Raw genomic sequence first — 97,530 nt, 5'->3', positions numbered from 1 at the left:
AAACTCAGGGACAGGGCTTGGATTGGCGTTGTCTTTTTCCTGCCTACATGGTCCTTTTTACTCATTCCCATTTGAAATTTTCTTGCATCACCTACTTGACTTCATACCATTGGACTAAATTTGTCGCAGAAATCAGAAAAGCCCCTGGGACATTTTGTCCCAAGGGCTTACTTCTCCAGTTCCGCCTTCTTCTCCGGCGGCTGCTTTTCCTTCCACTCGTCCAGCAGGGCCATGATCTGGTCCTTCATCTGACGGGGAGTGACCTCCTTACCAAAATACTTGCTCAATTCATCCGCGCTGATAATCACTTGACCAACCTCCTTTTTTTCCTCGCTCAAAATTGCGTCGATCACATCGCCGGTGAGTTTGTTCTGCTGGTCCAGCTCCCGGAGCTTTTTGGCCTGGGCAACAGAGGGGGATGCCTGCTCGCCTTCGATGGACACCGCGATAAGCTGCTGGTTCTTGGGGCGAATATAGGAAAGTTCCACGGCGGGCATAAAGCCCAGTCCTTTAACCCGTTTCCCGTTTTCGTCCTCGTGGCCGTCCACCATAGCCTGCAATTCCGGCACAAGGGAATTGAGCCGGATATAGCGCATGACCTTTTTGTAGTTCATGCCGTGGGCCTCACCCACGATCTCCGCAGACCGTTTTCCGATGTCCCCCTCAGCCACATTTTTGAGCGGAACGCCCTGGTGCTTGATGTCCTCCATCTCCAGATCCAGCAGACGGGCAAGCTCGGTGGGGAGCATACCGTCACGCTGCTTGTTGCTGTCCCGCATTTCCCGAATGGCCTCGTGATCCGTCATTTCACGGACGATACAGGGAAGTACCTCCAGACCGGCCAATTCACTGGCCCGGCAGCGCCGATGTCCGGCGATGATTTCATAGCCGTTGCCATCTTTCTCCGGGCGCACCGTGGCAGGAGTGATGACGCCCATCTGCTTGACCGAGGCAACGGTTTCTTTCATCTTCGCATCGTCCCTCACCTGGAATGGGTGGGGGCGGAAGGTGTGGAACGGGTGCAGCTCGGACAATTTCAAATAAACGACCTTCTGATCTTCCACCGGACGGGGCGGGGCAGCCGGTTCAGCCACTATGGGAGTCGGTGCATCATTTTGGATGGAAGGAGCGCCGCCAACACCGCCACCACCAGGGGCAGGCTTGTCCGGGGTATTCTTGCCCCGCTTGCCTTGGGACACTTTGTCCCTGGGCTTTTTCTCCTGGGGCGGTTTATCCTTTGGCTCTTTTGCAGCTTTGGGGGGGCGGCCACCGCGTTTTGGCGTGGGTGCTGTTTCAAACAACCTCGTCTGCGTGTCCTCCGGGGCTTTGTTCGTGGTGTCAGTCTGTTCGACCTGTTCCCGTGCTGCCCGATTGCGCTGGGCAATCAATTCACTGATTTTTTCAATAGGGACAACGACCTCAGCCCCATCCTTGTCCGGTCCATCCGTTTTGGATTTATTCTCCGGGGCTTTTTCCTCTGGTGGCTGGGGCGTATCTGCGACAGGGCTGCCCTCCGGTTTCTCCGGGGTATTGGGTTTTCCCTGTGCAGGCGCATTTGGAGTGGCTTTTCCCGCATCAGGGGATTTTCCGGTACCCGGTTCCTCCGGCGCAGGTGTCTTTTTTTCGTCTGCCATCGCTACCTCCTTCTTAAAAATAAATTTTGGAGTGTTGCACAAAATTAAAGTCAAAAATTTTGTGCCTATTTTTTCTACTTCTCACCTCCTTCAAACCTACCTCCATGCAAAAACGCCGCCCGGTGGTCTCCACGGACGGCGTTTTGCGTAATGTGATAGATTTTATTTTTTAATATTCCCTTGATTTTCAAGGGTTATAGCCACTTTCCTAATAACATCGCCCCGACCGGACCCACCGGACCTACCGGACCTGCCACCCCCGGACCCACCGGACCCACCGGCGCGGCAGGTGTGACCGGACCCACTGGCCCTCAGGGTATTCCCGGACCTGACGGCGCTACCGGTCCTACCGGACCTCAGGGTATCCCCGGCCCCGATGGCGCTACCGGTCCTACTGGCCCCACCGGTCCTACCGGTACCGCGGGTACTGCCGGTGCAACCGGACCTACCGGACCCACCGGCCCTGCCGGTACTGCGGGCACTGCTGGTGCTACCGGACCTACCGGACCCACCGGCCCTGCCGGTACTGCGGGTACTGCTGGTGCAACCGGACCTACCGGACCCACCGGCCCTGCCGGTACCGCGGGCACTGCTGGCGCTACTGGTCCTACTGGCCCTACCGGGCCTACCGGCCCTGCCGGTGAGACCAACGCCGCCGCCACGGTCACCACCCTGCAAACCAGTGCCAGCCTGACCGACGCTATCAACGCCATCAACCAGATTATCCAGAATCTGAAGGCCGCCGGTCTGATGGAAACCTGATCCTGCGGGAGGGGGGCAGTCTGCCCCCCTCTCCTTCTGTGAAAGGAGAAGGCACTTATGAAAATTGTAGTCTACGCCATCTGCAAGAATGAGGCCCAGTTTGTGGACCGTTGGATGGACTCCATGTCAGAGGCCGATCAGGTGGTGGTGCTGGACACCGGCTCCACCGACGACACCGTGGCCCGCTTGGAGGCCCGAGGAGCCGTTGTCACCGTGGAGACCATTTCTCCCTGGCGGTTCGACACTGCCCGCAACCGCTCTCTGGAACTGGTGGATGAGGACGCCGATATCTGCGTATGTACCGACCTGGACGAGGTGTTCCATCCCGGCTGGCGGGCTGCTCTGGAGTCGGCTTGGACGCCCGGCACAGGTCAGGCCCGGTACCGCTACACCTGGTCCTTCCGGCCCGACGGAGCCGAAGGGGTGGTATTTTGGTACGAGAAGATCCACCGCCGCCACGGTTACCGCTGGGTTCATCCGGTTCATGAGATCCTGCGCTGGGAGGAGCCTGGTCAGCCCGGCCTCATGGTAACTGCGCTGGGGGTGCAGCTGGATCACCACCCTGATCCCTCCAAATCCCGGGGCCAGTATCTCCCTCTGCTGGAACTGTCGGTACAGGAGGAACCGGAAGACGACCGCAACGCCCACTATCTGGGCCGGGAGTATTTTTTCCATAGCCGGTGGGACGACTGCATTGCCACCCTCAAGCGGCACCTGTCCATGCCCACAGCTACCTGGAAGGATGAGCGGGCAGCCTCCATGCGGTACATTGCCAAGTCCTACATACAGAAAGGGGACCCCGCCCAGGCCAGAAGTTGGTTTTTCCGCGCCGCCGCCGAGGCCCCCCATCTGCGGGAGCCCTGGATGGATCTGGCCACCCTTTGCTACCAGCAGGAGAACTGGGACGGGGTGCTGTATTTTACCGGTGTCGCTTTGGCCATCACCGTCCGGCCTGATACCTACATCTGTGAGGCGGAGGCCTGGGGGCCACTTCCCCACGACCTGCGGTGCCAGGCCTATTTCCGCACCGGGCGCATCGGCCCCGCTCGGGAGGAAGCGCAAAAGGCCCTTGCCCTCTCCCCTACCGATCCCCGGCTGGCGGGCAACGTGGAGGTACTGAGAAGGATGTAAAAAAGGCCTGCCGTTTTACTACGGCAGGCCTTTTGGTTGTTTCAGCAGATAAACATGGCGTCTCCGAAGGAGAAGAAGCGGTATTTCTGCTCCACCGCCTCCTTGTAGGCAGCCAGGATGTGCTCCCGGCCCGCCAGGGCGGACACCAGCATGATGAGGGTGGATTCCGGCAGATGGAAGTTGGTGATGAGGCAGTCCAGCGCCTTGAATTTGTAGCCCGGATAGATAAAGATATTGGTCCACCCGGCGCTCTCCTTCAGAGTTCCGTCCTCTGCCGCCCAGCTCTCAATGGTGCGGCAGGAGGTGGTGCCCACGCAGATTACCCGGCCTCCCTCGGCTCTGGTCCGGTTGATGGTCTCGGCAGTCTCGGCAGAGATCATGCAGTACTCGGAGTGCATCTCGTGGTCCAGGATATCCTCCTCCTTCACCGGGCGGAAGGTGCCCAGGCCCACATGGAGGGTCACATAGGCCAGACGCACCCCCATGTCCTCCACCTGCTTGAGCAGTTCCTTGGTGAAGTGGAGACCGGCGGTGGGGGCGGCGGCGGAGCCCACTTCCCGTGAGTAGACGGTCTGATACCGCTCCGGGTCCTGAAGTTCGGCTTTAATATAGGGAGGCAGAGGCATCTTACCCAGCTGCTCCAGCTTTTCCAGGAAAATGCCCTCGTAGTCGAAGCGAACCAGCCGGTTGCCGCCCTCCAGTACCTCGGTGACCTCGGCGGTGAGCTGGCCCTCGCCGAAGGACACCTTCGTACCCGGACGCATCTTACGGCCGGGCCGCACCAGGCACTCCCAGGTCTTATTGCCCCGGTCGATGAGCAGCAGCACCTCCACCGCTCCCCCACCGGGATCCCGGTGGCCGATGAGCCGGGCTGGCAGCACCCGGGAGTCGTTGAGTACCAGGCAGTCTCCCGGTCTCAGCAGAGTGGGCAGATCGAAAAAGTGCATATGTTTGGTTTCGCCGGTGTGCTTGTCCAGCACCAGCAGTCGGGAGGAGTCCCGCTTCTCCAGAGGAGTCTGAGCGATCAGCTCCTCCGGCAGGTAAAAGTCAAAATCAGACGTCTTTATGGCTTGCGCACCTCTATTCCAGTATAGTAGAAGGTCAGGATATCCTGATAAGTATAGCCCTGCTGGGCCATGGCATAAGCGCCCCACTGGCTCATGCCCACGTTGTGGCCCCAGCCGGAGCCGGTGATGGTGAACACGGTGGAGCTGTCTCCGCCGCTGCCGCCGGATGCCGTGGCCTGGGTCACCTGGCCGCTGCCGTCAATGATGTACACGTCGCCGCTCAGCTTGGAGGTGGAACCGCTGCCGTCGATGGCATAGGCCCCGTCCAGGCTGCCGAGGGTACCATTTCCGTTCACCGTGTAGCTCCCTCCCCCGCCGGACGAGCCGCTGCCGGCGGAGCTGGACACGGTGTAATGGATGGACCGCAGCCCCAGGAAGGTGCGGCAGTCGTCCCGGATCTTGCTCCAGCTCTTGCCGGAGGAGTCGGTGAAGGTGATCTCAATGGCATTGCCGGTGGGGCTGGTCTTGGTAACCCGGAAATCCACGATGCCCGAGTTGGTATAGCCCTTGGAATTGAGCAAGTCGGTGAGCTCCTGGGCGGTGTAGGTCACCGTCCAGTTGTAGTTGGGAACCTTGCTGGCCACCGACGCCTCGTAGGGGTCGTACTTGCCGATGAGGTAGGCCACGTTGCTCCCCCACACATTGACGGCGCTCTCGGTGGCGCCGCCGTCGTGGGAGGAGTATACCGCCTCAATGAGGGAGCCGTTGTACCAGGCGTATTCACCATAAGTCTCCTCCACCGCCTTGCTGCTGTTGGCCGTCACCGCGTCCATACCCAAGTATACCTGGCAGCAGGTGGAGTTGCAGATGTCGAAGCCCTGACTCTTGTGCTTGCTGGCGGTGTAATTGCGGTAAGCGTAGGTGCGGGCGCTCACCGCCTGGGCCTTCAGGGCCTCCAGGGGCCAGGAGGAGCTCATCTCCCGCACGATGACCCCCTGTACATAATCCTCCAGGCCAATGACATTGCTCACCGTCAGGTTACCTCCGCTCACCCGCTGATACTGGAAGCCGCCGTAATAGGTACAGCCCCGGAAAATGGTCTCGGTCTTGACGCTGTCGTCCAGGCCGGGCTTGATGCCCAGGCACTTGGAGGCGCTGTCAAACTGGAAGAGGATCTGACTGGCGCCCGTCTTGACCACCGACACCCCGGCGCTGGAGGTACCAACCACCTCGGCGTCCCCAAGGCCAAGGCTGGTCTGGGCGGCCTGGGCGGATTCCTTGTCCAGGTAGGCCCCTACTCTTGCCTGCCACGTCCCGTCGATCCAGGCCACGAAGCCGCCGGAATAGGCGGAGGCCGCAGCGGCAGCCTCGTCGTAGGAGCTGTAGCTGCCGGGCAGCTTCAAATGCCAGCAGCCCACGGCGATATTGGAGGTAATGGTGTCGTAATAGCCGCTCCATGTCCCCACCTTGCCGTAGTAGACATTCTGGGTTTTGACCACCGAGATGGCGGTCTCACTGGTGGCGGCCAGCTGCTGAAACACCCGGTTGTCGTCATAATAGCCCAGCCGGTACCCGCTGCCCACATCGTTGAGCAGGTTGGCGCCGGGCAGGGCGTTGGAGCCGTAAAAGATACCCACTTTAATGGTGGGGTCCACCGCCACCGAGGCGGCGGAGGCCGGCGCCTGGCTCAGTGGAAGGGCAATGGCCAGGGCCAGGGCTGCAATCTGCACAATTTTTTTCATCTTTCCTGTTTTCATTTGGCGGAAATCCCATCTCGCTTTCGTTGACACTTTGCCAGAACTTGTGGTACAATTTTGCAAACTAAATAGCGAAATTACATTTGCAGGATAGAGGCGCGGCTCTTCAAGAGTAGCGTGGTGAGGGTGCCGGGCCCGGTGAACCGCGTGAAAGGGGAGGCCGCCGAAGGGACGCTCCCGGTGGTGCGTTTGCCTGGTCGCCCGGATAAGATCCGTTCGACTGTCGCCGCACACGCGGCGGAGTGCTGTCTGCTTTTGTCTGGTATGGTCGGGGACGCACTGTCCCTGTCATTATAGTACAAAATCAGCAGTTCTGTAAACTGCTGATTTTCTTTTTCTTTTCGCTATGAGTTTCCGGTCTGAGACAGGCCGGTGTTGGAATAAACTTTGAGCAACGGAGGTATGGTCATGGAAAAATACAAAGTAGGCGTCATCGGCGGCACCGGTATGGTGGGCCAGCGTTTTGTTTCCCTGCTGGAGAATCACCCCTGGTTCCAGCTCACTGTCATTGCGGCCAGCAGCCGCTCCGCCGGCAAGACCTATGAGGAAGCCATCGGCTCCCGCTGGGCTCTGGAGAATCCCATGCCCGAAGAGGCCAAAAAGATGGTGGTCATGAACGCGGAGGCCGATATCGAGGCCATTGCCTCCCAGGTGGATTTTGTCTTTTCCGCCGTGGATATGAAGAAGGAAGAGATTCAGGCTCTGGAGGAGGCCTACGCCAAGCACGAGTGCCCCGTGGTCTCCAACAACTCCGCTCACCGCTGGACGCCCGACGTGCCCATGGTGGTGCCGGAGATCAATCCCGAGCATATCAAAGTCATCGAGGACCAGCGAAAGCGACTGGGGGTGGAGCGCGGGTTCATTGCCGTTAAGTCCAACTGCTCCCTCCAGAGCTATGTTCCCGCCCTGCACCCCCTGCGCGGCTTCGGCCTGAACCAGGTGCTGGTCTGCACCTATCAGGCTATTTCCGGCGCGGGCAAAACCTTCGACACCTGGCCTGAGATGGTGGACAATGTGATCCCCTACATCGGCGGCGAGGAGGAGAAGAGCGAGCAGGAGCCCCTGAAGCTGTGGGGCAAGGTGGAGAACGGGGTCATCGTCAACGCCCAGTCCCCCGCCATCACCGCCCAGTGTCTGCGGGTGCCCGCGTCCAACGGCCATATGGCCGCTGTGTTCGCACGCTTTGAGAACAAACCCTCTATGGAGGAGATCAAAGAGATCTGGGCAAATTACAAGGGCCGTGCCCAGGAGCTGGCCCTGCCCTCCGCTCCCAAGCAGTTCCTGCACTACTTTGAGGAGCCCGACCGTCCTCAGACCCGGCTGGACCGGATGACCGAGGGCGGTATGGCGGTCTGCATTGGCCGTCTGCGTCCCGACACGCAGTACGACTATAAGTTCGTCTGCCTGTCCCACAATACCCTTCGCGGCGCCGCGGGCGGCGCAGTCCTTCTTGCCGAACTTCTGTGCGCGGAGGGTTACATTTCAAGGAGGTAACCCTAATTATGAGAGAGCCTGTTTTTACCGGAGCCTGTTCCGCCATCATCACCCCGTTTGACCACAGCGGCGCCATCAACTACGATCAGTTCGGGAAAATCATCGACGAGCAGATCGAGCGGGGCCTGGACGCCATCTGCGTCTGCGGCACCACCGGAGAGTGTTCCACCCTGACCATCCGGGAGCACATTGCCGCCGTGGAATACTGTGTCAAGCGGGTGAACGGCCGGGTCAAGGTCATTGCCGGCGCGGGCAGCAACGATACTTCCGCCGCCGTCTACCTGTCCCAGCACGCCCAGGACTCCGGTGCCGACGCCCTGCTGCACGTCACCCCCTACTACAACAAGGCGTCCCAGACCGGCCTCATCAAGCACTACGAATACATTGCCGACCGGGTGGATCTGCCCATTATCCTCTATAATGTGCCCTCCCGCACCGGCGTTTCCTTTACCGCCGAGACCTACAAGGTGCTCTCCCAGCACCCCAACATCAACGGCGTCAAGGAGGCCAGCGGCAACTTCTCTCTGCTGGCTCACACCCTGGCCATCTGCGGCGACGACTTCTATGTCTGGTCTGGCAACGACGACCAGGTGGTCCCCATGATGAGCCTGGGCGCCAAGGGCGTGATCTCGGTGGTGGCCAACATCGCCCCCGAGGTCATGATCCAGATGACCCACCTGTGCCTGGAGGGCAAGTTTGACCAGGCCGCCGCCCTTCAGCTGGGCTACATGGACTTTATCGACGCCCTCTTCCTGGAGGTCAACCCCATTCCCATCAAGGCTGCCATGAATCTGGCGGGCTACGACATCGGCTCCCTCCGCCTGCCTCTGTGCGATATGAGCGACGGACCGCTGGAGACCCTCCGTCAGTCTATGGTCAAGGTGGGACTGCTCTCCGCCTGAGCACCGGGAAAGGATGTTGGAAATGCTTCGTTTGATCCTCTCCGGCTGCAACGGCCGGATGGGCCGGGCAGTGGAGCACCTGTGCGCCGCCCAGCCCGACCTGGAAATCGCCGCCGGATTTGACCTGCTGGGGACTGGCGACCGGGACTTCCCCGTGTTCTCCTCCCCCGCTGAGTTCCAGGGGCAGGCTGATGCCCTCATCGACTTCTCCTCCCCTGCCGCCCTGCCCGCTCTGCTGGACTTCTGTTTGCAGCGGAACATCCCGGCAGTGCTGGCCACCACCGGCTACTCGGAGGAGCAGCTGGCCGCCATCGACCAGGCGGCGCGGGTCATCCCCGTGTTCCGCTCCGCCAATATGTCCCTGGGAGTCAATGTGCTGCTGGCCCTGGTACGCCAGGCCACCGCGGCTCTGGGGACGGACTACGATATCGAAATCGTGGAAAAACACCATAATAAAAAGGTGGACGCCCCCAGCGGCACCGCCCTCATGCTGGCCGACGCGGCGGCATCCGCTCTTCCCTACCAGCCCGACTATGTGTGCGACCGCCACAGCGTCCGCAAGGCCAGAGACAAGGAGGAGATCGGCATCTGCTCTGTTCGCGGCGGCGGCATCGTGGGAGATCACGACGTGATCTTTGCCGGTGAGAATGAGGTCATCACCCTGAGCCACTCCGCTATGAGCCGGGAGGTCTTTGCCTCCGGCGCCATCCGGGCGGCCCGATTTCTTGCCGGTGTGGAGACCCCTGGTCTCTACTCCATGACTGATCTGGTCCAGGCCACCCTTTCCTAACAGCAAAAAAGACCGCCCATTGGGCGGTCTTTTTTCATTCTTTGTCCGGCGGCGTTTGGGGCTGCTCCTCCAGGGGCTTACCGTTGCCGTCGATTTTTTTTGCCTTGAGACGCTTGTTGACCCACTCCCGGACCAAAGCATAGAGCACAGCGAAGGTGGGCACGCCCAGGATCATGCCGGGGAACCCGAACAGGCCGCCGCAGGTGACAATGGAGATGAGCACCCAGATGGCGGACAGGCCGGTGCTGTCACCCAGGATCTTGGGCCCCAGGATGTTGCCGTCAAACTGCTGCAATCCGATGACCAGGGCAAAGAACCGCAGGGCGGCCCAGGGGTCCACGATCACCAGAATAAACAGACAGGGAATAGCGCCGATGATGGGTCCAAAGAAGGGGATCACATTGGTGACGCCCACGGTGACGCTGACCAGCATGGGGTAGGGAATCTGGAAAATGGCGCACAGGATGAAGCAGAGCACGCCGATGATGGCGGAATCGATGATCTTGCCGTTGATAAAGCCCACGAACACCCGGTTGGCCTGACCGCATACCCCCAGCAGCCAGTCGGACCGGCGCTTGGACACGGTGGCGTAGAGGAGCTTTTTCAGCTGGGGTACCAGCCGGTCCTTCCCCGCCAGCATATAGATGGAGGAGATCAGGGCGGTGATGCCCGCAATCACGCCGCTGCCGATGGCAAAGCCCACATCCAGCAGCTGGGGCAGGGCCTCCGCCGCTTTTGCGGTCATGTTGCTGATCATGTTCTGGAAGTTACCGAACATATCGTTGATGGCGTCGGCATCCAGATCAAATTGCTCGGTCAGATCCTGCACCAGCTGATCCAGGCTGGTCAGGTAGGTCTGCATATTGCCCGCCAGGTCCTTGACGCTCTGTACCACCTGAGGCACGATGAGCCCCAGCAGGATGGCAACCACGGCAAAGGCCAGCACATAGACCAGCAAAATGGACAACGCACGCTTAAACCGGTGGTTGGGAAAGAGTTTTCGCTCAAAAAAGCACATGGGGGTATTGAGCAGGTAGGCGATGGCAAAGCCCACGATAAACGGGGACAGCACCCCCATAAACTGGTTGATCCGGACAGTTACTACGCTGAAATGGTTCAATCCCACATAGAACAGGATGGCAACGATGAGCACAATGAGCAGCTGCACATGGCTGCCATCCAGGATGTACCATTTCTTCTTGTTCTTCGGGTCCTCTTTTTCCGGCACAGTGCCTTCCTCCTTTGCAGCCGCCACACACATTGCCGGGGCGGTAAGCCTTCCAACAGGTCTATTGTATCATGCCTGTTTGTCGCCTGCAACCAAAGTCAGGTAAAATTAAGAAAGGGGCTGCCCCACTGACGGCAGCCCCTGAACACTCAGCCCTGCAGAGAGGCCCGGTGGAAGACCTTCTTGCCCTTCTTGATCATGACGCCGTCGCCGGAGAGCTGCTCGGCAGTCACGGCAGTGTATACGTCCGTTACCTTCTGGCCGTCCAGTTCCACGCCGCCCTGCTCGATGAGGCGGCGGGCCTCCTTCTTGGAGGGTGCCAGCTTACAGGCCAGCATTAGGTCCAGGATACCGATGGTGCCGTCTGTGAGCGCACCAGCCTCCAGGGCGGTGGAGGGCACGTTGCTCATATCGCCGCCGCCCACAAACAGGGCCTTGGCAGCATCCTGGGCCTTCTTGGCCTCCTCCTCGCCGTGGACCAGCTTGGTCAGCTCAAAGGCCAGGATCTCCTTGGCGGTGTTGAGCTGGCTGCCCTCCCACTTGTCCATCTCGTCGATCTGCTCCAGAGGCAGGAAGGTGAGCATCCGCAGGCACTTGAGCACATCGCCGTCGCCCACGTTGCGCCAGTACTGGTAGAACTCGTAGGGGCTGGTCTTGTTGGGGTCCAGCCACACGGCGCCCTTGGCGGTCTTGCCCATCTTCTTGCCCTCGGAGTTGAGCAGCAGGGTGATGGTCATGGCGTGGGCGTCCTTGCCCAGCTTGCGGCGGATCAGCTCGGTGCCGCCCAGCATATTGGACCACTGGTCGTCGCCGCCGAACTGCATATTGCAGCCGTAGTGCTGGAACAGGTGGTAGAAGTCGTAGGACTGCATGATCATGTAGTTGAACTCCAGGAAGGAGAGGCCCTTCTCCATGCGCTGCTTGTAGCACTCAGCCCGCAGCATATTGTTGACGGAGAAGCAGGCGCCCACCTCACGGAGCAGCTCAATGTAGTTGAGCTTGAGGAGCCACTCGGCGTTGTTCACCATCTGGGCCTTGCCCTCGCCGAACTCGATGAAACGCTCCATCTGCTTCTTAAAGCAGTCACAGTTGTGCTGGATGGTCTCCGGGGTCATCATGTTGCGCATATCGGTACGGCCGGAGGGGTCACCGATGTAGCCGGTGCCGCCGCCGATGAGGGCGATAGGACGGTTGCCCGCCATCTGGAGCCGCTTCATCAGGCACAGAGCCATGAAGTGACCCACATGGAGGGAGTCGGCGGTAGGGTCAAAGCCGATGTAAAAGACGGCCTTGCCCTCGTTGATCATCTTGGAGATCTCCTCCTCGTTGGTGACCTGGGCAATGAGGCCACGGGCCTTCAGTTCTTCGTAACAAGTCATGTTCATTCTCCTTTATCTCAATGGTGTAGTCATCAGTATAACCGCTTTCCGCAGTGGGGACACTTGGCGTCGTCCATGTCGTGGCGCTCCCCACAGTGGGGGCAGGGGACCTGCGCGATGGTGGCCTCCTCTTCCGGTGGCTCCACCGCGTAGAACTCCAATTTTTTGCAATCCCGGCAGCAATAGATATCTACGGTAAGAGCGCCAGACAAAAGGTGCCCCCAGGAGCCGGTAAGCCAACCGAACTTCCCCAGCTGGATCTTTTCCTGGCCGATATGGACCATCTCCCCGCCGCAGCGGGTACAGACATTCCGATCCACAAAATCCCCCTTTCATGCAAAAAGCCCTCTGTCCGTTCGGACAGAGGGCGTAAAAACGCGGTACCACCTCTGGTTCGCCGTTTTCTCGCAAAAACGGCCTTATGCCGTGCCAACACACGGCGGCGCGATAACGGGCGCACCCGACACGGCCCTACTGGGGGTCTCCCCTGTTCAGGCGGCTGCTCCAGAGTGTATTTCCCAGCCTGTCCCCTCCCCCTCTCACCAAACCGGGGGCTCTCTGGGCGGGACGGGGGTTGGTACTTCTCCCTGTCATCGCAGTGTCATATTGATGAGGATTATAATCGCTCTTGCTCCGTTTGTCAAGCAGAAAAGCGGTACTCAACAAAATCTAGCTTTTGTGTAGTTTCTTGTAGGTCTCCGCACTGTCCAGCAGCTCCCCGGCGGCGCCAAGGGTAGCGTCGGTGATGTGCTCGCCGGAGGTAAGCCGGGCCAGCTCCTCGCACCGGCGCTGGCGGGTCAGACGCTCCACCTGGGTATAGGTCCGGCCGCCCCTCTCCCCCTTCTCTACCGAGAAATGGACGTCGGCCATGGCAGCCAGCTGAGGCAGATGGGTGACGCACAGTACCTGCTTGGCGTGGGCCACATCGGCCAGCTTTTCCGCCACCTTCTGGGCCGCCCGGCCGGACACGCCGGTATCCACCTCGTCAAAGACCATAGTGCCCACCTGATCGTTTTCCGCCAGCACGTTTTTCAGGGCCAGCATGATGCGGGCCAGCTCACCGCCGGAGGCGATCTTCTGGATGGGCTTCAGGTCCTCGCCTACATTGGCGGACATGAGGAACTGCACCTCGTCCATGCCGGTATCGTCCATGGCGAACTCCCCCGGCTTTGGCCCAAACTCCACCTGGAACCGGACCTTGGGCATATCCAGCTGGGCCAATTCGCTCTGAATCCGCTGTTCCAGCGCCTTGGCCGCCTTCTTTCGGGTCTGACTGAGGGTCTCCGCCGCCTTTCGGGCGTCGGCCAGGGCCTTGGACTGCTCCTTCTCCAGCCGGGCAATGGTATCAGTGGAGAACTGGATCTCGTCCAGTTCCTTTTTGCAGCGGTCCAGATAGTCCAGCATCTCGTCCACCGAATCGCCGTACTTCTTCTTCAGCCGATGGAGTACGTCCAACCGGCTCTCGATCTGATCCAGCTCCCCCGGCTCAAAGTCAAAGGCGTCCCGCAGATCCCGGATCTGCTCGGCAATGTCGTCGGCGGCGCAGCGGAGTTCCACCAGCTTTTCCAGCAGCTCGGCGGCCTGGGTGCTGATGCGGCCGGCGGCATGAAGAGACTGCTCCGCCTCCCCCAGCAGGGCAGCGGCTCCTTCCCGTTCATCATCGCCGGACAGGGCCAGATGCGCGCCTTCCACGCTCTCCATCAGCTTACCGGCATTGCGCAGCAGATCCCGCCGCTCCGTCAGTTCTTCCTCTTCCCCGCTCCGCAGTTCAGCCCGCTCCAGTTCGCCGATCTGAAATTCCAGGCTGTCAATGCGCCGGGCCTTCTCCGCCTCGTCCATCCGGAGGGATGAGATCTCCCGGCGGATGGCGGCCAGTTTGTCATAACAGATCCGGTAGGCCGCCAGTTCTTCCCCGGTGGCGCCAAAGCCATCCAGATAATCCAGGTGACACCGCTCGTCCAGCAGCTGCTGGCCATCGTGCTGGCCGTGGATATTGAGCAGTAAGCGGCCCAGCTGCCGCAGCTGGGAGACGGTGATGAGCCGGCCATTGATGCGGCAGATGTTCTTCCCGTCGGGCTGGATCTCCCGCTGGATGAGCAGATTGCCCTCCTCATCAGGGCCTGCGCCGTTCTCCCGGAACCAGTCCAGCTCCGGCAGGCCGGTAAACACCGCGTTGACCAGGGAGGACTTTGCCCCGGTACGGATCAGATCCCGGCTGGTGCGCTCCCCGATGATGGCCCCGATGGCATCCACCACAATGGACTTGCCCGCGCCGGTCTCGCCGGTGAGGACGTTAAAGCCTTTGTCAAACTGGATGTCCGCCGTCTGGATCACCGCAATATTTTCAATGTGCAGCAAAGAAAGCATATAGGCCACCACCCTAGAAAGGCACGTTGATTAAAAAAGCCTCGCAGAGTTGCGCCGCCCGCAGGCGGCGCAATAAAATCGAAAACCGTTTTTGGCTGCGACATGCGCGTAGCCAAAAACACTTTTCAAACCGCAAGTGTGGAATTTATCCATCAAAGATGGACAAATTCTGCGCGTAGCGGGCTGCATCCTGCTCAAAAAAGTGACTTTGTCACTTTTTTGAAGTCTCATTTCAGCATGGCATGGATCTCGTTGCAGAAGGAGGCAGCGTCCTCATTGGTGCGCATGATGAGGATGGCGGTATCGTCTCCCGCCAAGCTGCCCACCAGGCTGGAAATATCCATGCCGTCAATGGCGGCGCAGGCCGCAGAGGCCAGACCGGGCATGGTTTTCAAAACCACGATATTCTGAGCCACATCAAAGGAGGTAACGCCCTCCTTGAAGATGGTACGCAGCCGTCCCGCGATATTCAGGGAGGCCTTCCGCTCCGAAACAGCGTAACGATAGGTCCCGTATCCGGTCAGTTCCTTAATGAGGTGGAGTTCCTTGATGTCCCGGGAAATGGTGGCCTGGGTGGACTGCACCCCTCTGGCCCGCAGCTCTGTCAGAAGCTGATCCTGGGTATCAATATCCTGCTCCGCAATGATCCGCAAAATCTCCTGCTGCCGTTTCGCTTTCATGGCTTACGCACCTCCCAATTTATGATTCAAAATCTCATAGAATGTCCGGCCGGTCACCCGAACCAGTCTGGTTTTGGATTTGGACATCTTGGTCTCCACCACGTCGCCGCCATTGAGCTTGAAGGCTTTCCCTCCATCCACCGACAAAAAGGCGGTCTTGCGGGCCATCCGGCCCAGCTTGATGGACACCGCCCGCTCATGGCCCAGCACAAAGGACCGGGCAGACAGGGCGTGAGGACAGATGGGCGTAACGATGATGTTTTCCGCCGTGGGCTCCACGATAGGGCCCCCCGCCGACATGGAATAAGCAGTAGATCCGGTGGGGGTACTAATGACCACACCGTCGGCAGACATCCTGGTAATGGTGGTCTTATCCCCCAGCACCTCCAGATCCACCACCCGGGCCACCGCCCCCTTGGTGAGGGCAGCGTCGTTGAGGGCGATGTCAGAATAGATCACCTTGCCGTCCCGCCGCACCGTCACGTCCAGCATCATGCGGTCCTCCACAGCATACTTTCCGGCGGGCAGCTTGGAGAGCATAGACAGTTCCCCCAGTTCCAGCTCCGCCATGAAGCCCACGCTGCCCAGGTTAACGCCCAGAATGGGCACATGGTGCTGGTTGGCGTCCTTGGCGGCATGGAGGATGGTGCCGTCTCCGCCAAAGCACACCAGAATATCCGCGTCCTTCAGCTCCTCCTCGGTCCGCTTGAACTGGATGTGCTTGGGGAATTCGATGTTTCCCCCCTCCACCGCAAAGGGCAGGCAGATGGCGGTCTCCACCCCGGCGGCTTTCAGAATCTTCTCCGCCGCCTGGGCGGCCTTCAATCCCCGGTCCCGATAGGGGTTGGGGCTCAACACTACTTTCATTGTCCGGCTCCTTCCAGGGCCGCGTGGGATGCCTCTACCAGGGCTGCCGGATCGCCGGTCCAGGAAGCTCCGCCTCCCCCGGCCAGCAGGTGTCCCAGGTACTCAATGTTGCCCTCGGGTCCTCTGATTGGTGAAAAGGTCATATCCTTTACAGTAAAATCCGCATCAGCGGCATTCTTGAGAAATTGCCGGATCACTTCCAGGTGGACGGCGGGGTCCCGCACCACGCCCTTCTTACCCACCTTTTCCCGGCCGGCCTCAAACTGAGGCTTCACCAGGCACACCGCCTGGCCGTCCGGCTTGAGCAGGCCACGGAGGGCAGGCAGGATCAGCTTCAGGGAGATGAAGGACACGTCCACGCTGGCAAAGTCCAGCTCGTCGGGGATCTGCTCATGGGTCAGATAGCGGGCATTGGTCCGCTCCAGACACACCACCCGCTCATCGCTGCGGAGGGACCAGGCCAGCTGACCGTAGCCCACATCCACGGCGTACACTTTGACCGCTCCGTTTTGGAGCATACAGTCGGTAAAGCCGCCGGTGGAGGCGCCGATATCGCCGCACACCGCCCCGTCCAGGTGGATGCCCTCAAAGGTTTTCATTGCCTTTTCCAGCTTCAGACCGCCCCGGCTCACATAGGCCAGGGTCTGGCCCCGCACCTCTACAGGCGCATCCTCGGGGATCTGGGCTCCGGCCTTGTCCACCTTCTGCTCTTTTACATAGACCTGGCCGCTCATAATGATGGCCTGGGCCCGCTGACGGCTCTCCGCCAGCCCCCGCTCCACCAACAGCACGTCCAGTCTTTTTTTAACAATTGCCATGTCCGCAGACCTCCAACGCTGTTTTATACAGGGACGCCCCATCCAGGCCGCACAGGGTTCTCAGTTGGGACACAGGCCCGTGGGTGACAAAGCCGGGCCCGGTGTTGACCATGGCCACCTTTGCAGCAACACCCCGCTCCAGCAGCTTTGCAGCCAGCCGCTGCCCCACACAGTTGCCTGGGGCAGCTTCCTCTGCCACCAGCAGCCGCCCGGTTTCCGCCGCCGAGGCTGCCACCGGCGCCCCGTCCAGGGGCGTGATGGTATTGAGCTTGAGTACCTGGGCCTGGATACCGTCGGCCTCCAGCCGCCGGGCACAGTCCAGCAGCGCATTGACTGTGATACCGTAGCCTGTCAAGGTAATATCCTTGCCGGCACGCAGCACTGCGGTGCTGACCAATCCGGAATCCTCCTGATAGTCCCCCTGGCCACCCCGGGGATAGCGGACCGCCACCGGCCCCTTTACCTCATAGATGGCATATCGAAGCATCGACTCCAGCTCAGCATAGCTGGAGGGGCACAGCACTGTCATGCCGGGCACCGTATCCAGAAAGGCAGGGTCAAAGACACCGTGGTGGGTCTCACCGTCCTCTCCCACCAGCCCGGCCCGATCAATGGCAAAGACCACATGAAGGCCCTGAAGGGCCACATCATGGATCAGCATATCGTAGGCCCGCTGAAGGAAGGAGGAATACACCGCAAAGACCGGGATCATGCCCTGCTTGGCCATACCGGCGGACATTGCCACCGCATGGCCTTCGGCAATGCCCACATCAAAGAACCGGTCCGGGAATCGGGCGGCAAAGGTGTTGAGTCCCGTTCCTCCCTGCATGGCGGCGGTAATAGCACACAGCCTGGGGTCCTCCTCCGCCATCTTGCAAAGGGCCTGTCCAAAGACAGCGGAGAAATTGGTACCGCTGCCCTTCAGCACCTCGCCGGTCTCCACACAGAAGCGGCCCACACCATGAAATTGATCGGGGTTGCGCTCCGCTGGTGTGTAGCCCTTTCCCTTTACAGTTCTGACATGGAGCAGCACAGGGCCTTTCAGGTCCCGGGCATACTTGAGCAGCCGGGTCAGCCGCTTGACGTCATGGCCGTCCACCGGCCCCAGGTAGGTAAAGCCCATATCCTCAAAGAGACTGCAAGGCAGCAGGGTCTCCTTGATGGCGGTCTTGACCTTGTGGGTCACTTTGTAGATCCCACGCCCCAGAGCGGTAGCTCCCATCACCTTCCGGTAGCCCCTCTTAAAGCGGAGATACTGGGGCTTAAGCCGCTGACGGGCCAGATGGTCGGCCACGCCGCCCACGCTCTTGGTGATGGACATCCCGTTGTCGTTGAGAATGACGATAAGGGGCTCCTTGCTGTCTCCCGCGTCAGACAGACCCTCATAGGCCAGGCCGCCGGTGAGGGCCCCGTCACCAATCAGGGCCAATACACTGTAATCTTCATGCTGTAAAGTTCTTGCCCTTGCTATTCCGAGGGCCACCGACACTGAGTTGGAGGCGTGGCCGGCGATGAATGCGTCGGTGTCGCTCTCGGTGGGTTTTGGATAACCGGCCAGGCCGCCAAAGGAGCGCAGGGTCTCCATGGCGGCATTGCGGCCGGTGAGGATCTTGTGGGCATAACACTGGTGGCCCACGTCAAACACCAGCCTGTCCCGGCCGGTATCAAATACGCGATGAATGGCAACGATCAGCTCTACCGCCCCCAGACTGGAGGCCAGATGGCCGCCGGTGCGGGAGACCACATCCAGGATGCGGGCCCGCAGCAGACCGCAGAGAGCAGCCGCCTCACTGTCGGTCAGGGCGCTGAGATCGTTGGAACATTGCTCCAGACTAAGAATGGTAACACCTCCCGGTGAAGGATCAAATCAACAAATCAGTGGGGCTGTCAACTCCACTGCCAGGCGCCGAACAAGCCCACTGCAACGCCCAGCACGCCGCCCATCAGGACCTGGAAGGGCGTGTGGCCCAGCAGCTCCTTCAGTTCCTTGCCGAAGAGGGCCGGCTTCATTTCGGTCCAGTGGTCCATGATATAGTTGAGGATCTTGGCCTGTTCCCCCGCCGCCTTGCGGACGTTGGCGGCGTCATACATGACCACGATGGCCAGCACCGCCGCAATGCCGAACATGGGCGACCCCCAGCCATACATATAGCCTACCGATGCGGCGCAAGCGCATACGAAGGCGGAGTGGGAGCTGGGCATCCCGCCGCTGGCCACCAGATAGTGCCAGTCCAGCTTCTTTTTGGTGCAGAAGGTAATGATGATCTTCAACACCTGCGCAATGAACCAGGCCAGGATCGCCAGGTTGAGGATCAGATTGCCGGTGAAAAAGTTTACTACGTTTCCCATGATGCGCCTCACTTCTCACGGCTTGCCAGGGAGCGGGCCAGCCAGCACAGGCTGTCGCCCTCATCCCCAAAGATGGACAGGGCTTCCACGGCCTCCTCGGTCAGTTTCTCCACCAGATGGCGGCACTCCTCCACCCCTTTCAGGGTCACGAAGGTGTTTTTCTCGCTCTTGGCGTCGGAGCCCACCGGCTTGCCCAAGGTGGCCTCGTCACCTACCACATCCAGGATGTCGTCCTGGATCTGGAAGGCAAGTCCGATCCGCTCCGCATAGCGGCATACGGCCTTCCGCTGCTCCTCGCTGCCGCCGGCCAGCACACAGCCCATCTCGGCGGCGGCACGGATGAGCGCTCCGGTCTTGAGGCGCTGCAGCTCTTCCACCTCAGTAAGGCCCATGGCATGGCCTTCCCCCGCCATGTCCAGTACCTGGCCGCCCACCATGCCCTGAGCGCCGGCCGCCCGGGCCAACACCCTGGCCGCCTCCAGCGTCCGCTCCGGCGGCAGGGTCACAGACGGGTCCAGCATCCACTCAAAGGCCGCCGTCAGCAGGGCGTCTCCCGCCAGTACAGCGGTAGCCTCGCCATATACCTTGTGGTTGGTGGGCCGGCCCCGGCGCAGGTCATCGTCGTCCATGCAGGGCAGATCGTCGTGGATCAGCGAGTAAGTATGGATCATCTCAATGGCCCCGGCAAAAGGCAGCGCTTTCTCCGGATCGCCGCCGCACAGCCGGCAGCTCTCCAGCAGCAGCACCGGCCGGATGCGCTTGCCTCCGGCCAGCAGGCTGTAGTACATGGCGTCGTACAGATCCCCACGGGGCGCCCGGCCCTGGAAGCAGTGCCGCAGCCACTCCTCCGCCTGAGCCCTGTGGCCGTCCAGTCTCTCCTGTTCCGTCATACCTGTCCCTCCTCAAACGGCTCCTCTGCCGGCTGACCATCCGGCCCTGCCAGCAGCTTACGCACCTTCTGTTCGGCACTGTCCAGTTGGGCGGAACAGCCGCCCAGCAGCCGGGTCCCCTCCTCAAAGAGGGACAGAGCCTCCTCCAACGGGGCGTCTCCCCGCTCCAGCCGCTTCACGATCTCCTCCAGCCGGCCCATAGCCTGCTCAAAGGTCAGTTTTTCTTCCGCCATGTCCTTAAGTCCTTTCCAAAAGCAGTCAAGTTAAACCACTTGACAGGATATCTCGCCATCAGCCACCCGCAGCTTCAAAGGGTCGCCGGGGGCCACGTCGGTCACAGACCGGACCACACCGCCGTCCGCCTTTCGGGGGATGGCGTAGCCCCGGCCCAGTACCTTCAGGGGGCTGAGGGCATCCAGCTTGGAAGCCAGCTGTCCAAAACGCTGCCGCTCCCGGTTGAGAGCGGCGTTCAGTCCTGCCGCCAGCTTCTCCCGCTGGTAGTCCAGTACCATCCGCTTGTCGTCCACATAGTTCATAGGGTCCTGAAGGGCCCGGCACCGGGCCGCCCGGTCCAGATCCTTTCGGGCGGACTCCAGCTTGCGGCCCATGGCCTGGGCCAACCGCCCCTCCATCTGATGCAGCCACACCGCTACCTCGTTCTGGTCGGGTACTGCCAGCTCGGCGGCGTTGGAGGGGGTGGCCGCCCGCAGGTCGGCTACAAAATCGGCGATGGTCACGTCAGGTTCATGCCCCACCGCAGAGATCACCGGAATGGCCGAGTGATAGATGGTGCGGGCTACGTTTTCGTCATTAAAGGCCCACAGATCCTCCATGGACCCGCCGCCCCGGCCGGTAATGATGAGGTCGGCCACCTGATGCTGGTTAGCCCAGGCAATAGCGGCGCAGATCTCACCGGGTGCCTCCGCTCCCTGGACCCGAACCGGCAGAAGAAAGACCTCTGCCATAGGCCACCGGGCCCTCAGAATACGCAGCATATCCCGCACCGCCGCACCGGCGGCGGAGGTGATGAGGGCGATCCGCTTGGGGAATCTGGGGATGGGCTTTTTGTGGGCGGGATCAAAAAGTCCCTCGGCATACAGCTTCTGTTTCAGCTGTTCAAAGGCCAGATGCAGATCCCCCACCCCCTCCGGAGTCAGGGAGGTACAGTACAGCTGGTACTGTCCGTCCCGGGGAAAGACCGCCACCCGGCCGAAAGCGATGACCTTCATGCCGTTTTCCGGCCGGAACCGGAGGGACATGGCCTCCCGCTTGAACATGACGCAGCGAATGGCCCCTTCCCCGTCCTTCAGGGAAAAATAGTGGTGGCCCGAGGGGTAGGCCTTGTAGTTGGAGATCTCCCCCCGGACATACAGGGCGGTCAGCTCCCGGTCCCGGTCCAGCAGGGATTTGATATACTGGTTGACCTGAGAAACCGTGTAGATATGGCTCATGTCAACTCACCCGCCTTTACAGCCCGCCAGGTGAGGATGGCGGTACCCATGGCGTTGTCGGTGGAGAACCGGGGCTGGGCAAACACCGCTCCTAGAGGCTCCATCACCTGCCGCAGCAGGGAGTTGGAAGCTACACCGCCGGAGCACAGCACCGGCAGGCCGGGATACTGCTTCAGGGCGGCCAGGGTGGTGCGACGCACCACATCGGCCACCGTCAGCAGGGCAAAGCGGGCGATGTCCGCCTGCTCCTCCCCCTGCTCCGCCATGGCTTTCACCTTGTTCTCCATGCCGGAGAGGGAAAATGTAAAGCCATTCAACTTCACAGAAAATTTCTGATCCTTTCCGCTCCGGGCCAGCTGGTCCACCGCCTTGCCCGCCGGGAAATCCAAACCCAGCAGCACGCCGGTGCGGTCAATGAGCTGTCCGGCGGAGATGTCGCTGGTGCCACCCAGCAGAGTGGCTTTCACATTGACTCCCTCCGGCTCCACATGGAGCAGCTCGGTGGTGCCGCCGGACAGGTGCCAGGCCAGCATAGGCCTGTCCAGCAGATCCATCCGGCCCGCCGACCAGGCGGCGGCGGCAATATGGTCCTGCTGATGAGAGCAGGCAAAGAAGGGCACATTCAACGCGGCAGCCAGGGTACGGCCCTGGCTCTCCCCCGCCAAGAAGCAGGGCATATAGGACCCTTCCACCGCCCGGGGCCGGGTGGAAGCACCCACAGCAACGATGCCGTCCAGCCAGCCGCCCTCTCTCAGCTGGGCAAAGCGGTCGGGCAGGGCCTTGACGTGCTGGAACAGGGCGTCGCTCTGCCGCAGGCCCAGCTCGCCGGGGCGCACTTCCAGCAGGCGTCCGGCGTTCTCGCCCCCCTCGCCGTCAAAGACGGCGGCGGAGGTGGTGTAGTTGCTGGTGTCGATGCCCAGAGTACGCATCAGCCCTCCGCCTCCGGCTGCTCCTTCAGGCCTACCGGGTCAGGGATGTGCTCCCCCCGGACGAAGGAGCCAAGAATGCCGTTGACAAAGGAGACCACCTCGGGCTCCTCATAGTGCTTCACCAGCTCCAGGGCCTCGTTGATGGCGGCGGCATTGGGGATGTCCTGCATATACAGAATCTCATACATAGCCACACGCATAATGGCCACGGCCACCCGGTTCATACGGGAGAACTTCCAGCCGATGGCGTACTTGGAGATATACTCGTCCAGCTCGGGGGCGTGGTCATAGACCCCCTCTACCAGACGGGTGATGTAGGTCCGCTGGGCCTCGTTGGGGAATTCGGCATACAGGGGCTCCTCCTCCCCGATGAGGGCGAAGGTCTTGCGGTTGAGGGCCTCGTCCAGCAGCTCCCGGGCGGTCTGCCCGGTGAAGCCCAGTTCAAAGGTCAGGTGGACGGCGATCTCTCGGGCGGCGGTTCTGGTCATGATGGGTTCCTCCATTCCGGCATGATGAGCCGGTGATATTCACAGTTATTATGATTATACATCAACTGTATGCAAAAAGGAAAGAGATATTTCAAAATTAGACTCCAGATTCCAGCCCCTTTTCCTGGGTCAGACCGGCCAAAACACACAAAAGGGCCTGTTGCTTGCTCTGCAACAGGCCCTTGGTCCGGCTTGATTTACTTGTGTTCCTTTTCAAATACGATGCCGGCCACATGGACATTGACGTGTTCCACGGTCAGGCCGCTGGTATTTTCAATGGCGTTAAAGACGGCGCTCTGCACCTCTTTGGCCACGTCAACGATGGTATAGCCGTATTTGACCAGCAGGGACACGTCTACCCGGACGCTCTCCCCCACCATAGTAATGCGGATGCCCTTGGACAGATTCTTCTTTGCGCCCAGCAGCTCCGCGATATCGCTGCTCAGATTGGTGGACAGACTGCCCACACCCTCCACTTCCGTGGCGGCGGCCGCCGCGATCACAGCCAGCACATCCTCGGAGATATGGATGTTACCCAGTTCGTCAGGCCGGGAGATATATTCCTTTCCATCGCCCATACCGGTCACGCTCCTTTTGTGTACTATGGGACCATTTTACCACAAATCAGAAAAAATACAACTGATTTTTGGCGGGGACCCTGGGGCTCAGGGCTGGGCTTCGATGATGGTGATGGCGCTGGCCTCCAGGCCGGTCTCTTCGGTGACGATCTCGGTGATGCGGGCCACATCGGCGTCGGTGAGCCCCTCCTCGGTGGCGGACACCACCACGCTGACGCTGCCGTCGCTGATGAAGGCCACGCAGTCGGCGTACCCCTTGGCGGTGACCAGATTTTCGATCTGGGCCTCGGACACGGTGTAGTCGGCCAGGGTCTGGATAGCCTCACCGGTCTCCGCCTTCATGGTCTCGGTGGCGTTGGTGTCGGCGGCGGCCTCCTGGAGGATGGACAGGGCGCTGTCTCTGGCCTGCTGGCGGTTGAGCCGGGCGGCGTCAAAGTAGCCGCTGCTCTTGTCCGTGGCGGTGGGCGCTGGCGAGGCCGAGGGGTCCGCCGAGGGTGCGGGACTTGTTTTAAGCAGCGGGTCGGCGCTCTGCATGGACACCAGCTCCGCCTCGCCCAGAGTCTTGCCCGCTTCCTCGCTCTGCCCCTTCTGATAGGACCAGTTGAGGTACACCGCGCCGCACACAAAGAGCACCACTGCGGCCACCACCGCGTTTCGTTTCCATACGTTCATACTGTTACTGCCTCACTTTCCTTTTGATACTGAGATCTTATCCGCCCCCAGCCCGGTGAGGGCGGATACCGCCTCCACCACCTGCAGGCGTACTGCGGGGTCGTCCCCGCCGGAGCATACCACAAGAGCCCCCTGATATTGGGGCGAAAGCTGTTGGAGGATCACCGGTTCCTCATAGCCGGAGCCCTTGGAGAGCACCACCGTGGACTGGGAGGACTCGCTTCCCTCCTCCCGCACCGAGTTCTGGGTATCCTGGGCCAGTACCTGGCCCGGTCCGGACCGCAGAGTGAGCACCACCTCTGCCTGCCCCACCCCGTCCATCTGAGACAGGGCCGCCTCCAGCCGCCCCTCCAGCTCCTCCGTTCCAAATTCCACCTCCTGGACACTCTGCTGCCGGGTCTGGGTGGTCTCCCCCCCGCCGCTCAGGGCGGGCAGGGCCATCATGACCACCCCCGCCGCCACCACCAGCAGCGCGTATTTATACCGCTGGAACAGCTCCATGAGCCGTCCCTTGTACAGGGCCAGCCCGTTGCCCTTTTCCGGTTGATGCCGGTTCATTCCGCTCCCCCGCTTTCGTAATACTGCCGGTCTGCCGGGATGGCAAAGTCGGCCTCAATCTGCTCGGTGAGGGCCTCCCGCTCCTCCCGGGACAGCTCCCCGGTGATGGTGACCACCTTTGGGATGGGGTATTCCGCCGCCTCGTCGGCCTCCACCCGCACCGTGCAGGTAATGCCCAACGCCGCCGCCTTGTCCTGAATATATGCGGCGGACTGGGCTTCTATGATGTCCATCATCAGGGTTTTATTCTCCTCCTCCAGCGCCTGAGCAGAGTATTCCGCGTCCAGGCGGTATTCCGTCATGGCCCGGGTGAGGGCCGAACCGTCCAGGCTTATCAAGGGCTTTACCACTGCCAGCAGCAGGAGCAACCCGCCAGCCAGCCTGGCCGCCCGTTTTGGCCCCCCTGCCGGGGACAGGCCCTCCGCCAGGGCCAGGATCATGGCGGCGCAGGTCACCCCCATCAGCCATTTTCCCAAAAATTCTACCATGGTCTCACCCCCCTGCCAGCGACACGGCGGAGATCATGGAGATGAGCAGCAGCAGGGCGCAGGCCCCGGTCATCCCCAGGATCAGTCCAAAGGCCCCGCCGATCTGGTCGATGAGGGCGGCCACCCGGCTGCCCGACAGGGCGGCGCTGAGGGCGGAGGACACCTTATAGGTCAGATAGTGGAAGCCCAGCTGGAGGAAAGGCACCAGGCAGATGCCGATGACCACCAACATTCCGAACACACCCACCGTATTTTTCAGCACCCCCGCCCCTGCCAGCACGGTCTCCGCCGCGTCGGACAGGATGCCGCCTACCACCGGCACCATGCTGGACATGGTGAACTTGGCAGCCTTCACTGTCAGGGCGTCGGTGGTGCCCGCGATGACCCCGCTGATGGTGAGGTAGGTGACAAAGAGGATAAGGGTACCGGTGAGCACCGTGGTCACCGCCCATTTGAGGGTGGCCGCCACCCGCTTGAGGCCCTCGTTGCCCACCGCCGCCCAGGCCACACAGGCCGCGATGTAGGTATACACCAGGGGCAGCAGTACACGGTTGATCAGGGTGATGAGCAGGTCGGAAAAGAGCATGGTGGCCAGCTGCCGGGCCACCGCCCCGCTCGGGGACCCGGCGGCGGAGGCCGCCGCCGTCACCGCCGGCAGCAGCAGCTTGGAGAAGCTGTCCATGTGCTCGATGGCCTCCCGGCCCATGCCGATAAGGGAGTTGGCGTCGGCCGTCGCAATGGCGGTCACCGCCAGGGCTCCTACCAGAGCCACCCCGTTTACCGGGCCCTGGCCCGCCCCCATGCCCTCGGCCAGAGAGCAGAAGAGCACCACCGCCAGCAGTAAGGCCCCGCTGCGCAGGGCTTTGCGGATCACGCCCCCCAGCTCTTCGCTGCCGGTGTCCAGAATCTGATCGATGCTGCCGTCCAGGTCCAGCCCGGCGGACAGATCGGCATCGGGCATCCACTCCGCCCCGGCATTCTCCAGCCCCTCCAGGTCCAGGGCGGCAGACTGGGTATCCAGCACGCCCTGACTGGCCCAGGCCGTCCCCGTCAGTACCGTCAGCAGCACCACCAGCACCGCCAAACGCCGTATCATGGTCCTTCCCTCCTCTTTTGTACCAGCTTCTCACAGCAGCTGTGCCACCGTGTCCAGCACCGCCCGCAGCAGGGGCAGGGCGGTACACAGAGCCAGGGCGGAGCCGGCCGTCTCGGTAACGGCGGCAATGCCTCCCTCCCCTGCGTCCTTGCACACCTGGGCGGCAATGTGGGTGAGGATGGCAATGCCCACCGTTTTGATGACGGGGGCCACCACCGCAGGGGACAGCCCCGCCATATCCTGCAGCTCCTCCGCCATGGCCACTACGTCCTCCACCGCCCCCAGGGCCAGACCCAGCACCACAGCGGCGGCGGCAATGGAGAGCACCAGAGCCAGCTGCCGGGCGGTGCCCTTCACCATCACGGCACACAGAGCACCCAGGACGGCCACCGCCCCCACCTTCAGCATGGTCTCCATGGCTACAGACCGAACAGGTCCTTGACCAGATCAAACAGCCCGCTGATCTGCTGGACCACCATCATAAGTACCACCACCAGCCCCGCCAGGGTAGTCATGGTGGCCTGCTCGTCCCGGCCAGACCGGGAGAGCACCTGATTGAGCACCGACACCAGAATTCCGATGGCGGCGATTTTAAAGATCAGATCCACATCCATGTTTTTAACTCCTTTAAAGCAGCAGAATGACCAGCAGCCCGCCGCAGGTCAAGCCCAGCACCTGATACATCCTGCCCCGCTTTTCCCCATCCTCCCGGGCAAGTTCCGCCTCCCGGGTCAGTTCCGCCACCGCCCGGGCCAGAGCGGTACGGAGGCCGGACTCCTCAAACCGGCCCAGTACCTCCCCCAGCTCGTCCATCACGGCGGCAGACCGGCCTTCCAGATCCAGCGGGGTATCCTCCAGAGCCTGCCGCCAGATCTCCGCCAGGGAGCGCTCCCCCAGCTCCTCCATGCCCTTCCGGCAGTTGGCGAACAGTGTCCCCACCGGCGGCGGATAGTCGGCGGCCAGCTCCTCCATCAGCTGGGGCATGGGCGTAAGGCGGAAGGAGATCTCCCGGTCCATCTGCTCCAGCGCCCCGGCCAGCTGCCGCAGCACCCTGGCCCGCCGCTTCAGCCGCCGGTGAGCGTCAAAGCCCAGAAAAGCCCCGCCGCCCACCGTCAGCAGGGCGCCCATCAGCCGGATCACAGGTCATATACCTGACAAAACCGCCCCTCCGGCCGCCGGGAAAGCACCACCAGCTTCTGAAAGCAGTGGTTTTCCAACAGAGGCCGGTACAGAGGCCGGGTCTTCAGGTCCTCCAGGTCGGCGGCGTGGGCGGTACAGAGAAGATGCACCCCGCAGTTGGCCGCCAGCAGCAGAGCGGCGCAGTCCTGTGGCGCGGTGATCTCGTCGGCGGCCAGCACCTGGGGATTCATCCCCCGCAGCAGCATCATCAGGCCATCCGCCTTGGGGCATCCATCCATTACATCGGTCTGCCGCCCCACGTCAAACTGGGGCAGACCGTTGTACATGGCCGCCAGTTCCCCCCGCTCGTCGGCCACCCCTACCCGCAGGGGTGGGCGGCCTTCTCCGTCGGACAGCTGGCGGATCAGTTCCCGAAGCAGGGTGGTTTTGCCGCCCCCCGGCGGAGATAAGATAAGGGTGCTCTGAAAGCGATTCCCCTCCCATAGCCTGTCCGCCACAGAGGCGGCGGCTCCCGGCACCTGCCGGGCAATACGGATGGCCAACGAGGACAGCTGCCGCAGGTTGAACACCGCCCCTTCCTTTACCACCGCGCTGCCGCAGATACCGATGCGGTGGCCGCCCGGTACGGTAAAAAAGCCGCTTCTCATCCGCTCCATGGCAGTGTGAGCGGATGCGCGGGTGGCGATCTCCACCACCAGGCTCAGATCCGCCGGGCTCACCGGCTCACCACCGGACAGGGGCCGCTCCCCCGTGGGGCACACCACAGTCATGGGCCTGCCCGCCCGCAGCCGCAGCTCTTCCGCCACGGCCTGAGTGGCCTTGTCCAGCCCCTCCGCCTGCCGCCGCAGGTGGAGCGGCAGCAGGGCCGCCGCCTGTAAATACCGCGTTACATCCCCTTGTTCCCGCATAGCGTCACATCCTTCTTTGGTGTCTGCAACATACCTATGAGGGCCCGTCCCCATTTATGACCATGAAACTTCATGCGCATATGGGCCGTCCCGGCCCATGCGCTTTGATTTCATGGCCGTGCCGCTGAAAGCGGCACATGGCCAATTTTGCTATGCTTTTGCATAGCAAAAAGGGCCTGTTGCAAAATAGCTGTTTTGCACAAACCTGTCATTGCGAGCCAGTGCGCACACTGGCGTGGCAATCCGTTTCCCCGGCAAAAGGGGCGGATTCCCGAGAAAAACGGCCGCCCGGTGGGCGGCCGTTTTTCTCGGAATGACGGGTCTTTGTACGAGCTGCACATTTTGCAACAGACCCTCAAGCAAAATGGACTTATTTTTTCTTTTCTTCCTTGACCAGTACCTCTTTCAGGTCGGAACGCTCCTTCAGAGCGGCAATCATCTCCGCCTTGTCCTCGGCAGGCACATCCGCGGGGAGGGCATACTCCTCGATCTTGGCAAAATCCTGCTCCAGGCGCTTTTTCTGTTTGGCCAGCCACTTTCCGCCCTGTCCCTCAGGGTAGACCAGAGCCACCAGCCTGGGATGGGCCTTCATCTGATTGACCCACAGCTTGGCCGGGTCATGCTTGCGGAAGGCCAGCAGGTAAATCAGCGCCACGATGGCCACGGCGGCGGTGGCAAAGCCGAACACCTGGGACACCCGGATGGAGGTGTTGAAGAAGTACAGGCTGTCGGTACGCAGGCCCTCAATAAAGCCCCGGCCCACCCCGTACCAGGCGAAATAGCACAGGAAGTTCTGGCCGTCGAATTTCCGCCACTTCTTGGCAATGATGATGAGCAGCACCAGCCCCACCAGGTTCCACAGAGACTCGTACAGGAATGTGGGATGGACCTCCACATATTGCAGCGATCCGTTCACATACTCGTAGATGCCCATGCGCCAGGGCAGATCGGTAGGACCGCCGTAGGCCTCGATGTTGACAAAGTTGCCCCACCGGCCTACCAGCTGGCCGATGAGCATTCCGTAGGCGCCCAGGTCGGCAAAGGCCAGGAATTTGATCTTCCGCACCTTGCAGAACACCAGCAGGGTAATGACCGCGGCAATGACGCCGCCGTAGATGGCCAGGCCGCCGTCCCAGATGCTTACCATGGCCCCAAAGTCCAGGGAGCCGTCCGGTCTGCGGTACAGATCCAGGTAGAAAATGATGTAGTACAGCCGGGCCCCGATGATGGACAGGGGCACGGCAAAAAAGAGCATATCGATGATATCGTCCTGGCGGATACCGAACTGAGGCGCCTTCCGGGAGCAATACACCACCGCCAGCAGGAAGCCGGCGGCGATGATCATGCCGTACCAGTGGACGGGCCATCCAAAGACCCGGAAGGCAATGGGGTTCATGGTCAGCTCTAGCCCCAGGCCGGGAAAGGATACGGTACCCATTACGCCTCACCCTCCCCCGGGCGCACCACGGCCAGACCGCACCGCTCAGCGGTCACCCAGCTGCGGATGCAGTCCTCCACGCAGGCCTGGTCGATGGAGTCAAAAATCTCCGGGAACTTGAAGTAGTCCACCCCGGTAAAGTGGGACTGGGCCATGGAGATGCAGGTAAACTCAAAGGAGTTGAGGCCCCGGACCTTGGCGCCGTAGACCCCCTTCTTCAGCCGCTGGAACAGGCCGGGGTCAATGCCCTCCCGGGCCAGACGCTCCCCTTCGGCCAGCACCGCGTCCCGCACCTTCTTGGGGTCCCGGCTCTCGCCGCCGGCCACCATCATGGCACAGCCGGGATAGAGCTCAAAGCCGTAGCTGAAATTCTTGTTGATGAGCCCCTGGCTGTACAGCTTGGCGTACAGGGGTGTGGAGTTGCCCAGCAGAGCTTCGCAGGCCAGCTCGCCTGCCAGCTCCCGGCGCATCCACTCTTCGCCCTTCTGGGCGGGATCGCACTTGAAACCCAGCATGAAGATGGGGGTGGACACCTCCATGGTCAGTTCCTTCTCGAAGCAGGCGGCCTGGGGGTCCTCCTCCCCGCCGTAGTCCCGCTCCATCTGGCCCAGAGAATCCTTGGGCAGGATCTCCTTGGCAATGGCGCATATCTGCTCCGGGTCCACGTCGCCCGCCACGGTGAGCACCATGTTAGCCGGGTTATAGAAGGCCTTGTGGCAGGAATAGAGGGTGCCGGCAGTGATGTGGGAGATGGACTCCTGGGTACCGGCGATGGGCACCCGGATGGGATGGTGGTCATACAGGCACTCCATCAGGGCGTAGAACACCTGGTTCTCCGGGTCGTCCTCCACCATGCGGATCTCCTGACCGATGATGCCCTGCTCCTTGTCCACGCTCTCCTGGGTAAAGTAAGGGATGGACACAAAGGAGAGCAGGATCTTCAGGTTGTCGAAGAACTTCTCGGTGCTCTCAAAGTAATAGCCGGTGATGGCAGAGCTTGTGAATGCGTTGGGAGAGGCTCCGTTGGCCGCCAGATCCTGGAGGGCGTTGCCGTCCTCGGTATCAAACATCTTGTGCTCCAGGAAGTGGGCCACCCCCGCCGGGGTATCCTTCCACCGGCCATCCTGGAAAAAGCGCATATCCATGCCGCCGTAGTTGGTGGCAAAGAAGGCGTAGCTCTTCTGGAAATCCCGGCGGCGGTCCACATAGATGTGGAGCCCGTTCTCCAGAATCTCATGAAATACGGTCTCCCCCAAACGGGGGTACTGCTTGCTTACCATAGAATCACTCCCTGCCTTTCAGGAAATATACGGTGTCCAGGGTCAGATCCTGGGCAGCCTCCACCACCTGGGCCCGTGTAACGGCCTCCACCCGGGCGGCCATATCGTCGGGGCCGTCGGTGAGACCGGCGGCGGACTGGCCCAGCCAGTAGTCCTCCAGCCGGGCCTGGGTGTCCAGAGTGGTGCGCAGGGTGCTCACCACCGACCGGCGGGCCCATTCCAGCTCATCGTCGGAGAAGTCCCCGGTCTGGCACTTGTAGAGCTGGGAGAGGATCTCGGCCTCTGCCTGCCCAACCTTGTCAAACTCCACACCGGAGGAGACCAGCATCACGTCCTTGTATTTCATCAGACCGGAGCTGGCGTAGTAGCACAGGCTCAGCTTCTCCCGCACGTTCATAAACAGCTTGGAGGTGGTAGTACCGCCATAGATGGCGTTGACCAGGGTGAGGGCCGGGTAGTTCTGGTCCCAGGCGTCGCAGTTGGTGCGGAAGCCCATGGCCAGCTTGCCCTGGGTCACGTCCAGAGCCTCCTCCACCCGTCTGGCCTGCTTGGGAGCCGCCTTCTTGGCGGGACGGACCAGCCCGGCCCGCTCCCCCTCCGGCAGCACCGCCAGCAGAGGCCCGAAGGCCGCCTGTACCCGCTGGGCGTCCGCCGAGCCGCAGTAGTAGAGCTCCACCCGGGCCTCCTTCAGCAGGGCCTGATAGCCTGCCCACAGGCTCTGGGGAGTGATGGCCTCCACCGCCTCCAGGCTGCCCAGCTTGTCCACGCCGAAGCTCTCCCCGGCGCACATCTCGGCCACCACCCGGATCTGGGCGTACTGCCGCTTATCATTGACCTGGGCCTTGATGCGGTCGGCCAGATTGGCCTTCTCCTGCCCGGTATAGTCGGGGCAGAAGGCCCCGTCCTGAGTATAGGGGGCGCCGATCAGCTCCGCCAGCAGGGCGGCGGCCGGCTCCAGCACCTGCTCCTTGTTCAGGGTATAGGCGTCATCCAGAAAGCTGCCCACAAAGCCCACGCACTGGGTCTCGCCCTTCTTCCGCACCATGGGCTCCAGAGAGCCGCCGTACAGCTCGTCCAGGGCAGCGGACAGGGATTCCATATCAGGATGAGCCGCCGTTCCCCGGCGGAGCACCATGGGAGCCAGGGCATTGAGAGAGGCCTTTTCCGCCGTCAGCGGGGTGAGAAACTGGGCCCCCAATACGCTGGATTTGAATTTTTTGGTCTGTACCGCCGTCAGCCAGACGCCGGGCTGCAATTCGATCCTTGTGACCTTCATGTGCTGCGAACCGTCCTTTCTTGTTTACCTCCATAGCCTGCCCCATTGGACAGGCTCTATCCATCTACAGCCTGCTGCGGTCCCGCAGCCAGCTGGGCAAAGAGCGCATTTTGATGCTGGAAACCACGCCCATGGCGGCATACATGGTGATGATGGAGGAGCCGCCATAGCTGATAAAGGGCAGAGTGAGACCTACCACCGGGAATACATAGAGGCACATCCCCACATTGACGCCCACCTGAGCCAGCAGCATACCGGCGTAGCCCATGGCAATAAAGGCGCTCTGGGGGGAACAGGCCCGGCGGGCCACCCACACACACCGCAGGATGATGGCCGCCAATAAAATCAGCAGCAGCAGGCAGCCAATCAACCCGAACTCCTCACCGCACACGGCAAAGATCTCGTCGGTCTCCCGGGCGGGCAGAGACTGCTTGTACTGACTCTGGGTCTGGATACCCTGGAGGTAACCCATGCCGGTGAGGCCGCCGCTGCCGATGGCCAGAATGCTGCGGCTCTGCTGCCACCCTTTTCCCTGAGTCTGCTCGTAAATGGTGTCCGGATTGCCAAAAATATGGTCAATCACCACGGTGAACCGCTTCATATAATACATATCTTTGATGTGGGGCCAGATCAGCACCACACCCACCACGCATACCACCACGGCCAGCAGGAACCAGCGTTTTTTGACCCCGGCGCACCAGGCCATAATGACAAAAATGATCAGATAAGTCAGACCCATGCCGAAGTCGCCGGAGGTCACCGCCACCACACCGAACATGAACAGGGTGTGCCCCGCGATCTGGAACACCGAGGAGGGCTTGCTGATGCCCTTGTCCCGCAGCCGGCTCATCTGCCAGGCCAGCAGCAGTACAAAGGTCAGCTTGGCCAGCTCGGCGGGCTGAAGGTTCACAGGAAATCCGGGAATGTGAAGCCAGCTGCGGTTGCCGTTGACCTCCACACCCAGAGGAGTGCGGACCAGCGCGTTGATGACCACGTTAAAGAGCAGCAGCCACTTCCAGGATTTATCCACGAACAGCTCGATGTCCACCGAGGACATGAGCATATAGATCACAACACCCATAACAATCGCCACGGCCTGCACGATCATGCAGCGCATGGCGTCCGCCTCGCCCAGGTAGCGGGTGGCGCTGAAAATGAGCACCAGACCATACCCGCTGGCCAGCAGGCACAGGGTCAGCAGCAGCCGGTCACCCTGCTGCCAGAAGGAACGAAAGGAATCTCTCAGCCAGGACACCGGCTCGCCTCCTTACCTATTTCGTCCGCGGGTTCGGACGTACGTCAAATTAGTTTACCATCTTTTTTGCGTTTGGTAAACAGGTGTGTTATAATCTTGTCAGAATCTTCACATTTAAAGTCCTTCCCAAAGCAGCGGTACTGCTTTGGGAAGGCGTTTGCAGCCCGTTGCGCGCAGGATTTGCCCGCTGAGTGCGGACAAATCCCACACTTACGGGCTGAGAAGTGTTTTTTCTGATGCTCATGTCATCAGGAAAAACAGATTCCATTTGATTTGCGCCCAGAGGCGCAAACTCTGCGAGGCATTTCATCTGTAATAAACGAGGTGTTATATGGAGATCACAACCAACTCCCCTGCTGAGACCGAGGCCGCAGGCGCTGCTCTGGCCGCCCGGCTGAATCCGGGGAGCGTCATCGCCTTTACCGGTGATCTGGGGGCGGGCAAGACCGCCTTTACCCGAGGCCTTGCCCGCGGCCTTGGGGTGGAGGAGCGGGTCACCAGCCCCACCTTTACCATTGTCAATGAGTACGAGGGCGGGCGTCTGCCCCTGTTCCACTTTGATATGTACCGGCTGGGCTCTTCAGACGAGCTCTTCGACATTGGCTGGGAGGACTACCTGGCCCGGGGCGGCGTGTGCGCTGTGGAGTGGAGCGAAAACATCGCCGACGCGCTGGAGGAGGATACCATCCGGGTGGACATCCGCCGGGGCGAGCACGACGACCAACGCATCATCACCATTACGGGAGGTCCCCAACCATGAAGATATTAGCTCTGGAATCCTCCGCCACCGCCTGCTCGGTGGCTCTGTGTGAGGATGAAAAGCTCATTGCCCAATCCTATCAGAACAACGGCCTGACCCACTCGGTCACCCTGATGCCCATGACCACTTCCCTGCTCTCCGGGTGCGGCCTTACTCTGGAGGATGTGGACGTCATCGCCGTGGCGGCGGGCCCCGGCTCCTTTACCGGCCTGCGCATCGGCGTGGCCGCCGCCAAGGGCCTGGCCTGGCCGGGCAACAAGCCCTGCGCCGCCTGTTCCACCCTGGAGTCCATGGCCTGGAACCTGGCCCACACCGGGCTGGAGATCTGCGCCGTCATGGACGCCCGGCGGCATCAGGTGTACAACGCCCGCTTTGCCAGTAACGGCGAAACGCTGGAGCGCCTGACTCCCGACCGGGCCATTTCCCTGGAGGAGCTGGGCGAAGAATTAAAAATCAGCGGAAAAACGCAATTACTGGTTGGAGACGGCGCGGTTTTATGCTATACTACCCTCAAAGGGCTGGGGCTGGACGTCCGCCTGGCGCCCCCCCATCTGCAATTCCAGAGCGCGTGGGGCGTGGCCCGGTGCGGTCTGGAGCTTGCCCGGCAGGGCCTGCTCACCGACGCGGCGGGTCTGGCGCCCGACTATCACCGGCTCTCCCAGGCTGAACGGGAGCGGCTGGCAAAAGAACAAAACAAAGGGGAATAGCGCCATGGATATGGAAAAAGTACACATTCTCGATCATCCTCTCCTGCAGCACAAGCTGTCTATCCTCCGGGATGAGACCACCGGCGTCAGGGACTTCCGTCAAGTCGTCTCTGAGATCGCCACCCTCATGTGCTATGAGGCCACCCGCGACCTGCCCATGGAGGAGGTAGAGATCAAGACCCCCATCACCACCGGCAAGTTCAAGACCATCGCCGGCAAGAAGCTGGCCATCGTTCCTGTTCTGCGGGCCGGCCTGGGTATGGTGGACGGCATCCTGACCCTGATCCCCTCCGCCAAGGTGGGCCACATCGGTCTGTACCGCGACCCCGATACTCTGGAGCCTGTGGAGTATTACTGCAAGATGCCCAACGACATCGCCGAGCGCGAGGTTATCATTCTGGATCCCATGCTGGCCACCGGCGGCTCCGCCTCCGCTGCCATCCAGTTCATCAAGAACTATGAGGTCAAGCATATCAAGCTGATGAACATCATCGCCGCCCCCGAGGGCATCGAGCGGGTCCATCACGATCATCCCGATGTGGACATCTACTGCGCCGCTCTGGATGAGAAGCTGAACGAGCACGGCTACATCGTTCCCGGTCTGGGCGATGCCGGCGACCGCATCTTTGGCACCAAGTAAATTATATTGCAAAAAGGTCCTCTTCCTCACTGGGAAGAGGACCTTTTTTATTATTCTTTCATCTGCACCAGCCGCCACCGCAGGCCGGAATACCGCCTCTGCTGGCGGTCGTTGGCGGTCATGGTGGCCACCACTTCCTCATCCCCCACCAGGATGAGCAGTTCCCGGGCACGGGTGATGGCAGTGTACAGCACCCCCCGGGTGAGCAGCATGGGGGCCCCCTCACTCACCGCCAGGATCACCGCCCGGTACTCGCTGCCCTGGGCCTTGTGGACGGTGATGGCGTAGGCGGGCTCCAGCTCCACCAGCATATCCTGGGTGTACTCCACCACCCTGCCCTCAAAGTCCACGGTAAGGGTACCCTCCCGGTTGTCCACCCGGGTCACGGTGCCGATATCTCCATTAAAAATGCCCATGCCGCTGTCGGAACCGTCATGCCAGATCACATCGTAGTTGTTGCGTACCTGCATGACCCGGTCACCCTGTCGGAACACATACTCGCCAAACCGCTTCTCCGGCTTGTCAGGCTGGGCGGGATTGACCGCCTCCTGAATGGCCCTATTGAGGGAGGCGGTGCCGGTCACCCGCTTGCGGGTGGGTGACAGCACCTGGATCTGGTCGGCGGGAATGCCCATATTGTTGGGCAGCCGGGTCTGGATCAGCTCCACAATGGTCTCGGCGGCCCGGGCCGGGTCCTTCCGGCGCAGGAAGAAGAAGTCGTGCTCCCGGTCCTTCAGGTCGGGCAGCTGGCCCCGGTTGACCCCGTGGGCGTTGCGGACGATGGCGCTCTCGGCGGCCTGCCGGAAAATCTCGGTGAGCCGCACCATGGGGATAGCGCCGCTGCGGATGAGATCGGAAAACAGGTTGCCGGGGCCCACGCTGGGCAGCTGGTCCGGGTCCCCCACCAGGATCAGGCGGCAGTCGTCCCGCAGGGCAGCCAGCAGCCCCTGCATCAGCACAATGTCCACCATGGAAGTCTCGTCCACGATGACGGCGTCCGCCTTCAGGGGATCGCTCTCGTCGTGGGCAAAGATCAGCTTGCCGGAGCGGGGATCGTACTGGGTCTCCAGCAGCCGGTGGATGGTATATCCCTCCGCCCCGCACAGCTCTCCCAGCCGCTTGGCGGCCCGGCCGGTGGGGGCAGCCAGGGCAGTCTCCAGCCCCAGTTGGTCAAAGAGGGCCAGGACCCCCCGCAGAGAGGTGGTCTTGCCGGTACCGGGACCGCCGGTGAGGAGCATCACCTGGCTTGTAGCCGCCAGGGCCACCGCCTCCCGCTGCTGGGGGGCGTACACGATGCCCTGGCCGTCCTGGATACGGTCGATGAGTTCATCCAGGCCGTGGGGGGCGGTGAGCTCACCCCGGGACATCTCTGTGAGCCGCCAGGCCACATACTGCTCGGCCTCGCACAGGGCCTGGAGGTAAACGGCCTCCTCCCCTGCCACCGGCTCCTGGATTACCTCGCCCCGCTCCAGCAGGGTCTCCAAGGCATCCTCCTGGCTCTCCCCCTCCACGCCGATGAGCTGGCCGGTGGCCAGGAGCAGCTTCCGCCGGGGCAAAAAGGCATGGCCGTTATCCAGATTATAGGTTAGTTCAAAAAGAAGGGCGGCCTCAATGCGTTGAGGATCGTCCCCCTCCATACCCATGGACAGCGCCAGGGCGTCGGCTGTGGAGAAGTCCACGCCCAGCTCCTCGTCCACCATCAGATAGGGGTTGCCCCGGATGACCTCCAGGGCCCGGTCCCCGTACCGGCGGTACAGGGGCATGGCCAGCTGGAGGGGCACCTCATGCTCTCCCAGAAAGGCCAGCAGCCGCCGCATCCCCATCTGAAGCCGGAACTGTTCCCCGATTGTCAGAGCCTTCTTGCGGGTGATACCCTTGATGCGGGTAAGCTGCTCCGGATGTTCCTCCAGCACGGTGAGGGCGTCCTCCCCAAACTCCTCGATCATCCGCCGGGCGGTGGCGGCGCCAATGCCCCGCACCGCACCTGAGGACAGATAGTCGAAGATGGCCTTGGCCCCGGCGGGCAGACGCCGCTCCACTGTCTCAGCCTTGAACTGCTCGCCGTAGGAGGCGTGGCGGGTCCAACTGCCCTGGACCGAGATACTCTCTCCGGGGGCCACCCCCGGCATACAGCCCACCACCGTGACCAGAGCCCCGTCCCCAACGTCAAGACGAAGCACCGTGTAGCCGTTCTCCTCGTTCTGGTAGATCACGGCCGACACGGTGCCCTGCATATAATCCTGTGACTCCTCCTGCATGGCTGCCCCTCCTTGTGTCGCTTGGAGAATATGATACCATCCGCAGGCGGATTTGTCGAATGCTATTTCTCTGTGATGTACTCGCTCAGCCGCCCGGCGGGACAGACCACCACGCCAGTGGCGCCGGTGAGCAGGGCGGCAGCCACCGCCTTTCCCGCCGGGTCCAGTCCGCCGTCGGCGATCACGATGGTAAACCCCTTTTTCTGCCGTCCCCGCAGCCACAGCAGCCGCTTTACGTCCTGCTCCAGATGGGCGCCCTCCCCTGCCGCCGGGACCACGGCATAGACCGGGCCGGCCCCTTCCGCCGGAGCAAGCAGCCATCCAAACAGCACCCAGCCCAGGGCCAGAAGGCCGATGGCCGCCAGCAGGGCCAATACGGCCTGTAAGATTCCGTCCAAACCCTTCACCTCCGCCCCATCCTATGCACGGGGCGGAAGAAGGGACTCAGCTCCCTACGGTGGAGACCACAATGCCGGTGGCAAAGGTCATGATCAGCCCGGCGGTGACCACACCCAGGAAAATGGAGGGCAGCGCTTTCCGCAAAGGCATATCCAGGAAGGCGGCCGCCAGGGCGCCGGTCCAGGCGCCGGTGCCCGGCAGGGGGATAGCCACAAATATCCACAGACCGATATATTTATATTTGGTCACCTTCTGCCCCTTCAGGTGGGCCTTTTTTTCCAGCTTGTCCACCAGGGAATTGAGCTTGGGGGATTTCCGGCGCATCCATAGAAAAATCCGCCGGATATAAACGATAATAAAGGGGATGGGGATCATATTGCCAATAATCGAGGCCACCAGCGCCTGTCCCGGAGGCAGGCCCAGAGCGGTACCGAAGGGCACGCCGCCCCGCAGCTCAATGATAGGCACCATGGACACCAGCATGGTAAAAAACATTTCGCCCAGATTGGTGGACGTCAGCCATTGCAGCAATTCCAAAAGAGAACACCTCGCTTGCGTTAGTTTCTGTATTGTATCATATTGGCGGGAAAAAGAACAATTAAAATTTCCTAAAACCATCTTTTCTTTGGACGGCGCAAGCCCTTGTCCAGTTCCTTCATCAGTGGTATAATATTTTGACTATTTTGAGAAGAGAGGTTTTTCACATGACCTACAAAGAAGAATTCATCACCTTCATGGTGCGCTCCGGCGTGCTCACCTTCGGCGACTTCACCACCAAGTCCGGCCGCAAGACCCCCTATTTCATCAACACCGGCAACTACAAGACCGGCGCTCAGGCTGCCAAGCTGGGCGACTATTACGCCGCCTGCATCCAGGAGAACCTGCCCGAGGGCGTAACCTGCCTGTTTGGCCCCGCCTACAAGGGCATCCCTCTGGCTGTCACCGCCGCCGCCTCCCTGTACCGCAACTATGAGCGGGACCTGCCCTACTGCTTTAACCGTAAGGAAGCCAAGGACCACGGCGAGGGCGGCTCCATGGTGGGCTACAAGCCCCAGGACGGAGACGACGTGGTTATCGTGGAGGACGTGGTTACCGCCGGTACCGCCGTCCGGGAGACCATTGAGCTCTTCAAGCACGTGGCCAACGTGAACATGAAGGCCCTCATCGTGTCCGTGGACCGCATGGAGCGGGGCACCAAGGACTGCTCTACCCTGGACGAGCTGCGGGAAGACTACGGCATCGCCGTCTACCCCATCGTCACCGTCAAGGAGATCATTTCCTTCCTCCACAATAAGGAGATCGACGGCAAGGTCTACATTGACGACGAGATGAAGAGCAAAATGGAAGCCTATCTGGCTCAGTACGGCGCCAAGGCCTAAACATATAAAGGAGGAGTCCGGTCATGGGCACCCACGACGGCCACCGTCAGCGGTTAAAAACTGAATTTCTGGCCCGGCCGGACTCCTTTCCCGACCACAAGCTGCTGGAATTGCTCCTGTTCTACGCCAATCCCCGCAGCGATACCAATCCCCTGGCCCATGAGCTTCTGAATCATTTCGGCTCTCTGGCTGGGGTACTGGACGCAACACCGGAGGAGCTGCAAAAGGTCAAAGGCGTGGGCGAACACGCCGCCGTTCTGTTCAAAGCCGCCAAGGAATTGTCCGGCCGCTATCTCACCGCCCGCACCCAGATGGACGACATTGCCCGGAACACCAGAGACTATTTTGCCCTGCTCCAGCCCTACTTCTTCGGCGCCCGCAACGAACAGCTCTGCCTGCTGTGCATGGACGGTAAGGGCAAGGTGCTGGGTATCCGTAAACTGGGCGAGGGCAATGTAAACGCCGTCAACATTACCACCCGGCTCATCGCCGAGGCCGCCCTCTCCCTCAATGCCGCGGCGGTGGTGCTGGCTCACAATCACGTCTCCGGGATTGCCTTCCCCTCCGGCGACGATATCGCCACCACCGAAAGTCTGGCCCCCTTCCTGGCCCGGATGGGTGTGGAGTTGGTGGACCACCTGATTTTTGTGGACGACGATATGGTGTCCCTCCGGGACAGCGGCTTCTACCGGCCATAAGAACATTCTTTCGATTCATCGTTGCAATGGAACTGATGTTCTGATACAATGTGTCTGAGAGGTGATGGTATGCCTAAATTTGAAGTGGTCAGCGAATATCAGCCGGCAGGCGATCAGCCCGAGGCCATTGCCGCCCTGGCGGCAGGCATCGAAAACGGGCTGGATGAGCAGACCCTGCTGGGCGTCACCGGTTCGGGCAAGACCTTCACCATGGCCAAGGTCATTGAGGCGGTCCAGCGCCCCACCCTGGTGCTGGCCCACAACAAGACCCTGGCCGCCCAGCTGTGCGCCGAGTTCAAGGAGTTCTTCCCCAACAACGCGGTGGAGTACTTCGTGTCCTACTACGACTACTACCAGCCCGAGGCCTATATCCCCCACACCGACACCTTTATCGAAAAGGACTCGGCGGTAAACGAGGAAATCGACCGGCTGCGGCTGGCGGCCACCGCCTCCCTGATGGAGCGGCGGGACGTGATCGTGGTATCCTCTGTATCCTGCATCTACGGCCTGGGCGAGCCGGAGGACTTTGCCAAAATGATGGTCTCCCTCCGGGTGGGCGCTCAGATGGAGCGGGACGAGCTGCTGAAAAAGCTGGTGGCCATCCGCTATGAGCGCAACGACATCGCTTTTGAGCGCAATATGTTCCGGGTCCGGGGAGACACAGTAGAGATCTTCCCGGCCTACTGGAAGGATTCCGCCATCCGGGTGGAGTTTTTTGGAGATGAGATCGACCGCATCTCCGAGATCAACGTGGTCACCGGCACACCTATCCGGCGGCTCAACACCATCCCCATCTGGCCTGCCACCCACTACGTCACCCCCAAGGAGAAAATGGACGCCGCCATCCAGGAGATCTATAAGGAATTGGAGGAGCGTGTGGCCTTCTTCGAGCGGGAGGGCAAGCTTATCGAGGCCCAGCGCATCAAGCAGCGCACCATGTACGATGTGGAAATGATGCAGGAGCTGGGCTACTGCACCGGTATCGAGAACTACAGCCGGGTCATTGAGGGCCGCCCCGCCGGGTCGCCCCCCCACACCCTGCTGGACTACTTCCCCAAGGATTTTGTCCTCTTCATCGACGAGAGCCACGTGACCCTCCCCCAGGTGCGGGCCATGTACAACGGTGACCGTGCCCGAAAGACCTCCCTGGTGGACTACGGCTTCCGTCTCCCCTGCGCCTTTGACAACCGGCCCCTGAAGTTTGAGGAGTTCCAGAAACGCCTCAATCAGGTGGTCTATGTGTCCGCCACCCCCGGCGAATACGAGCGGGAACGCTCCGGCCAGATTGTGGAGCAGGTCATCCGCCCCACCGGCCTGCTGGACCCCAAGATCGAGGTGCGCCCGGTGGAGGGCCAGATCGACGACCTCATTGGGGAGATCAACGACCGCACCGCCCGCAAGGAACGGGTGCTGGTCACCACTCTCACCAAGAAGATGGCGGAGGACCTCACCGCCTATCTCACCAACGCCGGCATTAAGGTGCGGTATATGCACCACGACATTGACACCATTGAGCGGATGGAGATCATCCGGGACCTGCGGCTGGGCACCTTCGACGTGCTGGTGGGCATTAACCTGCTCCGCGAGGGCCTGGACCTGCCGGAGGTCTCCTTGGTGGCCATTCTGGATGCCGACAAGGAAGGCTTCCTCCGCTCCGAGACCTCCCTGATCCAGACCATCGGCCGTGCCGCCCGAAACGCCCAGGGTCTGGTGGTCATGTACGCCGACTCCATCACCCCCTCCATGCGCCGGGCCATTGACGAGACCGAGCGCCGCCGGGCCAAGCAGGACGCCTTCAACCAGGCCCACGGCATCGTGCCCAAGACTGTCATCAAGTCGGTGCGGGACGTCATCGACCTGTCCGAGGACAAAGGCGAGCTGCCCCACTCCAAGAAGGCTCTGTCCAAGAAGGAGAAGGAGGCCGCCATCGCTAAGCTGGAGAAGGAGATGCGGGAGGCATCGAAACGGTTGGAATTCGAGTACGCCGCCGTCCTCCGGGACCGCATCATTGAGCTGCGGGGCCAGGGGTGACCTCTTACAAGGAGGGCTGTTATCATGTACGACCGGCTGAAAAAGATCCTGCCCATTGTTTTGATCGTCATTGTCGCTGTCTTTTCGGTCCTCTACTTCTTCATTGGCCGCCAGTACGGCGTGGAGTACCAGGACGCCCTCTACTTCCCTGCCATGGAGGGTGACACCATGGTGTACTCCGCCAATGTGGACGGTCAGAGCGCCTCCTTCACGGTAGAAGGAAACACCGTCACTTATCACTGGGGGGACACGGTCTGCGGCCCCTATACCGTCCATGAAGACCCCACTGCCGCCCCAGGCGGAGAGTGGGAGTCCCTGGACCTGATCGGTGTAGAGATCCGGGAGGAGGACAGCTTTCTTTTTCGGGGCGGATACACCGAAGATCTGTTTCTGTTTATACGGGAGGACGGCGAGCCTGATTCCGACCTCTTTCATGTCACCTACTCGGTGAACAGTGTCGAACACGACGCAGACGGCAATGTGGTGGACCCACACCGGCCCAGCCTGTCCACCCTCATCCGATTCTCCCAGCTGCCCCAAGCGGATGCCCACCGGGGTAATTCCCTGATGTGGTTTCTGGGTCTCTTCCTTGCCGGGATTGCCGCCCTGCTCATTAAATTCGACGACACCCTGTTCCGCCTTCACCTGTCCTTCCGGGTCAAGTATCCGGAGGACGCCGAGCCCTCTGAGTGGGAGATCTTTTCCCGTATCTTTAGCTGGATCGCATTTACACTTCTGTCCCTCGGCCTATTCATCGCGGGACTCGTTATCATTAGCTGACCAAACATCATAAAAAGTGAGGTTTTTGTCATGAATTACGTCACACTTGGTAAAACTGGTCTTAAAGCTGCCCAGGTTTCCTTCGGCGGCATCCCGATCCAGCGTTCCGACGCCGCCAATACCAAGGCTGTGGTGGATAAGCTGGAGCAGTATGGCATGAACTACATCGATACCGCCCGAGGCTACACCGTGTCCGAAGAGTATCTGGGCGCCGCCCTGGAGGGCCTCCGGGATAAGTTCATCCTGGCTACCAAGTCCATGGCCCGGGACAAGGAGTCCATGGCCAAGGATATCGACATCAGCCTGAAAAACCTGCGCACCGACTACATCGACGTCTACCAGATCCACAACCTGCCCGAGGCTGAGATTGACAAGGTGTTTGGCGAAGGCGGTGCCTGGGAGGCACTGAAGGAGGCCAAGGCCGCCGGTAAGATCGGTCATCTGGGCGTCACCGCCCACAACGTGGATGCGCTGAAGAAGATGATCGAGCTCCACGGCGACAAGATCGAGACTGTCATGTTCCCCTACAACATCGTGGAGACCCAAGGCCACGAGGTATTGAAGAAGGCCAAGGAGATGGGGATCGGCACCATTGCCATGAAGCCCATGGCCGGCGGCAATCTGGACGACTGGAACCTGGCCCTGCGGTTCATTGCCGCCTCCGGCGTCATTGATATTTCCATCCCCGGCATGGGTTCCCCTGAGGAGGCCGACCGCAACGCTGAGGCCGCTGAGCACTTCTCCCCTCTCACCCAGGAGGAGCTGGCGGAATGCGACCGCATCCGCAAAGAGCTGGGCAACGAGTTCTGCCGCCGCTGCAACTACTGTGCCCCCTGCCCCAACGGCATCAGCATCCCCAACTGCTTCCTGATGGCCAACTACGCCCGCAAGTACGGCCTGGCCGACTGGGCCAAGGCCCGGTATGACGCCATGCAGTACCACGCCGGTTCCTGCGTCCAGTGCGGCGCCTGCGAGAAGCGCTGCCCCTACAACCTGCCCATCCGTGATATGCTGACCAAGGTGGCCGATCTGTTCGGCTATTGATCTTTTCCCCCCAAAGGAGTACCTGAACCATGCTCGACCATATTTCCGTCAAAGGCGCTCGCGCCAACAATCTGAAAAACATCGATGTGGACATCCCCCGTGACAAGCTGGTGGTGCTCACCGGCCTGTCCGGCTCGGGCAAGTCCTCTCTGGCCTTTGACACCATCTATGCCGAGGGACAGCGCCGCTATGTGGAGTCCCTGTCCTCCTACGCCCGGATGTTTTTGGGGCAGATGGAGAAGCCCGACGTGGACTACATCGACGGCCTCTCCCCCGCCATCTCCATCGACCAGAAGACCACCTCCAAAAACCCCCGGTCCACCGTGGGCACCGTCACCGAAATTTATGACTACCTCCGTCTGCTGTGGGCCCGGGTAGGCACCCCCCACTGCCCCAAGTGCGGCAAGGAGATTAAGCAGCAGACCATCGACCAGATCATTGACCAGGTGCTGGAGCTGCCCGAGGCCACCCGCATTCAGGTCATGGCCCCGGTGGTCCGCGGCAAGAAGGGCACCCACCAGAAACTGCTGGAGGACGCCCGCAAGTCGGGCTACGTCCGCTGCCGGGTGGACGGCTCCCTGTACGACCTGACGGAAGAGATCGAGCTGGACAAGAATAAGAAGCACAACATCGAGATCGTGGTGGACCGGCTGGTCATCAAAGAGGATATCGCCCGCCGGCTCACCGACTCGGTGGAGGTGGCCTCCAACCTGGCCGGCGGCCTGGTTGTCATCAACATCGTAGGCGAGGACCGGGACATCATGTTCTCCCAGAATTACGCCTGTGAGGACTGCGGCATCTCCATCGAGGAGCTGTCCCCCCGTATGTTCTCCTTCAACAACCCCTTCGGTGCCTGCCCCACCTGTACCGGCCTGGGCTCTCAGCTGAAGGTGGACCCGGACCTCATCATCCCCAACAAAGAACTGTCCATCCTGGAGGGGGCCATCACCGCCTCCGGCTGGAACAACATCAAGGGGGATTCCATCTCCCGGATGTATTTTGAGGCTCTGTCCAAGAAGTACAACTTCAAGCTGACCACCCCTATCAAAGACCTGCCGCCGGAGATCATGGATATCATCCTCTACGGCACCAAGGGAGAAAAGCTGAAGCTGACCTATGAGCGGGAAAACGGCCACGGCACCCTGATGCAGCCCTTTGAGGGCATCATCAACAACCTGGAACGCCGTTATAAGGAGACCCAGTCTGACGCCATGCGCCGGGATCTGGAGGACTGCATGGGCGAACGCCCCTGTCCCGACTGCGGCGGCAAACGCCTGCGGAAGGAGGCTCTGGCTGTCACCGTGGGGGGCATCAACATCGACACCTTCTGCCGCAAGTCCGTGACCGAAGCACTAGACTTTGTGGACCACCTGGAGCTCTCCGATCAGAAAATGCTCATCGCCGACCGCATCCTGAAGGAGATCAAGAACCGGTTGGGCTTCCTCCAGAGCGTGGGCCTGCAATATCTGACCCTGAGCCGGGCCGCCGCCACTCTGTCCGGCGGTGAGAGCCAGCGTATCCGCCTGGCCACTCAGATCGGCTCCTCCCTGATGGGGGTGCTCTACATCCTGGACGAGCCCTCCATCGGCCTGCACCAGCGGGACAACGACAAGCTGCTGGCCACGCTCAAGCACCTGCGTGACCTGGGCAACACCCTGCTGGTGGTGGAACACGACGAGGATACCATGCGTCAGGCCGACTATATCGTGGATATTGGCCCCGGCGCAGGCGTCCATGGCGGCCAGGTGGTGGCCTGCGGCACCGCCGAAGAGGTGATGAATATCCCCGGCTCCATCACCGGTGACTACCTGTCCGGCCGGAAGAAAATCCCCGTTCCGGCGGAGCGGCGGACCGGTAACGGCCACTTCCTCACGGTCAAGGGCGCGGCGGAGAACAACCTGCAAAATGTGGATGTGTCCATTCCTCTGGGTACCTTCACCTGTGTCACCGGCGTGTCCGGCTCCGGCAAATCCTCCCTGGTCAACGAGATTCTCTATAAGCGGCTGGCCGCCGACCTGAACCGGGCCAAAACCCGCCCCGGCAAGCACCGGTCCATCGAAGGCGAGGAATATCTGGACAAGATCATTGCCATCGACCAGTCCCCCATCGGCCGCACCCCCCGGTCCAATCCGGCCACCTACACCGGCCTCTTCAACGACATCCGGGACCTGTTCGCCTCCACCCCCGACGCCAAGGCCAGAGGCTACGGCCCCGGCCGGTTCTCCTTCAACGTGCGGGGCGGACGGTGCGAGGCCTGCCAGGGCGACGGTCTTATCAAGATCGAGATGCACTTCCTTCCTGATATCTACGTCCCCTGCGAGGTATGTAAGGGAAAGCGGTACAACCGGGAAACCCTGGAGGTACGCTACAAAGGCAAGAACATCTATGAGGTGCTGGATATGACGGTGGAGGAGGCCCTCCCCTTCTTCGAGCATCTGCCCCGGCTGTACAACAAGCTCCAGACCCTCTACGAGGTTGGTCTCAGCTATGTAAAGCTGGGCCAGCCCTCCACCGAGCTGTCCGGCGGCGAGGCTCAGCGGGTGAAGCTGGCCACCGAGCTGGCCAAGCGCTCCACCGGCAAGACCATCTATATTCTGGATGAGCCCACCACCGGCCTTCACACCGCCGACGTGCATAAGCTGATCGAGGTACTTCAGAAGCTGGTGGACGCGGGCAACACCGTGGTGGTCATCGAGCACAATCTGGACGTGATCAAGACTGCCGACCACGTCATTGATCTGGGCCCCGAGGGCGGCTCCGGCGGCGGCACTATTGTGGCCACCGGTACCCCAGAGGAAGTGGCTGTCTGCCCCGATTCCTACACCGGACAATACCTGAAGCGGATACTGAAATAAACAAGAATAACGGGACTGCTGCAATTGTCGCAGCAGTCCCGTTTGTCATCCTTGGTACAGACGCTTCCGCCCACTGACCTGCTCCAAATCAATCCGCCACACCGCGGTGCGGGGCAGGTGCTTCTCAATGACCTCCTCCACCCGTTCCGGGCAGTCGGGGGCATATTTTTTGCAGATGGCCCGCAGAGCTGCCTTCTGCTCCTCCGGGTCGGTCACCTCATGGGCGGTCCCACGGGCTACGGCGCTGGTGAACTCCGTCTCGTAGGCCGCCTGCACCACCCGCTGATGGCCTACAGCCGTCAGGCAGACCTGGGGGTGGAGTCTCAGGCAGTCCAGCTTTTCTCCCCCCAGCCTGGAGTGAAAATAGACCGCCTCCCCCACCCGAACGCCGTTAAGCGGCATACAATAGGGCAGCCCCTCAACGTCGTTTACCGCCAACACCATATATTCGCACCGGTCCAGGGCCTCCATGCCCACATCCCGTCCATCATCTCGCTTCATATCTATCCGTCCCTTCCGGCCCCAAGGGCCTGTTCTCTCCCCCATCATACCCCCGCCCGAGCCCCATCGCAAGAAAAACTTCCATTCCCTCTTGACATCCTGCCGAGCAAGTATATAATAATATATGAACAATAGCTCATATGTTATTAGAAAGGATGGTCGTCATGACAGACAGCAACGGCGTGGAACGGTGCGATTACAGCCACATCCACCAGGAGATCGTGGATAAAGTGGAGCGCACCATGCCGGAAGATGAAATTCTCTACGATCTGGCAGAGCTGTTTAAGATCTTTGGGGATTCCACCCGCATCAAGATCCTGTATGTGCTTTTTGAGTCAGAGATGTGCGTGTGCGACATCGCCAAGCTGCTGGGCATGACCCAGTCCGCCATCTCCCACCAACTGCGTGCTTTGAAGCAGAGCAAGCTGGTCAAATACCGCCGGGAGGGCAAAACCGTGTTCTACTCCCTGGCGGACGGCCATGTCCGCACCATTCTGGGCCAGGGCATGGAACACATTGCGGAATGAGAGGAGTTTCACCATGAAAAAGTCATTCAAACTGAGAGATCTGGACTGCGCCAACTGCGCCGCCAAGATGGAGGACGCCATTCGCAAGCTGGACGGGGTGAACAGCGCCACCGTCAGCTTTATGACCCAGAAACTGACCCTGGACGCCGACGACGCTCGGTTCGGCGAGATCCTCCAGCAGGCCGCCAAGGTCTGCAAAAAGGTGGAGCCCGACTGCACCATCGTGTTCTGATCCTGTCATCTGTGTGCAAAGGAGAGATGGATCATGACCAAAAAGCAAAAGCGGATGCTCATCCGCATTCTGGCCAGCGGGGTACTGTTTGTTGGGGCTGTACTGCTTCCCCTGTCCGGCTGGGCGGAGCTGGCGGTCTTTCTGGTCCCCTATGCCGTCATCGGCTGGGATGTGCTGTGGCGGGCGGTGCGCAACATCGCCCACGGGCAGGTATTTGACGAGAACTTCCTCATGGCCCTGGCCACCATCGGCGCACTTGCCATCGGCGAATACCCGGAGGCCGTCTTTGTTATGCTGTTCTATCAGGTAGGCGAGTGGTTCCAGAGCTATGCGGTCAACCGGTCCCGCACCTCTATCGCGGCTCTGATGGACATCCGCCCCGACTACGCCAACATCGAGGTGGACGGCCAGCTGCAGCAGGTGGACCCGGAGGAAGTATCTGTGGGAGACGCCATTGTGATCAAGGCTGGGGAGCGGATTCCCCTGGACGGCGTGGTGTTGGAGGGAACCTCCACCCTGGACACCGCCGCCCTCACCGGCGAGTCCCTCCCCCGCCAGGTCCAGCCCGGCGACGATGTGGTCTCCGGCTGTGTCAACCTGTCCGGCCTGCTGAAAGTCCAGGTCACCAAGGCTTTTGAGGAGTCCACCGTATCCAAGATCCTGGACCTGGTGGAGAACGCCAGCAGCAAAAAGGCCAAGGCGGAGCACTTCATCACCCGATTTGCCCGGTACTATACCCCCATTGTGGTACTGGCTGCCGTGGCTCTGGCCCTCCTGCCTCCCCTCTTCACCCAGGTGAGCTGGCTGGATTCCATTCAGCGGGCGCTCAATTTCCTGGTAGTATCCTGCCCCTGCGCCCTGGTGATCTCGGTGCCGCTCTCCTTCTTCGGCGGCATCGGCGGGGCCTCCCGGGCCGGTATTCTGGTCAAAGGAGGCAACTACCTGGAGGTGCTGGCCAAAACGGAAATCGTGGTCTTTGACAAGACCGGCACCCTGACCCAGGGCGTCTTTAACGTCACCGCCATTCATCCCGATCACTGTGACCAGAGCCAGCTGCTGGAGCTGGCCGCCCTGGCGGAGGCCTCCTCTGATCATCCCATCTCCCGCTCTCTGCTGGAGGCCTGGGGCCAGCTGCCCGACCGCAGCCGGGTCACTCAGGCGGAAGAGCTGTCCGGCCGGGGCGTCCGCGCCATGGTGGACGGCAAGGTGATCTGCGCCGGCAACGACAAGCTGATGGATGAGATCGGCGTCACCTGGCACCCCTGCCACCATGTGGGCACCACGGTCCATGTGGCCGCCGACGGGGTCTATCTGGGGCACATCGTCATCTCCGACCAGGTAAAGCCGGACGCCCAACAGGCCATTACCGCACTGAAGGCGGCAGGAGTACGCAAGACTGTGATGCTCACCGGCGACGCCAAGCCTGTGGGCGAGGCGGTAGCCGCCCAGCTGGGGCTGGATGAGGTCCACACCCAGCTCCTCCCCACTGACAAGGTAGACCGGGTAGAGGGACTGCTGAAAGAGGTATCCCCCAAGGGGGCCCTGGCCTTCGTGGGAGACGGCATCAACGACGCCCCTGTCCTTTCCCGGGCGGATGTGGGCATTGCCATGGGCGCCCTGGGTTCCGACGCTGCCATCGAGGCGGCAGACATCGTCCTCATGGACGACAAGCCCTCCAAGCTGGCTCAGGCCATTGCCATCGCCCGCCGCACTCTGGCCATTGTCCGTCAGAACATCGTGTTTGCTCTGGGGGTAAAACTGCTGGTGCTGGTGCTCAGTGCTCTGGGCCTGGCCAATCTGTGGGAGGCCGTCTTTGCAGATGTAGGCGTCTCGGTCATCGCCATCCTCAATGCTATGCGGGCCATGCGCACCGCCAAGATGTAATAAAAAACGCGAGCCTTACGGCTCGCGTTTTTTGTGTTGTGCATTTAACTCAGACGCAGGGCGGAAACCTCGTTCAGCACGGTCTGCATGGTGGCCTTGTCATACCCGCCGTTGGAGGCAGTGCGGTCCAGCAGGATTCCGCCGTCCTTGGTGGGAGCAGAGAGGGCACACACCGACAGATAGACTACCTGGGCCCGCAGGAAGGTGCCGCTCTCCAGCATGGTGCGTTCACTCTGACGGATGGCACCCAGCGTTACCCCCGCCTCCATGGCAGTCTGCCAGGTAAAGTCAGGATTGGTGCCAGTCTCGGAATAACCCAGCGCCCGGAGCACAAAGGTCATATACTCCCCTGCCGTAATGGTGTTGTTGGGGGCAAAGACCAGCTGACCGGCGGCGTTGGTACCAATGCCGGTAGTGTAGCCCTTTTCATAGGCATAGGACAGATAGCGGTCGGCCCAACTGGGGCTGTCCACAAAGGGATTGGTTGCCGTACTGGACAGGGCGGCCTGTTCCTCCCCCAACAGGCGAATGAACATGACCAGGCCCTCCACCCGGACCGGCTGGCGCTCCAGCTCATAGCCGGAGCCGTAGGTGGCGCCGGTGCCCTTCAGAAGGCCCATCTTAGTCAGGCCGTCAGCCATAGCGTTATAATCTACGTTTCCGCTGGCGGAGAGGGTATAGCTCCCCTCCAGACAGAGGACTGCGGTATCAGAGGTCACAGTCACCGCCACAGCGGCGCTCTCCCCTGCCAGACAGCGGTGGCGTGCGGTAAGGCCGCCGCCTGAGGCCACCGTATTGCCTGCTGTGGCGTCCACCAGTATCCCGCCGGAGGCCGTAGCACTTCCTGCCAGCAGCATCACGCCGGAGCCGGAGGTAAGGGTCAGCACATCGCCCTTTTTAAAGCGCAGGTCATTGAGTCCGGACGTTCCGCCTGCTTGGGCCAAATATGCGGAATGCTCGCTGTTGAGCTGGTTCAGCGCCTGATTATAGACAGGTGCCGTCAATTCCTCCACCCGCTGCTCCGCCTGCTTCAGGGCCTCATCGGTAAACGTACCATTTACATAACTTTTGCTCACCAAAGACTGGTCGGCGGCTACCACCGCCCCGCAGCTCACCAGGATCACCCCGGCAAGCAAGATTGCCGCTGCTTTTTTCATGCGTCCTCCGAGATCATATAGCTGAGGGCCAACAGGCTGTCCGCAAAGTGAACATCTTCAATGACCACGCCCGGCGCCTCCACCGTCAGCTCGCTGTTAGTAAAATTCCAGATACCCCGTACACCGGCTCGCACCAGCCGACTGGCGGTGGTATTGGCAACGCTCCGGGGCACGGTCAATACACCGATGCTGGCCGGATGCTCCACCAGATACTCCTCCAGCCGATCCACATGATAAATGGGCACGCCAGAGCGAGTCTGGCCCACGATCTCCGGGGCCACGTCAAAGGCCGCGGCCAGCGCCACACCCGAGCGCTCAAAGTGGAAGTTCTCCATCAGGGCCCGGCCCAGATTGCCCGCGCCCAGAATAACCGCCGTATGTCCCCGGTTCATACCCAGGATATCAGAGATCTCATCCCGCAGTTTCTCCACGTTATAACCATATCCCTGCTGGCCAAATTCCCCAAAGCAGGACAGATCCTGCCGGATCTGGGAGGCTGTCAATCCCATGGAGCGGCCCAGAGCACTGGATGAAATACGCTCCACACCGGCCGTATGCAGGTCCGTCAAATGGCGGTAATACCGGGGCAGCCGCCGAATCACCGCACTGGACACCTTTTGCTTTCTCATGCGCCATCACACTCGTTCCAGAGGATATCTTTCCTATTCAGTTTACTCAAAACCGTCCCCGATGTCAACGCCTCACGGGCAATTCCTCCACCGACGGCATAGAGTGGAAAGAAAAGGAGGAATGCAACTTGGCCGCAACAGGAACCATTCTGACCCGGGTATTCACGTCCCGGGCCCAGATCCCGGTGGCAGGCGCCACCGTAGCTTTTACCCAGCGGGGCACCGAAGGCCGCCACACCCTGCTGGCCCTGCGGGTCACCGACGCCAATGGCCGCACCACACCGGTTCAGGTAGAAACACCTGACGCCTCAGCCAGCGAGTCTCCCGGCACTGTCACTCCCTTTGCCGTATGTGATATCTGGGCTGAGTCCCCGGGCTATGAACTGCTGGTGGTGGAGAACGTCCAGATCTTTGCCGGCACCCAGACCTTGCAGGAGTTGGAGCTCATCCCTCTGCCGGAGCAGTCTGCCACTCTGCTGCCGGAGGACCCGGTCAACGTACCGCCTCAGAATCTGTAAAGGAGGGATACCATGCCAGAATCGCTGCCCATTACCCCCTATGTGCCGCAATACATCACCGTTCATCTGGGCCCGCCGGGCTCCAGCGCGGAGAATGTGACGGTATCCTTTCCGGAGTATGTGAAAAACGTGGCCTCCAGCGAGATCTACCCCACCTGGGAGCCCGCCGCCCTCCAGGCCAACATCCTGGCCATCATCTCTTTCGCCCTCAACCGGGTATACACCGAGTTCTACCCAAGCCGGGGCTACCCCTTCAATATCACCTCCTCCACCGCCTACGACCAGAAATTTATCAAGGACCGTAACATCTTTGAAAATATCAGCCAGCTGGTGGATGAGATGTTCAACTCCTACATACGGCGCATCGGCTTTGTAGAGCCTCTGGCCGCCAAATTCTGCAATGGCACCACCGTCACCTGTGACGGGCTGTCCCAGTGGGGCAGCCAGGCCATGGCGGAACAGGGGGCGGACTATATGACCATCCTGCGCTCCTACTACGGCGATAACATTGAGCTGGTGACCAACGCCCCGGTCCAGGGCATCCGCTACTCCTACCCCGGCTATCCCATCCGCCGGGGAGACAGGGGCGAGGCGGTACAGCGCATCCAGGTCATGCTCAACCGTATCTCCCGGGACTACCCCGCCATTCCCAAGGTCTACCCGGTGGACGGGGTCTTTGGTCCCGCCACCGAGGCGGCGGTCAGGAAATTCCAGTCCATCTTTGATCTGACTCCCGACGGCATTGTGGGCAATTCCACCTGGTACAAGATGGTGTTCCTCTATGTGGGGGTGCTGGATCTGGCAGAGCTCATCAGTCAGGGGCAGACCTATTACCCCGGCAGCGGAAGCCAGCCCTTCCCCAACGTGCTGGCCGAGGGCGCCAGAGGTGATTCTGTACGGACCGTACAATATGTGCTGTCGGTGGTGTCGGAGTTCTACAGCAATATCCCCCGGGTGGCCATCGACGGCATTTACGGTCCCGCCACAAAAAATGCTGTCATCGCGGTGCAGCGTATGGCCGGCCTGCCCCAGGACGGCATCATGGGTCCCCAGACCTGGGCCGCCCTCTACCGGCTGTACGCTGGTATCGTGGACACGGTGGAGACCTACACCAATGTAATCCCGGAGCAATTCCGCCCCGACCTGCCCGAAAGCCAGGCCACCGGCTTGACTCAGTATCCCGGCCAGCCCATGACGCTGGGCTCCGCCGATGAGAGAGGAGTATCCGCATGATTGTGCCTCAAGAGATCCGCCTGATCGGCCAACCGGTCCGCAGCCTGCAAACCATGCTGCGGGAGCTGTCCTTCCTCTATGATTTTCTGCCGCGGCTCACTCCAGATGGGGTCTTTGGGGAGCGCACCCTGGAGGCCGTTATGCTCTTTCAGCGGGAATTTTTCCCGCCGGTCACCGGTCGGGTGGACCAGGCCACCTGGGACGCCATTGCCGCCCTCTACCTCCAAGCCAAGGCCCGGCTGAACGGTCCGCTCCCCTTCCGGGGCTACCCCCAGGGAGATTTCACTGTAAAGCCTGACCAGGACAGCGTTCATCTCTATCTGGTTCAGTCCATGTTCCGAGCCCTGGCCCGCCTCCTCAATGGCATCCAGTCCACCCCGGTCACCGGCCAGAACGATACCGCCACTCAGCATAATATCCGCTGGGTCCAGCAACTGGACGGCCGGCCCCAGACCGGCGTACTGGATCAGGACAGCTGGAATACCATCAGCCGGCTGTATACACTATTCGTCACCTACGGACAAAAATAAAAACTGGGCCGCACCAACATCGGCAGCCCCTATGCGTTCGCACAGCCTTCAAAAAGCAGCCGCTTTTCAGCGGCTGCTTTTTTACGGAAAAACGGAAAGTACACTTGACATTTCAAAGCATCGATGCTACACTTCAAATGTAAAGGACGCTTTCCATCCGAAGGAGGATGAACTTGAAAAATCGATTGGAAGAGCTGCGGAAAAGCAAGGGGATTAGTCAAGAGGAACTGGCCACGGCACTGGAGGTCTCCCGTCAGACCATAAGCTCGTTAGAAAAGGGCCGCTATAATCCATCCATTCTTCTAGCCTTCAAAATTGCGCGCTATTTTGGAATGATCATTGAAGATATCTTTCTTTATGAGGAGGAATTATTATGAAATATAAGATTGCTGTACTGGTTGGCATCCTCCTGGCGGGAGGGGGTCTGTTTTTGCTCAGAAGTTCCCTGGAACTTCAGGGTATTCTGCGCATCCTTCCCTATCTCTGCATCGGGGTGGGCTGCGGCTGCTTCGGACACAGTGCTGGGGAGCTGCTGAGCCGCCGGGCTTTGAAAAACGATCCATCGCTGCAAAAGCAGCTGGAGATTCAAAAAAACGACGAGCGCAATATAGCCCTTGATCACCGTGCCAAAGCCAAAGCCTATGATATGGGCATCTACCTCTATGGCGCACTGCTTGTGGCATTTGCTCTTATGGATGTTTCCCTGCCCTTGCTTCTGTTGCTGGTTGCCTGTTATCTATTTCTGGAGGGGTACTGCCTCTATTACCGCTTACGCTTCGAAAAGGAAATGTGACACATTAAAAAGGACCTGCCATTACGGCAGGTCCTTTTCTCAGGTCTCGTGGTCCACTGTCTTCATCTGTTTCAGATTGCCGATCTTATGGCTCCGACGCTCCAATTCGGCCAGCACCGCATCCAGGGGGATGTTCTGGTCGGCCATCATCACCATCAGGTGGTAGATGAGGTCGGAGATCTCCCCCACCGTCTCCTCCTGCTTGCCGTTCTTGGCAGCGATGATGGTCTCGGAGCACTCCTCCCCCACCTTCTTCAGGATTTTGTCCAGGCCCTTATCAAACAGGTAGCAGGTGTAGGACCCCTCCTGGGGATCGCTCTTGCGGCCCAGCACCACCTGGTACAGGTCCTGTAAAATGGTATCGCTCATGGTGTTTCCTCCCAAATCGTGTTAAAAAAGCAGCTGCGTGCTCCGGTATGACAGGTGGGGCCCTCCGGGGTGCAGAGATAGAGCAGGGTGTCGGTGTCACAGTCGGTGACCACCTTCTTCACATGGAGGAAGTGGCCCGAACTCTCGCCCTTGTTCCACAGTTTCTGGCGGCTGCGGGACCAGAACCACGCGGTTTTGGTCTTTAAGGTCAACTCTACCGCCTCTTTGTTGGTAAAGCCCAGCATCAAAATATCTTTGGTATCCGCGTCCTGGATGATGACGGGGATCAAATCGGATTTCTGAAACAAAAGGTCCAGATCCAGCATACTATCACCTCAAAACTCCCAGGGCGGCTTCTCCTCTTTCCAGTCCCAGGGATCTTCTCCTCCCCGCCGGTCCCGGCGGGCGGTCAGCTTGGTCTGCCCCGCCGATGTGCGAGACGCCGGTCGGCTGGTGGCCGGTCTTTGTTTGACCGGTTTCCGCATCTGGTTCCCGCCCGGCAATCGCTTTCCAGTCAACTGATTGACATTGTTTTCTCCGATCAGATCGGACACCAGATCAAAAATATTATCCAGCATACCATCTTCCCCCTTGTGTGAGTTATCGCACCGGGATCTGTCTGGTTTCAAGATACTCCTTTACCTGGGGCACTGTCAACTCCCCAAAATGGAATAAAGAGGCTGCCAGGGCCGCGTCGCACCCGGTCTCTTCAAATACCTCCGCAAAATGGGCCAGGCTACCGCAGCCACCGGAGGCAATCACGGGGATGGATACCGCATTGGTGACCGCTTTTGTCATGGCCAGATCAAAACCAGCCTTGGTTCCATCTGCGTCCATGGAGGTGAGCAAAATCTCTCCCGCTCCCAGGGCCTCGCCCTTCTTCACCCATTCGATGAGGTCCATGCCGGTGGGCTTGCGGCCTCCGGCCACCACCACCTCCCAGGTGCCGTCTCCCCGGGACCGGGCGTCCACCGCCAGCACCACGCACTGGGAACCGAACCGCTCCGCCGCTTCGGAAATCAGTTCAGGCCGGGCCACGGCGGCGGAGTTGACAGAGATCTTGTCCGCCCCTGCCCGCAGCAGCCGCTGGAAGTCCTCCAGAGTACGGATGCCACCCCCCACGGTTAGTGGGACAAAGACCTGAGCGGCGGTGCGTTCTACCACGTCGGCCACGGTATCCCGGGCATCACTGGTGGCGGTGATGTCAAGAAAGACGATCTCATCAGCTCCCTGATCGGAATAGTATTTGGCCAGCTCCACCGGGTCGCCGGCGTCTCGGATATTGACGAAGTTGACCCCCTTCACCACACGGCCGTCCCGCACATCCAGGCAGGGAATGATTCGTTTGGCTAACACTGCTCCCCCGCCTCCTTTACCGCTTGTGCCAGGTCCACCGTTCCGGCGTAGTAGGCCTTGCCGATGATGGCTCCGTACAACTCCATGCCGTTCAGCTTGGACAGGTCTCCGTTGGAGGCTACCCCGCCGGAGGCCACGATCTGACAGCTTACCGCTTCTTGCAGCGCAGCCAGCCGGTCAAAAGAAGGGCCGGACAACATCCCATCGGTGGCGATATCTGTAAAGATAATCGTCCTTACACCTATCGCCTCCATGGACTTGGCGAAGTCCAGGTAGTTGAGGCCGGAGGACTGCTCCCATCCGGCGGTCTTGACGATGCCGTCCATGGCATCAATGCCCACGGCAATGCGCTCGCCATACTTGGCAACCGCCTTTTTTACAAACTCCGGATGGCTGACGGCGGCGGAGCCGATCACGCACCGCCAAACTCCCAGGGCAAAGACCTCCTCCAGGTCGGCCATAGAGCGGATACCGCCCCCCAGCTCCACCTTCAGGCCAGAGTTCTGGGCCACCGCCTGCACGATGGCGCCGTTCTGCCGGGCTCCACTGCGGGCTCCGTCCAGGTCCACCATATGGATATGGCGGGCCCCGGCGTCATAAAAGGCCTTTGCAGTCGCCAGCGGATCATCCGCCACCTGGTGAGCCGTTGCGAAATCTCCTTTGTAAAGGCGGACAGCCTTACCATCTTTCAAATCAATGGCGGGAAATAAGATCATCTGTTCAGCCCTCCGAAGTTTTTCAGAATCTGCAAGCCCACCTCACCACTCTTCTCCGGGTGGAACTGGCAGCCGTACACGTTGCCCTTCTGCACCGCCGCCACCACCGGGATACCGTAGTCGGTCTGGGCGATAACGGTGGCCGGGTCAGCGGCCACGCCACAGAAGGAGTGGACAAAGTAGACGTAGCTACCCTCCTCCACCCCAGCAAACAGCGGAGACGGGTTGGGGTAGCTCAGGCTGTTCCAGCCGATGTGGGGCAGCTTAAGATTGGTCTCAATCTTACGGACACAGCCAGGTACAAGTCTAAGTCCTTTACACTCCCGCACCTCTTCACCCCGGTCGAAGAGCAGCTGCATTCCCAGGCAAATGCCCAGGATGGGTTTGCGTTCTGCCTGGGCCACCAGCACCTGGTCCAGACCGGTCCCCCGCAGCTTATCCGCCGCGTCGGGGAAGGCTCCCACACCAGGCAGGATGATGGCGTCGGCCAGCTCCAGCTCTTTTGGATCGCTGGTGATACAGGTTTTCAGGCCCAGGTAGTCCATGGCGTTGGTCACGCTCTTCAAATTGCCCACGCCGTAGTCCACGATAGCGGTATAACCCATCACAGCACCCCCTTGGTGGAGGTGACCCCGGTACCGGCAATCTGCACGGCCTCCTTGACCGCCACACCCAGGGACTTGAACAGGGCCTCAGTAATGTGGTGGGCGTTCTTTCCGTAGTGGCACTTCATATGTAAAGTTAATCCACTATTCACCGCGAAGGCCCTCATAAACTCCTCGGTAAGGCAGGAATCATAGGCCCCGATCATGGGTTGAGGCATCTCGGCGTCAAACACCAGAAAGGGCCGGTTGGAGAAATCCAGGGCGGTAAAGCACAGGGCCTCATCCATGGGGATGAAGGCAGAGGCAAACCGCCGGATGCCCTTCCGGTCCCCCAGTGCTTCCTTCATGGCCTGGCCCAGCACGATGCCTATATCCTCCACGGTGTGGTGCCCGTCCACCTCCAGATCGCCCTGGACATAGAGTTCCAGGCCCAGCCCACTATAGAAGGCGAAAGCCGTCAGCATATGGTCGAAAAAGCCGATGCCGGTGTGGACGTCCACCCCTCCTCCCTCCAGAGAGAGGGTCAGACGGATATCGGTCTCCTTGGTGGTGCGGGTCAGTTGGGCTGTTCTCATGGTCATTCTCCTTTACTCAAACCGCACCCTGATGGAATTGGCGTGGGCGGTGAGATGCTCCGCATTGGCCAGGGTGATGATCTGCTCCTTAATGGGACCCAAGCTGGCCTCGTCATATTGGATCACACTCATAGTCTTGAGAAAGCTGTCCACGCTGAGGGGCGAGAAGAACCGGGCGGTACCGCTGGTGGGCAGCACATGGTCGGGTCCGGCCAGATAGTCCCCCAGAGGTTCCGGGGACCAGGCGCCCAGGAACACCGCACCGGCGTTCTTGATAGAGGGCAGCAGGGCCCGGGGGTCCTCGGTGACGATCTCCAAGTGCTCCGGGGCTACCTCGTTGGCCAAGGCGGCGCAGTCAGCCAGACTATCGCACACGATGGCGCAGCCAAAGTCCCGCAGGGAGCACTCCATGATCTCAGAACGGTCCAGATAGCCAGTCTGGCGGATAATTTCAGCGTCCACCGCCTGGGCCAGTTCCATGGAATCGGTGAGCAGCACGGCGGAGGCCAGCTTGTCGTGCTCCGCCTGGCTCAGCAGGTCGGCGGCTACAAATTTGGGGTTGGCCTTGCCATCTGCGATAATCAATATCTCGGAAGGCCCTGCCACCATGTCGATGTCCAGCTTGCCATAGGCCTGCCGCTTGGCGGAGGCCACAAAGGCGTTGCCGGGGCCTACCAGTTTATCCACCCGGGGGATGAACCCGGCCCCGTAGGTCAGGGCCGCCACCGCCTGGGCGCCGCCTACAGCAATGACCCGGTCCACCCCGGCGATCTTGGCAGCGGCCAGCACAGCATCGTTCAGGTTCTCGGTGGGGGGCGTCACCATGACGATCTCCTCCACCCCGGCCACCTTGGCAGGCACCGCATTCATCATCACACTGCTGGGATAGGCTGCCGTGCCGCCGGGCACATAGATTCCCACCCGGGTCAGGCCACGGACCACCCTGCCCACCACGCCCCCGTCAGGGGAAGTCCACTCCATGGTATGGGTAAGCAGCTTCTCATTGTAATCCTTGATGTTGGCCGCCGCCCGCTCCAGGGCGGAAATCAGGTCCGCCGGGCAGCGGTCATAGGCCGCCTGGAGCTCCGCCTGGGAGATCTCACGGGGTTCAGCCTTATCAAAGCGGAGAGAATAGTCCCGCACCGCTTCAAAACCCTTCTCCCGGACCGTCTCCATAATCTCGGCTGCCGCCGCGTCAATGGCCTGGTTTGCCTGGGCCGCTCGGGCCTTCATGGCGCTGATAACCGCTTTTTCGGCCGCGCCGTCTGCTTTTACGATCTGAATCATGTCCGCTTCTCCAATTCTCCCTCACAACGGGCGATAAAGTCTTCAATCTGATTCTTGTACAGCTTCATGCTGGCGGTATTCACGATAAGCCGGGCAGACACCGGCGCTACATCCTCGATGGGAACCAGGCCGTTGGCCTTCAGAGTGGCTCCCGTCTCCACGATATCCACGATGGCGTCGGCCAGGCCCAGAATGGGGGCCAGCTCCACGCTTCCCTCGATTTTGATGATATCTACGTCCATACCCTTGCCGGCAAAGAAGGCACGGGTCACCTCCGGGTACTTAGAGGCGATGCGCCGGGTCTTGTAGGTACCATAGAAGTCGCTCCCCGCCTTGACAGCCAGGGCGAACCGGCATTTGCCGAAGCCCAAGTCCAGCACTTCATAGAAGGAGCCTCCCTTCTCCAGGATGGTGTCCTTCCCTACGATGCCCAGGTCGCAAACGCCGTGCTCCACATAGGTGATAACATCGGGGGCCTTGGCCAGCACCGCGTCCAGGGGGTAGTTGGGCACACAGTGGACCAGACGGCGTCCCGGGTCCTTGATGGGGGAGCAATCCAGCCCGGCCCCCTCAAAGAGCTCCATGCTCTTGTCCAGCAGCCGCCCCTTGGTAATGGCGATCTTCAGCCGCTCACTCATACCCGCACCGTCCTTTCTCCGTCCTTATCCAAAACCAGCACCATCTCCGCGCCCTTGTCCCGGGCCAGATTCAGGCTGGACTCCAACGTCCGGCAGGGGGACAGCTCACAGGTACCGGCAGGGCGGCCATCCACCGCCTCCAGAGCCTGGGCCAGATAGCCCGGCTCATAGTGGACCACGGTGCGCAGCACCGGCAGCACCATCTCAGGCAGGGTGCGGGCCACCGCGTCCACGTCCACGGCAAAGCCGGTGGCCTGGGCCTCCCGGCCAAAGATACCCACCAGGTTATCGTACCGACCGCCGGAGAGCACAGCGTCCCCCGCTCCCTCTACATAGCCCCGGAAGACTACGCCGGTGTAATAGTCGATCTGGTGGACCATACCCAGATCGAAGCGGATATAGGGGCCGTAGCCCGCGGCGGACAGCTCGTCATACAGCTCGGACAGGTAGTCCACCGCCGGGGTCTTCCCCGCCAGCTTCTCTGCTTGACCCAGCACCTCCACCCCGCCAAAGAGGCGGCTGAGCTGTTCCAGGGCGGCGCAGGCCGGGTTGCCCCGGTAAGGCTCCAGGAAATCCTTCAGGGCCGCGAAGTTCTTGCCCTCGATGAGGGCCCGGATCTCCTCCACGGCGGAATTCTCCAATTCCAGCCGACCTGCCAGCTCCCGGAAGTACCCGGCGTGACCCAGCTCAACATGGAACTTGGGGGCTCCGCAGCACCGCAGGGCATCAATGGCGGTAACAATGATCTCCACGTCCGCCTTCTTCCCTTTTGCACCGATGAGCTCCACCCCGCACTGGGGAATCTCCCGGCTGCCGCCGTTGTGGGCGGGGTTGGCGCGGTACACTGTCTGATCGTAGTACAGCCGCTGAGGCATGGCCACCGCCTTCAGTTTGGTGGCCGCTACCCGGGCAATGGGGGTGGTGGAGTCGGGCCGCATGACGCAGAACTTACCGCTGGGGTCCCCTACTTTGATCATGCGCTCCTGGGGAATAGCGCTGCCCGACCGGGCAAAGAGATCATAGAACTCGGTCTCCGGGGTGGAGACCTCCAGAAACCCCCGCTGACGGAACAGGCGGGTTAGCTTAGCCTGGACCTGCCGCCGCTCCTGACACTCGGCAAACAGCCGGTCCCGGGTTCCTTCGGGGGTGTTGATGTTAAATTTCATGGGATCACGCCCTTTGCTTTATCACTTTACCACGCTAATATACTATAGCATCCCAATTTTGTCAAGTGCGAACCGAATAAAATACGGGCAGCCCCCTGGGGGCTGCCCGCTGCAATCGCTTAAAGAACCAGACTGGGGGCGTTGTAGACCCGGGCAGCCATTTCACTGTTAAGCATATACAGGCCCTTGGCGTCATCTCCAAAGAGCTTCATCTTTTTGATCATGTCCTCCGCGTTCTTTTCCTCCTCGCCCTGCTCCTTGACAAACCAGTCCAGGAACTGCGTGGTGCGGAAATCCTTGGCGGCCTGAGCAGCCTCATAAATATTGTGGATCAGGCTGGTAACATAGCGCTCATGCTCCAGGCCGAACTCCAACACCTCCAGCTTGTCCTTGAGCTCCTTGTCCGGCTTCTGGATGGTGTCCAGAGTGACCTTGCAGCCGTTGTTCTGAAGATATTGGAGGAAGAGCGTGGCGTGATCCCGCTCCTCCTGGGCCTGTACCTTGTACCAGTTGGAGAAACCGTCCAGTCCGATCTCGTCATAGTAGATGGAAAAGTCCAGATAGAGGTAGGCGGAATAGAATTCCTTATTTACCTGTACATTCAGCAGCTCAGCAACCTTTTGATCCAACATGGTCACACACCTCATTTATGTAATAGGATGGGTTTATGGTATCATTTTCCCAGACAAAATACAAGCCCACAAAGGGGGACGGTATGCCTTTCCTTAAAATCCGTCAAACAGTGTAATCTGACTGGTATCGGGCATACCGTCCAGGGCACCCACTGCTTTCAGCTGCTCAATGTGGGTTTTGGACACCTTGGGGCAGGCGGCGGAGAATTCCTCGATGGAGATGAACCGCTTACCCTGCCGCTGCTCCATAATGGACAGGGCCGCCGTCTCACCCAGGCCAGGGATGGAGGTAAAGGGCGGCAGCAGGGTCCCCTTCTCCATATCGGGCAGGAAGTTGATGGCGTGGGAGCGGTACAGATCCATATGCTCAAAGGTGAAGCCCCGGAGATAGAACTCGTACACCACTTCCAGGGTGACCAGGGTATCCTCCTCCACAGGAGTGGGCTTCTCCTTGCTCTCGATCTCCTTCATCTTTGCCTTGCACACATCCATGCCCATACACATACAGGTGGCGTCGAAGGCCTTGGCCCGGATGGAGAAGAAGGCGGCATAGAAGGCCAGGGGGTGGTGCACCTTGAACCAGGCAATGCGGAAGGCCATCATAACGTAAGCCACGGCGTGGGCCTTGGGGAACAGGTACTTGATCTTCTTACAGGAGCCGATATACCAGTCGGGCACACCGGCGGCCTTCATCTCCTCCTCTGCTCCCTCGGGCAGGCCTCTTCCCTTTCGCACCGCCTCCATGATCTTGAAGGAGCGCTTCTCCGGCATACCGCAGGAGATCAGGAAGATCATGATATCGTCACGACAGCCGATGGCCTGGCCAACGGGGATACCCTGATCCACGATCAGGTCCCGGGCGTTGCCCAGCCACACGTCGGTGCCATGGGAGAAACCGGACAGGCGCAGCAGGATATCAAACTGGTGGGGCTGGGTGTCCATCAGCATGCCACGGGTGAACTTGGTGTTGAACTCCGGGATGGCCACGGCCCCGGTTGGGCCCAGGACGGGGTCGTCCTCAAAGCCCAGCACCTTGGAGGAGGTGAAGATGCTCATGGTGTCCTTGTCGTCCAGAGGGATCTTCTGAGGGTCCACCCCCGTCAGGTCCTGAAGCATTCGGATCATGGTGGGATCATCGTGGCCCAGCATATCCAGCTTCAGCAGGTTGGACTCCATGGAGTGATATTCAAAGTGGGTGGTGATGATGTCGCTGTCCGGGTCGTCGGCGGGGTGCTGCACCGGGCAGAAGTCGTAGATCTCACGGTTCTGGGGAATGACCACCATGCCGCCGGGGTGCTGGCCGGTGGTGCGCTTAACACCGCTGCAACCCAGCGACAAACGGTTCTCCTCCGCACGGGTGCCGTGGAGCCCGTGGTCGTCCAGATAGTGCTTCACATAGCCGAAGGCAATTTTGTCCTTCACCGTACCAATGGTGCCCGCCCGGAACACATGGGTCTGTCCAAACAGCTCAAAGGTATAGCGGTGGGCGCTGGACTGATATTCGCCGGAGAAGTTCAGGTCGATATCAGGCACCTTGTCGCCGCCGAAGCCCAGGAAGGTCTCAAAGGGGATGTTGAAGCCGTCCTTGTCATAGGGAGTGCCGCACACCGGGCAGTTGGCATCCGGCATATCAGCGCCGCAGCCGATGCCCAGCTCCTTGGCCGCCTCAAAGTCAGAGTGCTTGCACTTGGGGCAGCGGTAGTGAGGCGGCAGCGAGTTCACCTCGGTGATACCCGACATGAAGGCCACCAGAGAGGAGCCCACCGAACCACGGGAGCCCACCAGATAGCCGTGATCCAGGGAGTCCTGCACCAGCTTCTGGGCCGACATATAAATCACGTCGTACTTACACTTGATGATGTCACCCAGCTCGGCGTTGATCCGGTCCACCACGATCTGGGGGGGCTCCTCACCGTAAAGGGCTTTCGCCTTATCCCACACCAGCCGGGTCAGTTCCTCGGCGGAGTTTTCGATCTTAGGAGCAAACAGGCCCTTGGGCAGGGGCACCACGTCCTCGCACCAGTCGGCCACCAGGTTGGTGTTGCGCACCACCACCTCGTAGGCCTTCTCCTTGCCCAGGTAGGCAAACTCATCCAGCATCTCCTGGGTGGTCTTGAAGTACAGGGGCAGAGGGGAATCGGCGTCGTCAAAGCCCTTGGAGGCCAGCAGGATATGGCGGTAAATCTCGTCCTCCGGGTCCAGAAAATGGACGTCGCCGGTGGCGCACACCGGCTTGTCCAGCGCCTCGCCCAGAGCCACCACCGTGCGGTTAAAGTCCCGCAGCTCCTCCTGGCTCTTCACCATCCCCTTGCGGAGCATAAAGGCGTTGTTGCACAGGGGCTGGATCTCCAGGAAGTCGTACCAGGAGGCGATGCGCTTGAGCTCGTTCCACTCCTTCCGTTTGACGATGGCCTGGAACAGCTCGCCGGCCTCGCAGGCCGAGCCGATGATGAGACCCTCCCGGTGCTGGTTGATGAGGCTTTTGGGCATGATGGGATACCGCTTGAAGTGGTCCAGATAGGAGGCAGAGATCAGCTTATAGAGGTTCCGCAGGCCCAGCTGATTCTTGGCCAGCACGATCAGGTGCTTGGGCTGCCGCTTGGCCTTGCCGCCGGAGCGGAGCTTGGACATGGCCGGGTTGATCTGCTGGAGGGTATGCACCCCCAGGTCGGCCAGCATCCGGAAGAAGGGTACCAGCATATAGCCCACCGTGGCCGCGTCGTCATAGGCCCGGTGATGGTTGAAAGCAGGCAGATTCAGGTGGTTGGCCACGATATCCAGCTTATACTTGCCCAGGTCGGGCAGCAGGTTCTGAGCCAGGATCAGGCTGTCCAGAGAGGTATTCTCGAAAGGCCGGCCCATGCGGCGGCAGGCCTCCCCAATAAAGCCCATATCAAACTCCGCGTTGTGGGCGGCCAGAGGCCGGTCCCCCACGAAGTCCAGGAACGCATTGACCGCCTCCTCCTGGGAGGGGGCCCCCTTCAGCATCTCATCCGTGATGCCGGTGAGCTGGGTAATCTCCCGGGTCAGAGGCCTGCCGGGGTCGGCGAAGGTGGAGAACTGCTCCACCACTTCCCCGTTCCGCAGCACCACGGCGCCGATCTCAGTGATGGCCTCGGTGCGCTTGTCCAGGCCGGTGGTCTCAATATCAAAGCAGACGATATCTTGTGTAAAGTCCTGATCCTTGTCACCGTGGATGACCACCCGGTCATCCACGTCGTTGATGAAATAGGCCTCCACACCGTAGAGGATCTTGATGTTCTTGGCCGAGTGCCAGGCGTTGGGGAAGGAATGGGCCACGCCGTGGTCGGTGATGGCAATAGCCCGGTGGCCCCACCGCTCCGCCCGCTTCACCACGTTCTTGTCCACGCCGATGGGAGAGTCCATCTTGGAGCCCACAGCGGTAAGGGCATCCATGGCCGACATATTGGTATGGAGGTGGAGCTCCACCCGTTTCTCGGGGGCGTTGTCCATCTTGGGCTCTTTTTTGCCCTCCATCACCGCGAAGGGCTCCAGCACCATGTCACCGGTAAAGCGGTCGATATTCAGCTTACCCTGGATAAAGAGATGCTGACCTTTCTTCACACCCTCTACCAAGGGCTTGCCCTCATCGCCGGGAAAAAACTTGTTGACCCGCACGGAGCCGGTATAGTCGGTCACGTCGAAGGACACCACCCAGGCCTCCCGCCGCTTCAACTCCCGGTGGTCTACCGCGAACACGTCGCCCTCCACAATGACGGTACCCATATCCAGATCCAGGGTACCCATTGGGATAGGTTCCTTCTTGATCTCATGGCGGCCGTAAAGTAATTTCCCTTTCCCCTCTTTAGGGGCCTTTTTCTCTGTGGGACGGGCCACCTTCAGGCTCTCCAGAGCCTTGCGGCGGATCTCCTCGGTACGGCGGAAGGCCGCGGCGGCATCATCCTCCACCGGCGGCTTTTGGGGCTGCTGGACGGGAGCAGGCTGCTCCGGAACCGGGGCGGCTGCCGCAGGCTTCCGGGGCGCTTCGGGCGTAGGGGCAGCCCCATCCCCAGCCGGGACAGTCATCTCCAGCGACACCTGCTCCACCCGGTAGGCCAAGGCAATGCTGCGCTCGATTTGGTGACGCAGCTCCTCCGCCGGGAGCGCGGTACACTCCACCTGTGCCTTGATGGACCGGGTATGTTTATCGATGACCGCCCGGGTCACTAGGTAGCCCTGGACCATCGCCGTCAGCTCCGGGCCGGGCCGCCAGGCGGAAAACAGTTTTAAAAATGGGATCTTTTGTGCTTGAGGCATAGGACACGCTCCTGCTTTACAGTTGGTCAATCAGGGTAAACAGCTCGTCCACCAGCTGCTCCTGGGGGACCTTCTTCACAATCTCGCCCTTGCGGAACAGAAGGCCCTCCCCCTGTCCGCCGGCAATACCTACATCGGCGGCGGCGGCTTCGCCGGGGCCGTTGACCACGCAGCCCATCACTGCCACGGTAATGGGCTTGTGGACTTCCTTCAGCCGATCCTCCACCTGGTGGGCCAAACCGATGAGATCGATGCGGGTACGGCCGCAGGTGGGACAGGACACCAGATTGGGCTCGTTGGCCGCCATACCCAGGGCCTTTAGGATATCCTTGGCGGCGTACACCTCCTCCACCGGGTCGGCGGATAGGGACACCCGCAGGGTGTCGCCGATACCCAGGGCCAGCAGGCCCCCGATGCCGATGGCGGATTTGATGGTGCCCATACGGGTGGTGCCCGTCTCGGTAACGCCAAGGTGTAAAGGATAATCACTTTTCCCGCTCATCAGCTTGTAGGCCGCCATCGTGGTAACTACCGATGAAGACTTAAGCGACACACAGATGTCGTGGAAATCATACTGCTCCAACAGAGCGATATGGCCAAAGGCGGACTCCACCAGGGCCTCCGGGGTGACTCCGCCGTACTTGGCTAGCAGGGGCTTCTCCAGAGAACCGCCGTTGACGCCAATGCGGATGGGAAGGTGTCTTGCTTTACAGGCTTCCGCTACCGCTTTCACCCGGTCCTCCCCGCCAATGTTGCCGGGATTGATGCGCACCGCGTCGCACCCCTCCTCCACACAGGCCAGAGCCAGCTTGTAGTCAAAGTGAATATCCACCACCAGCGGGATATGAATACGGGCTTTGATAGCCCCCACAGCCTTGGCCGCCGCCATATCGGGTACCGCTACCCGGATGATCTGGCAGCCTGCCTCCTCCAGACGGAGGATCTGATTCACCGTGGCTGTCACATCCTCGGTGCGGGTATTGGTCATGGATTGAATGGTGACCGGAGCGCCGCCGCCCACCGGGACGCCGCCCACAAGAATCTGTCTGGTCATTGGTATACCTCCCGCTAAAACAGCTTGATCACATCGTTGACCGCCACCACCACCATTAAGGCGATGAGGCAGAAAAAGCCCACGGCATTCACATAGCCCAGATACTTTTCATTCATTTTCTTTTTGGTAATGAGCCGGTAGATCCCGCCCACAAACACAAACAGGATCTGTCCGCCGTCCAGGGCGGGAATGGGCAGCAGATTCATCACCGCCAGGTTAATGGCAATCAGAGCGGTGAAGTCCAGAATGTTGATCAGCAAACCAAACAGGCCTGCCGCTGCGGCGCCTGCCTGGCCCACGTCGCCTGCCACCGCCACAATGCCGATGACGCCCGACATATCGTTCAGGCCCACCGCACCGGTAATCAGGTCGCCAAGGCCCATCCATACCATACGGACGTAGTCCACCGCCTGATACCAGGTGTTCCGCAGCAAGGTCAGGGGGGTATCCTCCTGGAACTCGCCCAGATAAATTCCCCGCTTCATGACCTGATTGCCGTTTTCATCGGTGAGCTGTCGATAGGGCAGGTCAATGGTGCCCAGATCCACCTTCTCACCGTCCCGCAGCACCACCACATCAACCTGCTCCCCCGCCCGCTCCAGGAAGATAAAGGCGTCGTTGTTGAAGTAAATGCGGTGGCCGTCAATGGAATAAAACTGATCCCCCGGCTGTAGCCCGGTCTGGGCGATATCCTCTGCCCCGGGCATAAAGCCGGTGACCACCGGCATGGACGGACTGCCCGCCAGAGCCATGATGATGAGGATAAGCACCACACCGGTAATGAAATTCATGAACGCACCGGCCACCAGAATGATAAGCCGCTTCCAGCCCGCCTTGTTGCCAAAGGCACGGGGATCGTCAGAGGACTCCCCCTCTCCCTCCATGGCACAGAAGCCGCCGATGGGAAAGGCGCGCAAGCTGTAAAGCGTCTCCCCTTTCTCCCTGGAAAACAGCTTGGGACCCATGCCGATAGCAAACTCGTTCACCTTCACACCCATCAGCTTGGCGGCAATAAAGTGGCCGAATTCATGGATGGCAATGAGCAGCCCGAAAAACAAGATGATAAGCACAATGGAAAGTACGTTCATAGACACCTCAAACTCAGATTACTTGCCTGCGATCAGGCGTGCGGCTTTGTCAGCCTCCAGCACATCCTCCAGGGCAGGCGTTTGGACCACAGGCACCTGGGCCAGCGCCCGCTCCACCCGCTTGGCAATCTCGCCGAAGGAGATCTGCCCCGCCAGGAAGAGGCCCACCGCCGCCTCGTTTGCACCATTGAGGATAGCGGTAGCGGTGCCGCCGGTTTTGGCGGCCTCCAGCGCCAGAGAGAGGCAGGGAAACGCCTCATAGTCCGGAGCATGAAAGGTCAGGGGCGGACAGGTCAGCAGGTCCAGCGGCTTTGCCACCGCCTCAGTGCGGGCGGGCCAGGTCAGGGCATACTGGATGGGCAGGCGCATATCAGGCACCCCCAGCTGGGCCAGCACCGCATTATCACAGTATTCCACCAGGGAGTGGATGATGCTCTCCCTGTGGACCACAATGGAGATTTTTTCCGGCGGCATCCGATAGAGCCGCATAGCCTCGATAAACTCCAGGCCTTTGTTCATCAGCGTAGCGGAGTCCACCGTGATCTTGGCGCCCATAGACCAGTTGGGGTGCTTCAGGGCCTGCTCCACCGTAGCAGAGGCAATCGCCTCTTTATCCCAGCCCCAGAAGGGCCCGCCGGAGGCGGTGAGGATAAGGCGTTTCACCTCTCCCCTGTCCCGGCTGCCCTGGAGGCACTGGAAGATGGCGGAATGCTCCGAGTCCACCGGTACGATCTCCGCGCCGTACTGATCGGCCCCATTCATCACCAGCTCCCCGGCACACACCAGGGTCTCCTTATTGGCCAGGGCAATGCGCTTGCCCTGACGGACCGCCGCCAGGGTAGGAACCAGGCCCACCATACCCACCACAGCGGTGAGCACAGTGTCCGCCTCCTCCAGAGTGGCGGCCTCCACCAGTCCCTCAGGACCGGAGGCCACCCGGATGGACGTATCGGCCAGCCGGGTCCGCAGGTCGGCGGCAGCGGCAGGGTCCATCATGACCGCCAGTCGGGGCCGAAACTGGCGGCATTGGGCCTCCATCCGCGCTACGTCCCGGTTGGCGGTCAAGGAAGCCACAGTCATGCCACAGGCGGCAATCACTTCCAGTGACTGCCGCCCGATGGAGCCGGTAGAACCCAGCAAAGAAATGCAGTTGCTCATGTGTTTAGCCTCCCACAGCGGGCAGGAATTGGATCAGCAGCTCGATCAGGGGCGCGCAGAAGATCACGCTGTCGAAACGGTCCAGCACGCCGCCGTGGCCGGGGAAAATGTTGCCGAAATCCTTGATGCCATACTCCCGCTTGATATAGGAAAAAGACAGGTCGCCCAGCTGGGATACAATGCTGCCCAGAGCGCCGTAAATCACAAGATACAGGTAATTGACCTGCATGGAGAAGCCAAACTGGAGGACAGCGCCATAGATCACCGTACAGATAATGGCACCTGCAAAGCCGCCCACAGCGCCCTCCACCGTCTTTTTGGGGGAGAGCTCAGGCGCCAGCTTATGCTTGCCGAAGGCCATGCCTGCAAAGAGGGCAAAGGCATCGCTGAGGAAAGCCACCTCAAAGGGCAGCACGATGAGGGCCATCCAGTGCTCCATGAGCCGGATCCGCAGCAGCGAGGACAGGAAAAAGGGAATGACTACACTGAGGAAGAAGGCGCCTCCCATTTTCTCCAGGGTAATGCGCTTATGGCTGGCAATGGCCTCGGCAAAGAGAAGCACCACATAGAGGAACATTCCGGCCAGGGCGGGCATCAGCTTGCCGTTATAGTAGACCCAGAACGGAATGAGACCTGCCAAAACAATGGAATAGCCGGAAATACGGGTATGCTTGAGAAATCCGGTGGACCACAGTACCTCATGCACCGCGATCATAGACAATCCGGCCACCAAAATGGGCAGGATAACCGGATAGACCGGCGAGACACCGTATACCGCTGCCGCCAGCAGCGGGATACAGACCACCGCCACCATGATTCGCTTGACCACTCAGACACCTCCATAGCGGCGGGAACGGCCCTGATAAGCCGCCAGCGCCTTGTTCAGCTCTTCCTTGCTGAAGTCAGGCCACAGCACGTCGGTATAGTAGAATTCCGCGTAGGCCGACTGCCACAGCAAGAAGTTGGAGATCCGCAGCTCACCGCTGGGCCGGATCACCAGGTCCGGGTCGGGTACCCCGGCAGAATAGAGGTAACCGGAAAAATCCGCCTCTGTCAGCTGAGCGGGGTCCTTCTTCCCCGCCGCACACTCCGCCGCAAAAGCCCGGGCCGCACGGACAATCTCATCCCGTCCGCCATAGTTGAAGCATACGTTGACCTGCATACCATCATAGTGTGTGGAGATATCGTCGGTACGCACCGTCAATTCTCTCAACTCCGGAGGAAGTGCCTCCAGATCTCCGAAAAAGTGGAGTCTGATCTTGTCCCGCTCCATCTTCTCAATGGACTCCAGAAGATACTTCTTCAGCAGTCCGATGATGGCGGAGACCTCCTCCAGAGGCCGCTTCCAATTCTCCGTGGAGAAGGCGTATACCGTCAGATACTCAATTCCGATCTTCTGACAGTATGTGGCGATGGTACGGAAGGTCTCCGCGCCAGCGGCGTGTCCTGCCGTACGGGGCAGCCCCCGGCGCTTGGCCCAGCGGCCGTTGCCGTCCATGATGATCGCCACATGACGGGGCAGGTGGTCGAAATCCACCTGGGCCTGCGCCGCCTTCGGTTTGAATAATGCCATGTTCAACCCGCCTATACGACACCAGTGCGGGACACTCTTCGCATCCCGCACCATGTGTCTCTTGTTTGATGTTATACCGCCATCAGTTCCGCTTCTTTTTTGACGGTCAGCTCATCGATCTCCTTGCACCGCTTGTCGGTGAGATCCTGGAGCTCCTTCTCATAGTCCTTGCGGTCGTCCTCGGTCATCTCGCCCTTTTTCTCCAGAGCCTTGAACTTCTCCATAGCGTCCCGCCGGATGTTGCGGATGGCCACCTTACCGTTCTCACCGTACTTCTTCACCTGCTTGGTCAGTTCCTTACGGCGCTCCTCGGTGAGCTGAGGGAAGGACAGACGGATCACACGGCCGTCGTTCTGGGGGTTGATACCCAGATCAGAGCACTGGATGGCCTTCTCGATGGCCTTCAGCAGAGTACCGTCCCAGGGCTGGATCATCAGGGAACGGGGATCAGGAGAGGAAATGGCGGCCACCTGATTCAGAGGGGTGGGGGCGCCGTAGTAGTCCACCGTAATCTTATCCAGCACGGCGGCGTTGGCCCGTCCGGCACGGACACTGGCGAAATCACTCATCACTACGTCGATGGTCTTTTTCATCTTGGCGTCGAATTCTTTATTGAGCTCTTTCATTTCACGGTTCCTCCTTGACGATGGTTCCGATTTTTTCACCCATGACCACACGCAGAATGTTCTCAGGGTCCTTGAGTGCGAACAGGATCACCGGGATCTTGTTGTCCATGGACAGGGACGTGGCGGTGGAATCCATCACCTCCAGGTGCTGAGCCAGCACATCGTCATAGGTGATGGTATCATACTTCACCGCGTTGGGGTCCTTGCGAGGATCGGCGGAATACACGCCGTCAATGTTCTTGGCCAGCAGAATGGCGTCGGCGTCGATCTCCGCCGCCCGCAGCACAGCCGCCGTATCGGTGGAGAAGAAGGGATTGCCGGTGCCGCAGCCAAAGATGACCACTCTGCCCTTCTCCATATGCCGGATGGCCTTGGAACGGATGTAGGGCTCGGCGATGGACCGCATCTCAATGGCGGTCTGCACCCGCACGTCCACACCCTTCTGCTCCAGCACGTCGGCCACTGCCAGTGCATTGATGGTGGTAGCCAGCATTCCCATATGGTCGGCACGGGTACGCTCCATCCGGTCGCCGCCATCCTTCAGGCCGCGCCAGAAATTGCCGCCGCCAACCACGATGCCCACCTGGACACCGGCTGCCACGCACTTCTTGATTACGTCGCAAACGCTGCCGATGACATCGAAATCCAGACCCCGGCTGGCCTCGCCGGCGAGGGCCTCGCCGCTGAGCTTCAGAAGAATCCGCTTGAACTGCGGTTCACTCATATGTTCAACCCCTTTTCGGAAAATCATGCTATCTTATTTTAATATAGTTTTCCATTTTTGCATAGAGGTTAGGCTAAAGTTTTTCAAATTATTCGTATTCTCTCCTTCCCTTCCTGTAAAAATTGTCAAGGGCTCTGTTCCCGCCTTCAAAAAAGCGGGAACAGAGCCCGGTTTCCCCTTTTACGCCCTTTTGTGCCAGCGCAGCAGCAGGGCAGAATTGACAATGACCACCACCGAGCCCGCGTTGTGGACCAGCGCCCCCACCACAGGATTCAGAATGCCGGTAATGGCCAAGGCAATGGCCGCAAAGTTCAGCGCCATGGAGAAGGTCAGATTGCATTTGATGGTGACCATCATCCGCCGGGCCAGCCGCAGCAGATGGGGCAGTTGCCGTAGATCGTCCCCCACCAGGGCCATATCGGCGGCATCCACAGCGATATCGCTGCCCACACCGCCCATGGCAATACCCACCATGGCCCGTTTCAGTGCAGGAGCATCGTTGATGCCGTCGCCGATCATGCATACCGGTCTGCCCTCTTCCTGAGCCCGGGCAATCCAGTTCAGCTTGTTCTCCGGCAGGCATCCCGCTTTCACCTCCCGGATATCCAGCAGTGCCGCGATATGCCCGGCGGCGCTTGGGTGATCCCCCGTCAGCAGCACCGGCTGCACTCCGGCACCCTTCACTGCCAAAATGGTTTCTGCCGCGTCGGGCCGCAGGGTATCGGCCAGAGCCATCACCCCGATCAATGTTCCCTCCTCTGCCAGATAGATAAGGGTACACCCCTCGTCCAGCCGGGCCTGAACAAAGCCCTCCGCCTCCTGGGGCATGGGCACACCCAGCTGCTCCATCAGCGCCAGATTGCCTGCCCATAGGTCTCTGCCCTCCACAATGCCCTTCAATCCCAAGCCGGGCAGCACCTCCACGCTCTCCCCCTTCAGCACCAGATCAGGAAAGCGCTCCCGTCCACCCGCGGTAACAGCCTTACCCAGAGGGTGCTCCGACCAGGACTCCAGGCCCACAGCCCCTGTCCACACCTGTTCCTCCGTCCGGCCATTCAGGGGAAGCACCGCAGTTACCTGCAGCTTTCCTAATGTAAGAGTGCCCGTCTTGTCAAAAGCCACACACTGGACCCCGGCCAGCCGCTCCAGCGCGTCTCCCTCCCGTACCAAGAACCCGTGGCGGGTGGCGTTGCCAATGGCCGCCATAATGGCGGTAGGGGTAGCCAGCACCAGGGCACAGGGGCAGAACACCACCAAAATAGTCACCGCCCGGATCAGCTCCTCAGTAACAAAGCCGGTGATGGCAGCAGCAGACAGGGCAATCACCACGATCCAGGTGGCCCACCGGTCGGCCAGTCCCACGATTTTCGCTTTTCCTGCGTCCGCCGACTGGACCAGCCGTACCATCCGCTGGATGGAGCTGTCCTCCCCCACCCGGGTGGCCTCCATGGTGAAGGCCCCATATTGGTTGACCGTTCCGCTGGACACCTGGTCTCCTGGGGCCTTGTCCACCGGCAAGGACTCTCCTGTCATGACCGATTGGTCCACAGAGGTGCGCCCGTCCCTTATGATCCCATCCACAGGAATGGTCTCACCAGGCAGCACCCGCAGCAGTTCCCCCACCTGTACCATCTCCGCGGGCACCATCTCTTCCCCGTCGCCAGTCAGCCGGCGAGCGGTGCGGGGCGTCAGTTTCACCAGCTTTTCAATGCCCGCTCGGGCTCGGGCCACCGTCAGATCCTCCAGCAGGGCGCCCAGCTGCATGATAAAGGCCACCTCACCGGCGGCAAAGTCCTCGCCGATGATCACCGAAGCCACCAGAGCAATGGATACCAACACATCTGCCTTGATGTCAAAGGCAGTGATCAGCCCAATGAATGCCTCCAAAATAATAGGCAGACCGCACAGCACAATGGCCACCCAGGCCGGGTCTACCGGCAGATGAGCCCCCCACAGAATGCTGACCACCAGAGCCAGTCCGGAAAGAACGAGCAGTGTGATATCCTTGCGGACACCGCCCCACTCCAGTATGGCCTCCAATTTTTTCATATCATCCGCCTCCTATACCCCCACGGGTATCTCGCCATCATTATACCCATAGGAGTATAGGTTGTCAAGGAGAAGTGCTATTCCCTTTCTATAAAAAAATCGGGCAGCCATATGGCTGCCCGATTTTTGGAAACAATCTGTTCAGTCGTCCCGCTCGGCACTTAGAATCCTGCCATCGGCAACGCTGATTTCATACTCATATTCATATTGGCCTGACTTAAACTCCACCTTGTAGCAGCCATCATCCGATTCCAATTCCACTTCCAACTCCCGTGTATCCGAAAGGGCCACTCCGGCGTTGGACAAAGCAATATCTCTGGCCTCCTGGCTGCTGATGGTGCCGCTGGAACCACCCTGAGGCTGTTGGGTCTGGCCCGGAGCCGGTGTCTGGATGGTCTGTCCCTCCTGCTCCGCCTTGATAATAGCACCGGTGGCCGCATCGATGTCGTATTCATACTCCACACCGCTGACGCCAAATTCAACCTCGTAAACCATCCGGCCATCTTCATAGTCATAGTCAGCTTCCAGGTAGTCCAGCTGGGACTGTTGAACACCGGCATGGGTCAACGCCGTCTGGGTGGCGGCATCCACACCCACATAGCCACTCTGGCTTGCAGTACCGGTAGAACGGATGCTTTCCTGCTCACCGTTCTGGCCTGTCAGGTCGGCTGCAGCCTCCGAATTGGCCAACAGATTCAGTTCGTTGATGGACAAGCCTACCAGCGACTCAAAGGTCAGGTGGGAGCTGCTGTCCACCAATGTCTGGATCAATGCGGCCTTACCCTGGGAGATCCCGTATTCTTCCGCCTTCTGCTGCAAGGCATCATCTGTGGCAAAGCTCTGGGAAAGGATGGCTCCATTGATAGAAGCCGACTCCAGCACCTGGGAGATCTCCCCTGTCAGCTTCTCTTCCAACGCAGCGCCCCGGGTCAAATCGTCATCCTCCACCGAAATCAGCACAGAATTGGCCAGTTCATCCACATATCCATGCTTCAGCAGAGAACCAATAATGGCATTGACTGCCACCTCCAGATCCGTACCGGTCAGATCCATGCCGTCCAAAATCTGATTGGCATCATCGTTGACCGGGGTGGCGGAAAGAACCTTTTCTTCCCGGTTTACCTCCAGCCGGACACAGGGATTCACGTCGAGGGAGACCACAGAGGCTACCGCGTTGGCCTGCTGATACCGCACTCCGGCCACACCGCCGCCAATGGCAAGCGCCAGGCAGGCAGCCGCGATCCAGGGCAGGATGCGCTTGCGCCGTTTGGGCGCGGAAATCGGAATGATCTTCCCATTCTGGGGCCCCAGGCGAGCAAGCACCGCCTCCACATCGTCAGGCGCGGCGTGCTCCAGTGCCGTATGGAGTTTACGCTCCAATTCCTGATCATTCACGGTTTCTCACCCCCTTCCAGTATGGTCCGCAGCTTCTGCAGCGCCCGGCGGTACTTGGACAGCACCGTAGACAGCGGCAGATCCAGCAGGTGCGCGATCTCCTTATGCTTCCAGCCAGTGACTGCGTGGAGGGTGACCACCTGGCGCTCTTCATCGGTCAGACCTTCCAGCGCAGTCCGCAGTACCTGACGGTCCTCCACCGTTACCAGAGGACTGTCCGCCGCCAGCCGTTCCCAGGATTCCGGTTCCAATTCCTCCGTCTTGCCCCGCTCCCGCAGCTTCATCAGGGCCAGATTGCGGGCAACGGTGAGTACCCACGCCAGCGGTGTACCACGGGACTGGTATTGATGGACATTTTCCCAAACACGCACAAAAGTATCTTGCGTCACATCCTCCGCATCATGGGTATTCTTGAGATAGGAGAGAGCAAGGCCGTATACAGCAGTCCGGGCATGATGATAGAGTTCCGCCAGTGCCTCCTGTTCTCCAGCCTGCATCCTGACCAGCAGCGGCTCCAGAATATCTGGAGCGGTCACCCGGCGGCTCTCCTCCGCCATGGTCTCCAGCAGGATCAGCATAGTTTTCTCTCCTCTCATTGGTGGAATGCAAAACACAGGCATTTTATTGCACTCAAATCAAAATAATTTTGCCGTCCGCACGAAGGCAAGACAGTTATTGTTATTATAACCCAACAATCACCGCCGCGTAAAGTCCTACCGCTGGGTCCCCATGGCTGTCTCCAGTTTTTTCAGCGCCTTTTTTTCAATGCGGGATACATAGGACCGCGAAATGCCGCATTGGGCAGCCACCTCCCGCTGAGTCAGGGGCTTACGGTCGTTGAGCCCGTAACGGAGAGTAATGATAGCGGCCTCCCGGGCATCCAGGCACTTCTTTACACATTCCCGCACCTGGATACACGCGTCTCTGGCATCCAACTCCTCCAGCATATCGTCATCCACACTGATGGTATCCATTAGAGAAAGCGAATTCCCGTCCCCGTCTCCATCAATAGCGTCTGACAAAGATACCTCCCCCTGGGTCTTACGCTGGGCACGAAAGTGCATCAGGATCTCATTTTCAATGCAGCGGGACGCATAGGTAGCCAGCCGTACTTTTTTATCCGGTTTAAAGGTACCAATTCCTTTGATCAGCCCAATGGTACCAATAGAAATCAAGTCGTCCTGATCCCCATTGGGGGTATAGTACTTCTTAACAATGTGGGCCACCAAGCGCAGATTGTGCTCGATCAATTTGTTGCGGGCCTCCAGATCGCCCTGAGCAGCCTGTTCCAGATACCGGCGTTCCTCTTCCGCTTTCAGCGGTCGGGGAAAGGAGCCGTTTCCCCCGCCGGACAGGCGAAGGGTAAAGAAAACCTGATTGAGCAGCAGCAGGATCCATGCAGGAATCATTTGTCACACCTCCATGGTCCCACTGTATTCCGACAATGTTTGTCCCTATACAGCAAAGCCTTGTCCCAATCTTATGATTGGGTCAGCCCCTGTATCAGCTCCTTCTGGCCGATTCCCCAGAAATGATCCTGGGAGATTTCCTCTTCCGTTCGTCCAAAATACCTCCACTGGCTCTCATCCGGGCGTCCCGCGTCCCAGGTCGTATCAAAGTAGCGGTATTCACCATCCAGCAGAGCGCAATTCCACATATGCTCCTCCCCTGCTCCGGTACCGGTGACGTTCCAGCAGGGGATGCCGGCCTCTTCACAGAGCACACGAAATGCCCAGGAAAACCCGCCGCAGATGTCCGTTCCGTTCTGCAATGGTCCGAAAGCTGTCCTGGATTCATAGGGCAGCGTGTCCGGGCTCTGATAATATCGGTAGTCATATGTGGTATTTCCCACAATAAAGCGATAAATAGCCTTAAGCTTTTCCTCATCATCCATGGTATCGGTCAGAATTGTCGCCGCAGTCTCTTTTGCGATGCTCTGGATCTCCTGTATCTTCTCAACACTCTGCTCAATCGTTTCAGAATCGCTTGGAAAAGCTTGGATTGCCGTGGCGTCGCTGTTGAGCGTATACAATATATAGCCATACCCCGCCAACTGCAGAGCCCGCTGCATATCATCCACCACCAGCTCCGGGTCCCGGATCACAATAGAAATCTCTTCCTCACTAAGAGCGGCGTCCGCCGCCTTCACCAATTCCGCAAGGGTATTGATTTCCACGGCTCCCTCCGGTTTGCCGTCCGGATACCCCAGTTTATACGGCATATACGAAATCTTACAGACTGTCCCATCCACTCCTTCCGTACATTCCGGGGCGTAGGCATATTTCAGCTCCGGCCGGGCGCTCAACACCTCATTGGACGCGTTCTGGAGCAGAATGGAACGCTCCTGAAAGGGCAGGTCTTCCTGCGTAAAGCGGAAGGGCACTTCCTGCACAAATCCTTCATATGCCCACTCCAGGATCTGAGTTGCCTTCTCCTGGGTACTCACGGGATAGATCTCATCCATTGGCTCCGGCGAGGCTGGCGCTTCACTTTGCAACGGAGTGGGGGATGGTGTCTCAATGCTGGGACTGTTGGTATCCATGGCATTGGACTGAGCCTGTGAGCAGCCGCTCAGCACATTGCAGATAAAATCGTTAGGACAACAGCAGTCGTACCAATTCTTTTCATGTGTATCTCCTCCTGCCAAATGCTGCATCTGACGGGAGTCCCGTCATGTCATAGACGTGCTGCTGCTGTAAAAAGTTTCTTGTCCTGCCTTGAGGCACCATATCAAATCCAGGGTCACAGGGCACAGACCCTCACCTGAAGTTCGGTGACGTACTCCTCCGGACGGTTGGTGTCGTGGGCGTCGATGCGGTAGAGCTCCAGCGGCGCCCCCTCTGGTATCCGCCCAGCCTCCTGGATTCCCGTCAGCAGCGTTCCCAGATGCTCCTCCATCCGATCATATTCGCCCCGATAGTACAGCCGGGCATATTCACCTCCGGGCAGTATATCATCGTAGGGCAGTCCAGAGCTGGTGAGGAAAAAGACCCGAGAAAAATGATTGAAGATCCCTTTTTTCAGACTTTCCTCGTCCACCTGGGCCCCCATACATTGGCTGCCAATGACCTGGATGTAATCCTGATGCCGCTGCTCCAGCCGCTTGAGCTGGAAGTCCACTTCCTTCTCCAGAATAAAATCCTTTTCCAGAAAGACGTAGGGCCGCTCCGGCTCCCGGACAAGCTCTACATATCCGGCCTCCACCATGCGGTAGCGCTCCAGCCGTGCTCGACGCTCTGCCGCCTCCTTCCGGGCGGCCTCCAATTCCTCCATCCGACGCTTAAGCAGCGCCTCCTCCCGGTCCAGCAGTTCCAGGGTCTCCCCCACACTCCGCCGCTCCAGATAAGCTCCGATCTCCCGGGTGGGCAGATCCAGCTCCCGCAGTGAGCGAATGATATTCAGAGTACACACATCCTGGATACCGTACATCCGGTAGCGGTTCTCTCCCCGCACCGGGTGGAGCAGCCCCTTCTCCTCATAATAGCGCAGAGTATCAGGACACAAGTCGAATAATTTGGCCAACTCATGGATCTGATAAAATTCTTTCAACTTTTTTGCCTCCCTCTCTTGACTTTCGGATGGTACGAGGGTTTATCATATCCCCAGTAAGAGGAGGTTTTACCCGTGAATCTGGTCGCCAAGTTTTTCAAGTTTACCATTCCATCCATCGTCTCTATGTGGATCTTCTCCCTGTACACCATGGTGGACGGCATTTTCGTTGCTCACGGCGTGGGCAGCCACGCTCTGGGGGCAGTGAATCTGTCCATGCCATTCGTGTCGCTCATCTTCACCATCGGCATCCTGCTGGCCACCGGCACCTCCACCGTCCTGTCCCTGGCGCTGGGACAGGGAGATGAGGAGAAAGCCCGCAACTACTTCAATCAGAACCTGGCAGTGGTCATTGTTCTGTCTCTGGTCCTGACGGCAGTCGTGCTGCTGAACCTGGAGCGCGTAGCTCTGTTCCTGGGCGCCACTGGGGACCTGCTGCCGCTGGTAAAGGAATATGTAGGTATTATCGCCTGCTTCTCCGTCTTTTTTACCGTGTCTTACAACCTTGAGGTTCAGGTGAAGGCAGACGGCGCCCCCCACGTCAGCACCATCGGCGTACTGTCCTGTGCCATTATGAATGTGGTGCTGGACTATGTGTTTGTGATGCACTTCCACTGGGGCGTGTGGGGTGCGGCTCTGGCCACCGGCTTGTCTCAGGTCACCTCCACTGTGATCTTTGTCATCTACTTCGTGCGCCACCCCAACCCTCTGCGCTTTGGCCGTTTCAAGCCCGACTTCGGGGCCTACCGCCGGATCATTCCTCTGGGCACCTCCGACGGACTCAGCGAGTTCTCCAACGGCCTGGTCATTTTTCTGTTCAATCAGACTATCCTGCAGGTGTCCGGCGAGGCCGCCCTCACCTCGTACACCATCATCAGCTATGTCAACACTCTGGTGCTCATGACCATGATCGGCACTGCCCACGGGGTCCAGCCTCTGTCCAGCTTCTATCTTGGCGCGGGACAGCGGCCCCTGTGCCACAAATTCCTGTCTTACGGCATCAAGCTGGTGGCAGTGGCAGGAGTAGGCTTCTTCATCATCTGCCAGCTGCTGGCCGGTCCCATTGTAGGCCTCTTTCTGGAGCCGGCCGATCCGCTCTTCGGATACACCGTCAATGCGCTCCGGCTCTATGCTCCCGCCTTCCTGCTTATGGGCTTTAACGTCTTGATCTCCGGCTTCTTTACCGCCATAGAGCACCCCTTCCCTGCTCTCACTATTTCCTTTGGCCGAGGCCTGGTGCTCATCTCCGGCTGCCTGGTGGTCCTGTCCAAAGTGCTGGGCGATACGGGCATCTGGCTCTCTCCCCTGTTCTCCGAGGGAATCTGCCTGGTTATCACCCTGTTCTTCCTGCTGCGATACCTTCATAAAATCCGTCAGACCGAACCGGAACAGCAGCCCGACTTCTCTTCCGTCGCCCGCTAAAATCAACTATGAGGAAAAACGGCGCATGACAATGGTCATGCGCCGTTTGATTATGCATTCAGCAGATACTGTTCCACAGCCATACCGACGCCGCCCTCCCGGTTGGTGCCGGTGAGGTAGCGGGCGGTGGCCCTGGCCTCAGCACTGGCATTGGCCATGGCAAAGGACCAGCCCGCCCAGGCCAACAGCTCCAGGTCGTTGCCCGCGTCGCCGAAGGCCATCACCTGGTCCGGCTCCAGCCCCAGCTTTTCGCACAGGGCCTGAACCGCCGAGCCCTTGTTGACACCGGGGGCGGTAAGCTCCATATTCTCCCCGAAGGAGGTAGTCACCGCCAGGGGGCCGCAATCCTCCACCACATCCAGCAGCTCCTGCCGGCGCTCCGGGGGTACGCGGAAGATATGGATCTTCTCCACCGCCTTGCCCTCCAGGGCGGCGTTCAGATCCTCCGGGAAGTGAGAGACCGAACGCAGTACCTGAGCAAACTCCGGGGACAGGGCGCTGCCCACCACCTGCTCGGTACGGTCGGCCTGAATATAGTTTTCTCCTTCGCAGTAGACCTCAAAGGGCAGGCCCCAGTCCAGCAGCAGGGTGAGGATGGTACGGCGGGCGTTTGGCTCCATGGGCCGGCGGTAAATCCACTCCCCCGTGGCCACATCCAGCACCGCCGCGCCGTTGGACAGCACGGCGTACCGGGTAACGCCGATCTGGGCGTCCACCGCCCGCAGCAGGGACCAGGCCCGGCCGCTGGCGATGGTCACCGCCGCCCCCCGCTCCGCCGCTGCCCGGAGAGCGGCCACATTTCTGGGGGGCACGGTGGCGTGGTCGTCGTCCAACAGGGTGCCGTCCATATCCAGGCAGATCAGTCGGATGTCACTCATTTCTTCAGCTTCAGGGCCTGACGTACCTTCTCGATGATGCCCTCGGTGGTGAGGCCGTAGGCCTCCAGCACCGCCTTGGCAGCGCCGGAGCGGCCGAACTCATCGTTGACGCCATGGCGCACCACAGGCACCGGGCAGTGCTCGGCCAGGAATTCCGCCACAGCGGAGCCCAGGCCGTTGAGAACGGTGTGCTCCTCGGAGGTGACAATGCAACGGGTCTCCAGGGCAGCCTTCAGCACGATCTCGCCGTCCAGAGGCTTGATGGTGTGCATATCGATGACCCGGACGGAGATGCCCTCCTCCGCCAGCTTTTCAGCGGCAGCATAGGCCATCTGGACCATCATGCCGGTGGCAATGACGGTGACGTCGGTGCCATCCCGCAGCAGAGAGCCCTTGCCCAGCTGGAAGGAGTAGCCGGGCACCTCATCAGTGATGCTGTCTACCGCCAGGCGGCCCAGCCGCAGATAGGCCGGTCCGTCATAGTCCAGCAGAGCCTTTACCGCCAGACGCATCTCGGGGCCGTCGCAGGGAGAGACCACCATCATGTTGGGGATGGTACGCATGAGGGCATAGTCCTCGATGCACTGATGGGTGGCGCCGTCCTCACCCACGGACAGGCCGCCGTGGGAACCCACGATCTTCACGTTGAGACGGGGATAGGCCACGGAGTTACGGACCTGCTCATAGGCTCGACCGGTGGCGAACATGGCAAAAGTATGGGTATAGGGCATTTTGCCGCAGGTAGCCAAACCGGCGGCCACGCCGGTCATGTTGGCCTCAGCAATACCCATGTTGTAAAAACGCTCAGGGTGGGCCTTGGCAAAAAAGGCGCTCTGAGTAGAGCCGGACAGGTCGGCGTCCAGCACCACCAGGTCGGGATACTGGTCGGCCAGCTCGGCCAGGGCCTTACCATATGCCACGCGGGTGGCGATCTTCTCACTCATGGCTTACTTTCCCTCCAGTTCCGCCAGCGTCGCAGCCAGCTCCGCATGGGCCTTTTCATACTGCTCATCATTGGGCGCCTTGCCATGCCAGCCGTAGTCTCCCTCCATAAAGGAGACGCCCTTGCCCTTGATGGTCTTGGCCAGCAGCACGGTGGGCTTGCCCTTGCAGGCAGCAGCGGCGTTAAACGCCTCTTCCAGGGCGTTGAAGTCGTGGCCGTCCACATGGATCACATTCCAGTTGAAGGCCTCAAACTTCTTGTCCAAAGGCTCGGAGGGCATGACCTCAGCCGTGGGTCCGTCGATCTGCAGGCCGTTGACGTCCACAATGGCGCACAGGTTGTCCAGGTGGTACTTGGCCGCAGACATGGCGGCCTCCCACACCTGGCCTTCCTCGATCTCGCCGTCGCCCAGCAGAGCATACACACGATAGTCCTTCTGATCGGCCTTACCCGCCAGAGCCATCCCCACAGCGGCGGAGATGCCCTGACCCAAAGAGCCGGTGGACATATCCACGCCCTTAATGTGATGCATTTCGGCATGACCGGACATCTCGCCCTTGATGGAGCGGAAAAGCTTCAGATCCTCCACGGGGAAAAAGCCCTTCAGAGCCAGATTGGGATAGAGTGCGGGGGTACAGTGTCCCTTGGACAGCACGAAACGGTCCCGGTCAGGGTCCCGGGGATTGGCGGGATCTACCCGCATCACATGACCGTACAGGGTGGTAATGATGTCCATGGAGGACAGGGAGCCGCCGATGTGGCCGGAGGCCGCGTCATGCACCATGTCCATCGCCAGCAGGCGGGCACGGGCGGCTGTGACAGCCAGTGCGTGGACCTTTGACTGTTCCATTCGATTCACCTTTCCATTCTGTGGGCCCGAAGGGCCATATTCTCTGACCTTTAGTATACATTAGAAAACCGTACGTTTCAACCATCGGTTCACACAAAAAGACAGATTGGACCCCTCCCGTCCTTGAGCGTTTGGTACTTTTATCCGCAAAAAAGCGGCAGGCACGGGACCGTGGCTCCGGTCCCGTGCCTGCCTGATGAGGGAAAGGATTTAGTAAGGGGGAAAATAAGGAACAATCATTAGTGACTGGAAGTTCCTTCAAAGAAGGTTCTGGGATTGGCCGTCAGCAGGCCGTCCACCACGGCGGGCTCCAGGCCCCGCTCCCGCAGAGCGGGCAGTACCCGACGGTGGATGAAGGTGAAGTCCTCCTCCAGATGGAGGTAATCGCTGTTTTTGGTGGTCTCCCAGCTGTCCCAGAAGGCCAGATAGGCGGCCAGATCGTGGCTGAGGAGCAGTTTGTTCCCCCAGCCCATTTCGCACAGCCGGGCAATGGTGTCCACCCGGGGCTCCAGCCCCAGGTCCCGGTCGCAGAAGCCGAAGCGGTCCATGCCCAGCCAGCAGCCCCGCTCCAGCATGGCGGTGAGGTATTCCAGCTCGGTGGTGTCGCCGCTGTGACCCAGGATCACCCGGTTTGCGGGCACGCCGCAGCTCTCGAACAGGTCCAGAATCTCCCCGCCGCTGTGGACAGAGGGATCATGGTGGCAGAAGATGGGCAGCCCGGTCTCGGCGGCCACACGGCCGGTGGCGTGGAGTACCTTGTGGAGCAGAGGCGTCACCCCGGCCCGGGCCACGCCCGCCTTCAGGATGCCCGGCTTGCTGTCGGTACCCTGAATACCGTCGGTGCAGTCGCCCATCAGCAGGTCGTAGATCTGCTCCTCATCCCGGAAGCCCAGCCAGGGCTCCTCCTGATAGTAGAAGCCGGTGGAGGCGATGATGTTCAGTCCCGTGCGGCGGGCCACATCCCGCATCAAGTGAATGTCACGGCCCAGGTTTACAGGCGTGCCGTCCACCACGGTGGCCACACCCTGCTGTGCTGCCTTGCCCAGCATTCCGCAGGACATCTCGGTCACCTTGTCCGCTTCATAGAAGCGGGAACCGAAGTTCATCCGCATGGACCAGTCGGCACAGGTCAGATGCTCGTGCATCAGCACCTGGCCCAGTTCCGACGTGTCCACCGGGCCCAGTACGCTCTGGATCTTCATATCAGTCGATCCCCAGAGCGGCGCGGACCTTCTCGCCGTCAAAGGCGGGGATGCCTAGGATCTGGCGGGCCTCGGCGGGGGTAGCGGGGGTATTGCCGAAAGCCTTGACAGCGGCCACGGCACGCTCCACCAGCATATGGTTGGTGGCCATGATCTTCTTGCCGTTCTCGTCCACGCCAAAGACCACATTGTCCTCCATGCCCACACGGATGTGGCCGCCCAGGGCCAGGGCCGCGAACATGATGGGCAAATGACCCTTGCCCACACCGAAGGCGGACCAGGTGGAACCGGCGGGGATGTGATTTACCAGATAGAGCAGGTTCTCCACGGTGGCGGGCATACCGCCCAGCACGCCCAGGCAGAACTGATAGTGGCAGGGAGTGGGCAGGTGGCCCTTCTTCACAAAGTAGTCGGTGACACCCAGCATACCGGCGTCAAAGATCTCGATCTCCGGCTTGGTGCCCTTCTCCATGTACAGGTCGCCCAGCTGCTGGAGGAACTGGGGGGAGTTGATGAACACACCGCCGGGCATCCAGTTGAAGGAACCAGCGTCGTAGGAGCCCATCTCAATGCCGGGCAGCTCCTTGTGGTGCGCCATACGCTCCTCATCGGTGGCGGGATGCTGGGGAGAGGCGCCGGAGGAGGTGCAGTTGATGATGACGTCACAGTCCTTGTGGCTGCGGATCAGGCAGATGGTCTCACGGAACTTCTCCTTGTCCATAGCGCCCAGGCCGTCGTCGGCACGCATATGCAGGTGGACCACAGCGGCGCCCAGCTTCCAGGCGTCATAGGCCTCGTCGGCGATCTGCTGGGGGGTCTCGGGGATCTTGTAACCTGCGGGGGTGACCGCGCCGGTCAGCGCGGCGGTAATGATGGTCTTTGCCATTTCAGTTCCACTCCTTCTTCATGGTTCCGCGCCGGCTACCGGCACGGTTTGGGAAACAGGTATGGGAAAAAGAGGCCGGATACGGCCCCTTCTTCCCTGTTGGATTAAAATTCGTAGCCTTCCGGCTCGTTGCTGTGCTCAAAGACGAAGGGATTCTCGATCTCTCCGGCCTTGACCTTCTGCCACCACTGGTTGGCCTTCTGGGGCATGGTGCGCCAGCTCTCGGCGGTCTGAGGCTGCTCCATGTCGTGGGTGGCGTAACGCCAGTCGTTCACGCGGCTGATGTACTTCTCATCCTGCTGGGCGGAATTCTCGTCGCCCAGCTCCCCGGCGGCCACCCGCAGCAGAGAGCCATACTGCTCAGACACGGTGTGCAGCTTCAGGTCCTCCACCAGCAGCTTCTTCAGAGGACGCTTGGCCAGGTTGGACATGATGGTGCGATTCTCGTAGGGCATGGTCTTCCACATCCGGGCGATCTCCCAGGCCCGCTCCAGCACCTTACCCTTGGGCAGCACCTCGTTGACCATGCCCCAGTCCAGCATCTGCTGGGCGGTGAACTGGCGGGAGGTCATCATATAGTAGTTGCCCCGCTTGGTGCCGAAGAAGTGCTGGCACATCAGGCCCATGCCGTCGCCGGGCACCAGGCCGCCCTGAGCGTGAGGCACCTCCATCTTGGTGTCCTCGGAGCACAGGGTGATGTCGCACAGCATGGCGGAATCCCAGTGGAAGCCGGGGCCGGGGATGGCGCCGATGGTGGGCACATCCAGATCAAAGATCATGTTCTTGATCAGGTTGGTGTCGTCAAAATACTGGTGCTGGAACCGCTCGGTGGGCAGCTTGGAGTAGGTCTCCCAGCCGTTGGCGTCCGACTCGATCATCCAGTTGTCGCCGATGTGGGTATAGATAATGATCTCGTTCTTGTAGTCCAGGCTCAGCCAGCGGGTCAGCTGGCTCATGGCCCGGTGGGACATACCGCTGTGGTGCATGGGGCCGTCGTTGGTCTTCCAGGTGACCTGGACGATGCCGTCCTCCCGCTTCAGGTCCGCAAAATCCTTGAACCACTCTTTATACTCGTCAAACTCGGGCAGCTTGACGTAATCAGCCATAGGCTTTCCCATTACAGTAACCTCCAATATGTAAATTGTTCCGGTCTTTGGCTTACTTCTCGTCGGGACGATAGGGCTTCACCGGGCGGTTGGGATCGAAGGGGTTGACCTCCCGACCGGCCTCCACTTCCTTGAACCACTCGATGGGCTTGGTACGGAAGCCGGCCCAGCTCTCCCGGGTGGGGGGCTGCTGCATCCAGTCGTGGCAGTAACGCCAGTCGTTGGTCTGGCTGATGTACTTCTCGTCCTGCTGGGCGGCGTTGCGGTCGCCCATGTCGCCGGCGGCGATGCGCAGCAGAGAGCCGTACTGCTCGGACGCAGTGTGCAGCTTCAGATCCTCCACCAGCAGCTTCTTCAGAGGACGCTTGGCCAGGTTGGACATGATGGTGCGGTTCTCGTAAGGCATGGTCTTGAGCATCCGGGCGATCTCCCAGGCGCGGGCCATAACCTGATCCTTGGGCACCACTTCGCTGACCATGCCCCAGTCCAGCATCTGCTGGGCAGTCCACTGACGGGCGGTCATCATGTAGTAGTTGCCCCGCTTGGTGCCGAAGTAGTGCTGAGCCATCAGGCCCATGCCGTCGCCGGGCACCAGGCCGCCGTGGGCGTGGGGCACCTCGATCCAGGTATCATCGGAGCAGATGGTGATGTCGCTGAGCATGGCGGAGTCCCAGTGGAAGCCGGGGCCGGGCAGCACACCGATGGTGGGCACATCCAGATCGAAGATCATGTTCTTGATCAGGTTGGTGTCGTCAAAATACTGGTGCTGGAACCGCTCGGTGGGCAGCTTGGAATAGGTCTCCCAGCCGTTGGGATCGGACTCGGTCATCCAGCTGTCGCCGATGTGGGTGAAGATGATGATCTCATTCTGGTTGTCCAGGGACAAGATGCGCACCAGCTGGCTGATGGCCCGGTGGGACATACCGCTGTGGTGCATGGGGCCGTCGTTGGTCTTCCAGGTCACCTGCAGGATGCCGTCCTCACGGTACAGGTCCGCGAAATCCTTGAACCACTCCTTGTACTCGTCCAGCTGGGGGAGCTTCACATAATCGGCCAAAGGCTTACCCATAATCAATACCTCCATAAAATGGTCAATATAATAATTGTTGTGTCAATTTATTCCGCTTTGAAGATACCGGCCGCGCCCATGCCGCCGGCAATGCACATGGTCACCAGGGCGTACTTGCCGCCGGTGCGGTGCAGCTCAGAGATGGCCTTGCAGGACAGTACCGCGCCGGTAGCGCCCAGAGGATGACCCAGAGCCATGGCGCCGCCGTTGGGGTTGACCTTGGCGGGATCCATGCCCAGCTCCTTGATGCAGGGGCTGACCTGAGCGGCAAAGGCCTCGTTGAGCTCGATCACGTCCATATCGTTCACGGTGAGGCCAGTATACTCCATCACCTTGGGCACGGCGTAGATGGGACCCAGACCCATATAGGCGGGGTCCAGACCGCCCACGCAGAAGCCCAGGAAGGAGGCCAGAGGCTTGATGCCCAGCTCAGCGGCCTTGTCCCGGCTCATGAGCACCAGGAAGGCGGCGCCGTCGCTGGTCTGGGAAGAAGTGGCGGCGGTGACCCGGCCATTCTCCCGGAAGCAGGGCTTCATGGAAGCCATCTTCTCCATGCTGGTGTCACGGCGGATGCCCTGGTCCTTGTCAAAGACGATGGGATTGCCCTCGGCATCCACGCCGGGCAGAGGAATGATCTGCTCGTCAAAGTAGCCGGCGTCCTGGGCATGGGCCGCCTTCTGATGGCTGGCCAGGGCCAGAGCGTCCATCTCCTCCCGGGTAACGTTGTACTTCTCAGCCACATTCTCAGCGGTCTCGCCGTTGGAGATGTACTGATTGGGGTCGTGCTCCAGCAGCCAGGGGTTCATGTCGCCGCTGCGGTCCAGAGTCATGGGCAGAGCGGTCATGGACTCAATGCCGCCGGCCACGATGCAGTCGGCCTGTCCGGCCTCAATCTGCCAGGCAGCCAGGGCCACAGCCTGGAGAGAGGAGGAGCAGAAGCGGTCCACGGTGAGTCCGCAGGCGGTGTAGGGCAGTCCGGCCCGGGCGGCCACCAGGCGGGCGGGGTTGAGGCCCTGCTTGGCCTCGGGGATAGCGCAGCCCAGGATCACATCCTCCACCAGAGCGGGGTCCAGCTGGGGGATCTTCTCCATAACACCCTTCAGCACCAGGCCGCCCATGTCGATGGGATGAAGCTGACGCAGAGCGCCCTTCTTACCGGATTTAGCTACAGCGGAGCGGCCGTAGGCCACGACCACTGTTTTGCTCAGCGGTTTTGCCATATCAATCTTCCTCCATTACAATCAGATCAGGGGCCACCAGAAGCTTAGGCTCCACAGCGGCCTGAATTTCTTCCACGGTATGGCCCTTGCGGATCTCGGCCAGCACCAGACCCTCCGGGGTCACGTTGATGACACAGCGGTCGGTAACGATGTGGTCCACGCAGTGGATGGCAGTGAGGGGCATGGTGCACTGGTTCACCACCTTGGGCGCACCGTTTTTAGCCACCAGATCCATGGCCACAATCACCTTCCGGGCTCCGTTGCACAGGTCCATGGCGCCTCCCATGCCAAAGGCACGACCGGGAGAAGCCCAGTTGGACAGATCACCGTTGGCGGATACCTGAAGGCCGCCCAGCACGGTGGCAGCCAGCCGACCGGACCGGATGACACCGAAGGACATGGCCACATCGAAGGCGCTGGCGCCAGGGACAGGGATAAAGTTCACGCCGCCGGCGTTGACGAACCGCTCGTTCATCATCAGGCCCTCATTCACTGTGGCGCCGATGCCGATAAAGCCATTCTCGCTCTGGAAGAGTACCCCTTCGGCGGCATAGCTGCCGCAGAGGCTGGGGATACCGATGCCCAGGTTGACCACGTCGCCGGGCTGGAAGTAGGCTGCAGCCCGCTTGGCGATAAAGTTTCTGTTGTCCATCTGCTCCCCCTCCTTACACCAGAATCATGTCCACGAACATACCGGGCACCTTCACTTCGTCCGGGCCGATCTCACCCAGGTCGCAGAAGTGATCGCACTCCACGATGGACAGGTCGGCACAGGTGGCAATGACCGGATGGGAAGCATGGCCGCTGCTGCCACGATAGGCCAGATTGCCCAGAGGATCGGCCTTCCGGCAGCGGGTCAGCGCCACGTCGGCGTGGAGCGCGGTCTCCAGCAGGTACTTCTGGCCATTGACCTCAATAACCTGCTTGCCCTCCTCCACCACGGTACCCAGGCCGGTCTTGGTGAGCACGCCTCCCAGGCCCATGCCGCCGCAGCGGATGCGCTCGATGAAGGTACCCATGGGGATAAGCTCGGCCTTCAGAGAACCGTCCTGAATACGGGCGTTGGTGCGGGGATTGGTCCCCACATGGGTGGTGATCATTTTGTCCACCCGCCCGGCCTCAATGATGCGGCTGATGCCCATGCCGGGGTCGCTGGAATCGATGGAGTACACCGTCAGATGCTTGGCCCCGCTCTCCAGCACACAATCAATCAGCCGCTCCGGCATATAGTTGTTGGTCTGGCCGCCGATGGCGATGGTCTGGCCGTCCTTGAAGCTGGCGATGATCTGCTCCATGGTACGTACTTTACTTAGTTCCATATCATTCTCCTTTGCGGGACACAGGTTTCAGGAATCGGGAGAGGACCAGGCCCACCGCTGCCAGCACCGCGGCAGTGACATAGGCTCCGGTATAGCTTCCCCCTCCCATGGTTTTAAAGGTAGTGGCCAAACTGGGCCCGATCAGGCTGGCCAGACCGAACACCACATACATCACACCGTAGTTTTCCGTGATGTACCGGGGGCCGAACATCCGGGCGGTGAGGGGTGTGAGGATGGAGGCCAGGCCGCCATAGCAGGAGGCCGCCACGCCCATCAGCACCAGCACCAACACCTCCTGCCCCACCACGGCCAGCAGGCCCATGGACAGGATGCACAGCACAAAGACCGCACCAGCGGTATTGACCAGTCCCAGCTTGTCCGACAGGCTGCCCCACAGGAAGCGCCCGGCCATGTTGCAGGCGGCAAACACGCTGACGAAAAGGGCCGCTCTGGAGGAGGAATAGCCCAGGGACTGCTGGAGGATGGGAGAGGCCTGGCTGATGACGATGACGCCGGCCACCAGGCTACAGGTAAACACCACAACCATCTTCCAGAAGGTTCCGGTACGCACCATCTGGCCCCGTCTCAGGTCGGCGGCCCCTCCCTGCTCCCCCCTGCTCTTGGGCGCCATAGCGGCCTGAAAACCCTCGGGCGGATCAATCAGAAGCAGGGAGCCGACCAAAATAATTACGGCAAAGAGGATGCCCAGCACCTGAAAGGCCCGGTCCATGCCCACACCCTCCATCAGCGCCGCGGCGGTAGGGGCCCACAAAATGGCGCCTGAGCCGTAGGCGGCGGTGCCCAGTCCGGAGGCCAGTCCGGATCGGTCCGGGAAGAGGCGCACCACATAGGCCATCATGCTGGGGTAGATGAAACCTACGCCCAGTCCGGAGATCACACCGTAAAACAGATAGAGCTGCCAAATCTGGTTCATCCATCCCGTCAGCAGCAGTCCGCCGCCGAAGAGAATCGCACCTACGATCACACCGGCCCGGGTGGACATACGGCGGATCAGTCCGCCGAAGATCAGAGGCGCCATGGTGGAACACAGTACCGTAATGGTATAGGCCAGGGCCACGCCGGAGTCAGCCCAGCCGAAACGAGTCACAATGGGGTTTTGCAGCACGCTCCAGGCGTAGCCGAAGCCGGCGCAGACACAGATCACCATGGCGGAAATGAAACAGACCCAGCGCCGCCGGGTAAACGCGGTAAAATCCTTCGGGAAAGTCATGAAACCTCCTCTTACAGCTTGCGGTGGAGTTTCAGCAGCTCAATGAGCATCTGATCCCGATACTTGGCGCAGTCCTCATTGGTGTGGCCGATGTGATCGGGGAAATTGGCCATCTCCTTGTCCACACCGGGCTGAGCCACCTCGGCCCAGTTGTCGGGCTGATGGGTCCAGGAAGCCATGTCAGCCAGCCAGCGGTCGCCGGAGTTGCCCAGCATCTGCACCATACCGGTGAGACCGCCGGGGTTGCCCAGCTGCATGATCATGTTGTGGCCGAAGATGGCCCAGCGCAGGCCGGGGCCGTATACCAGGGCCTTATCTGCGTCCTCTACGGAGCACACGCCCCGCATGACCAGATCCTGCACCTCACGGTAAAGGGCCAGCTGGAGCCGGTTGGCAATAAAGCCGGGGCACTCCTTGCGCAGCAGCACCGCCTCCTTGCCGATGGACTGATAGAAGTCGTAGGCCAGCTGGAGCAGCTCCGGATCGGTCTTGTCGCCGGAGGTCAGCTCCACCAGGGGAATCAGGTGAGGGGGATTGTAGGGGTGGGCACCCACGCACCGCTCCGGGTGAGCCGCCTGGGCTGCGATATCACTGACCAACAGGCCGGAGGTGGAGCTGGCATAGATGGCGTCGGCGGAAGCATACTCCTCCACCTGGGCCAGGATAGACCGCTTGATCTCCAGCCGCTCAGGGCCGCTCTCCTGGATGAACTGGGCGTTCTTCACCGCCTCTTCCATGGAGGTGGTCAGCTTCACCCGGTCGGCGATCTCCTGCCGCCGCTGGGGTGTCACTGCCTTGAACTGCTCCAGGGCATCCAGGCTCTTGTGCATCTGAGCCTGACTCTTGGCCAGCTGCTCGTCATTGATATCGTACAGAACCACATCCAGGCCCTTCATGGCAAACTGAATTGCCCAGCTGGAACCGATCACACCGCCGCCCACACAGGCCACTCGCTTGATCTCTTCCGGTTTCATATGTAAATCTAGCTCCTTTCACTGTGTAACCCGGCGGCGTGCTGGCGCCGGCGGTCCGTTGGGACCCAGGTTCGAGAATAGAGTCAGAGCCCTGGAAAGACACTCTTTCAGGGCAAGCTGACTCTGTTCCCGCGCAGGGCGTCCCGTTCTTGGATTTCAAAGCCCTGCGCCCTGCCGGGGCGTGATCCCATCCCGCCCCGGCAGAACATCTGTGGAATTATAGCGGAGGCCTGTATCCGAACGGGTTCAGGCCTCCCCTTCCCCGCTCTCAGCTGCAGTGATAGCGCAGGCTGGTGGCGGCGCGCACCATCTCGTCCCAGTTGGAAAACTGGGTGCTCTCCTTGACAAAGCTGTCCAGCAGAAGGGGCGCATAGACGATGGTATCCGCCTTCCAGTTGACCATCACCGCACTGGAGAATTTGAACCCGTCAAAGTTCTCAAAGCGGGTGTTCCGCTGCATGAATTCGTCGGTAAAGATATCCTCCAGCAGCTTCATCAGTTCCGGTGCGTTCCCCAGGAACACATAGCCCTGATTATTATTTGTTGCTTCCATAGAACTTCTCGGCCTCTTTCTCAACATAGCCACGCCAGGCGGGAGCGTCGTCTTCCATGCGCTGGCGGATCCAGGGCATCAGCTCGGGCTGGCCGGTGACAGGCTCCTTGCGGACAACGGTCATGTACAGGGAACCCTCTCCGGGGGGGCAGCCGGGCAGGAAGTAGGCATCGGGATGCTCCTTCAGATGCCGGCGGGTACAGTTGCCGTGGAGGATGATCTGCTTGTCGGGGGTGTTGGGATCCAGCTTGTTGTCGCAGCCGGCCACAACGGTCATGCCCTTGTTCTCATCGTAGATGCCGATGGCCTTCAGGGTCTCCATGTTCAGGGTGAGCAGAGCCTGGCAGCTGGAGCAGGCGCCGTCGCAGTGGACGTCATACTCGGGCCAGCGGTTGCGGATGTCCTCCAGGTAGGGGACCCACATCTTCTTCTTGCAGTCGTCCAGCTTGTCGCCCACTACCTCGATGTTCTCCTGGTTGGTGGTGCCCAGACCCACCTCGTCAGCCACCTTGAAGTAGCTCACGCCGTCGGGATCGATGCCAACCAGCTCGCAGGCAATGCGGTCCAGAGCCACAGGGTCCTTGGAGCCCATGACGCAATCCAGCTCGATGGGGGTGGGAGTGTGGGGGGAGTAGCCGCTGGCGGCGCTCATCACGTCCATGATGTTCAGGTCGGGCCGGCAGACGCTCCACACATCCATCATGGCCATGGTCAGGTTCTGGCGGTGCATGGTGGTGTGGACCTGATCCTGCACCACACCCTTGATGTTCTTCAGAGCGCCGGAGAACACCATGCTGGCGTGGGCCTTCAGGATGGGCAGGTTGATGATGTGCTCGGCCTCCAGCAGCAGCCGGGGCAGTTTCACATGGCTGATATTGGAGCGGTAGTCCCGGACGGCAACATTGATCAGGTCCTTCTCCCGCTTGATGTCGTAGAGCTCAACGCCCTCCTCGGCAGCCATCTTGGCGATGCCGCAGGCCTCGTAGCACTCCATGGTATCGCAGCCCACAGCGGCGGACTCGGCAATGACGATGCGCTTGGGATTGGCCTTGCGCACCTCGTGGATCACGGCGCGGACGGTCTCGGGGTGGGTACACACGGCAAACTCGGGGGGAGCCGCGTGGCCGGCGTTGGGCTTGAGAATTACGGTGGTGTTGGGCTTGATGAGGTTGGTGACGCCGCCCAGCATATCAAAGACGCGGGTTACATTTTCCTGAACGTCCATGCCGTGGGCAAGGGCTACAGTAGAGTTCTTGCTCATAGGGTTACCTCCTTTTGTATTTGGACCGCTCACTTTTTATGGGCGGCCATGTAGTCCTGGTCATACTTGTGATCCTGCAGAGCCAGAATCAGCAGGATGGAAATAAAGGCCAGTACCGCGAAAACGATGTAAGCCACGCTCAGGCTGTTGAACAGCTGCTTGATCAGGCCGTTGACAGCAAAGTTGAGCATGAAGATGATGCTGGTCAGGGGGAACACCACGCTGTTGACCTTGGCGTAGCCCACCCGGCCGAACACGGAGCCGGGAACGGAGTTCATCAGGTTGGGAGCGGCAGCACCCAGGAAGCCGATGATCACCAGGGACACCCACACCAGAGGCATGACGCCGCTGACGTTACACAGCATGGCGATGATGTACAGAACGCCGGTGAGCACGCCCGCCTTCTTGATGCCAAGTTTAAACACGATGCGGCCGAAGATCACCGAACCGATGATGCCGATCACAGCGATGGCGCTCATAACGCCGGTGGCCATACCCAGATCCATGCCCACCTCCATGTTGCGGGAAACCAGCTGGGTCATAATACCCATCTGAACCAGCATCAGCAGGCCGGTGGCAAACACACACAGCCACACTTCCTTGGTCCGCAGCAGCTTGCCGGTGGTCCAGCCCGCATCGGAAACCTCGGGGGGCTTGGTGGAGTAGTTGGCCTTGAACTCGGCCTCAGTGACGTTATCGGGATACAGGCCTCGCTCAGTGGGGGTATTGCGCAGCAGGATGGCGCCGATCACGCCCACCACCACAGCCACAATGCCGCAGATCATGGAGCTGGTGCCGATGCCCATGGCGCCCACCATCACGGTGAGCAGGGGGACGAAGAGCATGGTGCCCAGATTGGAACCCATGGCCACAACGCTCATGGCCTGGCCCTGCTTCTTGGGGAACCACATGGCCACCAGGGTACCGATGCCCACAAAGGAGCCGGCGCTCAGGCCGCCGCCCACGCAGCACATGGCGATGAGATACATGGGCACGTTCACGGCGTTACCGGCAGCGATGTGACCCAGGCCCGCCAGAATCAGGCAGCCGGCAGCCACCTTACTGGGGCCGATGCGCTGATTCACCTGACCGGCCACGATGGCCACCAGAACGCCGATTACGCCGGCAATGGAGTTCATGGTAAGGATCAAACTTTGATCCACGTTCAACTTTTCCGCTACCGCGGGAGAGATCACGTTGGTGCCGTCGGCAAAGAAGCCGCCGTTGCTGAAGAAGATCAGCAATCCGAAGATCAGCAGAAACCAACCCCAGGCACCAAAGCCTCGCTTCGTTTGTTCCATACTTTCACATTCCTTTTATACACATTCCATCTGGGCAGACCGGACAGCTCCGCCTGCCCTTCCCTCTTGCGTAGCATTGCCTGACGTTCCGGATCGTCTTGGAGCGATTATCAGTATAAGCTTTACAAGCATTTTTGAAAAATATATAATGTTTACAGCAGTATAAACAATTCATATACTTACCAGGAGGAAACTTGGCATGGAACTTTCACAGCTTCGGTACTTTTCTGCCGTAGCCCAGTTGGGTAATATGTCAAAAGCAGCCGAGACCATGTTTGTGTCCCAGCCCAATCTGAGCACTTCCCTGTCCCGGCTGGAGGAGGAGATAGGAGTCCCGTTGTTTGAACGCAGAAGGGGTAAGATCACTCTGAATCAGAGCGGTGAGTGCTTCCTGCACTATGTGGACCATGCTCTGTCCGCCCTGGAAAAAGGCGTGCAGGAGGTACGCAATCTCAATGCCGACCGCCCGGAAGCGCTGTCCATTGCCTGTATGGTGGACGATACCATCATGCTGCAGCAGTTCCTGCTGAAAAATCCGGATATCAGCCTCAACCACCAGCGTGCCGATCTGCCCTCCGTCACCGCAATGCTGGAGCGCCAGGAGGTAGACCTGGCCCTCACCGTATTGGAGCCCCCGGGAGACGATCTGGCCTTTGAGCGACTGTACGAATGTGAGTTTGTGCTGTTGCTCAATCGTGCCCATCCCCTGGCCGGCTGCCAGAGTATCAGCCGCCAGCAGTTGGCGGGCGAGCACCTGGCCATTGACGGTTCCCGGGTCAACCGGACCACCTTCTGCGCCGCTGAAGAAAAAATGGGAAACAACCCCATCATCGACTACGATGTGCGGCACCTGGAACTGCTGCTCTCCCTGGTGGAGGCAAACCGCTGCATCTCCATTGTACCGTCAGTGAAATACCGGGAGCTGCGGCTGCTGGGCAAGCACAGCGACGTGGTCTGCCGGCCCTACTCCGACGGCGCACCGGTGGCCTATTTCGGCATCGCCTACCACAAGCGCCGCCCGCTGAACGCTCAGGGCAAGCGCTTTCGGGACTTTGTGCGCGACTATATGCAGGGTATTGACCGGGCCTATGAGGCACTGATAGAGCAGGTCCGCTCCGAGATTGCGGACGGTGTATCCCAGAGCACCATCTGATCTGAGCGCATATAAAAAGCCCCCGCTGAGGACCATTTGTGAAGTGACCCCGAAAAGTTAGACAATATTTTCTTGAAGAAATTGTTCAAGCAGCCGAAAGGGCTTGTTGTCTGTGAATAGCAGGCGGCAAGCCCTTTAGCTTTGCCTTAATGCGTCG

The 97,530-nt window shown here is 60.3% G+C and carries 100 protein-coding genes, 1 riboswitch and 1 other annotated feature; of the genes, 24 read left to right on the top strand and 76 right to left on the bottom strand.

Annotated elements, in window-relative coordinates; genetic code table 11:
* Positions 1 to 167: 167 nt before the first annotated feature.
* Entirely contained in the window at positions 168 to 1,634 is a 1,467-nt protein-coding gene (locus B5G06_RS05370; RefSeq protein ID WP_087188062.1) for a ParB/RepB/Spo0J family partition protein, read from the bottom strand.
* Between the two features lie 291 nt (positions 1,635 to 1,925).
* Between B5G06_RS05370 and B5G06_RS05365 the strand changes: the two genes are divergently transcribed.
* The gene (locus B5G06_RS05365) at positions 1,926 to 2,396 is read left to right on the top strand and encodes a hypothetical protein (protein WP_204220748.1); all 471 of its coding nucleotides are present in this window, start codon (positions 1,926 to 1,928) and stop codon (positions 2,394 to 2,396) included.
* Between the two features lie 57 nt (positions 2,397 to 2,453).
* Positions 2,454 to 3,527, top strand: a complete 1,074-nt coding sequence (locus B5G06_RS05360) for a tetratricopeptide repeat-containing glycosyltransferase (RefSeq protein WP_087188060.1) — start codon at positions 2,454 to 2,456, stop codon at positions 3,525 to 3,527.
* A 41-nt stretch (positions 3,528 to 3,568) separates the two neighbouring features.
* Here the strand turns inward: B5G06_RS05360 and queA are convergent, their stop codons facing one another.
* Entirely contained in the window at positions 3,569 to 4,594 is a 1,026-nt protein-coding gene (gene queA, locus B5G06_RS05355; RefSeq protein WP_087188068.1) for a tRNA preQ1(34) S-adenosylmethionine ribosyltransferase-isomerase QueA, read from the bottom strand.
* On the bottom strand, positions 4,591 to 6,276 hold the full coding sequence (locus B5G06_RS05350; protein WP_087188059.1) for a SpoIID/LytB domain-containing protein: 1,686 nt from the start codon (positions 6,274 to 6,276) through the stop codon (positions 4,591 to 4,593). The genes queA and B5G06_RS05350 overlap by 4 nt, the downstream gene beginning before the upstream one ends.
* 98 nt (positions 6,277 to 6,374) lie before the next feature.
* Positions 6,375 to 6,547: riboswitch (Lysine riboswitch) on the top strand.
* Between the two features lie 152 nt (positions 6,548 to 6,699).
* Between B5G06_RS05350 and asd the strand changes: the two genes are divergently transcribed.
* The 3 genes from asd to dapB are packed head-to-tail and all read left to right on the top strand — an operon-like array spanning position 6,700 to position 9,477.
* Complete coding sequence (gene asd, locus B5G06_RS05345; protein WP_087188058.1) at positions 6,700 to 7,785, top strand: aspartate-semialdehyde dehydrogenase; 1,086 nt, start codon at positions 6,700 to 6,702, stop codon at positions 7,783 to 7,785.
* An 8-nt stretch (positions 7,786 to 7,793) separates the two neighbouring features.
* Positions 7,794 to 8,687, top strand: coding sequence for a 4-hydroxy-tetrahydrodipicolinate synthase (gene dapA / locus B5G06_RS05340; protein WP_087188057.1), 894 nt, complete (start codon positions 7,794 to 7,796; stop codon positions 8,685 to 8,687).
* Between the two features lie 22 nt (positions 8,688 to 8,709).
* Complete coding sequence (gene dapB, locus B5G06_RS05335; protein WP_087188056.1) at positions 8,710 to 9,477, top strand: 4-hydroxy-tetrahydrodipicolinate reductase; 768 nt, start codon at positions 8,710 to 8,712, stop codon at positions 9,475 to 9,477.
* Positions 9,478 to 9,511: 34 nt separating this feature from the next.
* Here the strand turns inward: dapB and B5G06_RS05330 are convergent, their stop codons facing one another.
* From B5G06_RS05330 to B5G06_RS05200, 27 genes are all read right to left on the bottom strand, one after another.
* Positions 9,512 to 10,705 (bottom strand): AI-2E family transporter, encoded by a 1,194-nt coding sequence (locus tag B5G06_RS05330; protein WP_242955355.1) that lies wholly within the window; start codon positions 10,703 to 10,705, stop codon positions 9,512 to 9,514.
* A 149-nt stretch (positions 10,706 to 10,854) separates the two neighbouring features.
* Complete coding sequence (gene tyrS, locus B5G06_RS05325) at positions 10,855 to 12,084, bottom strand: tyrosine--tRNA ligase (protein ID WP_087188054.1); 1,230 nt, start codon at positions 12,082 to 12,084, stop codon at positions 10,855 to 10,857.
* Positions 12,085 to 12,116: 32 nt separating this feature from the next.
* On the bottom strand, positions 12,117 to 12,404 hold the full coding sequence (locus B5G06_RS05320) for a zinc ribbon domain-containing protein (protein ID WP_087188053.1): 288 nt from the start codon (positions 12,402 to 12,404) through the stop codon (positions 12,117 to 12,119).
* Between the two features lie 40 nt (positions 12,405 to 12,444).
* Positions 12,445 to 12,687 (bottom strand) — a binding site (T-box leader).
* A gap of 66 nt (positions 12,688 to 12,753) precedes the next feature.
* Positions 12,754 to 14,451, bottom strand: a complete 1,698-nt coding sequence (recN, locus tag B5G06_RS05315) for a DNA repair protein RecN (protein WP_087188052.1) — start codon at positions 14,449 to 14,451, stop codon at positions 12,754 to 12,756.
* A gap of 227 nt (positions 14,452 to 14,678) precedes the next feature.
* On the bottom strand, positions 14,679 to 15,131 hold the full coding sequence (locus tag B5G06_RS05310; RefSeq protein WP_087188051.1) for an arginine repressor: 453 nt from the start codon (positions 15,129 to 15,131) through the stop codon (positions 14,679 to 14,681).
* Between the two features lie 3 nt (positions 15,132 to 15,134).
* Positions 15,135 to 15,998: an NAD(+)/NADH kinase gene (locus B5G06_RS05305; protein WP_087188050.1), complete on the bottom strand. Its 864-nt coding sequence runs from the start codon at positions 15,996 to 15,998 to the stop codon at positions 15,135 to 15,137.
* Positions 15,995 to 16,816 (bottom strand): TlyA family RNA methyltransferase, encoded by an 822-nt coding sequence (locus tag B5G06_RS05300; protein WP_087188049.1) that lies wholly within the window; start codon positions 16,814 to 16,816, stop codon positions 15,995 to 15,997. Before B5G06_RS05300 ends, B5G06_RS05305 begins: the two co-directional genes overlap by 4 nt.
* Positions 16,803 to 18,647, bottom strand: coding sequence for a 1-deoxy-D-xylulose-5-phosphate synthase (gene dxs / locus B5G06_RS05295; RefSeq protein WP_087188048.1), 1,845 nt, complete (start codon positions 18,645 to 18,647; stop codon positions 16,803 to 16,805). The genes B5G06_RS05300 and dxs overlap by 14 nt, the downstream gene beginning before the upstream one ends.
* A gap of 56 nt (positions 18,648 to 18,703) precedes the next feature.
* Positions 18,704 to 19,165 (bottom strand): divergent PAP2 family protein, encoded by a 462-nt coding sequence (locus B5G06_RS05290; protein WP_087188047.1) that lies wholly within the window; start codon positions 19,163 to 19,165, stop codon positions 18,704 to 18,706.
* 8 nt (positions 19,166 to 19,173) lie between these two features.
* Entirely contained in the window at positions 19,174 to 20,055 is an 882-nt protein-coding gene (locus B5G06_RS05285) for a polyprenyl synthetase family protein (protein ID WP_087188046.1), read from the bottom strand.
* A complete protein-coding gene (gene xseB / locus B5G06_RS05280) occupies positions 20,052 to 20,288 on the bottom strand; it encodes an exodeoxyribonuclease VII small subunit (protein WP_087188045.1) in 237 nt (78 codons plus the stop codon). The genes B5G06_RS05285 and xseB overlap by 4 nt, the downstream gene beginning before the upstream one ends.
* A 30-nt stretch (positions 20,289 to 20,318) precedes the next feature.
* Positions 20,319 to 21,506, bottom strand: a complete 1,188-nt coding sequence (gene xseA, locus B5G06_RS05275) for an exodeoxyribonuclease VII large subunit (RefSeq protein WP_087188044.1) — start codon at positions 21,504 to 21,506, stop codon at positions 20,319 to 20,321.
* Positions 21,503 to 22,435 carry a DNA-binding protein gene (locus B5G06_RS05270; RefSeq protein ID WP_087188043.1) on the bottom strand — a complete coding sequence of 311 codons (933 nt, stop codon included), beginning with the start codon at positions 22,433 to 22,435 and terminating at the stop codon, positions 21,503 to 21,505. Before B5G06_RS05270 ends, xseA begins: the two co-directional genes overlap by 4 nt.
* Positions 22,435 to 22,923, bottom strand: coding sequence for a transcription antitermination factor NusB (gene nusB, locus B5G06_RS05265; protein WP_087188042.1), 489 nt, complete (start codon positions 22,921 to 22,923; stop codon positions 22,435 to 22,437). Before nusB ends, B5G06_RS05270 begins: the two co-directional genes overlap by 1 nt.
* Positions 22,924 to 23,120: 197 nt before the next feature.
* Positions 23,121 to 23,501 carry an Asp23/Gls24 family envelope stress response protein gene (locus tag B5G06_RS05260; RefSeq protein ID WP_087188041.1) on the bottom strand — a complete coding sequence of 127 codons (381 nt, stop codon included), beginning with the start codon at positions 23,499 to 23,501 and terminating at the stop codon, positions 23,121 to 23,123.
* Between the two features lie 87 nt (positions 23,502 to 23,588).
* On the bottom strand, positions 23,589 to 24,173 hold the full coding sequence (locus B5G06_RS05255) for a SpoIIIAH-like family protein (RefSeq protein WP_087188040.1): 585 nt from the start codon (positions 24,171 to 24,173) through the stop codon (positions 23,589 to 23,591).
* 12 nt (positions 24,174 to 24,185) lie between these two features.
* Positions 24,186 to 24,731, bottom strand: coding sequence for a stage III sporulation protein AG (locus B5G06_RS05250; protein WP_087188039.1), 546 nt, complete (start codon positions 24,729 to 24,731; stop codon positions 24,186 to 24,188).
* Positions 24,728 to 25,219, bottom strand: coding sequence for a stage III sporulation protein AF (locus tag B5G06_RS05245; protein ID WP_087188038.1), 492 nt, complete (start codon positions 25,217 to 25,219; stop codon positions 24,728 to 24,730). The genes B5G06_RS05250 and B5G06_RS05245 overlap by 4 nt, the downstream gene beginning before the upstream one ends.
* A 4-nt stretch (positions 25,220 to 25,223) precedes the next feature.
* Positions 25,224 to 26,315, bottom strand: coding sequence for a stage III sporulation protein AE (locus B5G06_RS05240; RefSeq protein WP_087188037.1), 1,092 nt, complete (start codon positions 26,313 to 26,315; stop codon positions 25,224 to 25,226).
* Positions 26,316 to 26,345: 30 nt separating this feature from the next.
* A complete protein-coding gene (locus tag B5G06_RS05235) occupies positions 26,346 to 26,732 on the bottom strand; it encodes a SpoIIIAC/SpoIIIAD family protein (protein ID WP_087188036.1) in 387 nt (128 codons plus the stop codon).
* A 2-nt stretch (positions 26,733 to 26,734) separates the two neighbouring features.
* A complete protein-coding gene (spoIIIAC, locus tag B5G06_RS05230) occupies positions 26,735 to 26,929 on the bottom strand; it encodes a stage III sporulation protein AC (RefSeq protein ID WP_087188035.1) in 195 nt (64 codons plus the stop codon).
* A gap of 13 nt (positions 26,930 to 26,942) precedes the next feature.
* On the bottom strand, positions 26,943 to 27,455 hold the full coding sequence (locus B5G06_RS05225) for a stage III sporulation protein AB (RefSeq protein ID WP_087188034.1): 513 nt from the start codon (positions 27,453 to 27,455) through the stop codon (positions 26,943 to 26,945).
* Positions 27,452 to 28,363 carry a stage III sporulation protein AB gene (locus B5G06_RS05220; protein WP_087188033.1) on the bottom strand — a complete coding sequence of 304 codons (912 nt, stop codon included), beginning with the start codon at positions 28,361 to 28,363 and terminating at the stop codon, positions 27,452 to 27,454. Before B5G06_RS05220 ends, B5G06_RS05225 begins: the two co-directional genes overlap by 4 nt.
* 370 nt (positions 28,364 to 28,733) lie before the next feature.
* A complete protein-coding gene (lgt, locus tag B5G06_RS05215; RefSeq protein ID WP_087188032.1) occupies positions 28,734 to 29,801 on the bottom strand; it encodes a prolipoprotein diacylglyceryl transferase in 1,068 nt (355 codons plus the stop codon).
* Positions 29,801 to 31,081 (bottom strand): EF-P 5-aminopentanol modification-associated protein YfmH, encoded by a 1,281-nt coding sequence (locus B5G06_RS05210; RefSeq protein ID WP_087188031.1) that lies wholly within the window; start codon positions 31,079 to 31,081, stop codon positions 29,801 to 29,803. Before B5G06_RS05210 ends, lgt begins: the two co-directional genes overlap by 1 nt.
* Positions 31,082 to 31,085: 4 nt before the next feature.
* Complete coding sequence (locus B5G06_RS05205; RefSeq protein WP_087188030.1) at positions 31,086 to 32,357, bottom strand: EF-P 5-aminopentanol modification-associated protein YfmF; 1,272 nt, start codon at positions 32,355 to 32,357, stop codon at positions 31,086 to 31,088.
* Between the two features lie 64 nt (positions 32,358 to 32,421).
* Complete coding sequence (locus tag B5G06_RS05200) at positions 32,422 to 33,612, bottom strand: FtsW/RodA/SpoVE family cell cycle protein (RefSeq protein WP_087188029.1); 1,191 nt, start codon at positions 33,610 to 33,612, stop codon at positions 32,422 to 32,424.
* A 331-nt stretch (positions 33,613 to 33,943) separates the two neighbouring features.
* Between B5G06_RS05200 and tsaE the strand changes: the two genes are divergently transcribed.
* Genes tsaE through upp form a run of 3 tightly spaced genes read left to right on the top strand, consistent with a single transcriptional unit; the run spans position 33,944 to position 35,719 of the window.
* A complete protein-coding gene (gene tsaE / locus B5G06_RS05195) occupies positions 33,944 to 34,372 on the top strand; it encodes a tRNA (adenosine(37)-N6)-threonylcarbamoyltransferase complex ATPase subunit type 1 TsaE (RefSeq protein ID WP_087188028.1) in 429 nt (142 codons plus the stop codon).
* Positions 34,369 to 35,079, top strand: coding sequence for a tRNA (adenosine(37)-N6)-threonylcarbamoyltransferase complex dimerization subunit type 1 TsaB (gene tsaB, locus B5G06_RS05190; protein WP_087188027.1), 711 nt, complete (start codon positions 34,369 to 34,371; stop codon positions 35,077 to 35,079). The genes tsaE and tsaB overlap by 4 nt, the downstream gene beginning before the upstream one ends.
* A gap of 10 nt (positions 35,080 to 35,089) precedes the next feature.
* On the top strand, positions 35,090 to 35,719 hold the full coding sequence (gene upp, locus B5G06_RS05185; protein ID WP_087188067.1) for a uracil phosphoribosyltransferase: 630 nt from the start codon (positions 35,090 to 35,092) through the stop codon (positions 35,717 to 35,719).
* A 50-nt stretch (positions 35,720 to 35,769) separates the two neighbouring features.
* Here upp and B5G06_RS05180 read toward each other — a convergent pair whose 3' ends face one another.
* From B5G06_RS05180 to B5G06_RS05170, 3 genes are all read right to left on the bottom strand, one after another.
* Positions 35,770 to 37,977 (bottom strand): SF1B family DNA helicase RecD2, encoded by a 2,208-nt coding sequence (locus B5G06_RS05180; protein WP_087188026.1) that lies wholly within the window; start codon positions 37,975 to 37,977, stop codon positions 35,770 to 35,772.
* 62 nt (positions 37,978 to 38,039) lie between these two features.
* On the bottom strand, positions 38,040 to 38,375 hold the full coding sequence (locus B5G06_RS05175; RefSeq protein WP_087188025.1) for a hypothetical protein: 336 nt from the start codon (positions 38,373 to 38,375) through the stop codon (positions 38,040 to 38,042).
* Positions 38,376 to 38,421: 46 nt separating this feature from the next.
* The gene (locus B5G06_RS05170; protein WP_343212801.1) at positions 38,422 to 38,913 is read right to left on the bottom strand and encodes a COG2426 family protein; all 492 of its coding nucleotides are present in this window, start codon (positions 38,911 to 38,913) and stop codon (positions 38,422 to 38,424) included.
* A 167-nt stretch (positions 38,914 to 39,080) separates the two neighbouring features.
* Between B5G06_RS05170 and pyrE the strand changes: the two genes are divergently transcribed.
* The 6 genes from pyrE (at position 39,081) to uvrA (ending at position 47,163) form a co-directional block, all read left to right on the top strand.
* Positions 39,081 to 39,755, top strand: coding sequence for an orotate phosphoribosyltransferase (gene pyrE, locus B5G06_RS05165; protein ID WP_087188024.1), 675 nt, complete (start codon positions 39,081 to 39,083; stop codon positions 39,753 to 39,755).
* A 23-nt stretch (positions 39,756 to 39,778) separates the two neighbouring features.
* Positions 39,779 to 40,453, top strand: coding sequence for a JAB domain-containing protein (gene radC, locus B5G06_RS05160; protein ID WP_087188023.1), 675 nt, complete (start codon positions 39,779 to 39,781; stop codon positions 40,451 to 40,453).
* A gap of 69 nt (positions 40,454 to 40,522) precedes the next feature.
* A complete protein-coding gene (gene uvrB / locus B5G06_RS05155; RefSeq protein WP_087188022.1) occupies positions 40,523 to 42,484 on the top strand; it encodes an excinuclease ABC subunit UvrB in 1,962 nt (653 codons plus the stop codon).
* A gap of 24 nt (positions 42,485 to 42,508) precedes the next feature.
* A complete protein-coding gene (locus B5G06_RS05150) occupies positions 42,509 to 43,264 on the top strand; it encodes a hypothetical protein (RefSeq protein ID WP_087188021.1) in 756 nt (251 codons plus the stop codon).
* Positions 43,265 to 43,294: 30 nt separating this feature from the next.
* The gene (locus B5G06_RS05145) at positions 43,295 to 44,308 is read left to right on the top strand and encodes an aldo/keto reductase (protein ID WP_087188020.1); all 1,014 of its coding nucleotides are present in this window, start codon (positions 43,295 to 43,297) and stop codon (positions 44,306 to 44,308) included.
* A 29-nt stretch (positions 44,309 to 44,337) separates the two neighbouring features.
* The gene (uvrA, locus tag B5G06_RS05140; RefSeq protein ID WP_087188019.1) at positions 44,338 to 47,163 is read left to right on the top strand and encodes an excinuclease ABC subunit UvrA; all 2,826 of its coding nucleotides are present in this window, start codon (positions 44,338 to 44,340) and stop codon (positions 47,161 to 47,163) included.
* 45 nt (positions 47,164 to 47,208) lie between these two features.
* Here uvrA and B5G06_RS05135 read toward each other — a convergent pair whose 3' ends face one another.
* Entirely contained in the window at positions 47,209 to 47,664 is a 456-nt protein-coding gene (locus B5G06_RS05135; RefSeq protein WP_087188018.1) for a pyridoxamine 5'-phosphate oxidase family protein, read from the bottom strand.
* A 164-nt stretch (positions 47,665 to 47,828) separates the two neighbouring features.
* Here B5G06_RS05135 and B5G06_RS05130 point away from each other — a divergent pair, with 164 nt between their 5' ends.
* From B5G06_RS05130 to B5G06_RS05120, 3 genes are read left to right on the top strand one after another with little or no spacing between them, the layout of a single operon-like run.
* On the top strand, positions 47,829 to 48,191 hold the full coding sequence (locus B5G06_RS05130; protein ID WP_087188017.1) for an ArsR/SmtB family transcription factor: 363 nt from the start codon (positions 47,829 to 47,831) through the stop codon (positions 48,189 to 48,191).
* Positions 48,192 to 48,204: 13 nt separating this feature from the next.
* The gene (locus B5G06_RS05125) at positions 48,205 to 48,423 is read left to right on the top strand and encodes a cation transporter (protein ID WP_087188016.1); all 219 of its coding nucleotides are present in this window, start codon (positions 48,205 to 48,207) and stop codon (positions 48,421 to 48,423) included.
* Positions 48,424 to 48,456: 33 nt separating this feature from the next.
* On the top strand, positions 48,457 to 50,307 hold the full coding sequence (locus tag B5G06_RS05120) for a heavy metal translocating P-type ATPase (protein WP_087188015.1): 1,851 nt from the start codon (positions 48,457 to 48,459) through the stop codon (positions 50,305 to 50,307).
* A gap of 44 nt (positions 50,308 to 50,351) precedes the next feature.
* Here B5G06_RS05120 and B5G06_RS05115 read toward each other — a convergent pair whose 3' ends face one another.
* Both B5G06_RS05115 and B5G06_RS05110 read right to left on the bottom strand, forming a co-directional pair.
* The gene (locus B5G06_RS05115) at positions 50,352 to 51,464 is read right to left on the bottom strand and encodes an S-layer homology domain-containing protein (protein WP_087188014.1); all 1,113 of its coding nucleotides are present in this window, start codon (positions 51,462 to 51,464) and stop codon (positions 50,352 to 50,354) included.
* Positions 51,461 to 52,093 carry a redox-sensing transcriptional repressor Rex gene (locus tag B5G06_RS05110; protein ID WP_087188013.1) on the bottom strand — a complete coding sequence of 211 codons (633 nt, stop codon included), beginning with the start codon at positions 52,091 to 52,093 and terminating at the stop codon, positions 51,461 to 51,463. The genes B5G06_RS05115 and B5G06_RS05110 overlap by 4 nt, the downstream gene beginning before the upstream one ends.
* Before the next feature lie 128 nt (positions 52,094 to 52,221).
* Between B5G06_RS05110 and B5G06_RS05105 the strand changes: the two genes are divergently transcribed.
* The 5 genes from B5G06_RS05105 to B5G06_RS05085 all read left to right on the top strand — a co-directional run bounded on the left by B5G06_RS05105 (position 52,222) and on the right by B5G06_RS05085 (position 55,167).
* Positions 52,222 to 52,611: a spore cortex-lytic protein gene (locus tag B5G06_RS05105; RefSeq protein ID WP_087188012.1), complete on the top strand. Its 390-nt coding sequence runs from the start codon at positions 52,222 to 52,224 to the stop codon at positions 52,609 to 52,611.
* Between the two features lie 12 nt (positions 52,612 to 52,623).
* On the top strand, positions 52,624 to 53,844 hold the full coding sequence (locus tag B5G06_RS05100; protein ID WP_087188011.1) for a peptidoglycan-binding protein: 1,221 nt from the start codon (positions 52,624 to 52,626) through the stop codon (positions 53,842 to 53,844).
* Positions 53,841 to 54,374 carry a peptidoglycan-binding domain-containing protein gene (locus B5G06_RS05095; RefSeq protein WP_242955354.1) on the top strand — a complete coding sequence of 178 codons (534 nt, stop codon included), beginning with the start codon at positions 53,841 to 53,843 and terminating at the stop codon, positions 54,372 to 54,374. Before B5G06_RS05100 ends, B5G06_RS05095 begins: the two co-directional genes overlap by 4 nt.
* A gap of 173 nt (positions 54,375 to 54,547) precedes the next feature.
* Positions 54,548 to 54,751, top strand: a complete 204-nt coding sequence (locus B5G06_RS05090; RefSeq protein WP_087188010.1) for a helix-turn-helix transcriptional regulator — start codon at positions 54,548 to 54,550, stop codon at positions 54,749 to 54,751.
* On the top strand, positions 54,748 to 55,167 hold the full coding sequence (locus B5G06_RS05085; RefSeq protein WP_087188009.1) for a hypothetical protein: 420 nt from the start codon (positions 54,748 to 54,750) through the stop codon (positions 55,165 to 55,167). The genes B5G06_RS05090 and B5G06_RS05085 overlap by 4 nt, the downstream gene beginning before the upstream one ends.
* A gap of 39 nt (positions 55,168 to 55,206) precedes the next feature.
* Here B5G06_RS05085 and hisE read toward each other — a convergent pair whose 3' ends face one another.
* From hisE to B5G06_RS04960, 25 genes are all read right to left on the bottom strand, one after another.
* A complete protein-coding gene (gene hisE, locus B5G06_RS05080; protein ID WP_087188008.1) occupies positions 55,207 to 55,536 on the bottom strand; it encodes a phosphoribosyl-ATP diphosphatase in 330 nt (109 codons plus the stop codon).
* Positions 55,533 to 55,862, bottom strand: coding sequence for a phosphoribosyl-AMP cyclohydrolase (hisI, locus tag B5G06_RS05075; RefSeq protein WP_087188007.1), 330 nt, complete (start codon positions 55,860 to 55,862; stop codon positions 55,533 to 55,535). Before hisI ends, hisE begins: the two co-directional genes overlap by 4 nt.
* A gap of 9 nt (positions 55,863 to 55,871) precedes the next feature.
* Entirely contained in the window at positions 55,872 to 56,114 is a 243-nt protein-coding gene (locus tag B5G06_RS05070) for a hypothetical protein (protein ID WP_087188006.1), read from the bottom strand.
* Positions 56,115 to 56,136: 22 nt separating this feature from the next.
* Positions 56,137 to 56,892, bottom strand: a complete 756-nt coding sequence (gene hisF / locus B5G06_RS05065; protein WP_087188005.1) for an imidazole glycerol phosphate synthase subunit HisF — start codon at positions 56,890 to 56,892, stop codon at positions 56,137 to 56,139.
* Positions 56,886 to 57,608 (bottom strand): 1-(5-phosphoribosyl)-5-[(5-phosphoribosylamino)methylideneamino]imidazole-4-carboxamide isomerase, encoded by a 723-nt coding sequence (gene hisA / locus B5G06_RS05060; RefSeq protein ID WP_087188004.1) that lies wholly within the window; start codon positions 57,606 to 57,608, stop codon positions 56,886 to 56,888. Before hisA ends, hisF begins: the two co-directional genes overlap by 7 nt.
* Positions 57,605 to 58,213, bottom strand: a complete 609-nt coding sequence (gene hisH, locus B5G06_RS05055) for an imidazole glycerol phosphate synthase subunit HisH (protein ID WP_087188003.1) — start codon at positions 58,211 to 58,213, stop codon at positions 57,605 to 57,607. Before hisH ends, hisA begins: the two co-directional genes overlap by 4 nt.
* A complete protein-coding gene (gene hisB, locus B5G06_RS05050) occupies positions 58,213 to 58,788 on the bottom strand; it encodes an imidazoleglycerol-phosphate dehydratase HisB (protein WP_087188002.1) in 576 nt (191 codons plus the stop codon). The genes hisH and hisB overlap by 1 nt, the downstream gene beginning before the upstream one ends.
* 12 nt (positions 58,789 to 58,800) lie before the next feature.
* Positions 58,801 to 60,075, bottom strand: coding sequence for a histidinol dehydrogenase (hisD, locus tag B5G06_RS05045; RefSeq protein WP_087188001.1), 1,275 nt, complete (start codon positions 60,073 to 60,075; stop codon positions 58,801 to 58,803).
* On the bottom strand, positions 60,072 to 60,713 hold the full coding sequence (gene hisG, locus B5G06_RS05040) for an ATP phosphoribosyltransferase (protein WP_087188000.1): 642 nt from the start codon (positions 60,711 to 60,713) through the stop codon (positions 60,072 to 60,074). The genes hisD and hisG overlap by 4 nt, the downstream gene beginning before the upstream one ends.
* A complete protein-coding gene (gene hisZ, locus B5G06_RS05035; protein WP_087187999.1) occupies positions 60,710 to 61,879 on the bottom strand; it encodes an ATP phosphoribosyltransferase regulatory subunit in 1,170 nt (389 codons plus the stop codon). Before hisZ ends, hisG begins: the two co-directional genes overlap by 4 nt.
* Before the next feature lie 119 nt (positions 61,880 to 61,998).
* Positions 61,999 to 62,511, bottom strand: a complete 513-nt coding sequence (locus tag B5G06_RS05030) for a ferritin (protein WP_087187998.1) — start codon at positions 62,509 to 62,511, stop codon at positions 61,999 to 62,001.
* A gap of 93 nt (positions 62,512 to 62,604) precedes the next feature.
* Complete coding sequence (locus tag B5G06_RS05025) at positions 62,605 to 66,789, bottom strand: PolC-type DNA polymerase III (protein ID WP_087187997.1); 4,185 nt, start codon at positions 66,787 to 66,789, stop codon at positions 62,605 to 62,607.
* 16 nt (positions 66,790 to 66,805) lie between these two features.
* Complete coding sequence (gene ispG / locus B5G06_RS05020) at positions 66,806 to 67,843, bottom strand: flavodoxin-dependent (E)-4-hydroxy-3-methylbut-2-enyl-diphosphate synthase (RefSeq protein WP_087187996.1); 1,038 nt, start codon at positions 67,841 to 67,843, stop codon at positions 66,806 to 66,808.
* A gap of 14 nt (positions 67,844 to 67,857) precedes the next feature.
* Positions 67,858 to 68,931, bottom strand: coding sequence for a M50 family metallopeptidase (locus B5G06_RS05015; RefSeq protein WP_087187995.1), 1,074 nt, complete (start codon positions 68,929 to 68,931; stop codon positions 67,858 to 67,860).
* A gap of 18 nt (positions 68,932 to 68,949) precedes the next feature.
* Positions 68,950 to 70,089, bottom strand: coding sequence for a 1-deoxy-D-xylulose-5-phosphate reductoisomerase (locus B5G06_RS05010; RefSeq protein ID WP_087187994.1), 1,140 nt, complete (start codon positions 70,087 to 70,089; stop codon positions 68,950 to 68,952).
* A gap of 4 nt (positions 70,090 to 70,093) precedes the next feature.
* Positions 70,094 to 70,918 carry a phosphatidate cytidylyltransferase gene (locus B5G06_RS05005; protein ID WP_242955353.1) on the bottom strand — a complete coding sequence of 275 codons (825 nt, stop codon included), beginning with the start codon at positions 70,916 to 70,918 and terminating at the stop codon, positions 70,094 to 70,096.
* Entirely contained in the window at positions 70,919 to 71,662 is a 744-nt protein-coding gene (locus B5G06_RS05000) for an isoprenyl transferase (protein WP_087187993.1), read from the bottom strand.
* A 71-nt stretch (positions 71,663 to 71,733) separates the two neighbouring features.
* Positions 71,734 to 72,288 carry a ribosome recycling factor gene (gene frr / locus B5G06_RS04995; protein WP_087187992.1) on the bottom strand — a complete coding sequence of 185 codons (555 nt, stop codon included), beginning with the start codon at positions 72,286 to 72,288 and terminating at the stop codon, positions 71,734 to 71,736.
* A gap of 1 nt (position 72,289) precedes the next feature.
* Entirely contained in the window at positions 72,290 to 73,012 is a 723-nt protein-coding gene (pyrH, locus tag B5G06_RS04990) for a UMP kinase (protein ID WP_087187991.1), read from the bottom strand.
* Between the two features lie 180 nt (positions 73,013 to 73,192).
* A complete protein-coding gene (locus B5G06_RS04985; RefSeq protein ID WP_087187990.1) occupies positions 73,193 to 75,061 on the bottom strand; it encodes a heavy metal translocating P-type ATPase in 1,869 nt (622 codons plus the stop codon).
* Positions 75,062 to 75,202: 141 nt separating this feature from the next.
* Complete coding sequence (locus B5G06_RS04980; protein WP_087187989.1) at positions 75,203 to 76,456, bottom strand: anti-sigma-I factor RsgI family protein; 1,254 nt, start codon at positions 76,454 to 76,456, stop codon at positions 75,203 to 75,205.
* Positions 76,453 to 77,034 carry an RNA polymerase sigma factor gene (locus tag B5G06_RS04975; RefSeq protein WP_087187988.1) on the bottom strand — a complete coding sequence of 194 codons (582 nt, stop codon included), beginning with the start codon at positions 77,032 to 77,034 and terminating at the stop codon, positions 76,453 to 76,455. Before B5G06_RS04975 ends, B5G06_RS04980 begins: the two co-directional genes overlap by 4 nt.
* Before the next feature lie 135 nt (positions 77,035 to 77,169).
* Entirely contained in the window at positions 77,170 to 77,865 is a 696-nt protein-coding gene (sigK, locus tag B5G06_RS04970; protein WP_087187987.1) for an RNA polymerase sporulation sigma factor SigK, read from the bottom strand.
* 71 nt (positions 77,866 to 77,936) lie between these two features.
* Positions 77,937 to 79,112, bottom strand: a complete 1,176-nt coding sequence (locus B5G06_RS04965) for a transglutaminase domain-containing protein (RefSeq protein ID WP_087187986.1) — start codon at positions 79,110 to 79,112, stop codon at positions 77,937 to 77,939.
* 86 nt (positions 79,113 to 79,198) lie between these two features.
* Positions 79,199 to 80,005 (bottom strand): MerR family transcriptional regulator, encoded by an 807-nt coding sequence (locus tag B5G06_RS04960; RefSeq protein WP_087187985.1) that lies wholly within the window; start codon positions 80,003 to 80,005, stop codon positions 79,199 to 79,201.
* Positions 80,006 to 80,080: 75 nt separating this feature from the next.
* On the opposite strand from B5G06_RS04960, the gene B5G06_RS04955 reads away from it, so the two are divergent.
* Entirely contained in the window at positions 80,081 to 81,427 is a 1,347-nt protein-coding gene (locus B5G06_RS04955) for an MATE family efflux transporter (RefSeq protein WP_242955352.1), read from the top strand.
* A gap of 50 nt (positions 81,428 to 81,477) precedes the next feature.
* Here B5G06_RS04955 and B5G06_RS04950 read toward each other — a convergent pair whose 3' ends face one another.
* The 15 genes from B5G06_RS04950 to B5G06_RS04880 form a co-directional block, all read right to left on the bottom strand.
* A complete protein-coding gene (locus B5G06_RS04950; RefSeq protein WP_087187984.1) occupies positions 81,478 to 82,305 on the bottom strand; it encodes a Cof-type HAD-IIB family hydrolase in 828 nt (275 codons plus the stop codon).
* Complete coding sequence (locus B5G06_RS04945; protein ID WP_087187983.1) at positions 82,302 to 83,249, bottom strand: transketolase family protein; 948 nt, start codon at positions 83,247 to 83,249, stop codon at positions 82,302 to 82,304. The genes B5G06_RS04950 and B5G06_RS04945 overlap by 4 nt, the downstream gene beginning before the upstream one ends.
* A 3-nt stretch (positions 83,250 to 83,252) precedes the next feature.
* A complete protein-coding gene (locus B5G06_RS04940) occupies positions 83,253 to 84,098 on the bottom strand; it encodes a transketolase (RefSeq protein ID WP_087187982.1) in 846 nt (281 codons plus the stop codon).
* 239 nt (positions 84,099 to 84,337) lie between these two features.
* The gene (locus B5G06_RS04935; protein ID WP_087187981.1) at positions 84,338 to 85,300 is read right to left on the bottom strand and encodes a phosphotriesterase family protein; all 963 of its coding nucleotides are present in this window, start codon (positions 85,298 to 85,300) and stop codon (positions 84,338 to 84,340) included.
* 1 nt (position 85,301) lies between these two features.
* Positions 85,302 to 86,186, bottom strand: a complete 885-nt coding sequence (locus B5G06_RS04930) for a 3-keto-5-aminohexanoate cleavage protein (protein ID WP_087187980.1) — start codon at positions 86,184 to 86,186, stop codon at positions 85,302 to 85,304.
* Positions 86,187 to 86,290: 104 nt separating this feature from the next.
* The gene (locus B5G06_RS04925; RefSeq protein ID WP_087187979.1) at positions 86,291 to 87,304 is read right to left on the bottom strand and encodes an enoyl-CoA hydratase/isomerase family protein; all 1,014 of its coding nucleotides are present in this window, start codon (positions 87,302 to 87,304) and stop codon (positions 86,291 to 86,293) included.
* A 40-nt stretch (positions 87,305 to 87,344) separates the two neighbouring features.
* Positions 87,345 to 88,361 carry an enoyl-CoA hydratase/isomerase family protein gene (locus tag B5G06_RS04920; RefSeq protein ID WP_087187978.1) on the bottom strand — a complete coding sequence of 339 codons (1,017 nt, stop codon included), beginning with the start codon at positions 88,359 to 88,361 and terminating at the stop codon, positions 87,345 to 87,347.
* A 47-nt stretch (positions 88,362 to 88,408) separates the two neighbouring features.
* The gene (locus tag B5G06_RS04915; RefSeq protein WP_087187977.1) at positions 88,409 to 89,581 is read right to left on the bottom strand and encodes a thiolase family protein; all 1,173 of its coding nucleotides are present in this window, start codon (positions 89,579 to 89,581) and stop codon (positions 88,409 to 88,411) included.
* Position 89,582: 1 nt separating this feature from the next.
* Positions 89,583 to 90,233: a CoA-transferase gene (locus B5G06_RS04910; protein ID WP_087187976.1), complete on the bottom strand. Its 651-nt coding sequence runs from the start codon at positions 90,231 to 90,233 to the stop codon at positions 89,583 to 89,585.
* A gap of 13 nt (positions 90,234 to 90,246) precedes the next feature.
* Complete coding sequence (locus B5G06_RS04905) at positions 90,247 to 90,900, bottom strand: CoA transferase subunit A (RefSeq protein WP_087187975.1); 654 nt, start codon at positions 90,898 to 90,900, stop codon at positions 90,247 to 90,249.
* Between the two features lies 1 nt (position 90,901).
* A complete protein-coding gene (locus B5G06_RS04900) occupies positions 90,902 to 92,131 on the bottom strand; it encodes an L-lactate MFS transporter (protein ID WP_087187974.1) in 1,230 nt (409 codons plus the stop codon).
* Between the two features lie 11 nt (positions 92,132 to 92,142).
* Positions 92,143 to 93,105, bottom strand: coding sequence for a 3-hydroxyacyl-CoA dehydrogenase family protein (locus tag B5G06_RS04895; RefSeq protein ID WP_087187973.1), 963 nt, complete (start codon positions 93,103 to 93,105; stop codon positions 92,143 to 92,145).
* Positions 93,106 to 93,373: 268 nt separating this feature from the next.
* Complete coding sequence (locus tag B5G06_RS04890; RefSeq protein WP_087187972.1) at positions 93,374 to 93,658, bottom strand: hypothetical protein; 285 nt, start codon at positions 93,656 to 93,658, stop codon at positions 93,374 to 93,376.
* Positions 93,642 to 94,919, bottom strand: a complete 1,278-nt coding sequence (locus B5G06_RS04885; RefSeq protein ID WP_087187971.1) for a DUF362 domain-containing protein — start codon at positions 94,917 to 94,919, stop codon at positions 93,642 to 93,644. The genes B5G06_RS04890 and B5G06_RS04885 overlap by 17 nt, the downstream gene beginning before the upstream one ends.
* A 29-nt stretch (positions 94,920 to 94,948) precedes the next feature.
* Complete coding sequence (locus B5G06_RS04880) at positions 94,949 to 96,220, bottom strand: MFS transporter (protein WP_087187970.1); 1,272 nt, start codon at positions 96,218 to 96,220, stop codon at positions 94,949 to 94,951.
* A gap of 199 nt (positions 96,221 to 96,419) precedes the next feature.
* Here B5G06_RS04880 and B5G06_RS04875 point away from each other — a divergent pair, with 199 nt between their 5' ends.
* Positions 96,420 to 97,373: a LysR family transcriptional regulator gene (locus tag B5G06_RS04875; protein ID WP_087187969.1), complete on the top strand. Its 954-nt coding sequence runs from the start codon at positions 96,420 to 96,422 to the stop codon at positions 97,371 to 97,373.
* Positions 97,374 to 97,530: the final 157 nt, after the last annotated feature.

Origin of the sequence: Flavonifractor sp. An52, from assembly GCF_002159385.1 — a bacterium.
Classification (GTDB): domain Bacteria; phylum Bacillota; class Clostridia; order Oscillospirales; family Oscillospiraceae; genus Flavonifractor; species Flavonifractor avicola.
The sequence above is the reverse complement of the archived record's forward strand: the minus strand, read 5'-3'. Positions and strand labels throughout refer to the sequence as shown.

Coding starts and splice junctions, on each gene's coding strand:
- B5G06_RS05370 (WP_087188062.1), bottom strand. CDS start 1,634: ATGGCAGACGAAAAAAAGACACCTGCGCCGGAGGAACCGGGTACCGGA.
- B5G06_RS05360 (WP_087188060.1), top strand. CDS start 2,454: ATGAAAATTGTAGTCTACGCCATCTGCAAGAATGAGGCCCAGTTTGTG.
- B5G06_RS05350 (WP_087188059.1), bottom strand. CDS start 6,276: ATGAAAAAAATTGTGCAGATTGCAGCCCTGGCCCTGGCCATTGCCCTT.
- asd (WP_087188058.1), top strand. CDS start 6,700: ATGGAAAAATACAAAGTAGGCGTCATCGGCGGCACCGGTATGGTGGGC.
- dapA (WP_087188057.1), top strand. CDS start 7,794: ATGAGAGAGCCTGTTTTTACCGGAGCCTGTTCCGCCATCATCACCCCG.
- dapB (WP_087188056.1), top strand. CDS start 8,710: ATGCTTCGTTTGATCCTCTCCGGCTGCAACGGCCGGATGGGCCGGGCA.
- tyrS (WP_087188054.1), bottom strand. CDS start 12,084: ATGACTTGTTACGAAGAACTGAAGGCCCGTGGCCTCATTGCCCAGGTC.
- recN (WP_087188052.1), bottom strand. CDS start 14,451: ATGCTTTCTTTGCTGCACATTGAAAATATTGCGGTGATCCAGACGGCG.
- B5G06_RS05310 (WP_087188051.1), bottom strand. CDS start 15,131: ATGAAAGCGAAACGGCAGCAGGAGATTTTGCGGATCATTGCGGAGCAG.
- B5G06_RS05305 (WP_087188050.1), bottom strand. CDS start 15,998: ATGAAAGTAGTGTTGAGCCCCAACCCCTATCGGGACCGGGGATTGAAG.
- B5G06_RS05300 (WP_087188049.1), bottom strand. CDS start 16,816: ATGGCAATTGTTAAAAAAAGACTGGACGTGCTGTTGGTGGAGCGGGGG.
- B5G06_RS05290 (WP_087188047.1), bottom strand. CDS start 19,165: ATGGGAAACGTAGTAAACTTTTTCACCGGCAATCTGATCCTCAACCTG.
- B5G06_RS05285 (WP_087188046.1), bottom strand. CDS start 20,055: ATGACGGAACAGGAGAGACTGGACGGCCACAGGGCTCAGGCGGAGGAG.
- xseB (WP_087188045.1), bottom strand. CDS start 20,288: ATGGCGGAAGAAAAACTGACCTTTGAGCAGGCTATGGGCCGGCTGGAG.
- xseA (WP_087188044.1), bottom strand. CDS start 21,506: ATGAGCCATATCTACACGGTTTCTCAGGTCAACCAGTATATCAAATCC.
- B5G06_RS05270 (WP_087188043.1), bottom strand. CDS start 22,435: ATGCGTACTCTGGGCATCGACACCAGCAACTACACCACCTCCGCCGCC.
- nusB (WP_087188042.1), bottom strand. CDS start 22,923: ATGACCAGAACCGCCGCCCGAGAGATCGCCGTCCACCTGACCTTTGAA.
- B5G06_RS05260 (WP_087188041.1), bottom strand. CDS start 23,501: ATGGGCGATGGAAAGGAATATATCTCCCGGCCTGACGAACTGGGTAAC.
- B5G06_RS05255 (WP_087188040.1), bottom strand. CDS start 24,173: ATGAACGTATGGAAACGAAACGCGGTGGTGGCCGCAGTGGTGCTCTTT.
- B5G06_RS05250 (WP_087188039.1), bottom strand. CDS start 24,731: ATGAACCGGCATCAACCGGAAAAGGGCAACGGGCTGGCCCTGTACAAG.
- B5G06_RS05245 (WP_087188038.1), bottom strand. CDS start 25,219: ATGGTAGAATTTTTGGGAAAATGGCTGATGGGGGTGACCTGCGCCGCC.
- B5G06_RS05240 (WP_087188037.1), bottom strand. CDS start 26,315: ATGATACGGCGTTTGGCGGTGCTGGTGGTGCTGCTGACGGTACTGACG.
- B5G06_RS05235 (WP_087188036.1), bottom strand. CDS start 26,732: ATGGAGACCATGCTGAAGGTGGGGGCGGTGGCCGTCCTGGGTGCTCTG.
- spoIIIAC (WP_087188035.1), bottom strand. CDS start 26,929: ATGGATGTGGATCTGATCTTTAAAATCGCCGCCATCGGAATTCTGGTG.
- B5G06_RS05220 (WP_087188033.1), bottom strand. CDS start 28,363: ATGCGGGAACAAGGGGATGTAACGCGGTATTTACAGGCGGCGGCCCTG.
- lgt (WP_087188032.1), bottom strand. CDS start 29,801: ATGGGTACCGTATCCTTTCCCGGCCTGGGGCTAGAGCTGACCATGAAC.
- B5G06_RS05210 (WP_087188031.1), bottom strand. CDS start 31,081: ATGGTAAGCAAGCAGTACCCCCGTTTGGGGGAGACCGTATTTCATGAG.
- B5G06_RS05205 (WP_087188030.1), bottom strand. CDS start 32,357: ATGAAGGTCACAAGGATCGAATTGCAGCCCGGCGTCTGGCTGACGGCG.
- tsaE (WP_087188028.1), top strand. CDS start 33,944: ATGGAGATCACAACCAACTCCCCTGCTGAGACCGAGGCCGCAGGCGCT.
- tsaB (WP_087188027.1), top strand. CDS start 34,369: ATGAAGATATTAGCTCTGGAATCCTCCGCCACCGCCTGCTCGGTGGCT.
- upp (WP_087188067.1), top strand. CDS start 35,090: ATGGAAAAAGTACACATTCTCGATCATCCTCTCCTGCAGCACAAGCTG.
- B5G06_RS05180 (WP_087188026.1), bottom strand. CDS start 37,977: ATGCAGGAGGAGTCACAGGATTATATGCAGGGCACCGTGTCGGCCGTG.
- pyrE (WP_087188024.1), top strand. CDS start 39,081: ATGACCTACAAAGAAGAATTCATCACCTTCATGGTGCGCTCCGGCGTG.
- radC (WP_087188023.1), top strand. CDS start 39,779: ATGGGCACCCACGACGGCCACCGTCAGCGGTTAAAAACTGAATTTCTG.
- uvrB (WP_087188022.1), top strand. CDS start 40,523: ATGCCTAAATTTGAAGTGGTCAGCGAATATCAGCCGGCAGGCGATCAG.
- B5G06_RS05150 (WP_087188021.1), top strand. CDS start 42,509: ATGTACGACCGGCTGAAAAAGATCCTGCCCATTGTTTTGATCGTCATT.
- B5G06_RS05145 (WP_087188020.1), top strand. CDS start 43,295: ATGAATTACGTCACACTTGGTAAAACTGGTCTTAAAGCTGCCCAGGTT.
- uvrA (WP_087188019.1), top strand. CDS start 44,338: ATGCTCGACCATATTTCCGTCAAAGGCGCTCGCGCCAACAATCTGAAA.
- B5G06_RS05135 (WP_087188018.1), bottom strand. CDS start 47,664: ATGAAGCGAGATGATGGACGGGATGTGGGCATGGAGGCCCTGGACCGG.
- B5G06_RS05130 (WP_087188017.1), top strand. CDS start 47,829: ATGACAGACAGCAACGGCGTGGAACGGTGCGATTACAGCCACATCCAC.
- B5G06_RS05125 (WP_087188016.1), top strand. CDS start 48,205: ATGAAAAAGTCATTCAAACTGAGAGATCTGGACTGCGCCAACTGCGCC.
- B5G06_RS05120 (WP_087188015.1), top strand. CDS start 48,457: ATGACCAAAAAGCAAAAGCGGATGCTCATCCGCATTCTGGCCAGCGGG.
- B5G06_RS05115 (WP_087188014.1), bottom strand. CDS start 51,464: ATGAAAAAAGCAGCGGCAATCTTGCTTGCCGGGGTGATCCTGGTGAGC.
- B5G06_RS05110 (WP_087188013.1), bottom strand. CDS start 52,093: ATGAGAAAGCAAAAGGTGTCCAGTGCGGTGATTCGGCGGCTGCCCCGG.
- B5G06_RS05100 (WP_087188011.1), top strand. CDS start 52,624: ATGCCAGAATCGCTGCCCATTACCCCCTATGTGCCGCAATACATCACC.
- B5G06_RS05095 (WP_242955354.1), top strand. CDS start 53,841: ATGATTGTGCCTCAAGAGATCCGCCTGATCGGCCAACCGGTCCGCAGC.
- B5G06_RS05085 (WP_087188009.1), top strand. CDS start 54,748: ATGAAATATAAGATTGCTGTACTGGTTGGCATCCTCCTGGCGGGAGGG.
- hisE (WP_087188008.1), bottom strand. CDS start 55,536: ATGAGCGATACCATTTTACAGGACCTGTACCAGGTGGTGCTGGGCCGC.
- hisI (WP_087188007.1), bottom strand. CDS start 55,862: ATGCTGGATCTGGACCTTTTGTTTCAGAAATCCGATTTGATCCCCGTC.
- B5G06_RS05070 (WP_087188006.1), bottom strand. CDS start 56,114: ATGCTGGATAATATTTTTGATCTGGTGTCCGATCTGATCGGAGAAAAC.
- hisA (WP_087188004.1), bottom strand. CDS start 57,608: ATGATCTTATTTCCCGCCATTGATTTGAAAGATGGTAAGGCTGTCCGC.
- hisH (WP_087188003.1), bottom strand. CDS start 58,213: ATGGGTTATACCGCTATCGTGGACTACGGCGTGGGCAATTTGAAGAGC.
- hisB (WP_087188002.1), bottom strand. CDS start 58,788: ATGAGAACAGCCCAACTGACCCGCACCACCAAGGAGACCGATATCCGT.
- hisD (WP_087188001.1), bottom strand. CDS start 60,075: ATGATTCAGATCGTAAAAGCAGACGGCGCGGCCGAAAAAGCGGTTATC.
- hisG (WP_087188000.1), bottom strand. CDS start 60,713: ATGAGTGAGCGGCTGAAGATCGCCATTACCAAGGGGCGGCTGCTGGAC.
- hisZ (WP_087187999.1), bottom strand. CDS start 61,879: ATGAAATTTAACATCAACACCCCCGAAGGAACCCGGGACCGGCTGTTT.
- B5G06_RS05030 (WP_087187998.1), bottom strand. CDS start 62,511: ATGTTGGATCAAAAGGTTGCTGAGCTGCTGAATGTACAGGTAAATAAG.
- B5G06_RS05025 (WP_087187997.1), bottom strand. CDS start 66,789: ATGCCTCAAGCACAAAAGATCCCATTTTTAAAACTGTTTTCCGCCTGG.
- ispG (WP_087187996.1), bottom strand. CDS start 67,843: ATGACCAGACAGATTCTTGTGGGCGGCGTCCCGGTGGGCGGCGGCGCT.
- B5G06_RS05015 (WP_087187995.1), bottom strand. CDS start 68,931: ATGAACGTACTTTCCATTGTGCTTATCATCTTGTTTTTCGGGCTGCTC.
- B5G06_RS05010 (WP_087187994.1), bottom strand. CDS start 70,089: ATGAGCAACTGCATTTCTTTGCTGGGTTCTACCGGCTCCATCGGGCGG.
- B5G06_RS05000 (WP_087187993.1), bottom strand. CDS start 71,662: ATGGCATTATTCAAACCGAAGGCGGCGCAGGCCCAGGTGGATTTCGAC.
- frr (WP_087187992.1), bottom strand. CDS start 72,288: ATGAAAGAGCTCAATAAAGAATTCGACGCCAAGATGAAAAAGACCATC.
- pyrH (WP_087187991.1), bottom strand. CDS start 73,012: ATGAGTGAACCGCAGTTCAAGCGGATTCTTCTGAAGCTCAGCGGCGAG.
- B5G06_RS04985 (WP_087187990.1), bottom strand. CDS start 75,061: ATGAAAAAATTGGAGGCCATACTGGAGTGGGGCGGTGTCCGCAAGGAT.
- B5G06_RS04975 (WP_087187988.1), bottom strand. CDS start 77,034: ATGCTGATCCTGCTGGAGACCATGGCGGAGGAGAGCCGCCGGGTGACC.
- sigK (WP_087187987.1), bottom strand. CDS start 77,865: ATGATTCCTGCATGGATCCTGCTGCTGCTCAATCAGGTTTTCTTTACC.
- B5G06_RS04965 (WP_087187986.1), bottom strand. CDS start 79,112: ATGCAGCATTTGGCAGGAGGAGATACACATGAAAAGAATTGGTACGAC.
- B5G06_RS04950 (WP_087187984.1), bottom strand. CDS start 82,305: ATGAGTGACATCCGACTGATCTGCCTGGATATGGACGGCACCCTGTTG.
- B5G06_RS04945 (WP_087187983.1), bottom strand. CDS start 83,249: ATGAGTGAGAAGATCGCCACCCGCGTGGCATATGGTAAGGCCCTGGCC.
- B5G06_RS04940 (WP_087187982.1), bottom strand. CDS start 84,098: ATGGAACAGTCAAAGGTCCACGCACTGGCTGTCACAGCCGCCCGTGCC.
- B5G06_RS04935 (WP_087187981.1), bottom strand. CDS start 85,300: ATGAAGATCCAGAGCGTACTGGGCCCGGTGGACACGTCGGAACTGGGC.
- B5G06_RS04930 (WP_087187980.1), bottom strand. CDS start 86,186: ATGGCAAAGACCATCATTACCGCCGCGCTGACCGGCGCGGTCACCCCC.
- B5G06_RS04925 (WP_087187979.1), bottom strand. CDS start 87,304: ATGGGAAAGCCTATGGCTGATTACGTCAAGCTGCCCGAGTTTGACGAG.
- B5G06_RS04920 (WP_087187978.1), bottom strand. CDS start 88,361: ATGGGTAAGCCTTTGGCCGATTATGTGAAGCTCCCCCAGCTGGACGAG.
- B5G06_RS04915 (WP_087187977.1), bottom strand. CDS start 89,581: ATGGCAAAACCGCTGAGCAAAACAGTGGTCGTGGCCTACGGCCGCTCC.
- B5G06_RS04910 (WP_087187976.1), bottom strand. CDS start 90,233: ATGGACAACAGAAACTTTATCGCCAAGCGGGCTGCAGCCTACTTCCAG.
- B5G06_RS04905 (WP_087187975.1), bottom strand. CDS start 90,900: ATGGAACTAAGTAAAGTACGTACCATGGAGCAGATCATCGCCAGCTTC.
- B5G06_RS04900 (WP_087187974.1), bottom strand. CDS start 92,131: ATGACTTTCCCGAAGGATTTTACCGCGTTTACCCGGCGGCGCTGGGTC.
- B5G06_RS04895 (WP_087187973.1), bottom strand. CDS start 93,105: ATGAAACCGGAAGAGATCAAGCGAGTGGCCTGTGTGGGCGGCGGTGTG.
- B5G06_RS04890 (WP_087187972.1), bottom strand. CDS start 93,658: ATGGAAGCAACAAATAATAATCAGGGCTATGTGTTCCTGGGGAACGCA.
- B5G06_RS04885 (WP_087187971.1), bottom strand. CDS start 94,919: ATGAGCAAGAACTCTACTGTAGCCCTTGCCCACGGCATGGACGTTCAG.
- B5G06_RS04880 (WP_087187970.1), bottom strand. CDS start 96,220: ATGGAACAAACGAAGCGAGGCTTTGGTGCCTGGGGTTGGTTTCTGCTG.
- B5G06_RS04875 (WP_087187969.1), top strand. CDS start 96,420: ATGGAACTTTCACAGCTTCGGTACTTTTCTGCCGTAGCCCAGTTGGGT.